The sequence below is a fragment of the Pseudomonas sp. A-B-19 genome (genome assembly GCF_019947515.1).
In the GTDB taxonomy this organism is placed as follows: Bacteria; Pseudomonadota; Gammaproteobacteria; order Pseudomonadales; family Pseudomonadaceae; genus Aquipseudomonas.
The window spans coordinates 112,594-227,936 of the sequence record NZ_JAGYGN010000002.1 but is presented as its reverse complement, the minus strand read 5'-3'; the positions used below and the strand labels follow the sequence as shown (position 1 = coordinate 227,936).

At 60.8% G+C, this 115,343-nt stretch carries 95 protein-coding genes and 4 pseudogenes (2 of these 99 only partly in view); 44 read left to right on the top strand and 55 right to left on the bottom strand.

Annotation, left to right across the window (positions count from 1 at the left end; genetic code table 11):
- The 13 genes from KGA81_RS03155 to mdoH form a co-directional block, all read left to right on the top strand.
- A protein-coding gene (locus KGA81_RS03155) for an ABC transporter permease (RefSeq protein WP_103396924.1) crosses the window boundary here: on the top strand, positions 1-479 show its 3' portion. It extends 373 nt beyond the left edge of the window; 479 of the gene's 852 nt are visible here — the last part of the coding sequence; its start codon lies off the left edge, out of view; the stop codon is at positions 477-479.
- The gene (locus KGA81_RS03150; protein WP_218429661.1) at positions 476-1,306 is read left to right on the top strand and encodes a glycine betaine/L-proline ABC transporter ATP-binding protein; all 831 of its coding nucleotides are present in this window, start codon (positions 476-478) and stop codon (positions 1,304-1,306) included. Before KGA81_RS03155 ends, KGA81_RS03150 begins: the two co-directional genes overlap by 4 nt.
- Positions 1,307-1,447: 141 nt before the next feature.
- On the top strand, positions 1,448-2,971 hold the full coding sequence (hutH, locus tag KGA81_RS03145) for a histidine ammonia-lyase (protein WP_223544537.1): 1,524 nt from the start codon (positions 1,448-1,450) through the stop codon (positions 2,969-2,971).
- Between the two features lie 113 nt (positions 2,972-3,084).
- Positions 3,085-4,617 carry a histidine ammonia-lyase gene (gene hutH, locus KGA81_RS03140; protein ID WP_223544536.1) on the top strand — a complete coding sequence of 511 codons (1,533 nt, stop codon included), beginning with the start codon at positions 3,085-3,087 and terminating at the stop codon, positions 4,615-4,617.
- Positions 4,618-4,706: 89 nt separating this feature from the next.
- Positions 4,707-6,113 (top strand): amino acid permease, encoded by a 1,407-nt coding sequence (locus KGA81_RS03135; RefSeq protein ID WP_223544535.1) that lies wholly within the window; start codon positions 4,707-4,709, stop codon positions 6,111-6,113.
- A 17-nt stretch (positions 6,114-6,130) separates the two neighbouring features.
- Entirely contained in the window at positions 6,131-7,336 is a 1,206-nt protein-coding gene (hutI, locus tag KGA81_RS03130; protein ID WP_223544534.1) for an imidazolonepropionase, read from the top strand.
- Positions 7,337-7,346: 10 nt separating this feature from the next.
- Entirely contained in the window at positions 7,347-8,150 is an 804-nt protein-coding gene (hutG, locus tag KGA81_RS03125; protein WP_223544533.1) for an N-formylglutamate deformylase, read from the top strand.
- 278 nt (positions 8,151-8,428) lie between these two features.
- Positions 8,429-9,385 carry a choline ABC transporter substrate-binding protein gene (locus tag KGA81_RS03120; RefSeq protein ID WP_223544532.1) on the top strand — a complete coding sequence of 319 codons (957 nt, stop codon included), beginning with the start codon at positions 8,429-8,431 and terminating at the stop codon, positions 9,383-9,385.
- A gap of 208 nt (positions 9,386-9,593) precedes the next feature.
- Positions 9,594-10,496, top strand: coding sequence for an alpha/beta hydrolase (locus tag KGA81_RS03115; RefSeq protein WP_223544531.1), 903 nt, complete (start codon positions 9,594-9,596; stop codon positions 10,494-10,496).
- A 104-nt stretch (positions 10,497-10,600) separates the two neighbouring features.
- Entirely contained in the window at positions 10,601-11,572 is a 972-nt protein-coding gene (gene pip, locus KGA81_RS03110) for a prolyl aminopeptidase (protein WP_223544530.1), read from the top strand.
- Positions 11,569-12,006, top strand: coding sequence for a D-aminoacyl-tRNA deacylase (gene dtd, locus KGA81_RS03105; protein WP_223544529.1), 438 nt, complete (start codon positions 11,569-11,571; stop codon positions 12,004-12,006). Before pip ends, dtd begins: the two co-directional genes overlap by 4 nt.
- A gap of 319 nt (positions 12,007-12,325) precedes the next feature.
- Complete coding sequence (locus KGA81_RS03100; RefSeq protein ID WP_223544528.1) at positions 12,326-14,140, top strand: glucan biosynthesis protein G; 1,815 nt, start codon at positions 12,326-12,328, stop codon at positions 14,138-14,140.
- Positions 14,133-16,703, top strand: a complete 2,571-nt coding sequence (gene mdoH / locus KGA81_RS03095) for a glucans biosynthesis glucosyltransferase MdoH (RefSeq protein WP_223544527.1) — start codon at positions 14,133-14,135, stop codon at positions 16,701-16,703. The genes KGA81_RS03100 and mdoH overlap by 8 nt, the downstream gene beginning before the upstream one ends.
- 108 nt (positions 16,704-16,811) lie before the next feature.
- Here mdoH and KGA81_RS30155 read toward each other — a convergent pair whose 3' ends face one another.
- From KGA81_RS30155 to ubiE, 11 genes and pseudogenes are all read right to left on the bottom strand, one after another.
- A complete protein-coding gene (locus KGA81_RS30155; RefSeq protein ID WP_411736537.1) occupies positions 16,812-17,525 on the bottom strand; it encodes a methyl-accepting chemotaxis protein in 714 nt (237 codons plus the stop codon).
- A gap of 141 nt (positions 17,526-17,666) precedes the next feature.
- Positions 17,667-18,728: pseudogene (locus KGA81_RS30150) on the bottom strand (methyl-accepting chemotaxis protein); the annotation flags it as partial.
- Between the two features lie 239 nt (positions 18,729-18,967).
- Positions 18,968-19,675 carry a 16S rRNA (uracil(1498)-N(3))-methyltransferase gene (locus KGA81_RS03085; protein WP_223544525.1) on the bottom strand — a complete coding sequence of 236 codons (708 nt, stop codon included), beginning with the start codon at positions 19,673-19,675 and terminating at the stop codon, positions 18,968-18,970.
- Positions 19,672-20,466, bottom strand: coding sequence for a twin-arginine translocase subunit TatC (gene tatC, locus KGA81_RS03080; RefSeq protein ID WP_223544524.1), 795 nt, complete (start codon positions 20,464-20,466; stop codon positions 19,672-19,674). Before tatC ends, KGA81_RS03085 begins: the two co-directional genes overlap by 4 nt.
- Positions 20,463-20,915: a Sec-independent protein translocase protein TatB gene (gene tatB, locus KGA81_RS03075; RefSeq protein ID WP_108216222.1), complete on the bottom strand. Its 453-nt coding sequence runs from the start codon at positions 20,913-20,915 to the stop codon at positions 20,463-20,465. Before tatB ends, tatC begins: the two co-directional genes overlap by 4 nt.
- Positions 20,916-20,925: 10 nt before the next feature.
- Complete coding sequence (locus KGA81_RS03070) at positions 20,926-21,198, bottom strand: twin-arginine translocase TatA/TatE family subunit (RefSeq protein ID WP_108216223.1); 273 nt, start codon at positions 21,196-21,198, stop codon at positions 20,926-20,928.
- A gap of 25 nt (positions 21,199-21,223) precedes the next feature.
- The gene (locus KGA81_RS03065; protein ID WP_046816939.1) at positions 21,224-21,556 is read right to left on the bottom strand and encodes a phosphoribosyl-ATP diphosphatase; all 333 of its coding nucleotides are present in this window, start codon (positions 21,554-21,556) and stop codon (positions 21,224-21,226) included.
- Positions 21,549-21,950: a phosphoribosyl-AMP cyclohydrolase gene (hisI, locus tag KGA81_RS03060; RefSeq protein WP_007989281.1), complete on the bottom strand. Its 402-nt coding sequence runs from the start codon at positions 21,948-21,950 to the stop codon at positions 21,549-21,551. Before hisI ends, KGA81_RS03065 begins: the two co-directional genes overlap by 8 nt.
- An 81-nt stretch (positions 21,951-22,031) precedes the next feature.
- A complete protein-coding gene (gene ubiB / locus KGA81_RS03055) occupies positions 22,032-23,636 on the bottom strand; it encodes a ubiquinone biosynthesis regulatory protein kinase UbiB (protein ID WP_223544523.1) in 1,605 nt (534 codons plus the stop codon).
- Positions 23,633-24,256, bottom strand: a complete 624-nt coding sequence (locus tag KGA81_RS03050) for an SCP2 domain-containing protein (protein ID WP_223544522.1) — start codon at positions 24,254-24,256, stop codon at positions 23,633-23,635. Before KGA81_RS03050 ends, ubiB begins: the two co-directional genes overlap by 4 nt.
- Entirely contained in the window at positions 24,256-25,026 is a 771-nt protein-coding gene (ubiE, locus tag KGA81_RS03045) for a bifunctional demethylmenaquinone methyltransferase/2-methoxy-6-polyprenyl-1,4-benzoquinol methylase UbiE (protein WP_008005057.1), read from the bottom strand. Before ubiE ends, KGA81_RS03050 begins: the two co-directional genes overlap by 1 nt.
- A gap of 155 nt (positions 25,027-25,181) precedes the next feature.
- Between ubiE and KGA81_RS03040 the strand changes: the two genes are divergently transcribed.
- From KGA81_RS03040 to KGA81_RS03030, 3 genes are all read left to right on the top strand, one after another.
- The gene (locus tag KGA81_RS03040) at positions 25,182-25,457 is read left to right on the top strand and encodes a polyhydroxyalkanoic acid system family protein (RefSeq protein ID WP_223544521.1); all 276 of its coding nucleotides are present in this window, start codon (positions 25,182-25,184) and stop codon (positions 25,455-25,457) included.
- A gap of 259 nt (positions 25,458-25,716) precedes the next feature.
- A complete protein-coding gene (locus tag KGA81_RS03035) occupies positions 25,717-26,139 on the top strand; it encodes a phasin family protein (RefSeq protein ID WP_223544520.1) in 423 nt (140 codons plus the stop codon).
- Between the two features lie 10 nt (positions 26,140-26,149).
- Positions 26,150-26,977: a phasin family protein gene (locus KGA81_RS03030; RefSeq protein ID WP_223544519.1), complete on the top strand. Its 828-nt coding sequence runs from the start codon at positions 26,150-26,152 to the stop codon at positions 26,975-26,977.
- Between the two features lie 192 nt (positions 26,978-27,169).
- Here the strand turns inward: KGA81_RS03030 and KGA81_RS03025 are convergent, their stop codons facing one another.
- From KGA81_RS03025 to KGA81_RS02980, 10 genes are all read right to left on the bottom strand, one after another.
- Complete coding sequence (locus KGA81_RS03025; protein WP_223544518.1) at positions 27,170-27,790, bottom strand: TetR/AcrR family transcriptional regulator; 621 nt, start codon at positions 27,788-27,790, stop codon at positions 27,170-27,172.
- A 58-nt stretch (positions 27,791-27,848) separates the two neighbouring features.
- Positions 27,849-29,531 (bottom strand): class II poly(R)-hydroxyalkanoic acid synthase, encoded by a 1,683-nt coding sequence (phaC, locus tag KGA81_RS03020; RefSeq protein ID WP_223544517.1) that lies wholly within the window; start codon positions 29,529-29,531, stop codon positions 27,849-27,851.
- 116 nt (positions 29,532-29,647) lie between these two features.
- Positions 29,648-30,502, bottom strand: a complete 855-nt coding sequence (phaZ, locus tag KGA81_RS03015; protein ID WP_108216233.1) for a poly(3-hydroxyalkanoate) depolymerase — start codon at positions 30,500-30,502, stop codon at positions 29,648-29,650.
- 156 nt (positions 30,503-30,658) lie between these two features.
- The gene (phaC, locus tag KGA81_RS03010) at positions 30,659-32,338 is read right to left on the bottom strand and encodes a class II poly(R)-hydroxyalkanoic acid synthase (RefSeq protein ID WP_223544516.1); all 1,680 of its coding nucleotides are present in this window, start codon (positions 32,336-32,338) and stop codon (positions 30,659-30,661) included.
- Positions 32,339-32,597: 259 nt separating this feature from the next.
- A complete protein-coding gene (locus KGA81_RS03005; protein WP_223544515.1) occupies positions 32,598-32,975 on the bottom strand; it encodes a gamma-butyrobetaine hydroxylase-like domain-containing protein in 378 nt (125 codons plus the stop codon).
- A 118-nt stretch (positions 32,976-33,093) separates the two neighbouring features.
- Entirely contained in the window at positions 33,094-34,431 is a 1,338-nt protein-coding gene (gene hslU / locus KGA81_RS03000; RefSeq protein ID WP_223544514.1) for an HslU--HslV peptidase ATPase subunit, read from the bottom strand.
- Positions 34,432-34,486: 55 nt separating this feature from the next.
- Positions 34,487-35,017, bottom strand: a complete 531-nt coding sequence (hslV, locus tag KGA81_RS02995; protein WP_008017029.1) for an ATP-dependent protease subunit HslV — start codon at positions 35,015-35,017, stop codon at positions 34,487-34,489.
- A 276-nt stretch (positions 35,018-35,293) separates the two neighbouring features.
- A complete protein-coding gene (locus tag KGA81_RS02990; RefSeq protein WP_007975583.1) occupies positions 35,294-36,007 on the bottom strand; it encodes an SPOR domain-containing protein in 714 nt (237 codons plus the stop codon).
- A gap of 1 nt (position 36,008) precedes the next feature.
- A complete protein-coding gene (gene argS / locus KGA81_RS02985) occupies positions 36,009-37,745 on the bottom strand; it encodes an arginine--tRNA ligase (protein ID WP_223544513.1) in 1,737 nt (578 codons plus the stop codon).
- A 211-nt stretch (positions 37,746-37,956) separates the two neighbouring features.
- Entirely contained in the window at positions 37,957-40,176 is a 2,220-nt protein-coding gene (locus KGA81_RS02980; RefSeq protein WP_223544512.1) for a primosomal protein N', read from the bottom strand.
- Positions 40,177-40,398: 222 nt separating this feature from the next.
- On the opposite strand from KGA81_RS02980, the gene rpmE reads away from it, so the two are divergent.
- The 3 genes from rpmE to KGA81_RS02965 all read left to right on the top strand — a co-directional run bounded on the left by rpmE (position 40,399) and on the right by KGA81_RS02965 (position 42,893).
- Positions 40,399-40,617 (top strand): 50S ribosomal protein L31, encoded by a 219-nt coding sequence (gene rpmE / locus KGA81_RS02975; protein ID WP_007975586.1) that lies wholly within the window; start codon positions 40,399-40,401, stop codon positions 40,615-40,617.
- A gap of 35 nt (positions 40,618-40,652) precedes the next feature.
- Positions 40,653-41,441, top strand: a complete 789-nt coding sequence (locus tag KGA81_RS02970) for a thermonuclease family protein (RefSeq protein WP_223544511.1) — start codon at positions 40,653-40,655, stop codon at positions 41,439-41,441.
- Between the two features lie 183 nt (positions 41,442-41,624).
- The gene (locus tag KGA81_RS02965) at positions 41,625-42,893 is read left to right on the top strand and encodes a malic enzyme-like NAD(P)-binding protein (protein WP_223544510.1); all 1,269 of its coding nucleotides are present in this window, start codon (positions 41,625-41,627) and stop codon (positions 42,891-42,893) included.
- Between the two features lie 274 nt (positions 42,894-43,167).
- Here KGA81_RS02965 and KGA81_RS02960 read toward each other — a convergent pair whose 3' ends face one another.
- The gene (locus tag KGA81_RS02960; RefSeq protein ID WP_411736536.1) at positions 43,168-45,609 is read right to left on the bottom strand and encodes a penicillin-binding protein 1A; all 2,442 of its coding nucleotides are present in this window, start codon (positions 45,607-45,609) and stop codon (positions 43,168-43,170) included.
- Between the two features lie 217 nt (positions 45,610-45,826).
- Between KGA81_RS02960 and KGA81_RS02955 the strand changes: the two genes are divergently transcribed.
- From KGA81_RS02955 to hemE, 11 genes are all read left to right on the top strand, one after another.
- On the top strand, positions 45,827-46,891 hold the full coding sequence (locus KGA81_RS02955; protein WP_223544508.1) for a pilus assembly protein PilM: 1,065 nt from the start codon (positions 45,827-45,829) through the stop codon (positions 46,889-46,891).
- Positions 46,891-47,457, top strand: coding sequence for a PilN domain-containing protein (locus KGA81_RS02950; RefSeq protein WP_223544507.1), 567 nt, complete (start codon positions 46,891-46,893; stop codon positions 47,455-47,457). The genes KGA81_RS02955 and KGA81_RS02950 overlap by 1 nt, the downstream gene beginning before the upstream one ends.
- Positions 47,454-48,077, top strand: coding sequence for a type 4a pilus biogenesis protein PilO (pilO, locus tag KGA81_RS02945; RefSeq protein WP_223544506.1), 624 nt, complete (start codon positions 47,454-47,456; stop codon positions 48,075-48,077). The genes KGA81_RS02950 and pilO overlap by 4 nt, the downstream gene beginning before the upstream one ends.
- Entirely contained in the window at positions 48,074-48,601 is a 528-nt protein-coding gene (locus KGA81_RS02940; RefSeq protein WP_223544505.1) for a pilus assembly protein PilP, read from the top strand. Before pilO ends, KGA81_RS02940 begins: the two co-directional genes overlap by 4 nt.
- Positions 48,602-48,614: 13 nt before the next feature.
- The gene (gene pilQ / locus KGA81_RS02935; RefSeq protein WP_223544504.1) at positions 48,615-50,696 is read left to right on the top strand and encodes a type IV pilus secretin PilQ; all 2,082 of its coding nucleotides are present in this window, start codon (positions 48,615-48,617) and stop codon (positions 50,694-50,696) included.
- A gap of 4 nt (positions 50,697-50,700) precedes the next feature.
- Positions 50,701-51,219: a shikimate kinase AroK gene (aroK, locus tag KGA81_RS02930; protein WP_015093141.1), complete on the top strand. Its 519-nt coding sequence runs from the start codon at positions 50,701-50,703 to the stop codon at positions 51,217-51,219.
- Positions 51,220-51,369: 150 nt separating this feature from the next.
- Complete coding sequence (gene aroB, locus KGA81_RS02925) at positions 51,370-52,470, top strand: 3-dehydroquinate synthase (RefSeq protein ID WP_108216247.1); 1,101 nt, start codon at positions 51,370-51,372, stop codon at positions 52,468-52,470.
- 10 nt (positions 52,471-52,480) lie between these two features.
- Positions 52,481-54,076 carry an AAA family ATPase gene (locus KGA81_RS02920; protein ID WP_223544503.1) on the top strand — a complete coding sequence of 532 codons (1,596 nt, stop codon included), beginning with the start codon at positions 52,481-52,483 and terminating at the stop codon, positions 54,074-54,076.
- Positions 54,077-54,426: 350 nt separating this feature from the next.
- The gene (gltB, locus tag KGA81_RS02915) at positions 54,427-58,872 is read left to right on the top strand and encodes a glutamate synthase large subunit (protein ID WP_223544502.1); all 4,446 of its coding nucleotides are present in this window, start codon (positions 54,427-54,429) and stop codon (positions 58,870-58,872) included.
- Positions 58,873-58,904: 32 nt separating this feature from the next.
- The gene (locus tag KGA81_RS02910) at positions 58,905-60,323 is read left to right on the top strand and encodes an FAD-dependent oxidoreductase (protein WP_223544501.1); all 1,419 of its coding nucleotides are present in this window, start codon (positions 58,905-58,907) and stop codon (positions 60,321-60,323) included.
- Between the two features lie 253 nt (positions 60,324-60,576).
- Complete coding sequence (hemE, locus tag KGA81_RS02905) at positions 60,577-61,644, top strand: uroporphyrinogen decarboxylase (protein WP_223544500.1); 1,068 nt, start codon at positions 60,577-60,579, stop codon at positions 61,642-61,644.
- 155 nt (positions 61,645-61,799) lie between these two features.
- Here the strand turns inward: hemE and KGA81_RS02900 are convergent, their stop codons facing one another.
- Positions 61,800-63,074 carry an MFS transporter gene (locus tag KGA81_RS02900; protein WP_223544499.1) on the bottom strand — a complete coding sequence of 425 codons (1,275 nt, stop codon included), beginning with the start codon at positions 63,072-63,074 and terminating at the stop codon, positions 61,800-61,802.
- Positions 63,075-63,192: 118 nt separating this feature from the next.
- Between KGA81_RS02900 and KGA81_RS02895 the strand changes: the two genes are divergently transcribed.
- Together KGA81_RS02895 and KGA81_RS02890 are read left to right on the top strand one after the other, a co-directional pair.
- Complete coding sequence (locus KGA81_RS02895) at positions 63,193-64,095, top strand: LysR family transcriptional regulator (RefSeq protein WP_223544498.1); 903 nt, start codon at positions 63,193-63,195, stop codon at positions 64,093-64,095.
- Between the two features lie 537 nt (positions 64,096-64,632).
- Positions 64,633-64,899 (top strand): DUF6124 family protein, encoded by a 267-nt coding sequence (locus KGA81_RS02890; protein ID WP_223544497.1) that lies wholly within the window; start codon positions 64,633-64,635, stop codon positions 64,897-64,899.
- A gap of 247 nt (positions 64,900-65,146) precedes the next feature.
- Here the strand turns inward: KGA81_RS02890 and KGA81_RS02885 are convergent, their stop codons facing one another.
- The 20 genes from KGA81_RS02885 to KGA81_RS02790 all read right to left on the bottom strand — a co-directional run bounded on the left by KGA81_RS02885 (position 65,147) and on the right by KGA81_RS02790 (position 83,507).
- Positions 65,147-66,373: a beta-ketoacyl-ACP synthase gene (locus KGA81_RS02885; protein ID WP_223544496.1), complete on the bottom strand. Its 1,227-nt coding sequence runs from the start codon at positions 66,371-66,373 to the stop codon at positions 65,147-65,149.
- Positions 66,373-67,101: a 3-oxoacyl-ACP reductase FabG gene (gene fabG / locus KGA81_RS02880; protein WP_102671137.1), complete on the bottom strand. Its 729-nt coding sequence runs from the start codon at positions 67,099-67,101 to the stop codon at positions 66,373-66,375. Before fabG ends, KGA81_RS02885 begins: the two co-directional genes overlap by 1 nt.
- Positions 67,098-67,559, bottom strand: a complete 462-nt coding sequence (locus KGA81_RS02875; protein WP_223544495.1) for a hotdog family protein — start codon at positions 67,557-67,559, stop codon at positions 67,098-67,100. The genes fabG and KGA81_RS02875 overlap by 4 nt, the downstream gene beginning before the upstream one ends.
- Positions 67,556-68,752, bottom strand: coding sequence for a beta-ketoacyl-[acyl-carrier-protein] synthase family protein (locus KGA81_RS02870; protein WP_223544494.1), 1,197 nt, complete (start codon positions 68,750-68,752; stop codon positions 67,556-67,558). The genes KGA81_RS02875 and KGA81_RS02870 overlap by 4 nt, the downstream gene beginning before the upstream one ends.
- Positions 68,749-69,366, bottom strand: coding sequence for a hypothetical protein (locus tag KGA81_RS02865; RefSeq protein ID WP_223544493.1), 618 nt, complete (start codon positions 69,364-69,366; stop codon positions 68,749-68,751). Before KGA81_RS02865 ends, KGA81_RS02870 begins: the two co-directional genes overlap by 4 nt.
- On the bottom strand, positions 69,366-70,091 hold the full coding sequence (locus KGA81_RS02860; RefSeq protein ID WP_223544492.1) for a class I SAM-dependent methyltransferase: 726 nt from the start codon (positions 70,089-70,091) through the stop codon (positions 69,366-69,368). The genes KGA81_RS02865 and KGA81_RS02860 overlap by 1 nt, the downstream gene beginning before the upstream one ends.
- The gene (locus KGA81_RS02855; protein WP_223544491.1) at positions 70,088-71,335 is read right to left on the bottom strand and encodes an NAD(P)/FAD-dependent oxidoreductase; all 1,248 of its coding nucleotides are present in this window, start codon (positions 71,333-71,335) and stop codon (positions 70,088-70,090) included. Before KGA81_RS02855 ends, KGA81_RS02860 begins: the two co-directional genes overlap by 4 nt.
- On the bottom strand, positions 71,322-72,482 hold the full coding sequence (locus tag KGA81_RS02850) for a sodium:proton antiporter (RefSeq protein ID WP_223544490.1): 1,161 nt from the start codon (positions 72,480-72,482) through the stop codon (positions 71,322-71,324). The genes KGA81_RS02855 and KGA81_RS02850 overlap by 14 nt, the downstream gene beginning before the upstream one ends.
- Positions 72,479-74,818, bottom strand: a complete 2,340-nt coding sequence (locus KGA81_RS02845; RefSeq protein ID WP_223544489.1) for an MMPL family transporter — start codon at positions 74,816-74,818, stop codon at positions 72,479-72,481. The genes KGA81_RS02850 and KGA81_RS02845 overlap by 4 nt, the downstream gene beginning before the upstream one ends.
- On the bottom strand, positions 74,802-75,506 hold the full coding sequence (locus KGA81_RS02840; RefSeq protein ID WP_223544488.1) for an outer membrane lipoprotein carrier protein LolA: 705 nt from the start codon (positions 75,504-75,506) through the stop codon (positions 74,802-74,804). Before KGA81_RS02840 ends, KGA81_RS02845 begins: the two co-directional genes overlap by 17 nt.
- Entirely contained in the window at positions 75,503-75,928 is a 426-nt protein-coding gene (locus tag KGA81_RS02835; RefSeq protein WP_223544487.1) for an acyl-CoA thioesterase, read from the bottom strand. Before KGA81_RS02835 ends, KGA81_RS02840 begins: the two co-directional genes overlap by 4 nt.
- Positions 75,921-77,465, bottom strand: coding sequence for a histidine ammonia-lyase (hutH, locus tag KGA81_RS02830; RefSeq protein ID WP_223457701.1), 1,545 nt, complete (start codon positions 77,463-77,465; stop codon positions 75,921-75,923). Before hutH (KGA81_RS02830) ends, KGA81_RS02835 begins: the two co-directional genes overlap by 8 nt.
- Positions 77,446-78,387 carry a glycosyl transferase gene (locus KGA81_RS02825; protein WP_223544486.1) on the bottom strand — a complete coding sequence of 314 codons (942 nt, stop codon included), beginning with the start codon at positions 78,385-78,387 and terminating at the stop codon, positions 77,446-77,448. The genes hutH (KGA81_RS02830) and KGA81_RS02825 overlap by 20 nt, the downstream gene beginning before the upstream one ends.
- Positions 78,384-79,118 carry a glycosyltransferase family 2 protein gene (locus KGA81_RS02820; protein WP_223544485.1) on the bottom strand — a complete coding sequence of 245 codons (735 nt, stop codon included), beginning with the start codon at positions 79,116-79,118 and terminating at the stop codon, positions 78,384-78,386. Before KGA81_RS02820 ends, KGA81_RS02825 begins: the two co-directional genes overlap by 4 nt.
- Positions 79,119-79,273: 155 nt before the next feature.
- Positions 79,274-80,953: an acyl-CoA synthetase family protein gene (locus KGA81_RS02815; RefSeq protein ID WP_223544484.1), complete on the bottom strand. Its 1,680-nt coding sequence runs from the start codon at positions 80,951-80,953 to the stop codon at positions 79,274-79,276.
- Entirely contained in the window at positions 80,950-81,495 is a 546-nt protein-coding gene (locus KGA81_RS02810) for a hypothetical protein (protein WP_223544483.1), read from the bottom strand. Before KGA81_RS02810 ends, KGA81_RS02815 begins: the two co-directional genes overlap by 4 nt.
- Positions 81,492-81,746 (bottom strand): acyl carrier protein, encoded by a 255-nt coding sequence (locus tag KGA81_RS02805; protein WP_223544482.1) that lies wholly within the window; start codon positions 81,744-81,746, stop codon positions 81,492-81,494. The genes KGA81_RS02810 and KGA81_RS02805 overlap by 4 nt, the downstream gene beginning before the upstream one ends.
- Before the next feature lie 9 nt (positions 81,747-81,755).
- Positions 81,756-82,016 (bottom strand): phosphopantetheine-binding protein, encoded by a 261-nt coding sequence (locus KGA81_RS02800; RefSeq protein WP_095943238.1) that lies wholly within the window; start codon positions 82,014-82,016, stop codon positions 81,756-81,758.
- Positions 81,997-82,806 (bottom strand): lysophospholipid acyltransferase family protein, encoded by an 810-nt coding sequence (locus KGA81_RS02795; protein WP_223544481.1) that lies wholly within the window; start codon positions 82,804-82,806, stop codon positions 81,997-81,999. The genes KGA81_RS02800 and KGA81_RS02795 overlap by 20 nt, the downstream gene beginning before the upstream one ends.
- A complete protein-coding gene (locus KGA81_RS02790) occupies positions 82,782-83,507 on the bottom strand; it encodes a beta-ketoacyl synthase chain length factor (RefSeq protein WP_223544480.1) in 726 nt (241 codons plus the stop codon). Before KGA81_RS02790 ends, KGA81_RS02795 begins: the two co-directional genes overlap by 25 nt.
- A gap of 356 nt (positions 83,508-83,863) precedes the next feature.
- Here KGA81_RS02790 and KGA81_RS02785 point away from each other — a divergent pair, with 356 nt between their 5' ends.
- A complete protein-coding gene (locus KGA81_RS02785; RefSeq protein ID WP_008016979.1) occupies positions 83,864-84,634 on the top strand; it encodes a ParA family protein in 771 nt (256 codons plus the stop codon).
- Positions 84,635-84,764: 130 nt separating this feature from the next.
- Here KGA81_RS02785 and trxC read toward each other — a convergent pair whose 3' ends face one another.
- From trxC to KGA81_RS30140, 6 genes and pseudogenes are all read right to left on the bottom strand, one after another.
- The gene (trxC, locus tag KGA81_RS02780) at positions 84,765-85,199 is read right to left on the bottom strand and encodes a thioredoxin TrxC (protein WP_223544479.1); all 435 of its coding nucleotides are present in this window, start codon (positions 85,197-85,199) and stop codon (positions 84,765-84,767) included.
- Between the two features lie 73 nt (positions 85,200-85,272).
- Positions 85,273-86,736, bottom strand: coding sequence for a protein adenylyltransferase SelO (selO, locus tag KGA81_RS02775; protein ID WP_223544478.1), 1,464 nt, complete (start codon positions 86,734-86,736; stop codon positions 85,273-85,275).
- Positions 86,737-86,784: 48 nt separating this feature from the next.
- Positions 86,785-90,153: a mechanosensitive channel MscK gene (mscK, locus tag KGA81_RS02770; RefSeq protein ID WP_223544477.1), complete on the bottom strand. Its 3,369-nt coding sequence runs from the start codon at positions 90,151-90,153 to the stop codon at positions 86,785-86,787.
- A 34-nt stretch (positions 90,154-90,187) separates the two neighbouring features.
- Positions 90,188-91,930 carry a potassium/proton antiporter gene (locus tag KGA81_RS02765; RefSeq protein ID WP_223544476.1) on the bottom strand — a complete coding sequence of 581 codons (1,743 nt, stop codon included), beginning with the start codon at positions 91,928-91,930 and terminating at the stop codon, positions 90,188-90,190.
- 233 nt (positions 91,931-92,163) lie between these two features.
- Positions 92,164-92,763 (bottom strand): annotated as a pseudogene (locus tag KGA81_RS30145) (methyl-accepting chemotaxis protein); the annotation flags it as partial.
- 303 nt (positions 92,764-93,066) lie between these two features.
- A pseudogene (locus KGA81_RS30140) lies at positions 93,067-93,723 on the bottom strand (MCP four helix bundle domain-containing protein); the annotation flags it as partial.
- Positions 93,724-94,064: 341 nt separating this feature from the next.
- Here KGA81_RS30140 and KGA81_RS02755 point away from each other — a divergent pair.
- The 4 genes and pseudogenes from KGA81_RS02755 (at position 94,065) to KGA81_RS30130 (ending at position 96,611) form a co-directional block, all read left to right on the top strand.
- On the top strand, positions 94,065-94,274 hold the full coding sequence (locus tag KGA81_RS02755) for a hypothetical protein (RefSeq protein WP_095943263.1): 210 nt from the start codon (positions 94,065-94,067) through the stop codon (positions 94,272-94,274).
- Positions 94,271-94,573, top strand: coding sequence for a cell division protein ZapA (locus tag KGA81_RS02750; protein ID WP_102698611.1), 303 nt, complete (start codon positions 94,271-94,273; stop codon positions 94,571-94,573). The genes KGA81_RS02755 and KGA81_RS02750 overlap by 4 nt, the downstream gene beginning before the upstream one ends.
- 100 nt (positions 94,574-94,673) lie before the next feature.
- Positions 94,674-95,747 (top strand): annotated as a pseudogene (locus tag KGA81_RS30135) (cache domain-containing protein); the annotation flags it as partial.
- 18 nt (positions 95,748-95,765) lie between these two features.
- Entirely contained in the window at positions 95,766-96,611 is an 846-nt protein-coding gene (locus tag KGA81_RS30130; protein ID WP_411736535.1) for a methyl-accepting chemotaxis protein, read from the top strand.
- Between the two features lie 128 nt (positions 96,612-96,739).
- Here KGA81_RS30130 and KGA81_RS02740 read toward each other — a convergent pair whose 3' ends face one another.
- Positions 96,740-98,542, bottom strand: coding sequence for an acyl-CoA dehydrogenase (locus KGA81_RS02740; protein WP_223544473.1), 1,803 nt, complete (start codon positions 98,540-98,542; stop codon positions 96,740-96,742).
- 255 nt (positions 98,543-98,797) lie between these two features.
- A complete protein-coding gene (putA, locus tag KGA81_RS02735) occupies positions 98,798-102,751 on the bottom strand; it encodes a trifunctional transcriptional regulator/proline dehydrogenase/L-glutamate gamma-semialdehyde dehydrogenase (protein WP_223544472.1) in 3,954 nt (1,317 codons plus the stop codon).
- A 461-nt stretch (positions 102,752-103,212) separates the two neighbouring features.
- Between putA and putP the strand changes: the two genes are divergently transcribed.
- From putP to KGA81_RS02700, 7 genes are all read left to right on the top strand, one after another.
- On the top strand, positions 103,213-104,697 hold the full coding sequence (gene putP / locus KGA81_RS02730) for a sodium/proline symporter PutP (RefSeq protein WP_223544471.1): 1,485 nt from the start codon (positions 103,213-103,215) through the stop codon (positions 104,695-104,697).
- Between the two features lie 285 nt (positions 104,698-104,982).
- A complete protein-coding gene (locus tag KGA81_RS02725) occupies positions 104,983-106,398 on the top strand; it encodes a PAAR domain-containing protein (RefSeq protein ID WP_223544470.1) in 1,416 nt (471 codons plus the stop codon).
- 481 nt (positions 106,399-106,879) lie between these two features.
- A complete protein-coding gene (locus KGA81_RS02720) occupies positions 106,880-107,338 on the top strand; it encodes a hypothetical protein (RefSeq protein ID WP_223544469.1) in 459 nt (152 codons plus the stop codon).
- Between the two features lie 1,045 nt (positions 107,339-108,383).
- Complete coding sequence (locus KGA81_RS02715; RefSeq protein ID WP_223544468.1) at positions 108,384-108,713, top strand: hypothetical protein; 330 nt, start codon at positions 108,384-108,386, stop codon at positions 108,711-108,713.
- A 280-nt stretch (positions 108,714-108,993) separates the two neighbouring features.
- Positions 108,994-110,406, top strand: coding sequence for a PAAR domain-containing protein (locus tag KGA81_RS02710; protein WP_223544467.1), 1,413 nt, complete (start codon positions 108,994-108,996; stop codon positions 110,404-110,406).
- A complete protein-coding gene (locus tag KGA81_RS02705) occupies positions 110,403-110,789 on the top strand; it encodes a hypothetical protein (protein ID WP_223544466.1) in 387 nt (128 codons plus the stop codon). Before KGA81_RS02710 ends, KGA81_RS02705 begins: the two co-directional genes overlap by 4 nt.
- Before the next feature lie 784 nt (positions 110,790-111,573).
- Positions 111,574-112,410: a 23S rRNA (adenine(2030)-N(6))-methyltransferase RlmJ gene (locus KGA81_RS02700; RefSeq protein ID WP_223544465.1), complete on the top strand. Its 837-nt coding sequence runs from the start codon at positions 111,574-111,576 to the stop codon at positions 112,408-112,410.
- 145 nt (positions 112,411-112,555) lie between these two features.
- On the opposite strand, the gene msrA is transcribed toward KGA81_RS02700, so the two are convergent.
- The 4 genes from msrA to KGA81_RS02680 all read right to left on the bottom strand — a co-directional run.
- Entirely contained in the window at positions 112,556-113,206 is a 651-nt protein-coding gene (gene msrA, locus KGA81_RS02695) for a peptide-methionine (S)-S-oxide reductase MsrA (RefSeq protein WP_223544464.1), read from the bottom strand.
- Between the two features lie 133 nt (positions 113,207-113,339).
- Positions 113,340-113,858, bottom strand: a complete 519-nt coding sequence (locus KGA81_RS02690) for a DUF3299 domain-containing protein (protein ID WP_223544463.1) — start codon at positions 113,856-113,858, stop codon at positions 113,340-113,342.
- Between the two features lie 11 nt (positions 113,859-113,869).
- Entirely contained in the window at positions 113,870-115,135 is a 1,266-nt protein-coding gene (locus tag KGA81_RS02685; RefSeq protein ID WP_223544462.1) for an ABC transporter permease, read from the bottom strand.
- A gap of 1 nt (position 115,136) precedes the next feature.
- Positions 115,137-115,343, bottom strand: the final stretch of a protein-coding gene (locus tag KGA81_RS02680; protein WP_223544461.1) for an ABC transporter ATP-binding protein. The gene runs 504 nt beyond the window's last position; the window shows 207 of its 711 coding nt (coding positions 505-711); the start codon falls outside the window, past its right edge; the stop codon is at positions 115,137-115,139.

Sequence of the window (115,343 nt, the reverse complement as noted above, 5' to 3'; positions counted from 1 at the left end):
CGGTGCTGATGCCGTTGCTGGACATCATGCAGACCATGCCGAGCTTCGTGTACCTGATTCCGGTGCTGATGCTGTTCGGCCTGGGCAAGGTCCCGGCGATTTTCGCCACCGTGATCTACGCCGCGCCACCGCTGATCCGCCTGACCGATCTGGGCATTCGCCAGGTCGACGGCGAAGTGATGGAAGCGATCAACGCCTTCGGTGCCAACCGGTGGCAGCAACTGTTCGGCGTGCAACTGCCGCTGGCTCTGCCGAGCATCATGGCGGGGATCAACCAGACCACCATGATGGCCCTGTCGATGGTGGTGATCGCCTCGATGATCGGTGCCCGTGGTTTGGGTGAAGACGTGCTGGTGGGGATTCAGACCCTCAACGTTGGGCGTGGCCTTGAAGCCGGTCTGGCGATCGTGATTCTGGCTGTGGTGATCGACCGCATTACACAGGCGTACGGTCGCGCACGGCATGAGGTGAGCAAATGAACAACGCAACCGTGAGCAAGATCGAAGTCAAAAACGTCTTCAAGATTTTCGGCAACCGTGCCAAGGACGCGCTGGCCATGGTCGGCCAGGGCAAGACCAAGGATCAGGTGCTGGCCGAGACCGGCTGCGTGGTGGGTGTGAACGACCTGTCGCTGAGCATCGGCAGCGGCGAGATCTTCGTGATCATGGGGTTGTCGGGTTCCGGCAAGTCGACCCTGGTCCGCCACTTCAATCGCCTGATCGATCCGACCAGCGGTGCGATCCTGGTGGACGGCGTGGACATCCTGCAATACGACATGGAAGCCCTGCGCGAATTTCGCCGGCGCAAGATCAGCATGGTGTTCCAGAGCTTCGGCCTGTTGCCGCACAAGAGCGTGCTGGACAACGTCGCCTACGGCCTGAAAATTCGCGGCGAAAGCAAGGCCATGTGCGCCGAGCGTGCGCAGCACTGGATCAACACCGTGGGCCTCAAGGGCTACGAAAACAAATACCCGCATCAGCTTTCTGGCGGCATGCGTCAGCGTGTGGGCCTGGCCCGTGCCCTGGCGGCGGACACCGACATCATTCTGATGGACGAAGCCTTCAGCGCCCTCGATCCGTTGATCCGCGCGGAGATGCAGGACCAGTTGCTGGAGCTGCAAAAGACCCTGCACAAGACCATCGTCTTCATCACCCACGACCTCGACGAGGCCGTGCGCATCGGCAACCGCATCGCGATCCTCAAGGATGGCCGCCTGATCCAGGTCGGCACGCCACGAGAGATCCTGCACTCGCCGGCGGATGAGTATGTCGACCGCTTTGTGCAGCGTCGGGCGGCGGTGGTTTAAAAGAGTTGTGGTGGCTGGGCCGGCCCCTTCGCTGGCAAGCCAGCTCCTACAAGGTGCGCGTAACCCCTGTAGGAGCTGGCTTGCCAGCGAAGGCGCCGGTAAGGCTGCATCAATATTCAGGTAGTAAGCACGAGGTTGAAGATGTCCCAGGCTGAAAAAATCGTTATCACCCAAGCTCAGGTCACCTGGCAGGACGTGGTCGCCGTGGCCCGCGATGGCGCACAGCTTGAGCTGTCGGCACCGATCTGGGCGCGCATCGAAAACGCGCAGGCCATCGTTCAGCGCATCGTCACCAGCGGCGAACGTGCTTATGGCATCAACACCGGCCTGGGCGCGCTGTGCAACGTCTCGCTGCAGGACGAACAACTCAGCCAGTTGTCGCGCAACACCTTGCTCAGCCACGCTTGCGGCGTAGGTGAAGCGCTGAGCGACGAGCAGACCCGCTCGATCATGTGCGCCGCCATCGTCAACTACAGCCACGGCAAATCCGGCCTGCACCGTCAGGTCGTCGAAGCACTGCTGGCACTGCTCAACCGTGGCATCACCCCGCAAGTGCCGTCCCAGGGCTCCGTGGGCTACCTGACCCACATGGCGCACATCGGCATCGCGCTGCTGGGCGTCGGCAATGTCAGCTATCGCGGTCAGATCGTTTCCGCGCAGCAAGCGTTGGCCGAAGAAGGGCTGCAACCAGTCAAGCTCGGCGCCAAGGACGGTTTGTGCCTGGTCAACGGCACTCCGTGCATGACTGGCCTGAGCTGCCTGGCCATTGCCGATGCCACGCGCCTGCTGGAATGGGCCGACGTGATCGGCGCCATGAGCTTCGAAGCCCAGCGTGGGCAGATCGACGCCTTCGACGCCGAAATCATCGCGCTCAAGCCGCACCCGGGCATGCAGCAGGTCGGGATCAACCTGCGGGCCTTGCTCGACGGCAGCGAAGTGATCGCCCGGAGCAAAGGCATTCGTACCCAGGATGCCCTGAGCATCCGCTCGATCCCGCAGGTGCACGGCGCCGCACGCGATCAACTGGTGCATGCGACCAAACAGATCGAAACCGAACTCAACGGCGCTACCGACAACCCGCTGGTGCTGGGCACCGCAGACAATTACCGCGTGGTGTCCCAGGCCAACCCCCATGGCCAGTCCGTGGCAATGGCGGCGGACCTGCTGGCGATCGCCATGGCGGAAATCGGCTCCATCGCCGAGCGTCGCCTGGACCGCTTGATCAACCCGCATGTCAGCGGCCTGCCGGCCTTCCTGGTGGCCAACCCGGGGGTGAATTCCGGGATGATGATCGTGCAATACGTCGCCGCTTCGCTGTGCGCGCAGAACCGTCAACTGGCGCAGCCGGCAGTGTTGGATAACTACGTGACGTCGGGCCTGCAGGAAGATCACCTGAGCCTGGGCACCAACGCCGCGCTGAAGCTGCACCGCGCACTGGAAAACTGCACGCAGATCCTCGCCATCGAGTATTTGCTGGCGGCCCAGGCGTTTGAGTTCCTCAAAGAACAACGCTTCGGCGCAGGCACCGATGCGGCCTGGCGCCTGCTGCGCGAGCATGTTGCCCCCTACGACCAGGATCGCTGGTTGGCACCGGATATTGCCGCCGCTGCTGCGGTATTGAAAGACCCGATTTTGCTGCACAACGCTTTTCCAGAACTGAACTGACTTTCACAACACCAGCGTGCCAAGGCGCGGCTCCCTAAAAGGCAGACGCGACGGACAACGGACATCTCCGGAGCGTCTGGTGAGTTAACAACAACTCTCAAAAGGAGCACAAAATGACTGCGCTAAACCTGATTCCCGGCCAACTGAGCCTCGCCCAACTGCGTGACGTCTATCAGCAGCCGGTGAAACTGACCCTTGACCACAGCGCCTCGGCCCAGATCGAAGCCAGCGTTGCCTGCGTGGAGCAGATCCTCGCCGAGAACCGCACCGCCTACGGCATCAACACCGGTTTCGGCCTGCTGGCCTCGACCCGCATCGCCAGCGAAGACCTGGAAAACCTGCAGCGCTCGCTGGTGCTTTCCCACGCCGCCGGTGTCGGTCAGCCAATCAGCGACGAGCTGGTACGCCTGATCATGGTGCTCAAGGTCAACAGCCTGAGCCGTGGCTTTTCCGGTATCCGCCGCGTAGTGATCGACGCGCTGATCGCCCTGATCAATGCCGAGGTTTACCCGCACATTCCATTGAAAGGTTCGGTCGGTGCCTCCGGTGACCTGGCGCCTCTGGCCCACATGTCGCTGGTGCTGCTGGGCGAAGGCAAGGCGCGCTACAAAGGCGAGTGGATGGAAGCCACCGAAGCGCTGAAAGTCGCCGGTCTGACTCCACTGACCCTGGCCGCCAAAGAAGGTCTGGCGTTGCTCAACGGCACTCAAGTCTCCACCGCGTTTGCCCTGCGTGGCCTGTTCGAAGGTGAAGACCTGTTCGCCGGTGCCTTGGCACTGGGCGGCCTGACCGTTGAAGCGGTGCTGGGTTCGCGTTCGCCGTTCGACGCACGCATCCACGCTGCCCGTGGCCAGAAAGGCCAGATCGATGCCGCCGCCGCATACCGCGATCTGTTGGGCGAGCGCAGCGAAGTCTCCGACTCCCATGAAAACTGCGAAAAGGTCCAGGATCCATACTCCCTGCGTTGCCAGCCACAAGTCATGGGCGCCTGCCTGACCCAGTTCCGTCAGGCCGCCGAAGTGCTGGCCATCGAAGCCAACGCCGTATCGGACAACCCATTGGTGTTCGCCGCTGAAGGTGACGTGATCTCCGGTGGTAACTTCCACGCCGAGCCTGTGGCCATGGCCGCCGACAATATGGCGTTGGCCATCGCTGAAATCGGTTCCCTGAGCGAGCGCCGCATCTCGTTGATGATGGACAAGCACATGTCGCAACTGCCGCCGTTCCTGGTGGCCAACGGTGGCGTGAACTCCGGCTTCATGATCGCCCAGGTGACCGCAGCGGCACTGGCCAGCGAGAACAAGGCCCTGTCCCATCCGCATTCGGTGGACAGTTTGCCGACTTCCGCCAACCAGGAAGACCACGTATCGATGGCGCCAGCGGCTGGCAAGCGTCTGTGGGAAATGGCCGAGAACACCCGCGGGATCCTCGCCGTAGAATGGCTGGCTGCGGCTCAGGGTCTGGATTTGCGCAACGGTCTGAAGACTTCGCCAAAACTGGAAAAGGCCCGTGCCATTCTGCGTAACGAAGTGCCTTTCTATGAGAAAGACCGCTTCTTCGCACCGGACATCAATGCGGCGACTGAATTGTTGGCCTCGCGTTGCCTGAACGAGCTGGTTTCGACGAAGTTGCTGCCTAGCCTGTAAGGGCGCCTTCGCTGGCAAGCCAGCTCCTACAGGAGCCGGCTTGCTGGCGATTCGATTTTGCGTCGCATAACAATAACTAGGGACGAGAAATGCAACAGCCGGAAAAAGGTTTGAAACGCGGGCTCTCTGCCCGACATATTCGCTTCATGGCGCTGGGGTCGGCGATCGGCACCGGGCTTTTTTATGGATCTGCCTCGGCCATTCAAATGGCCGGGCCTGCCGTACTGCTCGCTTACCTGATTGGTGGCGCGGCGGTGTTCATGGTCATGCGCGCCCTCGGTGAGATGGCGGTGCACAACCCGGTGGCCGGCTCTTTCGGCCAGTACGCCAGCACCTACCTGGGGCCGATGGCGGGCTTCATCCTCGGTTGGACCTACGCATTCGAAATGGTCATCGTCGGCATGGCCGACGTCACTGCATTCGGTATCTACATGGGGTTCTGGTTCCCGGAGGTTTCCCGCTGGATCTGGGTGCTGGGTGTCGTTTCCATCGTCGGCGGCCTGAACCTGTGCAACGTCAAAGTCTTCGGTGAAATGGAGTTCTGGCTGTCGCTGCTCAAGGTCGCGGCCATCGTCGCGATGATCCTGGGCGGTTTCGGCATCATGTGGTTCGGTATCAGCTCGGCCCCCGGCCAGGCGACCGACATCAGCAACCTCTGGACCCAGGGCGGCTTCATGCCCAATGGCATGGGCGGCCTGATTGCTTCGTTCGCAGTGGTGATGTTTGCGTTTGGCGGTATTGAAATCATCGGCGTAACGGCGGGTGAAGCCAAGGACCCGCAGCACGTGCTGCCCCGGGCGATCAATGCCGTGCCGTTGCGGATCCTGCTGTTCTACGTGCTGACGATGCTGGTGCTGATGTCGATCTTTCCATGGCAGCAGATCGGCAGCCAGGGCAGCCCGTTCGTGCAGATTTTCGACAAGCTGGGGATCAGCTCTGCGGCCACCATCCTCAATATCGTGGTGATCACGGCGGCGATTTCGGCGATCAACAGTGACATCTTCGGCGCTGGCCGCATGATGTTCGGTCTGGCCCAGCAAGGCCATGCACCCAAGGGCTTCGCCCGCCTGTCGCGCAATGGCGTGCCATGGATGACGGTGGTGGTGATGAGTGCCGCGCTGTTGCTGGGCGTGTTGCTGAACTACTTGATCCCGGAAAACGTGTTCCTGTTGATCGCGTCCATCGCGACCTTTGCCACGGTGTGGGTCTGGCTGATGATTCTGGTGACCCAGGTGGCCATGCGCCGCTCCATGAGCGCCGAACAGGTCGCACAACTGAAATTCCCGGTACCGCTCTGGCCCTATGCGCCGGCGGCGGCGATTGCCTTCATGCTGTTCATTTTCGGCGTGCTGGGCTATTTCCCGGACACCCAGGCAGCGCTGATCGTCGGCGTAGTCTGGATCGTGTTGCTGGTGCTGGCTTACCTGACGTGGGTGAAACCGGCGGCGGGCCAGGCAGCCCTGGTGACGCAGGAACCCTCTTTTTCTCATCGATAACCTAACGGAGGCCAAGGATGAAAACTCTCTGGCAACACTGCCACGTCGCAACCATGGCACAAGGCGTCTACTCGATCATCGAGGACGCGGCCATCGTGACGTCAGGTGCGCACATTGAGTGGGTCGGCCCGCGCGGTGAATTGCCGGCGGGCGAGTACCCGGCCGTCAATGATTTGGACGGGGCCTGGGTCACACCGGGCCTGATCGACTGCCATACCCATACGGTGTTCGGCGGTAACCGCAGCGGCGAATTCGAGCAGCGCCTGCAAGGCGTCAGCTACGCGCAAATCGCCGCCAGCGGTGGCGGCATCGCCAGCACCGTGCGCGCCACCCGCGCCGCCAGCGAAGACGAACTGTTCGCCAGCGCCGCCAAGCGCCTGAAAAGCCTGATGCGCGATGGCGTCACCAGCATCGAAATCAAGTCCGGCTACGGCCTGGACCTGGCCAACGAGCGCAAGATGCTGCGCGTGGCCCGTCGCCTCGGCGCTGAACTGCCGGTCAGTGTGCGCAGCACCTGCCTGGCCGCTCACGCCCTGCCGCCGGAATACGCCGATCGTGCCGACGACTATATCGATCACATCTGCGCTGACATGCTCCCGGCCCTGGCCGCTGAAGGGCTGGTCGACGCCGTGGATGCGTTCTGCGAGTACCTGGCGTTCTCCCCGGCGCAGGTCGAACGCGTATTTATCACCGCCCGGAAACTGGGCCTGCCGGTGAAGCTGCACGCCGAGCAATTGTCGTCGCTGCATGGTTCGAGCCTGGCGGCGCGCTACCACGCGTTGTCCGCCGATCACCTGGAATTCATGACCGAAGACGACGCCATCGCCATGGCCAAGTCCGGCACGGTCGCAGTGCTGTTGCCCGGCGCGTTTTACTTCCTGCGCGAAACCCAACTGCCGCCGATGGAAGCCCTGCGCAAGCACGGCGTGAAAATCGCCATCGCCAGCGACCTCAATCCGGGCACCTCGCCGGCACTGTCGTTGCGCCTGATGCTGAACATGGCTTGCACCTGTTTTCGCATGACCCCGGAAGAAGCCCTGGCCGGCGCGACGATTCACGCTGCCACCGCGCTGGGCATGGCCGCCACCCATGGTTCGCTGGAGGCCGGCAAGGTTGCGGACTTCGTCGCCTGGCAAATCGATCGCCCGGCTGACCTGTGTTACTGGCTGGGCGGCGATCTGGAAAAACGCGTCGTGCGCCACGGCGTCGAATCAAGTCTGTAGGAGATCTGTTGTGGATAAGGTTCTGAACTTCAAACAAGGCCGCGTACCGCTGCTGATCAGCATGCCCCACGCCGGTGTGCGTCTGACCCCGGCAGTCGAAGCCGGGTTGATCCCTGCCGCAAAAAGCCTGCCGGACACCGACTGGCACATCCCGCAGCTGTACGATTTCGCCGCTGAACTGGGCGCCAGCACCCTGGCCGCCGAGTACTCGCGGTTCGTCATCGACCTGAACCGGCCGTCCGACGACAAACCCTTGTACGTGGGCGCGACCACCGGCCTTTACCCGGCCACGCTGTTCGACGGCGTGCCGTTGTTCCGCGAAGGGCTGGAGCCTTCGAAACAAGAGCGCGCAACCTATCTTGAGCAGATCTGGACGCCGTATCACAGCACCTTGCAGCAGGAACTGGCGCGACTGAAGGCCGAGTTCGGCTATGCGTTGCTGTTCGATGCGCACTCGATCCGCTCGATCATCCCCCACCTGTTCGACGGCAAGTTGCCGGACTTCAACCTTGGCACCTTCAACGGCGCCAGTTGCGATCCACAGCTTGCGACCCAACTGGAAGCGATCTGCGCGCGTCACGAAAACTACACCCACGTGCTGAACGGACGCTTCAAGGGTGGGCACATCACCCGCCATTACGGCAACCCGGTCGAGAACATCCACGCCGTGCAGCTGGAGCTGGGGCAGTGCACGTACATGGAAGAGTTCGAGCCGTTCCGTTATCGCCCGGACCTGGCAGAGCCGACGCGGGTGGTGTTGAAGGAGTTGCTGCAAGGGTTGCTGGCCTGGGGTGAAAAACACTACAAGCGCTAACCTGCCGCATAACCTGTGGGAGCGAGCTTGCTCGCGATGGCGGACTGGCAGGCAACATCAATGTTGAATGTCATGGCCTCATCGTCGGAACGCCGCCCGGAGCAAGCTCGCTCCCACAGGTTTTCATATGCCTCAATATCTGCTCATGACTGTCGCCACCGTGCAAAACACGGTCGCTACAGGTCGCTTTCACCACTCGTCTGCTGCGTAATGTTCTGGCCACGGTGCACAAAGACACCGCCCCGACAATAATCCGCTGCCGCACGAGAATGCTCTCTATGACAAGCCCCAAAGGTCTGTTCACCCGCTGTCTCTCAATTTTCTGCGGCACCGCTCTGTTGAGCGCCGGCGCCATGGCCGCGGACGATGCCTCCTGCAAAACCGTGCGCATGGGCGTGGTCAACTGGACCGACGTGATCGCCACCAGTGGCATGGCCGATGTGCTGCTCAACGGTCTTGGCTACGAAAGCAGGCAAACCAGCGCCGTGCAGCAAATCATCTTCGCCGGCATCCGCGACAAGCGCCTGGACATCTTCCTCGGTTACTGGAAACCGGCGATGGATAAAAACATCGCACCGTTCGTGGCTGCCAATCAGGTCAAGGTCATGGACAAACCGAGCCTGGCCGATGCCCAGGCCACCCTCGCGGTCCCGGACTATGTGGCAGCGGCCGGGCTGAAAACCTTCGCCGACATCGCCAGATTCAAGGATCAGCTCGGCGGCAAGATCTACGGCATCGAGCCGGGCAGTGGCGCCAACACCACGATCAAGACCCTGATCGAAACCAATCACTTTGGCCTCAAGGACTTCAAACTGATCGAGTCCGGTGAGGCCGGGATGCTGGCGGCCGTGCAGCGGGCGGTGAATCGCAAGGAGTTCGTGGTGTTCGTCGGCTGGACCCCGCATCCGATGAACATCAACATGAAAATCACCTACCTGACCGGCAGTGAAGACGTGTACGGCCCGAATGAAGGTGCTGCGACCGTTTCCACCGTAACCGCGCCGGATTACGCCCAGCGTTGCCCGAACGTCAATCGCCTGCTGGAAAACCTCACGTTCAGCGCCGCCCAGGAAAGCCAGTTGATGGTGCCGATCATGGAGCGCCAGACAGCTCAGGATGTCGCGAAAAAATGGCTGCGTGACCATCCCGAAGACTTGCAGCGCTGGCTGGCAGGTGTCAGCAGTGTCGATGGCAAGGATGGCGTGGCGACAGTTCAGGCCAGCCTGAAGAACTGACCCCGGTCTTTGTGAATAAAAGGCTTTTGTGGTGAGGGAGCTTGCTCCCGTCCGAGTGCGAAGCACTCGCAAGTTCTGCGCCTCGGTGAATCAGTTAGACAGCGAGTTGCGCAATATGGGGGGCTGCTTCGCAGCCCAGCGGGAGCAAGCTCCCTCGCCACAGAGCTCATTTCAATCCGAACCCTCTGAATCGACGGGCACAAGGCTCATGGCTCCTTATCCGCTCTCCGAACAAATGACGGCTTTCGTCGACAAAACCCTGAGTTTCAACAGCACCGACAGCAGTATCACCGGGTTGCGCCAGGCCTACAGCGAGATGTGCCGGGCGTTTACCCCGGCGCGCCCCGCCGGGTTGTCTGTGGTTGATTTCGAGTTGGCCGGTGTTGCTGTTCGCTCCTATCAACCACCGGCCAGTGGTGCGTCGTGCATCGTTTACCTGCATGGCGGCTGGGTGGTGGGGGACCTCGATTCCCACGATTTCATCTGCGCCGAATGGGCATCGACGCTGGGTGTACGGGTGATCGCCGTCAATTACCGCCGGGCGCCGGAGCATCCGTTTCCCGCCGCGTTCGATGATTGCCTGAAGGTCTGGCGAGCACTGCTGACCAGTCCGTTTCAACTCGATCCGGAACGCATGCTGGTGGCCGGCGACAGTGCCGGTGGCAACCTCGCGGCGGCGTTGTGCCTGGCGCTGCGCGATACCGGCGAGCGGCTGCCGTGCGCGCAGGTTCTGATCTATCCGGGATTGGGCGGTGACCACCGGTTGCCGTCGCGTAGCGAGTGCATCGACGCGCCGTTACTCAGTAGCAGTGACGTCGATTACTATCACGCCCTTTACCTGCGTGGCACCCGCCATCCGAACGCCTACGCCATGCCATTGCTCGCCAAGGATTTCAGCGGTCTGCCACCGGCATGGATCGCCGTGGCGCAATTCGACCCGTTGCGCGATGACGGTGTGCTGTATGCCGAACGACTGAAGGCTGCGGGCGTGGCTGCCACGCTATATGTCGGCGAGGGTTTGGTTCATGGCTGTTTGCGGGCCCGTAGGCAGGCGGTCGAGGTCGATGCACTGTACGAAACCTTGTTCGGATATCTGTCGGCAAGACTCTGACTCTGCATGGGCATGCTCATTGACGTAATTCGGGTTTATGATGCCGGACGGCAGAACAATAGAAGTCCCCCCAGGGATGACCTTGACCCCTTACGGAGTGCGCAATGCAGACTTTGTACCCACAGATCAAACCCTACGCCCGGCACGATCTGGCCGTCGATGCGACCCACACCCTGTACGTCGACGAAAGCGGTTCACCGGAAGGTTTGCCCGTGGTGTTCATCCATGGTGGTCCCGGTGCCGGATGTGATGCCCAGAGTCGTTGTTTCTTCGATCCCAATCTCTATCGCATTGTTACTTTCGATCAGCGCGGTTGCGGTCGCTCCACCCCCCACGCCAGCCTGGAAAACAACACCACCTGGGATCTGGTCGCCGACCTTGAGCGGATTCGTCAGCACCTGGGCATCGACAAGTGGGTACTTTTTGGCGGCTCATGGGGTTCGACCCTGGCGCTGGCTTATGCACAAACCCATCCTGAACGTGTACACGGTCTGATTCTGCGCGGGATCTTTCTCTGCCGTCCGCAGGAAATCGAATGGTTCTACCAGTCCGGCGCCAGCCGCCTGTTCCCCGATTACTGGCAGGACTACATCGCGCCCATCCCTCTGGACGAACGCAACGACTTGCTTACCGCGTTCCACAAGCGTCTGGTCGGTAACGACCAGATTGCCCAGATGCACGCGGCCAAGGCCTGGTCGACCTGGGAGGGCCGCACCGCGACCCTGCGTCCCAACCCGCTGGTAGTGGACCGCTTCTCCGAGCCGCAACGTGCATTGTCGATTGCCCGCATCGAATGCCACTACTTCAGCAACCACGCCTTCCTGGAGCCGAACCAATTGATCCGCAACATGGACAGGATCGCCCATTTGCCCGGCGTGATCATCCATGGTCGCTATGACGTGATCTGCCCGCTGGATAACGCCTGGGAACTGCATCAAGCCTGGCCGAACAGCGAACTGCAGGTCATCCGCGATGCCGGTCATGCCGCATCCGAACCGGGCATCACCGACGCGCTGGTGCGCGCCGCCAATCTGATGGCCCGGCGACTGCTTGACCTGCCGCCTGAAGAAGCATGAAGGGCCTGTTGCAACGGGTGCGCGGCGCGCGGGTCGAGGTCGCGGGCGAAGTCGTAGGTGCCGTCGATCAGGGATTGCTGGTCCTGGTAGCCATCGAGCCCGACGACACGCGGGCCAGTGCCGACAAACTTCTCAATAAGCTGCTTAACTATCGGGTGTTCAGCGACGCTGAGGGCAAGATGAATCTGTCCCTGGCGGATGTGGGCGGCGGGCTGCTGCTGGTCTCTCAGTTCACTCTGGCTGCCGATACTAAAAACGGGCTGCGTCCGAGTTTTTCGACTGCGGCCCCTCCGGCGCTGGGCGAAGAACTATTCGACTATCTATTGAGCAAGGCGAAACAGGTGCATGGCACTGTGGCATCAGGTAGATTCGGCGCGGATATGCAGGTGCATCTGGTCAATGATGGCCCGGTAACCTTCCTGTTGCAGACCTGAAAGCGTTTGAAACAAGTTTTTACGTTCATTTCGACTGAAAACAGGTTTTTTTCGCGATAAATACTTTGTTACCCCTGATGCGTTGTAACGCGGCCTACTAGATAATCCCGCGCTACGGGGATCAGCATTCGTTGGTCCATTTTGACTTAGGTAGAGACTTGTCCGGATCCGATTGGGGAATCATTTCGCCCCAGCGGAGTCGGAACAATGCTCGCCAACTTGGCAAGAGTGGTTTGCAAGGGCGGTTTTTCATACCGTCACCGAGCAGACCCTTTAACTGGCCGTTGGTTTTTTGATCTGTTTTCGGCGAGGGTTGCTCGTGATTGTTAGTCCCTGTAACGCACCAAAATTGTCTGCCAAACGGTTACGCAGCGCCCTGGTAGCGGGCTCTGCACTGCTCTGCCTGCTCAGCGCCGGCCAGCTTTGGGCATTTAGTCTGGATGATGTATCGGCCAGGGCAAAAGAGCTGGCCGGGCAAAAATACGAAGCGCCGCGCAGTAACCTGCCGAACGAGTTCCGCGACATGAAATTCGCGGACTATCAGAAAATTCGCTTTCTGACAGAAAAAGCCGAATGGGCTGATCAGAAGACGCCGTTCAAGCTGTCCTTCTATCACCAGGGCATGCATTTCGATACGCCGGTGAAAATCAACGAAATCACCGCGAACACCGTCGAAGAGATCAAATATGACCCGAGTCGCTTCGACTTCGGCGACGTGAAGTTCGATCCCAAGGCCACCGAACAACTGGGTTATGCCGGTTTCCGTGTGTTGTACCCGATCAACAAAGCCGACAAGCAAGACGAAATCATGACGATGCTCGGCGCGAGCTACTTCCGCGTCGTCGGCAAGGGTCACGTTTATGGCTTGTCCGCTCGCGGCATGGCGCTTGATACCGCGTTGCCGTCCGGCGAAGAATTTCCGCGTTTCCGCGAATTCTGGATTCAGCAGCCCAAGCCAGGCGACAAGCACCTGGTGATCTTCGCCTTGCTCGACTCTCCGCGTGCCACCGGTGCCTATCGTCTGATCCTGCGTCCGGGCAGCGATACCATCGTCGACGTCAAGGCGAAGATGTTCCTGCGTGACAAGGTCGGCAAGCTGGGTATCGCCCCGTTGACCAGCATGTACCTGTTCGGCGCCAACCAGCCGTCGAAGGTACTGAACTACCGTCGCGAATTGCACGACTCCAGCGGTCTGGCGATCCATGCCGGCAACGGCGAATGGATCTGGCGTCCGCTGAACAACCCGAAACACCTGGCCGTGAGCAACTTCAGCGTGGAAAACCCGCGCGGATTCGGTCTGCTGCAACGTGGCCGCGACTTCAGCCACTACGAAGACCTCGACGACCGCTACGACAAGCGCCCAAGCGCCTGGATCGAGCCGAAGGGTGACTGGGGCAAGGGCACTGTCGATCTGGTCGAGATTCCGACCGCCGACGAAACCAACGACAACATCGTAGCCTTCTGGAATCCGGAAAAATTGCCGGAACCTGGCCAGCCGCTCGATGTCGCTTATCGTATGCACTGGACCATGGATGAAGCGGCGATTCACGCACCGGACAGCGCCTGGGTCAAACAGACCCTGCGTTCCACCGGTGACGTCAAGCAGTCCAACCTGATTCGTCAGCCGGACGGCAGCGTTGCCTACCTGGTGGACTTCGAAGGCCCGTCCCTGGCGGCATTGCCTGCCGATGCGGAGGTTCGCAGCCAGGTCAGCGTCGGCGACAACGCCGAACTGGTGGAAAACAGTGTGCGCTTCAACCCTGAAACCAAGGGCTGGCGCCTGACCCTGCGGATGAAGATCAAGGATCCGAGCAAGTCCACCGAGATGCGTGCCGCGCTGGTGCAGAACATCGTGCCGGCGGACCTGGCCAAGACTTCGATTCCGTCGTCGAACTCGTCGGTTGCCAAGGCCGACAAGGTTGCCGCCAAGCAACAGGAGAAAGAGGACAAGGAAGCCAGGCAAGCAGAGGCCAAGCAGGCTGACGCGAAGCCTGCTGCAAATGCCAAGGACAAGGCCAATACAGACGCCAAGCAGCCTGCCGCTGCGGACGCGGCCCCAGCCACACCGGAATCGGCGCCGACTGAAGAAGTCCTGACCGAAACCTGGAGCTATCAGTTGCCTGCCGATGAGTAACTCTCAAGTACGGCCAGAAACTCTCTCCGAGTATCTGGCGCATCTGCCGATGACCGACCAGCAGCGCGCGGAACTCGCGGGCTGCCAGTCTTTCAGCGAATTGCACGAACGCCTGTCGTCATCGACGTTCGACGCTCCGACCGAAGCCGCCCAGGCTTCGGTCGGCAAACGCCTGACCCTGAGCACCGCCGAGGAGCTGCAGGACGCGGAAATGCTGGCACTCGACGCCAACGGCCGGGTCTGCCTCAAGGCGACCCCGCCGATCCGGCGCACCAAGGTCGTACCGGAACCGTGGCGCACCAACATTCTGGTGCGTGGCTGGCGCCGGATGACCGGTCGTACCAACCCGCCGAAGCCGCCGAAGGACGAACGGGTGTTGCCTGCTGCGCGCTGGCGCACCGTGGGTTCGATCCGTCGCTACATTCTGTTGCTGCTGATGCTCGGTCAGACCATCGTCGCCGGCTGGTACATGAAAGGCATCATGCCGTACCAGGGCTGGTCGTTCGTCGACCTCGACGAAGTGCTGCACCAACCGCTGCTGCAAACCGCCACGCAAGTGCTGCCGTATGCCTTGCAGACCAGCATCCTGATCCTGTTCGGGATTCTGTTCTGCTGGGTCTCGGCCGGTTTCTGGACTGCACTGATGGGCTTCCTCGAATTGCTCACCGGCCACGATAAATACCGTATCTCCGGTAAAAGTGCCGGCAATGAGCCGATTCCCAAGGATGCGCGCACCGCCCTGGTGATGCCGATCTGCAACGAAGACGTGCCACGGGTATTCGCCGGTCTGCGCGCGACTTTCGAGTCGGTCGCGGCCACGGGTGACCTGGATCGCTTCGATTTTTTCGTCCTCAGCGACAGTAATGACGCCGATATCTGTGTCGCCGAGCAACAGGCCTGGCTGGATGTCTGCCGCGAAGCCGGGGGCTTCGGCAAGATCTTCTATCGCCGCCGCCGCCGTCGCGTAAAACGTAAAAGCGGTAACCTCGACGACTTCTGCCGTCGTTGGGGTGGTGACTACAAGTACATGGTCGTACTCGATGCCGACTCCGTGATGAGCGGCGAGTGCCTGACCAGTCTGGTGCGCCTGATGGAAGCCACGCCGGACGCCGGGATTATCCAGACCGCGCCACGGGCGTCGGGCATGGACACCCTGTATGCGCGCATGCAGCAGTTCGCCACTCGCGTGTATGGGCCGTTGTTCACCGCTGGCCTGCACTTCTGGCAACTGGGGGAGTCGCACTACTGGGGCCACAACGCGATCATTCGCATGAAGCCGTTCATCGATCACTGCGCCCTGGCGCCGTTGCCGGGTAAAGGCGCGTTCTCCGGCGCGATCCTGTCCCACGACTTCGTTGAAGCCGCGTTGATGCGCCGTGCTGGCTGGGGCGTGTGGATTGCCTACGATCTGCCGGGCAGCTACGAAGAACTGCCGCCGAACCTGCTGGACGAACTCAAGCGTGACCGTCGCTGGTGCCACGGTAACCTGATGAACTTCCGCCTGTTCCTGGTCAAGGGCATGCACCCGGTGCACCGCGCGGTATTCCTGACTGGCGTGATGTCCTACCTGTCGGCGCCGTTGTGGTTCTTTTTCCTGGTGTTGTCGACCGCACTGCTGGCGGTCAACACGCTGATGGAGCCGCAGTACTTCCTCGAACCGCGCCAGCTCTACCCGTTGTGGCCACAATGGCACCCGGACAAGGCGATTGCGCTGTTCTCGACCACCATCGTGCTGCTGTTCCTGCCGAAACTGTTGAGCATCATCCTGATCTGGGCCAAGGGTGCGAAAGAGTTCGGCGGCAAGTTCAAGGTGACCCTGTCGATGCTGCTGGAGATGCTGTTCTCCATGCTGCTGGCGCCGGTGCGGATGATCTTCCACACCCGTTTCGTCCTCGCCGCGTTCCTCGGCTGGGCCGCGACCTGGAATTCGCCGCAACGTGACGACGACTCCACGCCGTGGAGCGAAGCGGTCAAGCGCCACGGCCCGCAAACCCTGCTGGGCTTCTTCTGGGCCATGCTGGTGATCTGGCTGAACCCGAGCTTCCTGTGGTGGCTGGTGCCGATTGTCGGTTCGTTGATGCTGTCGATCCCGGTGTCGGTGATCTCCAGCCGCGTCGGCCTGGGCCTGAAGTCCCGTGACGAGAGCCTGTTCCTGATCCCCGAGGAATACAATCCGCCGCAGGCCTTGCTGGCCACCGACCAGTACACCCACGAAAACCGCTGGCACGCACTGCACGACGGCTTCGTCCGTTCGGTGGTCGATCCACAGCAGAACGCCCTGGCGTGCTCGCTGGCGACCTCGCGTCACCGTCAGGCCGAGCCGATCGAATGGCTGCGCAACGAGCGGGTGCGCCACGCGATGAAAGCCGGACCTGAAGGCCTGACCAACAACGAGCGTGTGCAACTGCTGAGCGACCCGGTCGCCTTGGCCCGCCTGCATGAGCAGGTCTGGAGCGAAGGCCACGCCGAGTGGCTGGGTGCATGGCGCAAGTCGGTCAAGGCCGACCCCCATGCACCGCTGCTGCCGCTCAAGCCGATGAGTGTGCAGCCTCAGGTGGCATAATGAGAAAACCCGCGAAAGCGGGTTTTTTTTTTGATGGCGATGACCAGTGTGAGTGAGACAGCGATGGCATCACCTCGGTCTTTAGTAGGCCGAGGCATGCGCATCACCTCAAATCTTGAATCTGCCCACCAGCCTCTGCAAATGTGTACCCAACCGCGCCAGTTCAACACTGGAGGCTGCGGTCTCCTCACTCGCCGCCGAAGTCTGATCCGACACATCCCGCACGTTCAGCACGCTACGGTTGATCTCTTCGGCCACAGCGCTTTGCTGTTCGGCGGCAGCGGCGATCTGCTGGTTCATCGCCTGAATCGCCGAGACGGTGCGGGTGATGCTTTCCAGTGAGCCGCCGGCGCGGCGGGTCAGTTCGACACTGCTGTCGGTCAGGTTGCGGCTGTTGTCCATGATGGTTGCCACTTGCTGCGTGCCGCTTTGCAGGCCGACGATCAGCTCTTCGATCTCTTCGGTGGACTTCTGGGTGCGCTGGGCCAGGCTGCGGACTTCGTCAGCCACCACGGCAAAACCACGCCCGGCTTCACCGGCACGGGCGGCTTCAATCGCCGCGTTGAGCGCCAGCAGGTTGGTCTGCTGGGCCACGGATTTGATCACGTCGAGCACGCTGCCGATCTTGTCGCTTTCGCGCTTGAGTTCGCCCATGGCCTCAGTGGAGTGACCGACTTCCTTGGCCAGGCGTTCGATCTGGGCGATGGCTTCACCGACCACTTTGTCGCCCTCGCGGGCCTGTTGGTCGGCGGCGACGGCAGCTTCGCAGGCTTCTTCGGCGTTGCGCGCCACTTCCTGCACGGTGGCGGCCATTTCGTTCATGGCAGTGGCGACCTGATCGGTCTCGACCTTCTGGCTGTTGACCCCGGCGCTGGTCTGCTCGGTGACGGCGGACAGCTCTTCGGCGGCGCTGGCGATTTGCGTGACGCCATCGCTGATGCCGCCGATCAGTTCGCGCAGGCCCTGGGTCATACTCTGCATGGCACGCTGCAACTGGCCGAGTTCGTCGCGGCGCTGCGACGTCAGGTTGTGGGTCAGGTCGCCACTGGCGACGCGCTCGGCGACGGCCAGGGTCTGGTTCAACGGAATGATGATCTGCCGGGTGATCGCCCAGGCGGCCAGCAGGCCGAAAGCGATGGCCAGCACAGTGGCAAGGGTCAGCATGTTCTTGGCATGGGCGGCGTCGGTGTCACGCACGACGGTTTGCGAGACGGTGAGTTTCTGGCTCATGTCCAGCAGGGTGTCGCCTTGGGCAGACATGCGCACCAGGGCCTTGGCGCTGGCCACCTGGGAGTCGCGGAACTGGCTGACAGCGGCGCGGTAGGCCTTCAGCGAATCAGTCGCCTGTTGCAGGTTGGGGATGTGTTCTTCAGGCAGTTTGGCCGGCAGGCTCTGGAGGTTCTTCAGGGCGTTGTCGATTGCGTCGAGGGCTGGCTGTTCGGCTTCGCTCTTGCCGCTGTAGGTGTAGCCGCGCACCTGGAAGCGCGCCTGCTGGATCAGTTTGCTCAGCTCGATCACGCTGTTGAACGCCGCCACGCTGTCGCCTTGCAGCATGGATTTTTCCACTTCGGCGACGCGGGCCACGGCATTGTCGGCGGTGGCGCCGAGTTTGCCGCGGGCGTCTTCACGCTGGGCGCCGGCCTGGGTCATGTCGCTGAAGGCACGGCGGTATTCGGCGACAGCGGCCAGTTGTTGATCGACCATGGCCGTATCAGCCGGTTGCTCGATCAGGCCGCGGGCGGTCTGCAGGCCGCTTTCGAGTTTGCCCAACAGATCGTTGACGGCACCGGGACCTTGTTCGCCGCGACGCATCTCGTAATCCAGGCGAGCAATGCGCAGGTCCTTGGTCAGGTCGTTGAGACTGGCGATGAACCCCAGTTTATCGCCACGGCTGGTCACGCCGCTCAGGCCGCTCCAGCCAGTGAAGGTGATCAGCAAGGTCAGTAACAGTACCAGGCCGAAGCCGATCCCCAGCTTGCGTTTGACGCTGACGTTTCCCAGATTCTCGGCTAGCCATTGGTACATGCTGAAACTCCCCCGGACCGCAATTTGGTTTTATGGGGGGTATATCGGCAGGGGAGCCTGAATCTGTAGACACTACTCGATGTACGGGCAGGCAAAAAATCCCTGTGGCGAGGGAGCTTGCTCCCGCTCGGCTGCGAAGCAGTCGTAAAAACGCCGGACGCGGTCTTGCGGGTAAAAGCGGTGGCCGCTGCGCGCCCAAGCGGGAGCAAGCTCCCTCGCCACAGAAGCGGTACAGGGTGCTAGAAAAGTCGTGCCAGCAGCGCGGTCACGGCGGTTTCGACGCGAAGAATGCGTTCACCCAGCTGCACCGGTTGCAGGCCGGATTTGCCCAGAAGGTCGATCTCGTAGGGAATCCAGCCACCCTCGGGGCCGATGGCCAGGGTCACCGGTTCGCTGAGTGCGCGAGGGCAGGGTGGGTAATTGCCCGGATGCCCCACCAGGCCGAGGGTACCGTCGGTGATCGCCGGCAAACGGTCCTCGACGAAGGGTTTGAAGCGTTTCTCGATCACGACTTCCGGCAGCACGCTGTCCCGTGCCTGTTCGAGGCCGAGGATCAACTGCTCGCGAATCGCCTCGGGTTCAAGGAACGGCGTCTGCCAGAAGCTCTTCTCGACGCGATAGCTGTTGACCAGCACGATCCTTGGCACACCCATGGCCGCCACGGTCTGGAACACCCTGCGCAGCATCTTGGGCCGTGGCAGGGCCAATACCAGGGTCAATGGCAGCTTGGCCGGTGGCGGCTGGTCGAGGGTGACGCGCAATTGCGCTTCGCCGGTGTCCAGGCGCAGCACTTCGGCCGAGCCCATCAGCCCGCCGATCCGCCCGACGCGCATGCTGTCGCCCACTTCACAGCGGTGGACTTCCTGCATGTGCGTCAACCGGCGATCACGCAGGATCACCTGGTCGGCCGCAATGAAATCGGCTTCTTCGAGCAGCAGCAGGTTCACGGTTGAGTCGCTGGCGGCTGGTCGTTGTTGTCGTCAGCCGGCTGGTCGTCCGGGTGCTCGCCACGCTTGCTGATCAGGCTGCCAAACAGGATGCCGATCTCGAACAACAGCCACATCGGCACGGCCAGCAGGGTCTGCGAAAAGATGTCCGGCGGCGTCAGGATCATGCCGACCACGAAGCAGCCGATGATCACGTACGGGCGGATTTTCTTCAGGTATTTGACGTCGACCACACCAATCCACACCAGCAGCACCACGGCCACCGGGATTTCGAACGCCACGCCAAAAGCGAAGAACAGCGTCATGACGAAATCGAGGTAGCTGGTGATGTCGGTCATCATTTCCACGCCGGCCGGAGTGGCGGAGGCGAAGAACTTGAAGATCAGCGGGAATACCAGGAAATAGGCGAAGGCCATGCCGGTGTAGAACAGAAAGATGCTGGAGACCAGCAAGGGCACGGCGATGCGTTTTTCATGCTTGTACAGGCCAGGGGCAATGAAACCCCAGATCTGATGCAGGATCACTGGAATCGCCAGGAACAGCGAGACCATCATGGTCAGCTTCAGTGGCGTCAGGAACGGCGACGACACATCGGTGGCAATCATTGTCGCGCCGGCCGGCAGGTACTGGCGCAGCGGTGTGGAAACGAAGGTGTAGATCTGCTGGGTGAAAGCAAACAGGCCGGCGAAAATGATGAAAATCGCCGCTACGCAGCGCAGCAGTCGGGTACGCAACTCGGTGAGGTGCGAAACCAGCGGCATGTGCTGGTCGTTTTCAGGGAGATCGCTCATGGGGCTCGCGGCGGCAGTGTTGGGTCATGAGGGGCCGGCGCAACGGGCGCAGCCGCAGGTGTAACGGGTTCAACCGGAGTTGCTGCAACAACAGGTGCAGGTTCGACAGGCGCTACAACGGGAGCAGGTGTCGGGTCGACAGCAGCGGCAGGCGCATGAATCGTCTGCTCTCCCACATGCTCCACCGGCGTCGGCTCCTGCTGGGTCGGCGTGAAGATTTTCCGCGCCTCCTGCTCAAGCGACAGGATGTGTTCGTTGTGCAGTTGCCGACGAATCTCGTCGGCACCGATTTCACGTTCAACTTCCTGTTTGATCGCGTTGAAGCTGCGCTTCAGACGCCCGACCCACAGGCCGGCGGTGCGCGCAGCGCCCGGCAAGCGCTCGGGGCCCAGCACCAGCAGGGCGACGAGGCCGACGAGCAGCAGTTCAGAGAAGCTGATACCAAACATTAGTCAGTGCTCACACGTCTTTGCGGATCGGCTCTTCGACTTTCTGTGCCTGCACATCGATGGTGTGCGGCTGATTCACCGAGGCCTGTGGCTGTACCGGTGGCACCGGTTGGGCCGGGTTCGCATTCGGATCAGCCGGTTTTTCGTCGTCGTTCATGGCTTTCTTGAAGCCCTTGATCGATTCGCCGACGTCAGTGCCGAGGTTTTTCAGTTTCTTGGTGCCGAACACCAGTACCACGACAACCAGGATGACGATCCAGTGTTTCCAGTCAAAAATGCCCATGCTGCTGCTCCTCTCTAATCGTTATTCAGGCGGACGGGCGCGAGGCTTTCTCGGCGTGTCCGGAGAGACCGAAGCGACGGTCCAGTTCATCGAGTACAGCCTGTGGATGCTGCCCCAATTGGGCGAGCATGACCATGCTGTGGAACCACAAATCGGCAGTTTCGTAGATCACATCGCTGCAGTCGCCGCTGACGGCGGCATCCTTGGCGGCAATGATGGTTTCGACCGACTCTTCGCCGACTTTTTCCAGAATCTTGTTCAAGCCCTTGTGATACAGGCTGGCGACATACGAGCTGTCGGCGGCGGCGCCTTTGCGCTCTTCGAGCACCTGGGCCAGGCGGGTGAGAGTGTCACTCATGTTTATGCCCTGCGGAATAGATGGCGTGAGGATCTTTCAGGACCGGGTCGACGGTTGTCCAGTCGCCGTTCTCATAGACGCGGTAGAAGCAGCTCTGGCGGCCGGTATGGCAGGCGATGTCGCCGATCTGCTCGACCATCAGGATGATGACGTCGGCGTCGCAGTCCAGGCGCATCTCGTGCAGGGTCTGTACATGGCCGGACTCTTCGCCCTTGCGCCACAGCTTGCCACGCGAGCGCGACCAGTAAATGGCGCGGTTCTCGGCAGCGGTCAGTTCCAGTGCTTCGCGGTTCATCCAGGCCATCATCAGGACGCGCCCGGTCTTGTGATCCTGGGCAATCGCCGGCACCAGGCCGTCCGCGTCCCACTTGATCTCGTCCAGCCAGTTTTTCATCTTCGACTCCGACAGCGGGCTCGACCCTTCAATAGTCGAGCTCAAGCGTTGAAACAGTGTGCCAGTCGTTCACACAACTGGCTATCGGCGCACGACCAGATACAAACCGACCGCCATCATGATGCCGGCCGGCCAGTAAGCCAACTGGTTCAGCGGGCCGCCAGCGGCAAGGATGGCGCCCCCGGCCAGGTGCGCGGTGCCGAGCAAGCGCAGGAACCAGTCATCGCGGGGTCGATGCCACGCTGGTGGCGGTTCGTAGGCGTGGGGTTGGGACATGCGTTCGAGCAGGTCGCGGGCCATGTTGGTCAGGTGCGGGATCTGTTCGAACTGGCTGTGCACGTTGCCGAGCAGGGCTTTGGGGCTGACCCGCTCGCGCATCCAGCGTTCGAGGTACGGCTGCGCGGTGTTCCACAGATCGAGATCCGGGTACAGCTGGCGGCCCAGGCCTTCGATGTTCAGCAGGGTCTTCTGTAGCAGCACGAGCTGCGGCTGCACTTCCATGTTGAAGCGGCGCGCGGTCTGGAACAGGCGCATCAGCACCTGGCCGAAGGAAATATCCTTTAACGGTTTTTCGAAGATCGGCTCGCACACCGTGCGGATTGCTGCTTCGAACTCGTTGAGTTTGGTTTCCGCCGGCACCCAGCCCGAATCGATGTGCAGCTGCGCCACGCGACGGTAATCGCGCTTGAAGAAGGCGAACAGGTTGCGCGCCAGGTAATCCTGGTCTTGCGGGGTCAGGCTGCCGACGATGCCGCAGTCGATGGCGATGTACTGCGGGCTCCAGGGATTCACGGTGCTGACGAAAATATTGCCCGGGTGCATGTCGGCGTGGAAGAAGCTGTCGCGGAACACCTGGGTGAAGAAAATCTCCACGCCACGCTCGGCGAGCATTTTCATGTCGGTACGCTGGTCGGCCAGGGTCGCCAGATCGGTGACCTGAATGCCGTAGATGCGCTCCATCACCAGCACTTTCGGTCGGCACCAGTCCCAATGGACTTGCGGCACGTACAGCAGCGGCGAGCCTTCGAAGTTGCGCTTCAACTGGCTGGCGTTGGCCGCCTCGCGCAGCAGGTCGAGTTCGTCGTAGATGGTTTTTTCGTAATCGCTGACTACGTCCACCGGGTGCAGCAGACGCGCATCGGCCGAGAGCTTTTCGGCGGCGCGGGCGAGGATGAACAGCCACGCCAGGTCTTGCGCAATGATCGGCTTGAGGCCCGGCCGGATCACCTTGACCACGACTTCCTCGCCCGTTTTCAGCTGCGCGGCATGCACCTGCGCCACTGAGGCCGAGGCCAGCGGTTCGACATCGAAACGGCTGAACACATCGATGATTTTCTTGCCGAGTTGTTCTTCGATCAGCCTGACCGACACTTGCGAGTCGAATGGCGGAACGCGGTCCTGCAGCTTCATCAGTTCGTCGGCGATGTCTTCGGGCAACAGATCGCGGCGGGTGGACAGGATCTGCCCGAACTTGATGAAAATCGGCCCCAGGTCCTGCAACGCCAGGCGCAAGCGCGCGCCACGGCTCAGCTCCAGGGTCTTGCGCGGGAACCAGCGCCACGGCAGGACATAACGCAGCGCCCGCAGGAACCAGGGCAGTGGCAGGGCGAACAGCAGGTCATCGAGGCGGTAGCGGATCACGACGCGCTGGATGCGCAACAAACGGCGGACGGCAAGCAGCTTCATGCGTTATCGCTTGGGTCGAGGGATCGGGAAAGGCGCTCGAAACGCGCCTCGAGACGTTCCAGATCGAGCTTGATCTGGTCCAGTTCACTGAATCGGGCTTCGGCTTCGCGCTGACCGACCAGGGTGCGCGACTCTTCGGCCAGGTACTCGCCCAGGTTCTGGCCCAGGCTGGCAAAGCCTTGCTGATACCAGCGGGCGCGGCTGCGCAGGTGACCGCCGACCAGTTGCGTGGCCACCGGGCCCAGCACGCGCGAGAGTTCGTACTCCCAGTCCAGTTCCAGGTCCTGGAGGATGGCCGCCAGCTCCAGCAGCACGCCGCTGTCGCCGTCGAGTTCGACTTCAGGGCTGTGCAGGATCGAGGTCTTGTCCTTGCTCATGGCCAGTTTCAGCAGGCTCGAAGCTGGTGCGCGCAGGGTACAGTCGGCGCCGCTTTCCCACTGGGAAGCGAGCATCAGGCCTTCGTCGCTGGGCAGGATGAAAAGTTGCAGCGCCGGGCTGCGGCAATCGACGGCAATCACTTTGCCGGTCAGATGCGCCAGCCGCGGCAGCGCCGTGCTGTCGAGACGCAGCACCCGGTTCAGGCCGAGTTCAACGCTGGCGAGCAGGCCGGCGAGCAACATCAGGGCTTGATGCCGCGGTGCAGGGCGACGATGCCTGCGGTCATGTTGTGATAGGTCACGCGGTCGAAACCGGCCTCGACCATCATCGACTTCAGGGTTTCCTGATTCGGGTGCATGCGGATCGATTCGGCCAGGTAGCGATAGCTTTCCGAGTCGTTGGTGATCAGCTTGCCCATCAGCGGCATGAAGGCGAACGAGTAGGCATCGTAGGCCTTGGACATCAGCGCGTTGGTCGGCTTGGAGAACTCCAGCACCAGCAAACGGCCGCCGGGCTTGAGCACGCGCAGCATCGAGCGCAGGGCATCTTCCTTGTGGGTGACGTTGCGCAGGCCGAAGGCAATGGTCACGCAGTCGAAGTGGTTGTCCGGGAACGGCAGCTTTTCCGCATCGGCCTGGACGAATTCAACGTTGCCGGACACACCGAGGTCCAGCAGGCGGTCACGACCGACCTTGAGCATGGATTCGTTGATGTCGGCCAACACGACCTGGCCGGTCGGGCCTACCAAATGCGAGAACTTGCGGGTCAGGTCGCCGGTACCGCCGGCGATATCCAGCACGCGGTTGCCGGTGCGCACGCCCGACAGTTCGATCGCGAAACGCTTCCACAGACGGTGCATGCCGCCCGACAGAAGGTCGTTCATCAGGTCATACTTGGCGGCTACCGAGTGGAATACCTCAGCGACTTTTTCCGCTTTCTGGCTTTCCGGAACGTTTTTGAAGCCGAAGTGAGTGGTGGGTTCGGCATCGCTGCCTTTGCGCTGATCAGTCATATCGCTGTCACCAAAAGAGAATGCGCGACATTCTAATCCCCAAGGCATGCTTTGTCTTGGCAAGGCTGAAGGTAAGATGGGTAACCATCGGGACGTTTTGACGCAGCAGGGGTCAAGATGCCTCGGGAAAGCATCCATAAAGCAGGAGTCATTCGATGGCCCGTATTAGTGTTGAACGTGCCCATGGCCTGGGTAAGGCAGCGGCTCGCGAGAAGGCCGACAAGCTGGCGCAGAAACTTTCCGATCAGTATGGCCTGGAGCCGCAGTGGTCCGGCGACACCCTGAACCTCAAGCGCTCGGGTGTGAAGGGTGCGGTGCATGTCGCCGAGGATTCGATTCGCGTCGAAGTGGAACTGGGCCTGATGATGTCGGCCATGAGCGGCATGATCAAGGCGGAAATCGAAAAGGCGCTGGATAAGGTTCTGGTCTGATTTCTGTATGAAATGAGATCCCCTGTGGGAGCGAGCTTGCTCCGGGCGGCGTTCCGACGATGGCGGCCTGTCAGTCAACATCTCTGTTGAATGTGATGGCCTCATCGCGAGCAAGCTCGCTCCCACAGTTTTTTGCGTGGTGTGTTCAAAGGTTTATGTCATTTGTTAGGGTGCCGTTTCTAATTTTTCTCCCTACTTTGTGCCAGTGCCCGACACTTGTCCGGGCGGTTCCTCAAACCTTCTGCGCGTGAGGTGCACCATGGCCAAAGCCATTTTGAAGAAAAAAACCGACGCATCGACCAGCACGCTGGGCGACGTCAAATCCTATGCCCGCAAGATCTGGCTGGCAGGCCTGGGCGCCTACGCCAAGGTCGGTCAAGAGGGCAGCGAATACTTTCAAGAGCTGATCAAGGCTGGTCAGGTTGTTGAAAAGAAAGGCAAAAAGGTAGTCGCCGAGAAACTGGAAGCGGCCAATGCCGAAATCGATGAAGCCAAGAGTGAAGTCAGCACATTCAAAGGCCGTGTCGAAGTTCAACTCGACAAGGTCGAGAAGGCGTTCGACACGCGTGTCGCAAGTGCCTTGAATCGTATCGGCATTCCGTCTAAACATGACGTTGAGACACTCTCTGCTAAGCTCGATGAGCTGACGGCATTGCTCGAACGTGTCGCGCGTAAATCTTAAGGAGAACGGGATGGCTGTTAAAAAGAACACCGAAAAAGAAGGCAGCTCGTGGATCGGGAAGGTTGAAGATTACTCCCGAAAAATCTGGCTGGCTGGTTTAGGCGTGTACTCGAAGATTGACACTGACGGCAGCAAGCTCTTCGATGCATTGGTTAAAGACGGCGAGAAAGCCGAGAAGCTCACCAAGAGCGCTGTTGGCAAGAAAGTCGACGCCGCCAAGGACTCCGCTTCTTCGGCCAAGTCGCGCATCAGCGGCGTGAAAGATCGCGCACTGGGCAAGTGGGATGAGCTGGAAGGCGCCTTTGACAAGCGTCTGAACAGCGCCATTTCGCGTCTGGGCGTGCCGAGCCGCAACGAAGTCAAGGCACTGCACAGCAAGGTCGATTCCCTGACCAAGCAGATCGAAAAGCTGACCGGTGCCAAGGTTGCGCCTGTTGCGGCGAAAACCGCGGCAGCCAAACCTGCTGCCAAGACTGCCGCCGCCAAGCCGGCAGCCAAAACTGCTGCCAAGCCACTGGCAAAAGCGCCGGCCAAGCCTGCTGCTAAAACCGCTGCTGCAAAACCTGCAGCGGCGAAGCCGGCAACCAAGCCAGCCGCTAAAACGGCTGCGGCAAAACCAGCTGCTGCCAAGCCAGCAGCCAAACCCGCAGCGGCGAAAAAACCTGCAGTGAAAAAGCCGGCAGCTCCAAAAGCTGCCGCGCCAAAACCAGCAGTGGCAGCTGCCAAACCGGCGACCCCGGCAGCTCCGGTCAGCGCATCGAACTCCGCTGCCGCACCAACCCCTGCTGTCACCCCGACTGCCGCGCCAACTCCATCGACGCCAACCAGTCAGTCCTGATATTCAGGGCTCAAGCAAACGCCCGGCCTGTGAAGGTCGGGCGTTTTTGTTTGTGCGCGAATCTCTGAGCGACACAAGCCCACTGTGGGAGCGAGCTTGCTCGCGATGGCGGTGGATCAACCAACATCTATGTTGGATGTGATGGCCTCATCGCGAGCAAGCTCGCTCCCACAGGGTTCGTTGTGGCCAGAGTTATTCGTGGTCTTTCAGATACTCCAGCGCCATCAGTTCGGTTGCGGCCTTCATCGACGGCAGCAAGTGTGGCGCCACCAGCATCATGATCTGGTAAACCACCAGCCGCACCTCGCCTTCGCGATCGAGAATCCGCTGGTAATCCAGTGAGAACAGCAGGGTCAGGGTGATCTGCTCCACCAGTTGCCCCAATGCCTGGGTATCGCTGACCAGCAGCCCTTGCGCCTGTAATCGTGCCAGTAGCGACGCCAGTGTGCGCTTGAGTGCATTGAGCAGATTGCGAATGCCCTTGGCCAGTTTCGGCAGGCGTCCGGCGAGGTTCGACAGATCCTGGAACAGGAACCGGTAGTGGGACAGGCGCTCGACGATCAGGTGCAGGAACAGCCAGTAATCTTCTGGTGCCAGCTCGACATCGGCCGGTGGATCGAGCAAGGGCGCCAGTTCGCCCTGAAAACGCTCGAACAGCCCGAGAATCAACGGTTCCTTGCCGTGGAAGTGGTAATAGAGGTTACCCGGGCTGATGCCCATTTCATTGGCAACTTCCATGGTGGAGACATTCGGTTCGCCCTTTTGATTGAACAACTGCAGGGCACATTCGAGGATCCGGTCGCGGGTTTTCATCCAGTCTTCTTAATGATCGGGTCTTGCCACGGCGGCAGAGGCCGTGGCGCGTTGAACGTCAGCGCACGCGCACGTAAGTGCCGGGTGCTGCCTCCATCGGTGGGTAGTTCTGGTTGCCAAGCGCCATGTGGGTTTCCTTCTGCGCGCCGGAGCGTTCCTGAATCCAGCTCAGCCATTGGGTCCACCAACTGCCGTCGACACGCTTGGCGTCGTAGTACCAGGCCCGTGGGTCGCTGCTCAGTTTGCCGTTCTCGACGTAGTTGGCTTTCGGGTTGCTCGGCGGGTTGAGGATGCTCTGCACATGACCGCTGTTGGACAGCACAAAGCGCCGCTCGCCACCGAGCAGCAGCGTAGAGCGATACACCGCGTCCCATGGCGTGATGTGATCGTTGATGCCGGCGACGCTGAAGCTGTCGACGGTGACCTTCTGCAAATCGATCGGCGTGCCACACACTTCCAGCCCGCCCGGGTGGGTCAGCGGGTTGTGCTTGAAGAAGTCCAGCAGGTCGCCATGCAGGGCGGCCGGCAAGCGCGTGTTGTCGTTGTTCCAGTAGAGGATGTCGAACGCCGGTGGCTCCTTGCCCAACAGGTAGTTGTTGACGAAGTAGCTCCAGATCAAATCATTGGGGCGCATCCAGGCGAAGACCTTGGCCATGTCGCGGCCGTCCAGCACACCTTTCTGATAGGAGCGACGCTTGGCTGCCTCCAGAGTCTGTTCGTCGGCGAACAGCGAAGCGGGGCTGTCCAGCTGGCTGTCGAGCAGGCTCACCAGATAAGTCGCGCTGGACACCCTGCGCAGCTGCCGTTTGGCCTGCAAGTGGCCTTGCAACGCGGCAATGGTCAGCCCGCCGGCGCAGGCGCCCATCAGGTTGACCTCGCGTGCGCCGGTGATCGCCCGGCAGACATTCATGGCTTCTTCCACGGCTTCCACATAGGTCGAGAGCCCCCATTCGCGGTGACGCACATCCGGGTTGCGCCAGCTGATCATGAAGGTTTGCAGGCCGTTTTTGAGGGCGTACTGGACGAAGCTGTTGTGGGGGCTGAGGTCGAAGATGTAGTACTTGTTGATTTGCGGCGGCACCACCAGCAGGGGCTTGGAATACTGCTTTTCGCTCATCGGCTTGTACTGGATCAACTCCAGCAGTTCGTTGCGAAACACCACGGCACCGGTGGTGGTGGCGACCGTCTTGCCGACCTCGAATGCTTGCTTGGTGACTTGTCGGGGCAGGCCATCGTTGTGCAGCAGATCGTCCACCAAGTGGCTGACGCCACGCACCAGGCTGTTACCGCCGGAGTTGAAAAGCTCCTTGACCGCCAGTGGATTGAGCAGGGTGTTGGAGGGCGATACGGCGTCGTTGAGCAAGGCGAAAGCGAAGTGGGCGCGGGCGCGGTCGTCCGGGCTCATGTCGCTCTCGTCGATCCAGCTTTTGACCTGCTTCTGCCAACTCAGATAGGCCTGCAGGCTGCGACGATAAAACGGGTTGAGGCTCCACGCCGGATCGGCGAAACGAGCGTCCTGCGGGTTGGTCGGGTGCAGGGTTTCACCCAATAGCACACGGCCAAGCTGACCGCCGAGCTTGAGGGCGTGTCGGGCGCTGTGCACCGGATTGCGCAAGCCATGGGCGGCCACACTGCGCAGGGTCGACAGCAGATCCCGGCCGCGCAGACCGGTAATCGCACTCTGTGCATTGATGAACGCGGCGGGAGTCGGTAGGGAATCCCTCGCTGGTTTCTCGCGCATGAGTCAACACTCCTTCGTCTTCAGGCCAAAAAACAAATTCACCGAACCAGAACACCATAGACCCTGTAACGGGTTGTTGCGCGGCGCGGCGTCCTGCCGACCGCGGATGCAGTGCTTTAGCCGCCCAATGGCGCCGGACGCGGATGCATCACCGCGCGCTGGCGCTCCTCTTCCAGGAATTTCATGATGATCGGGGCCACCGCTTCGGCCCGGGTAATCAGGAACAGATGCCCGTCATCGATGATGTGCAACTGGGCGTTGGGAATCCGCCAGGCCAGCAAGCGCATGTTGACCAACGGGATCAGTGGGTCATCGTCGCCGGCCAGTACCAGGGTCGGCTGGCGGATCTTGTGCAACCAGTGAATGCTGGTCCAGCCGAGGCCGGCGAACAGCTGCCAGTAGTAACCGAGCTTGCCCGCCGAGCGCACCTTGGCCGCATGGCTGGCGGCCAGCGTCGGGTCGCGACGGAAAGAGCCGCCGTAGATCATCGGCGCAATGCGGATCACGTGGGATGGCTGGATGTAACGGCGCGGGCTGGCCATCATCCACAGCACTTTCGGTTTGCCCGGCACCATCACCGCCCCCGCCGCCGTCGCCGCCAGCACGAGTTTCTTGCAGCGCTCCGGGTAGTCGTAAGCGAACTGTTGGGCCAGGGCGCCACCCCAGGACACGCCGATGACGTTGACCTGCCCGTAGTCGAGATAGTCGAGCATGCGCGCGGTGAGTTTCGCCAGGCTCGGAAAACGATAGGGCCGGTTCGGTGTCGACGAACCGCCGACGCCAGGTACGTCGAAGGCGATGACTTCCAGGTCCGGGTCCAGCGCGGCGATGAACGGGAACACCAGCTCCAGGTTGGCGCCGATGCCGTTGAAAATCAGCAGGGGCGTCAAGTGAGGCTTGCCGGGGCGTACCGCCGTGCGGAGCGTCTGGCCATCCAGGTCGACGGTACGGAATATGAAGGGTTGCGGCATGCTTCTGGCCCTGTGGGTCGCTTTTTCCATTTCATCCCCAATCCCCTGTGGGAGCGAGCTTGCTCGCGATAGCGGAGTGTCAGTCAGCGCATATGCCAAACCTGCCACCGTCATCGCGAGCAAGCTCGCTCCCACAGGGAAGTCGAGGTGTGTCAGTTACCGCTCATGCACATAAGTGCCCGGTGCCGCTTCACCCGCTGGATAGGCCTTGTTGCCCAATTTCAGCGGAGCTTTTTTCAGGTTGCCCGAACGCTGTGCCTGCCATGCCTGCCAGTGCAGCCACCAGGAATCGGCATGCTTGGTCGACTCTTCCTGCCAGTCATCGGCATTGGCGGGCATTTCGGTGCTGGTCATGTAACGCGATTTCGGATTGCCCGGCGGGTTCAGAATGCTCTGGATGTGCCCGCTGCTGGACAGCACGAATTCAACATTGCCGCCGAACAGTTGCGCCGATTTGTAGCAGGAACGCCACGGGGTTATGTGGTCGTTGGTGCCGGCCAGCGAGAAGATGTCGGCGGTGACTTTCTTCAGGTCGATCGGCGTGCCGCACACTTCCAGTGCATCGGCACGGGTCAACGGGTTACTTTTGAACATCTCGATCAGGTCGCCGTGGAACGCGGCGGGTAATCGGGTGGTGTCGTTGTTCCAGAACAGAATGTCGAACACCGGCGGTTCATTGCCCAACAGGTAGTTGTTGACCCAGTAGTTCCAGATCAGGTCGTTGGGGCGCATCCAGGCAAAGACTTTCGCCATGTCGCGGCCTTCGAGGACGCCGGCCTGGTAGGAGTGACGCTTGGCGGCTTCAAGGGTTTGCTCGTCGACGAACAGGGCCACGTCGCTGTCCAGAGTGGTGTCGAGCACGCTGACCAGCAGGGTCAGGGCATTGACCTTGCTCTCGCCGATTGCCGCGTAGTGGCCCAGCAGCGCGGTGCAGGTGATGCCGCCGGAGCAGGCGCCGAGCATGTTCACGTCTTTGCTGCCGGTAATGGCGGTGACCACATCGACCGCTTCCTTGAGCGCTTCGATGTAGGTCGACAGGCCCCACTCGCGCTGCTCCTTGGTCGGGTTGCGCCAGCTGACGATGAAGGTTTGCACGTTATTGCGCAGGCAGAACCGTGCCAGGCTCTTGTCCGGGCTCAGGTCGAACACGTAGAACTTGTTGATCTGCGGCGGTACCACCAGCAGTGGGCGTTCATGCACCTGCTCGGTGATCGGCTTGTACTGGATCAGTTCCAGCACGTCGTTGCGAAAGACCACCGCACCCTCGGTCACGCCAAGGGTCTTGCCAACCTCGAAGGCGCCCATGTTGACCTGGCTCGGCATGCCGCCGTTGTGCACCAGGTCCTTGGCCAGGTGCGAGAGACCATCGAGCAGGCTTTTACCGCCGGTTTCGAAGAAACGCTTGACCGCCGCGGGGTTGGCCGCTGTGTTGGTCGGTGCAAAGGCTTCGGTCATGAGGTTGATCACGAAGTGCCCGCGACTGACATCCTTGGCTGGCAGGTTACTGTCGTCGATCCAGGCGTGGAGTTCCTTGCGCCACGCCAGGTAGGTTTGCAGATAACGTTTGTAGAGCGGGTTCTGACTCCAGGCCGGATCCGCGAAGCGACGGTCGTCGCTGCTCGGTTGCAGCTCGGATTTGCCGAACAGTACGTTCTTGAGTTCAAGGCCGAAATGCGCAACATGCTTCGCGCTGTGTACGGGTTGCCTGATGGCTTGCCTGAGTACCATGCGAGCAGATGCCAGTAGATCCTTTCCACGCAGCCCAACGACAGGATTGAGGCCCAAGGTGTTTTCCGAGGCCTGATACTTCAAGTCATCGTTATTCTGTTTACTCATCTACGACGCTCCATTGTCCTGAGACGAGTACCGGGTCCTGCTGTGCAGTCACACAGCCAATGCCAGGTACTACTGCTCGGGGTGACCGTTAATACTGCATCGCTGCTTTTTCAATGCAGAGAGCACTGCAGGGAACTTGCCAGTTCCATTGGTTACCCGAGTTTAATTTTTTTCGCAAGCAGGCCAGTCGGTGGCCCTGAAGCGGAGCATTCAAACAGATGAAATTAGAAAATGCCCTCTAAAGAGCAAGAGGCTCGGATTAGAGCATCAGCTTGATGACGGATTCGTTCGGGTCGCGGGTTTTTCCGGCGGCTTTGAGCTCGGCCAGATAATCTTCCCAGAGCTCGTCATGACGTCGCCCCAGTTCGTACAGATATTCCCAGGTGAACAAGCCGCTGTCGTGGCCGTCGTCGAAGGTCAGTTTCAGTGCGTACTGACCGGCCGGTTCTACCTTGGTCAGGCCTACGTTGATCTTGCCGAATTGCAGGATGGGTTTGCCGTGGCCCTGGACCTCGGCGGAAGGAGAATGCACGCGCAGGAACTCGGCAGGCAGAGTGTATTCCTCGCCGGACGCGTATTTGAGCGTAAGGGTTTTCGAGGCTTTGTGCAGCTTGATGTCGGTGGGGAGTTGGGTCATGGCCTGAAGTCCGTCTGTGTGGAGCGCTCGCGACCCATTGTAGGAGCTGGCTTGCCAGCGAAGGCGATCGTGAGGGCGCCTTCGCCGGCAAGCCGGCTCCTACACAGGTCTCACATGACTACAGGATATAACGAGACAGGTCTTCGTTCTGTGCCAATTCGCCCAGGTGGCTGTTGACGTAGTCGGCGTCGATCTGGATCACCTTGTCGTCATGGACGCTCGCCAGGTCGCCGGCGCTGAACGACACCTCTTCGAGCAGGCGCTCGAGAAGGGTGTGCAGGCGACGGGCACCGATGTTTTCGGTTTTCTCGTTGACCTGCCAGGCGATCTCCGCGATGCGCTTGATGCCGCTCGGCTGGAATTCGATGCCCAGGCCTTCGGTTTTCAGCAGAGCGCAATATTGCTCGGTGAGCGAGGCGTGCGGTTCGCAGAGGATGCGTTCGAAATCTTCCGGGCTCAGGGCCTTGAGTTCGACACGAATCGGCAGACGACCTTGCAGTTCTGGCACCAGGTCGCTTGGCTTGCTCAGATGGAACGCACCGGAAGCAATGAACAGGATGTGGTCGGTCTTGACCATGCCCAGTTTGGTATTGACGGTGCAGCCTTCGATCAGCGGCAGCAAGTCGCGCTGCACGCCTTCGCGGGACACATCGACGCCTCCGGAATTGCCACGCTTGGCGACCTTGTCGATTTCGTCGATGAACACGATACCGTGCTGCTCGACCGCTTCCAGCGCCTTGGCCTTCAACTCTTCATCGTTGACCAGGCGGGTGGCCTCTTCATCGCGCACCAGTTTCAGCGCTTCCTTGACCTTGAGCTTGCGGCTCTTGCGCTTGGCATTGCCCATGTTGGCGAACAGGCTTTGCAGCTGGTTGGTCATTTCTTCCATGCCCGGTGGCGCGGAGATATCGACGCCGGTCATTTCGGCGATTTCGATTTCGATCTCCTTGTCGTCCAGCTGACCTTCGCGCAGGCGCTTGCGGAACAACTGACGGGTGTTGGAGTCGGCAGTCGGGGCGTCGTCACTGCTGAAGCCCATGCGTGCCGGTGGCAGCAGTGCGTCGAGGATGCGCTCTTCTGCAGCGTCTTCGGCGCGGTGGCGAACCTTGACGATTTCCTGCTCGCGCAGCAGCTTGATCGCGGCATCGGCCAGATCACGAATGATCGACTCGACGTCGCGGCCGACATAGCCGACTTCGGTGAACTTGGTCGCTTCGACCTTGATGAACGGCGCATTGGCCAGTTTCGCCAGGCGACGCGCGATCTCGGTTTTACCGACACCGGTCGGGCCGATCATCAGGATGTTCTTTGGCGTGACTTCAACGCGCAGCTCTTCAGGCAGTTGCATGCGGCGCCAGCGGTTGCGCAGGGCAATGGCGACGGCGCGCTTGGCATCGTCCTGGCCGATGATGTGGCGGTTGAGTTCGTGGACGATTTCACGGGGAGTCATGGGCATGATATTCAGTGGACCTCAAGCAAGAATGGGCCGTGGTGCGGTGGGCTGCACGGGCTTACTCGGCGCAGTCCTGCTCCTCAATGGTCTGGGTGTGGTTGGTGAATACACAGATGTCGCCGGCGATACCGAGGGCGGTTTCGACGATTTCCCGGGCCGACAGATCAGTCTTTTTCAGCAGTGCGCTGGCGGCGGCCTGGGCGTAGGCGCCACCGGAACCCATGGCAATCAGGCCTTCTTCAGGTTCGACCACATCGCCGTTGCCGGTGATGATCAGGGAGGCGTCTTTGTTGGCGACGGCGAGCATGGCTTCAAGGCGGCTCAGGGAACGGTCGGTGCGCCATTCTTTGGCGAGTTCGACGGCGGCGCGCACCAGGTGGCCCTGGTGTTTCTCAAGTTGGCCTTCGAAGCGTTCGAAGAGGGTAAAGGCGTCAGCGGTGGCACCGGCAAAACCGGCGATGACCTGACCGTGGTAAAGGCGACGAACTTTTTTCGCATTGCCTTTCATCACGGTATTACCAAGGGAAACCTGGCCGTCGCCGCCCATGACGACTTTGCCGTGGCGGCGAACTGAAACGATGGTGGTCAAGGGAAGAGTCTCCACGCAGCGGGGCGAAAATGCCTTATTCCCATCCATATGGGGGTGGTGGAGTGGATTTCAACTGTAGGGCGTGGCGGGGGACGAGTGGCGTGTTGCGATGGTGATGGGTTGCCGCTGAAACAATTGTGGCGAGGGAGCTTGCTCCCGCTTGGCTGCGAAGCAGCCACCAACCCGGTCTATACGGTCTGCCTGATGGACCGCAAATGCAGGTTTTGGGAGTGCTGCGCACTCCAGCGGGAGCAAGCTCCCTCGCCACAGGGAGCGTTATCGGCTCTGGCGTTGTTGTAACAAAAGATTGCTGAAGCCCGCGCCTGCCAGTTGTTTCTGGGCCGTGGTCAGTTGTTCGCGATTGCTGAACGGTCCGACCAGCACCCGATACCAGGTTTCATCCTTCACCGTGCCCGATTCAACCGCTACAGCCTGGCCCAGCAGGATGATCTGCGCCCGAACCTTGTCCGCATCAGTCTCTTTGCGGAACGAGCCAGCCTGCAGGAAAAACTTTGTCACAGGCGCCGCCTTGACCGGAGGCGCTGGTGGCGGCGTGATCCCGGCCAGGGCTGCCTGGGCGCGAGCCGTGTCGATCTTCGCCGCTTCGGCCGGGGTGACCGGAGTGGTCGGGATGGCCGGTACTTGCGGCGTCGGCAGGGTTTTTTCCGGCACGGCATCCGGCGGCACGATGACTTCCGATTCCGGCAGCAAGGTGTAGAAGTCGTACTTCGGCTTCACCGGCTGTGTCGGGCTCGGCGGGGTCTTGTTGGCCTCGGCGATCTTGCTGGCTTTCTGCTGTTGCTGTTGCTCGACCTTTTCACGCTTGACCGTGTCGCTGCCCTTGCCCGGCTCCAGCTTCATCAGGAATACGATGAAAGCGCCGACCGTCAGGCCGATGGCCATCCACAGCCAGCCCGGAATCGGTTGCTTTGCAGGAGCTTGGTAACGGCTGGCGCCACGTTTGGGTGCAGGTTTTTTCTTGGCAGCCAACTTACATACGCTCCAGAGTTTCCAGGCCCAAGAGTTCCAGGCCTTGCTTGAGGGTGCGTCCGGTCAGCGCGGCGAGGCGCAGGCGACTCTGCATTTGTTCCGGGGTGTCGGCGGCGAGGATCGGGCAGTTCTCGTAGAAGCTGGAGAACAGGCCGGCGACGTCGTACAGGTAAGTGCAAAGGATGTGCGGGGTGCCTTTTTCGGACACGTTGTTCAGGACTTCACCGAACTGCGCGAGTTTCGCTGCCAGTTCGTGTTCGTGCGCCGCTTGCAGAACGATCTGGCCGTCGACTTCGCTGAAGTCCTTGCCGAGTTTGCGGAACACGCCGGCCACACGGGTGTAGGCGTATAGCAGGTAAGGCGCGGTGTTGCCTTCGAAGTTGAGCATCAGGTCGAAGTTGAAGCTGTAGTCACTGGTGCGGTGCTTGGACAGGTCGGCGTATTTCACCGCGCCGATGCCCACCACTTTGGCGATGTTGCGCAGCTCGGCTTCGGCAAGCTCCGGGTTCTTGTCCTTGACCAGGGTGTAGGCGCGTTCCTGGGCTTCGGTCAGCAGGTCGATCAGCTTCACGGTGCCGCCATCGCGGGTCTTGAACGGACGGCCGTCAGCGCCGTTCATGGTGCCGAAGCCCATGTGTTCCATTTCCATCGGATGGGTCACGAAACCGGCCTTGCGTGCCACGGCGAACACTTGCTGGAAGTGCAGGGCCTGGCGCTGGTCGACGAAGTACAGCGCGCGATCGGCCTTGAGCTTGCCGCTGCGGTAGCGCACGGCGGCCAGGTCGGTGGTCGCGTAGAGGTAGCCCCCGTCAGCCTTGACGATGATCACCGGCAGCGGGTCGCCATCGGCATTCTTGAATTCGTCGAGGAACACGCACTGGGCGCCGTTGCTCTCGACCAGCATGCCCGCCGCCTTCAAGTCGTTGACCACGTTGATCAGGTCGTCGTTGTAGGCGCTTTCGCCCATCACGTCGGCCATGGTCAGTTTGACGTTGAGCAGTTCGTAGATCTTCTGGCAGTGAGACAGCGAGATGTCCTTGAACCTGGTCCACAGTGCCAGGCAATCGGCGTCGCCGGCCTGCAACTTGACCACCAGGCCACGGGCGCGGTCGGCGAATTCTGTGGACTCGTCGAAGCGTTGCTTGGCGGCACGGTAGAAGTTTTCCAGGTCCGACAGTTCGTCGCTGGTGATCGGGTTTTCCTGCAGGTAAGCCATCAGCATGCCGAACTGGGTGCCCCAGTCGCCGACGTGGTTCTGACGGATCACGGTGTCGCCGAGGAATTCCAGCACACGGGCCACGCCGTCGCCGATGATGGTCGAACGCAAGTGGCCGACGTGCATTTCTTTGGCCAGGTTCGGTGCCGACAGGTCGACCACGGTGCGCTGGACCGGGCCGGCCTTGCGCACGCCGATGTGGGCGTCGGCCAGGGCGGCGTCCAGGCGTGCGGCCAGGGCGTCGGTGTTCTGGAAGAAGTTCAGGAAGCCGGGGCCGGCGATTTCGGTCTTGGCGACGTTTTCGTCCGCCGGCAGCGCAGCGATGATTTTTTCCGCCAGATCGCGGGGCTTCATGCCGGCCGGCTTGGCCAGCATCATCGCGATGTTGCTGGCGAAGTCGCCGTTCTTCTTGTCGCGGGAGTTCTCCACCTGGATCGCCGGCGACAGGCCTTCAGGCAACACACCTTCGTTGACGAGTTGGGTGATGGCTTGTTGGATCAGCTGGCGAATGGTGTCTTTCATGGTCTTCTCTTTCGACCGCAGGCGCGGCGGCGCATCATGCGCTGGTGGAAAAACTGGGCATTATCCGTTGCGAAGACGGGCTTGCCAACCTTAGCAGGCAGGATGTGGATGTGTGGTGACAATTTGGCCGTCTTCGCTGGCAAGCCAGCTCCTGCAATGACCCGATGTGACTACCGTAGGAGCTGGCTTGCCAGCGAAGGCAATCTTCCAATCAATACAAATCTACGGGATCTACATCCAAAGACCAGCGCACCGCCCGCCCGCTCGGCATCTGCTCCAGCACCAACAGCCAACTGGCTAGCAATCGATGTAACGGTGCCCGGGCCGTAGCCTGTAGCAACAGCTGCGCACGATAACGCCCGGCCCGGCGCTCCATCGGAGCCGGCACCGGTCCCAATAACTCGATCCCCGTCAGATTCTGTTCGGCCAGCAAACGCTCCGCCTCGCTGCACGCCTCATCCAGGAAGCCTTCGGCCTGACCCGGTTTATGCGCCTCGGCCCGCAGCAGCGCCAGGTGCGCAAACGGCGGCAAACCGGCCGCACGGCGTTCGCTCAAGGCCTGTTCGGCAAAGGCGAAATAGCCTTGCTCGGTCAATTGCACCAGCAGCGGATGGTCGGCCAGGTGCGTCTGGATAATCACCTTGCCCGGCTCTTCGGCGCGGCCTGCGCGACCGGCGACCTGGACGATCAGTTGAGCCATGCGCTCGCTGGCGCGGAAGTCGCCGGAGAACAGGCCGCCGTCGGCGTCGAGGATCGACACCAGTGTCACCCGTGGAAAATGGTGACCTTTGGCAAGCATCTGCGTGCCGATCAGGATGCACGGCTGGCCTTTTTGAATGGTCGCGAACAACTGGTTCATCGCGTCCTTGCGCGACGTGCTGTCGCGGTCGACCCGCAGCACCGGATAGTCCGGGAACAGAATCGCCAGGCGTTCCTCGGCCCGTTCGGTGCCAGCGCCCACAGGGCGCAGATCGACCCTGTTGCACTTGGGGCACTGGCGCGGCACACGCTCGACGTAGCCGCAATGGTGGCAGCGCAATTCACCGTGACGCTGGTGCACGGTCATCCGCGCATCGCAACGCTGACACTCGGACATCCAGCCGCAGTCATGGCACAGCAGGGTCGGGGCGAAGCCGCGGCGGTTGAGGAACACCAGTACCTGCTGCCCGGCAGCCAGGGTCTGTCCAATGGCCTGTTGCATCGGCCCGGAAATGCCGCTGTCCAGTGGGCGGCTTTTGACGTCCAGGCGCAGGAAGCGTGGCTGTTTGGCGCCGCCGGCGCGCTCGTTCAAGCGCAGTAGCCCGTAACGGCCGGTGTAGGCGTTGTGCAGGCTTTCCAGCGAAGGGGTGGCGGAGCCGAGGACGATCGGGATGTTTTCCTGTCGCGCCCGCACCAGCGCCAGATCGCGGGCGTGATAGCGCAGGCCTTCCTGCTGTTTATAGGAACTGTCGTGTTCTTCGTCGATGATGATCAGGCCAGGGTTCTTCATCGGCGTGAACAGGGCCGAACGGGTGCCGATAATAATGTCGGCCTCACCGTCCCGGGCGGCCAGCCAGGCATCGAGGCGTTCGCGATCATTGACCGCCGAATGGATCAACGCAATGCGGGCATTGAAACGCTGTTCGAAGCGCGCCAGGGTCTGCGGGCCGAGGTTGATCTCCGGGATCAGCACCAGTGCTTGCTTGCCAGCCTCCAGAGTTTCGCGGATCAACTGTAAATAGACTTCGGTCTTGCCGCTGCCGGTGACGCCGGCCAGCAGGAACGCGTGATAACTGTCGAAGCCGGCGCGAATCGCCTCATAGGCGGCGCGTTGCTCCGGGTTCAGCGGCAGTTCCGGTTGTGCCAGCCAGTGTTCGTGGCGTACGCCCGGGGCGTGGCGGCGGATCTCGACCTGCACCAGCTCCTTGGCTAGCAGCAAATCCAGGCTGTCCTTGCTCAGCATCAGTTTGCTCAGCAACTGATGGGCCACGCCGTGGGGATGCTGGGCCAGCGTGGCCAGGGCCTCGCGCTGGCGCGGGGCGCGGGCGATGCGCGGATCATCGAGGCTGGCGCTCGGCGCGGCGGACCAGAAACGTTCCTGGCGAGCTTCGGCCAGCTCACCTTGGCGCAGCAGCACCGGCAACGCCCAGCTCAAGGTGTCGCCGAGGCTGTGTTGATAATACTGGGAGGTCCACAGGCACAGCTTGAACAGCGCCGGCGGCAGCGGTGGCGTAGCGTCAAGCAGGGCCAGGGCCGGCTTGAGTTTCTCGGCCGGCACTTCGCTGGTGTCGGTGATCTCCACCAGAATCCCGATCATCTCGCGCCGGCCGAACGGCACCCGCAGGCGCATGCCAGGGTGCAACCGGGCGCGCAGGACGCCGGCCGGAGCGCGGTAGTCGAACAGGCGGCGCAGCGGCGAAGGCAGGGCGAGGCGCAGAATGGCGTTGGGCACGCGGGGGGATCTCGATCGGCGGACATAAGGGATGACGCGCGCCCTGTAGGAGCGAGCAAACTCGCTCCTACAGGGCGCGCGTATTGGGCCGGGAGCCTAGCAGACGACTGGTTTCAGGGACAGCTTGCGTGATCAGGATTGTCTGGTAGAATCCGCGGCCTAATTACGTGCGGTATTCAACAATAGTGTTGGGTGGCGGCACGCTAGCCTGAGGAAGACACCATGAAAGCTGATATCCATCCAGAATACCCGGCAGTTGCTGTTACCTGCAGCTGCGGCAACAAGTTCGAAACCCGTTCGACCTTCGGCAAAGCCCTGGCGATCGACGTTTGCAACGAATGCCACCCGTTCTACACCGGTAAGCAGAAGACTCTGGACACCGGTGGTCGCGTACAGAAGTTCGCCGACCGTTTCGGTGCTTTCGGCGCGAAAAAGGCCTAAGGCCGATCAACTTGGGAAGCCGCTACGGTTTTTCCATGCTGATGAAGAAGGCGTCCCTTGCGGGCGCCTTTTTTATGTCCGCGATTTGGCTGTCTGGCGCCCAGGCCTTTTGCCCGGCGCCAGGCGGCCTGACGCCCGTCGCGGTGCAGCGGGTAGTGGACGGCGACACCTTGCGCCTGAGCGATGGCCGCAGCGTGCGCATGATCGGCTTGAACACGCCGGAGCTGGGCAAGCAGGGCCGTTCCGATGAACCGTTCGCCGTGGCCGCGCGCAAACGCCTCGAAGCCCTGGTGGCGGCGAGTGACGGGCGGGTCGGATTGGTGCCTGGCAAAGAAAGCAAGGACCATTACGGCCGTACCCTGGCCCATGTCTACGGTGCCAATGGCGCCAACCTCGAAGCGCAGATGCTCGCCGAAGGCCTGGGTTTTCTGGTGGCGGTGGCACCGAATGTCGATCTGGTCGCCTGTCAGCAAGCGGCCGAGCGCAGTGCGCGTAAGGCCGGGCTCGGGTTGTGGCGCCAGTCACCTGTACTGAAAGCGGAGCAGATCAGCGCCTCCGGTTTTGCCGTGCTCAGCGGTCGTGTGAGCAAAGTGCAGCGCAATCGCGGCGGAGTTTGGATCGAGCTGCAGGATTCGGTTGTATTACGCGTTGCGCCCAATCTGCTGACGCGTTTCGATGTGAGCTCACTGGAAAGCCTCAAGGGCAAGCAGGTCGAGGCGCGCGGCTGGGTGCTGGATCGCTCGCGCAAAGGCGGTCTCAAGGATGGCCAGGCGCGCTGGATGTTGCCCTTGACCGATCCGGCGATGCTGCAAGCGGAACAGTGATAAAAAATTGTAGACATTTTTTCTTATGATTGTGAACAGTCTGACCCTTGTGTACCGTGGCTCTTGGCCCAAAGTCGTAGGACCGGGCGCTTGACAGGGGTGACCAGTCAGTCTTGTGGGGACTTTGCGAGGGGCGTATCCTCGCTGACCAGTCTGTCCAACAGTAAAAAGCGGAATGCCAAAATGTCTGATCTGAAAACTGCCGCTCTCGAATATCACGCCAATCCTCGTCCAGGGAAGCTGAGTGTCGAGCTCACCAAGGCCACTGCTACCGCTCGCGACCTGTCGCTGGCGTACAGCCCGGGCGTAGCCGAACCAGTGCGCGAGATCGCCCGCGATCCTGAACTGGCCTACAAGTACACCGGCAAAGGCAACCTGGTTGCAGTCATTTCCGATGGCACCGCGATTCTCGGCCTGGGTAACCTCGGCCCATTGGCTTCCAAGCCAGTGATGGAAGGTAAAGGCGTGCTGTTCAAGCGCTTCGCCGGCATCGATGTTTTCGACATCGAAGTCGACTCCGAAAGCCCGCAAGCCTTCATCGACACCGTCAAGCGCATCTCCATCACCTTCGGTGGCATCAACCTGGAAGACATCAAGGCGCCCGAGTGCTTTGAAATCGAACGCGCTCTGATCGAGCAGTGCGATATCCCGGTATTCCACGATGACCAGCACGGCACCGCTATCGTGACCGCCGCTGGCATGATCAACGCTCTGGAAATTGCTGGCAAAACCCTGCCGGACGCCAAGATCGTCTGCCTGGGTGCCGGCGCTGCCGCCATCTCCTGCATGAAGTTGCTGGTGAGCATGGGTGCCAACATCGAAAACATCTACATGGTCGACCGTACCGGCGTGATCCACTCCGGCCGTGACGACCTGAACCAGTACAAGGCGGTGTTCGCTCACGCGACCGACAAGCGCACCCTGGCTGACGCCCTGCAAGGCGCTGACGTGTTCGTAGGCCTGTCCGGCCCGAACCTGCTGAGCGCTGAAGGCCTGCTGTCGATGGCGCCTAACCCGATCGTGTTCGCCTGCTCCAACCCTGATCCGGAAATCGCCCCGGAACTGGCGCACGCCACCCGTAACGACGTGATCATGGCCACCGGTCGTTCCGACTACCCGAACCAGGTCAACAACGTACTGGGCTTCCCGTTCATCTTCCGTGGTGCCCTGGACGTTCGCGCCAAGCGTATCAACGAAGAAATGAAAGTGGCTGCAGCCAACGCCCTGCGTGAACTGGCCAAGCTGCCGGTACCTCAGGAAGTGTGCGACGCCTACGGTGGCATCAAGCTGGAATTCGGTCGTGAGTACATCATTCCCAAGCCAATGGATGCCCGCCTGATCACCCTGATCTCCGATGCCGTGGCTAAAGCCGCCATCGAAACCGGTGTGGCGACCCTGCCGTATCCGAAGAACTACCCGCTCAAAAGCGTGGATGATGTGTTCAACGGCTAAGCCGTTGTAGCGCTTCAACGAAAGCCCCGGCTTGTGAGAGTCGGGGCTTTTTTGTGCCTGAAGGTTTTGCGTTGGCTGTGGGGGCCTCTTCGCTGGCAAGCCAGCTCCTACAAGAACTGCGTGGACCTGTAGGAGCTGGCTTGCCAGCGAAGAGGTCGGGTCAGGCGACACAAAAATCGATGCGCAATAAAAAGGTTCTTCACGGAATCCCGTGAAGAACCAATAAAAAGCCCCGCACTTCTTTCGAAGGCGGGGCTATTCAGTATTGCGGCAATCAGAACAAGTCGATCGGCGCCGCTTCATCCGCCGGCAGCGGGCTGCCTGGCACTGAGCCGTTGCCCAGTTCGTTGACTGACGGTGGCGTATCTTCGGCCTTGAACAGCTCGAAGTAGGCCCCTGGCGTGCCCGGGGTGGCTGCGCGGCCACTGACCGGATCGACTCGCAGGCTGAGGATGCCTTCCGGCTCCGGCTGCGTATGCGGCGGTTTGCCTTTGAGTGCGGGGCCCATGTAGTTCATCCAGATCGGCAGCGCGACGGTGCCGCCGAATTCCTTGCGGCCCAGGCTTTCCGGTTGATCGAAACCGGTCCACACGGTCGTCACGTAATCGGCGTTGTAACCGGAGAACCAGGCATCCTTGGATTCGTTGGTCGTACCGGTCTTGCCGGCAATGTCCGGGCGGCCCAGGGCCAGTGCGCGGCGACCGGTGCCGAGCTTGATCACGTCCTCAAGCATGCTGTTGAGGATGTACGTGGTGCGCCCGTCAATGATGCGTTCAGCCGCTGCGGGTGCTTGTGGCGTCGACGTAGTGCCTGGGGCTTCGCCCACCGTTGCGTTGACCGTGAAGGCTTGAGCGGCGGTTGGCGCGGCAATGCCATCGCTGGCTGCGCCACCCAGAGGCACGCTTGGTGGGTTGGCGACGAACAGTGTGTCGCCGTTGCGGCTTTCGATCTTGTCGATGATGTACGGGGTGATCTTGTAGCCGCCGTTGGCGAAGGCGCTCCAGCCGGTGGCGATTTCCATCGGTGTCAGGGTCGCGGTGCCCAGCGCCAGGGACAGGTTGGGTGGCAGGTCCTGTTTGTTGAAGCCGAAGCGCGTGATGTAGTCGATGGTCTTGCCTACGCCCATCGCTTGCAGCAAGCGGATCGACACCAGGTTGCGCGACTTGTACAGCGCTTCGCGCAGGCGAATCGGGCCGAGGAAGGTATTGGTGTCGTTCTTCGGACGCCAGACCTTGTCCAGGTACTCGTCGACGAACACGATCGGTGCGTCGTTCACCAGGCTGGAGGCGGTGTAGCCGCTATCCAGCGCGGCGGCGTAGACGAACGGCTTGAAGCTCGAACCCGGCTGGCGCTTGGCCTGCAATGCACGGTTGTAGTTGCTCTGCTCGAAGGCGAAACCACCGACCAGCGAACGAATGGCGCCGTTATGCGGGTCCAGGGACACCAGCGCGCCCTGGGCCTGCGGGATCTGGCTGAACTTCAGCGAATTGTCCGGCTGACGCTGCACGCGAATCAGATCGCCCACTTGAGCCACGTCCGAAGGCTGCTTGGGATTGGCGCCCATGCTGTTGGTATTGAGGAACGGTCGGGCCCATTTCATGGTGTCCCAGCTCACGTGTTCCTGGCCAGTGCGGGTCAGCACCTGCAGGCCGTTCTTGTCGACCAGGGTCACGATGGCCGGTTCCAGGCCGCTGATGGTGCGTTGTTTGGTCAGCTCGGTGGCCCAGGCTTCGCGAGTCTTGCCCGGCAGCCGCGACTCGGGTCCGCGATAGCCGTGGCGCTGATCGTAGGTCATCAGGCCTTCGTGGACCGCGGTGTTGGCCAGTTCCTGGAGGTCGCTCGGCACCGTGGTGGTAACGCGGAAGCCTTCGGTATACGCGTCGCTGCCATAACGCCCAACCATTTCGGCACGGGCCATTTCGGCGATGTACGGGGCGTTCACTTCCGGGGTCGGCACGTGATAGCTGGCGTTCAACGGCTCGTTGACCGCAGCGGTGTAGTCGGCCTCGCTGATTTTCCCGAGCTTGTACATGCGCCCCAGGATCCAGTCGCGACGCTCTTTGCTGCGCGCCGGGTTGGCCAGCGGGTTGAAGCGCGACGGTGCCTTGGGCAGGCCGGCGATCATCGCCATCTGCGCCAGGCTGACATCACGGATCGACTTGCCGTAATAGACCTGCGCCGCCGCCTCGATGCCGTAAGCACGGTTACCCAGATAGATTTTGTTGACGTACAGCTCGAGGATCTCGTCTTTGGTCAGCTGCCGTTCGATCTGCAGGGCCAGCAGGATCTCGGTGGTCTTGCGCGAGAAGCTGCGTTCACTGCTCAGGAAGAAGTTCTTCGCCACCTGCATGGTGATCGTGCTGCCGCCGGACTGGATGTGTCCGCTTTTGACCAGCTGGGTCGCGGCACGCATCAGGCTGCTCGGATCGACGCCGTAGTGGTTGGCGAAATTGTCGTCTTCAGCACTTAGTAACGCATTGATGAAATTGGGGGGAATGTCGGCGAAACGGATCGGTGTACGGCGCATTTCGCCGAATTCTGCGATCAACTTGTTATCGCTGCTGTAGACCCGCAAAGGGATCTGCAACTGGATGCTTCTCAGTGCCTCCACGGACGGCAGCCCGGGACTAAGGTAAAGGTACGCCCCGCTCAGACCCAGAAGGAGTCCGCAGAAAACCGCGACGATGGACCAACCGAAAAACTTCAGCAGACGAATCAAGGCTTTTGGATATCCAGGGCAAAAAATGAATTGGGCAACAGGGTTCAGGCTAAATGAGAACGACCTGCGCTTGAGCAAATGCGGAAAAAAACGCTGACCATTATAAGCATTTTTCTGCTTGGGAGCGTGGTGGGCGCTGCTGTCAAGACGGGTGGATTGAACGCAATTGACATTGCAGAGTCCGTAACTCACGGAAAGTCATAGGGAATTGGTAGTGCCAGGACTCTTCAGCAAAAAATCCAATACGCTGCTGGGAATCGATATCAGCTCCACCTCGGTGAAGCTTCTGGAGTTGAGCCGTCAGGGCGAGCGCTTCCGGGTCGAAGCCTATGCGGTCGAGCCGTTGCCGGTCGGCGCGGTGATCGAAAAGAACATCGCTGAACTCGAAAGCGTGGGGTTGGCCCTCACTCGCGTGCTGGTCAGGGCCAGAACCGGCCTCAAGAACGTGGCCGTGGCCGTGGCAGGGTCGGCGGTGATCACCAAGACTATCGAGATGGATGCCGGTCTTTCCGAGGACGAGATGGAAAGCCAGCTGAAGATCGAGGCTGATCAATACATTCCATATCCCCTGGATGAAGTTGCGATCGACTTTGAAGTCCAGGGCGCCTCTGAGCGCAATTCCGATCGCGTCAATGTGCTGCTCGCCGCGTGCCGCAAGGAAAACGTCGAAGTCCGCGAGGCAGCCCTGGCCCTGGCGGGGCTTACCGCCCGCGTGGTCGATGTCGAGGCCTACGCGCTGGAGCGCTCATTCGCGTTGCTGGCCAGTCGGCTAGCCGTTTGCGGGGAGCCTTTGACGGTCGCAGTGGTGGATATCGGTGCCACCATGACCACCCTGAGCGTGTTGCACAGCGGGCGGATTATCTACACCCGCGAACAGTTGTTCGGCGGTCGGCAATTGACCGAGCAAATCCAGCGTCGCTATGGCCTGACACTCGAGCAGGCGGCGCTGGCGCAAAAGAAGGGCGGCCTGCCGGATGACTATGCCAGTGAGGTCTTGCAGCCATTTCGAGAGGCGCTGGTGCAGCAGGTGTCGCGCTCGTTGCAATTCTTCTTCGCCTCAGGCCCGAACAAAGCCGTCAACCATGTCCTGTTGGCCGGCGGTACCGCGTCGATCCCGGGGCTGGACCGTTTGATCGAGCAACAATCGGGCACGCCGACCCAGGTTGCGAATCCTTTTTTCGACATGACGCTGGGCAGCAAGGTCAACGGCGCTGCTCTGGCGAGTGATGCCCCGGCGTTGATGATCGCCTGTGGTCTGGCCCTCAGGAGCTTCGATTGATGGCACGGATCAACCTTTTACCTTGGCGCGAGGAGCGGCGTGAAGCCCGCCGCAAGCGCTTGCTGCTGATCCTGGTGGCCGTGATGGTGGGCACGATGGGCGCGGTGCTGGTCGCGAACCAGGCCATCAGCGGCGCCATCGACCGGCAAGTCGCCCGTAACGACTACATCGGCAAGCAAGTCGCCGTGGTCGATGAGCGGATCAAACAGATCAATGATCTCAAGGCGCGCCGTCAGCAACTGGTCGAGCGCATGGGCATCATCCAGGACCTGCAAGGCAACCGCCAAACCAGCGGGCGAATATTTGACCAGTTGGCGCGAGCACTGCCCGAGGGCGTGTATTTCACCGAAGTGAAAATGACCGCAAAGACCTTGTCCATCACCGGCGCTGCGCAATCCAACAACCGTGTTTCAGACTTGATGCGCAACCTTGAGGCATCAGACTGGTTCGATGCGCCGAGCCTGACCGAAGTCAAGGCCACAGCTGCCGGTCAGGTGGAACAGGCCAACGTCTTCCAGTTGACCGTTCGCCAGACTCGACCCGCAGCGCCGGAGGGGGGCAAATGAGTCCATCGGAATGGTTCGAAGGGCTGCGCAAGATCGACATCAATGAGCTGGATACCGGCAACATGGGTTCCTGGCCGCCGCCGATCAAGTTTCTGATGGCCGGCTTGCTCATGCTTCTGGTGCTGGCCCTGGGCTACAACTTTTCCACTCGCGACCTTGTGAGCCAGCTCGAACTCAATCGCGAGGAGGAGTCGACACTCAAGCAACAGTTCGCCGACAAAGCCCGCGTAGTGGCGAATCTGGATCTCTACACCCGGCAGCTCAAGGAGATGGAGAGCGCCTTCGGCGTGCTGTTGCGGCAACTGCCCGGCGACACCGAAGTGCCCGGTTTGCTGGAAGACATCACTCGTACCGGTCTGGGTAGTGGTCTGGAGTTCGAAGAGATCAAGCTGCTGCCGGAGGTCGCCCAGCCGTTCTACATCGAACTGCCGATCCAGATCACGGTCACCGGGGATTACCACGACTTGGCCGCCTTCGTCAGTGATGTGTCCGGGTTGCCGCGAATCGTCACCTTGCACGATTTCGACCTTGCCCCCGTCAGCCCCCAGAGTGGTCCGAAACTGCGCTTGAGCATCCTCGCCAAGACCTACCGCTACAACGACAAGGGACAGCATCAATGAGGCCGGCGCAGTGTTTTTCGGTAGTGGTGGTGCTGTCTGCTCTGTCCGGTTGCGGTGCAGGCGATGACTACGACGATCTGGATGCATACATGAACGAAATGCGCCTGCGCGGGCCGGGCAGGATTGAACCAGCGCCGGTATTCCGGTCTTCCCCGGCATTCACTTACAACGCGGCGAATCTGCGCAGCCCGTTTTCGCCGCAGATCAGCACTGATCTGGCGGCCCGGCGTCGGGGTTCACGTCACGTCAAGCCCGACCCGGGGCGGGTCAAGCAATACCTTGAAGGTTTCAACATCGAGCAGTTTGAAATGGTCGGCACCCTTTCCAATGCGACGGGCTCCTATGCCTTGCTGCGCGGGGCGGGTGGGGTCCATCGGTTGAAAGTCGGCGATTACCTGGGGCGTAACGACGGACGGATCGTTGCGATCAATGGCTCGCAGGTCGAAGTGGTTGAAATTGTCCCTGATGGTCAGGGCGCGTGGCTGGAGCGTCCCCGGACCATTCCTTTGAAAGAGCACTCATAGTGGAACTCGAATAATGAACAGGATTTTCGCAACCGTCGGCCTTTCGCTATGGATAGCGTTGTTGTCGCCGATGGTGCAAGCAGCCAATCTCAAGGCGCTGGATGTCGCTGCGTTACCGGGAGACCGTGTCGAATTGAAATTGTCTTTCGATGAGCCGCCCCCGGTGCCCCACGGCTATACGACGGAGTCGCCGGCCCGGATTGCCCTGGATTTGCCGGGAGTCGCCAGTCAGCTGGCCAGCAAGACTCGCGATCTCGGCAGTGGAAATGCCCGTAGTGCTACGGTGATGCAAACCCGGGACCGTACGCGATTGATCATCAACCTGACTCAGTTGGCCCCCTACGACTCGCGAATTGAAGGCAATAATTTGCTGGTAGTTGTCGGGCAGGGTGTCAAACTGCCGACAGCCAGGCCGACAGCCAGGCCGACGGCCACGGCAATGCCGGTTCCGGCAAGAGCCACCGCGACGGCAGGCAAGGCCATTCGGGGTGTGGATTTTCAGCGAGGCACCCAGGGCGAGGGCAATGTGGTGATCGACCTGTCGGATCCATCGATGGCGCCCGACATACAAGAGCGTGAGGGCAAGATCATCGTTGGCTTTGCCAAAACCCGATTGCCTGAGCCGTTGCGCGTGCGTCTGGATGTGAAGGATTTCGCCACGCCAGTGCAATTCGTCAATGCCAGTGCCAGCGGCGACCGAGCGACCATCAGCATTGAGCCTGGTGGCAGGTTCGATTACTCGACCTATCAGACGGACAGCAAACTCACGGTCAGCGTTCGTCCGGCGACGGTCGACGACCTGCAAAAACGCAATGCCGGACCACAGGCCTACAGCGGCGAGAAGCTTTCGCTGAATTTCCAGGACATCGATGTGCGCTCGGTGCTGCAACTGATCGCCGATTTCACCAACCTCAATCTGGTGGCCAGCGACACGGTTCAGGGGGGGATTACCCTGCGCTTGCAGAACGTGCCGTGGGACCAGGCGCTGGATCTGGTGCTGAAAACCAAGGGGCTGGACAAGCGCAAGGTCGGCAATGTCCTGCTTGTTGCGCCGGCCGATGAAATTGCTGCCCGTGAGCGCCAGGAGCTCGAATCCCAGAAGCAGATTGCCGATCTGGCGCCGTTGCGTCGGGAGTTGTTGCAGGTCAATTACGCCAAGGCGGCGGACATCGCCAAGCTCTTCCAGTCGGTGACCAGCGCCGAAGCGAAACCCGACGAGCGGGGGTCGATCACCGTCGATGAGCGCACCAACAACATCATTGCCTACCAGACCCAGGACCGGCTGGACGAGCTGCGCAGGATCGTCACGCAACTGGATATCCCGGTGCGTCAGGTGATGATCGAGGCGCGCATTGTCGAAGCCAATGTCGACTATGACAAAAGCCTCGGGGTTCGTTGGGGTGGTTCGATACAGAACAAGGGCAACTGGAACACCTCTGGCGTCAGTAATGGACTCAATGGATCATCGACCATCGGCACACCCGGCAGTACCAGCACCAACTCACCGTTCGTCGACATGGGCGTAGTCAACAACACCTCGGGCATCGGCATCGCGTTCATCACCGATAACGTCTTGCTGGACCTGGAGCTGACGGCCATGGAGAAAACCGGCAACGGGGAAATCGTCTCGCAACCCAAGGTGGTCACGTCCGACAAGGAAACCGCAAAAATCCTCAAGGGCACCGAGATTCCCTATCAGGAAGCCAGTTCCAGTGGCGCGACGTCGGTATCGTTCAAGGAGGCATCGCTGTCGCTGGAGGTGACGCCGCAGATCACGCCCGACAACCGGATCATCATGGAGGTCAAGGTGACCAAGGACGAGCCGGACTTCCTGAACAAGGTCCAGGATGTGCCGCCCATCAAGAAAAACGAAGTCAACGCCAAGGTCCTGGTCAACGATGGCGAGACCATCGTCATTGGCGGTGTTTTCTCAAATACTCAGAGCAAGGTCGTAGATAAGGTGCCATTTCTTGGCGATGTGCCGTATCTTGGCCGCCTTTTCCGGCGTGATGTGGTTTCGGAGAAAAAATCCGAGCTGTTGGTATTCCTCACTCCGCGTATCATGAATAACCAGGCGATTGCTGTGAGTCATTGATTCTGTGCGAAATTTGATTCTTGTTGGACCGATGGGCGCTGGAAAAAGCACCATCGGCCGGTTGCTGGCCAAAGAGCTGCGCCTGCCATTCAAAGATTCCGATAAGGAAATTGAATTGCGCACGGGCGCCAATATTCCTTGGATCTTCGATAAAGAAGGCGAACCGGGCTTTCGTGATCGCGAGCAGGCAATGATTGCCGAACTGTGCGATTACGACGGTGTGGTGCTGGCGACAGGCGGGGGCGCGGTCATGCGTGAAGCCAATCGCCGGGCACTGCATGCCGGTGGGCGCGTGGTTTATCTGCATGCGTCGGTCGAGCAGCAGGTCGGTCGCACGGCCCGCGACCGCAATCGGCCACTGTTGCGTACTGCCGATCCGGCCAAGACCCTTCGGGATCTGTTGGCGATCCGCGATCCGCTTTATCGGGAAATTGCCGACCTGGTGGTCGAAACCGATGAGCGACCGCCACGAATGGTCGTACTCGACATTCTAGAGCGCTTGCAGCAGCTGCCACCCCGTTAAAGCGCCGCGCGAAATGCGCTATCCTCAGCGTCGCGCCATGATCGCTCAAGGTTGTGGCGGATGGCTTGCAAACGGCGTCACACCAGCAGAGGCCGTGGATATTCGTAAACTCAGGGCAGGATGCCTGATTCATCTTCACTGTGGGGACACATGCAGACACTCAAGGTCGATCTAGGCGAGCGCAGCTACCCGATTCATATTGGCGAAGGTTTGTTGGATCAGCCTGAGCTGCTGGCCCCGCACATTCGCGGACGGCAAGTAGCGATCATTACCAACGAGACTGTTGCGCCGCTCTATCTCGAGCGTCTGACCCGCAGCCTGGCGCAGTTCTCGGTGATTTCCGTGGTGCTGCCCGACGGCGAGGCCTTCAAGACCTGGGAAACCCTGCAACTGATTTTCGACGGTCTGCTGACCGCCCGGCATGACCGCCGCACTACCGTGATCGCCCTCGGTGGCGGTGTGATCGGCGACATGGCCGGCTTTGCCGCTGCCTGCTACCAGCGCGGCGTCGATTTCATTCAGGTTCCGACCACGCTGTTGTCGCAAGTCGACTCTTCGGTGGGCGGCAAGACCGGGATCAACCATCCGCTGGGCAAGAACATGGTCGGCGCCTTCTATCAGCCGAACGTGGTGCTGATCGATACCGCCAGCCTCAATACCCTGCCGGCGCGCGAGCTGTCCGCCGGATTGGCCGAAGTCATCAAGTACGGGCTGATCTGCGATGAGCCGTTCCTGACCTGGCTCGAAGACAATGTCGACCGTTTGCGCAATCTGGATCAGCAAGCCCTGACTTATGCCATCGAGCGCTCCTGCGCGGCCAAGGCTGCGGTGGTCGGTGCCGATGAGAAAGAGACCGGTGTTCGTGCCACGTTGAACCTGGGCCATACTTTTGGCCACGCGATTGAAACCCACATGGGCTATGGTGTGTGGCTACATGGTGAAGCTGTGGCTGCTGGCACCGTAATGGCGCTGGAAATGTCCGCGCGACTGGGCTGGATCAGCGAGCAGGAGCGAGATCGTGGCATTCGTCTGTTCCAGCGCGCCGGGTTGCCGGTCGTACCGCCAGAAGAGATGACAGAAGCCGATTTCCTCGAACACATGTCCATTGATAAAAAAGTGATCGACGGTCGTTTGCGCCTGGTGCTGCTGCGCCACATGGGTGAAGCGGTGGTGACCGACGATTATCCAAAAGAGGTTCTACAGGCCACGCTGGGGGCAGACTACCGCGCCCTGGCCCAGCTTAAAGGTTAATAAGAACACGATGACTAGTTTGCATGCCGACGAGGCTTTCCTCGGCCATTACCAGTTGAGTCATGACCCTTTTGCTCCTCGGGTGCCTGGCTTCAAATTTTTCCCGGCCCAGCGCAAACCCGTGCTGGGGCAACTGCATCACCTGGCGCGTTACAGCCAGTTGCTGCTGGTGGTCACCGGTCCCGAGGGCAGTGGCAAGACCCTGTTGCGTCAGGCCCTGGTTGCCAGCACCAATAAGCAATCGGTACAAAGTCTGGTGGTTTCTGCCCGCGGCGCCGGCGATGCAGCCGGGGTGTTGCGTCAGGTGGCCCAGGCGCTGAACGTTGCCCAGGCTGATGCCGACGCTATTCTGGCTCAGGTGGTGCAGCTTGCACTGACCGGGCAGGAAGTCTATCTGCTGGTCGATGACGCCGAACACCTCGATGAGTCCGCCCTTGAGGCGCTGATGATCCTGGCTGCCGGCGCACCTGAAGGCCGCCCGCATGTGTTCCTGTTCGGTGAAACTTCGCTGATCGCTCAGCTTGAGGCTTTGCATCTCGAGGAAGAACGTTTCCATGTCATCGAGCTGCAACCCTATACCGAGGAAGAAACCCGCGAATATCTCGAGCAGCGGCTCGAAGGCGCTGGTCGCGGTATCGAACTTTTCACCGCAGATCAGATCTCTGATATTCACGAAAGCTCCGAAGGCTGGCCTGGCAGCATCAATCAGGTCGCCCGCGATGCAATGATCGAAGCCATGATCGCCAGCCGCTCAGCGGTCAAGCGTCCAAAAATGGGGTTCAATATGCCGAAGAAACACGTATTGGCGATTTCCGCCGTGGTCGTGGTTGCGGTAGCTGCCGCCTGGTTGATGCCGGGTCGCAACAAGGCACCGACCACGGGTGCACCGGCCAATGAGCAGGCGCAACTGCCGCTTGGCCAGGGTCAGCCCACAGCGAATGGTGGCGCTCCGGCCGTCGAATTCGCCGGTAATACGCAGCCGATGCCGTTGCCGTTGGTCGGTAACTCGCAGCCGGTCATGCGCGGTCCGCTGGCTGAAGCCGCAGGCGGCATCACCGAAGGCGACGATGGCGTGCCGGTCGAAGGTTCCAGCGCTACGCCGCCGACCGTCACCACTACCGCACCGCCTGTGGGTGTTCCTGCCGGCCCTGCGCCGACGCCAGCCGCCAAGCCGACGCCTGCGCCGACTCAGGTCGCCACCGCCAAGCCAGCGCCTGCGCCAGTGGCCAAACCTGCTCCAGCACCAGCCAAGCCAGTCGTTGCTGCTGCAGCCAAGCCGGCAGAGAAGCCGGCTCCGGCCCCAGCGGCCAAGGCGGCTGGCGGTACCTGGTACGCAGGGCAAGCACCGGGCAACTACGTGGTGCAGATCCTCGGCACCAGCTCCGAAGCGAGCGCGCAAAGCTTCGTCAAGGAGCAGGGCGGCGAGTACCGTTACTTCAAGAAAGTCCTCAACGGCAAGCCGCTCTACGTGATCACCTACGGCAACTTCGCCAATCGTGATGCAGCTGTTTCCGCCATCAAGGCCTTGCCAGCGAAGGTTCAGGCTGGTAAACCTTGGCCTCGCACTGTCGCCAGCGTCCAACAGGAACTGGCAACAACTCGCTGAAGATTCGGCGGCCTTACCCAGGCCGCCCCTCCAAGCACCTCAAAATTTCTACAAGTGCGCGCCGCCTTCCGGGCTGCGTGCCTTGTGGTGTCTGCGTCATAGTAGCTTTTGAGTCGTAGCGGTCAAAATTAAAAAAAGTTTTGACTAGCACAGCAGATCGCTTTAAACCTTTCACAAATGCGACATGAATTTGCGACAGTTCGTCGTCAAATTTGTGAGGCCAAGTGTCGGTGTGTACAATGACCTCCCTTTTGTTTCCGCAAAGCTGGCGTGCGTTCGGCGCGGATGGCAAGTGGTTGAATTGAAAAGAAATTTGCCTCGATCAGAGGCAGCCTGGTGAGAAAGTGTCTATGAAAGCAGGTCTGTACCAACCAGATGAATTCAAGGATAACTGCGGTTTCGGCCTGATAGCCCATATGCAGGGCGAGCCCAGTCATACCCTTTTGCAAACGGCCATCGAGGCCCTGACCTGCATGACCCACCGCGGTGGGATTAATGCCGACGGCAAGACCGGTGACGGTTGCGGTCTGCTGATTCAAAAGCCGGACGTGTTCCTGCGAGCCATCGCCCAGGAAACCTTCGGCGTCGAAATGCCCAGGCAATACGCTGTGGGCATGGTTTTCTTCAACCAGGACCCGGTCAAAGCCCAAGCCGCTCGCGAGAACATGAACCGCGAGATCCTGGCCGCCGGCCTGCAACTGGTCGGCTGGCGCAAAGTGCCGATCGACACCAGCGTCCTCGGCCGCCTGGCCCTTGAGCGCCTGCCGCAGATCGAGCAAGTGTTCATCGGCGGTGAAGGCCTGAGCGATCAGGACATGGCCGTCAAGCTGTTCACCTCCCGTCGTCGCTCGTCCGTGGCCAACGCCGCTGACACCGACCACTACGTCTGCAGCTTTTCGCACAAGACCATCATTTACAAAGGCCTGATGATGCCGGCGGACTTGACTGCCTTCTATCCGGACCTGAGCGACAAGCGCCTGCAAACCTCGATTTGCGTGTTCCACCAGCGCTTCTCCACCAACACCCTGCCGAAATGGCCGCTGGCCCAACCGTTCCGCTTCCTGGCGCACAACGGCGAGATCAACACCATCACCGGCAACCGCAACTGGGCCGTGGCCCGTCGCACCAAGTTCAGCAACGATCTGATGGACCTGGAAGAACTCGGCCCACTGGTCAACCGCGTCGGTTCCGACTCCTCGAGCATGGACAACATGCTTGAGCTGATGGTCACCGGTGGCATCGACCTGTTCCGTGGCGTGCGGATGATCATTCCGCCGGCGTGGCAGAACGTCGAGACCATGGACCCGGACCTGCGTGCGTTCTACGAATACAACTCGATGCACATGGAGCCGTGGGACGGCCCGGCCGGCGTGGTAATGACCGACGGTCGTTACGCGGTGTGCCTGCTCGACCGTAACGGTCTGCGTCCGGCGCGTTGGGTCACCACCAAGAACGGTTTCATTACCCTGGCGTCCGAAATCGGTGTCTGGAACTACCAGCCTGAAGACGTGATCGCCAAGGGCCGTGTGGGCCCGGGCCAGATCTTTGCCGTGGACACCGAAACCGGTCAGATCCTCGATACCGATGCGATCGACAACCGCCTCAAGTCCCGTCATCCGTACAAGCAATGGCTGCGCAAGAATGCCCTGCGCATCCAGGCGACCATGGAAGACAACGACCATGGTTCGGCGTTCTACGACGTCGATCAGCTCAAGCAATACATGAAGATGTACCAGGTCACGTTCGAAGAGCGCGACCAGGTGCTGCGTCCACTGGGTGAACAGGGCTACGAAGCCGTGGGCTCGATGGGCGACGATACGCCGATGGCCGTGCTTTCCCAGCGCGTGCGCACGCCGTACGACTATTTCCGCCAGCAGTTCGCCCAGGTGACCAACCCGCCGATCGATCCGCTGCGTGAAGCCATCGTCATGTCGCTGGAAATCTGCCTCGGTGCCGAGCGCAACATTTTCCAGGAGTCGCCGGAACACGCTTCGCGCGTGATCCTCAGCTCGCCGGTCATTTCCCCGGCCAAGTGGCGCTCGCTGATGAACCTCGATCGTCCGGGTTTCGAACGCGCGATCATCGACCTCAATTACGACGAAAGCGTCGGACTCGAAGCTGCGATCCGCAATGTTGCCGATCAGGCTGAAGAAGCCGTGCGCTCCGGTCGTACCCAGGTCGTTCTGAGTGACCGTCACATCGCCCCGGGCAAGTTGCCGATCCACGCATCCCTGGCTACCGGCGCGGTGCACCACCGCCTGACCGAAAAGGGCCTGCGTTGCGACTCCAACATCCTGGTGGAAACCGCCACCGCCCGCGATCCGCATCACTTCGCCGTGTTGATCGGTTTCGGCGCTTCTGCCGTCTATCCGTTCCTGGCCTACGAAGTGCTCGGCGACCTGATCCGTACCGGTGAAGTGCTGGGCGACCTCTATGAGGTGTTCAAGAACTACCGTAAAGGCATCACCAAGGGCTTGCTCAAGATCCTGTCGAAGATGGGCATCTCGACCATCACTTCGTACCGCGGTGCGCAGTTGTTCGAGGCCATCGGCCTGTCCGAGGAAGTCTGCAACCTGAGCTTCCGTGGCGTGCCGAGCCGCATCAAGGGTGCGCGTTTCGTCGACATCGAAGCCGAACAGAAAGCCCTGGCCACCGAAGCCTGGAGCCCGCGCAAGCCGATCCAGCAAGGCGGTTTGCTGAAGTTCGTCCACGGTGGCGAATATCACGCGTACAACCCGGACGTGGTCAGCACCCTGCAAGCCGCTGTGCAGCAGGGCGACTACAGCAAGTTCAAGGAATACACGTCGCTGGTGGACAACCGCCCGGTGTCGATGATCCGCGACCTGCTGAAAGTCAAAACCCTCGACACTCCATTGGATATGAGTGAAATCGAGCCGCTGGAATCGGTGCTCAAGCGCTTCGACTCCGCCGGTATCTCGCTGGGCGCCCTGTCGCCGGAAGCTCACGAAGCCCTGGCCGAAGCCATGAACCGCCTCGGTGCGCGTTCCAACTCCGGCGAAGGCGGCGAAGACCCGGCGCGCTATGGCACCATCAAGAGCTCGAAAATCAAGCAGGTGGCCACCGGCCGTTTCGGTGTGACCCCGGAATACCTGGTCAACGCCGAAGTGCTGCAGATCAAGGTCGCCCAAGGCGCCAAGCCGGGCGAAGGTGGTCAGTTGCCGGGTGGCAAGGTCAACGGTCTGATCGCCAAGCTGCGTTATGCAGTGCCGGGCGTGACCCTGATTTCGCCGCCGCCGCACCACGACATCTACTCGATCGAAGACTTGTCGCAGCTGATTTTCGACCTGAAACAAGTCAACCCGCAGGCGCTGGTTTCGGTGAAGCTGGTAGCCGAGGCGGGCGTCGGCACCATCGCCGCCGGCGTGGCCAAGGCCTATGCGGACCTGATCACCATCTCCGGCTACGACGGAGGTACCGGTGCATCGCCACTGACCTCAATCAAGTACGCGGGTGCGCCGTGGGAACTCGGCCTGGCCGAAACCCACCAGACCCTGCGCGGCAATGACCTGCGCGGCAAAGTGCGGGTACAGACCGACGGCGGCCTGAAAACCGGCCTCGACGTGATCAAGGCCGCGATTCTCGGCGCTGAAAGCTTCGGTTTCGGTACTGCGCCAATGATCGCCCTGGGCTGCAAATACCTGCGCATCTGCCACCTGAACAACTGCGCCACCGGCGTCGCGACCCAGAACGAGAAGCTGCGCAAGGATCACTACATCGGTACCGTCGACATGGTGGTGAACTTCTTCACCTACGTCGCTACCGAGACCCGTGAGTGGCTGGCCAAGCTGGGCGTGCGTTCCCTCGAAGAGCTGATCGGCCGTACCGATCTGCTGGAAGTCCTCGAAGGCCAGACCGCCAAGCAGCATCACCTGGACCTGACCCCGTTGCTGGGCAGCGACCACGTGCCGGCGGACAAGCCGCAGTTCTGTGGCGTAGACCGCAACCCGCCGTTCGACAAGGGCCTGCTGGCCGAGAAAATGGTCACCATGGCCACCTCGGCGATCAATGACCTGAGCGGTGCCGAGTTCGACCTGGAAATCTGCAACTGCGACCGTTCCATCGGTGCACGCATCTCTGGCGAAATCGCGCGCAAGCACGGCAACCAGGGCATGGCCAACGCGCCGATCACGTTCCGCTTCAAAGGCACGGCCGGGCAGAGTTTCGGCGTGTGGAACGCTGGCGGCCTGAACATGTACCTGGAAGGCGACGCCAACGACTACGTCGGCAAGGGCATGACCGGCGGCAAGCTGGTGATCGTGCCGCCCAAGGGCAGCGTCTACCGCACCCAGGACAGTGCCATCATCGGCAACACCTGCCTGTACGGCGCCACCGGCGGCAAGCTGTTCGCCGCCGGCACCGCGGGCGAGCGTTTCGCCGTGCGTAACTCCGGTGCCCACACGGTCGTGGAAGGCACTGGCGATCACTGCTGCGAGTACATGACCGGTGGTTTCGTCTGTGTATTGGGCAAGACCGGTTACAACTTCGGCTCTGGCATGACCGGCGGTTTCGCCTACGTGCTCGACCAGGACAACAGCTTCGTTGACCGGGTCAACCACGAACTGGTGGAAATCCAGCGGATCAGCGGCGAGGCGATGGAGGCCTATCGCAGCCACCTGCAAAACGTGCTGAACGAGTACGTCGCGGAAACCGACAGCGAGTGGGGTCGTGAACTCGCCGAAAACCTCGATGACTACTTGCGCCGTTTCTGGCTGGTCAAGCCCAAGGCTGCCAACCTGAAGTCGTTGCTTTCCAGCACCCGTGCCAATCCGCAGTGATATGCGCCTGAAGAGTTTGATGAGGTTTTAAAATGGCTGAACGTCTGAATAATGACTTCCAGTTCATCGAGGTCGGGCGCAAGGATCCGAAGAAGAAACTGTTGCGTCAACGCAAGAAAGAGTTCGTGGAAATCTACGAACCCTTCAAACCCCAGCAGTCGGCCGAGCAGGCCCACCGCTGCCTGGGTTGCGGTAACCCGTATTGCGAATGGAAGTGCCCAGTGCACAACTTCATTCCCAACTGGCTGAAACTGGTGGCCGAGGGCAACATCCTCCAGGCCGCCGAGCTGTCGCACCAGACCAACACCCTGCCGGAAGTCTGCGGCCGGGTGTGCCCGCAGGACCGTCTGTGCGAGGGTGCCTGCACCCTCAACGACGGCTTCGGCGCGGTGACCATCGGTTCGGTGGAGAAGTACATCACCGATACCGCGTTCGCCATGGGTTGGCGCCCGGACATGTCCAAGGTCAAGCCGACCGGCAAGCGTGTCGCGATCATCGGTGCCGGGCCTGCGGGCCTGGGCTGCGCTGACGTACTGGTGCGCGGTGGCGTGACCCCGGTGGTGTTCGACAAGAACCCGGAAATCGGCGGCCTGCTGACCTTCGGCATCCCCGAGTTCAAGCTGGAAAAGACCGTGCTGAGCAATCGCCGCGAAGTCTTCACTGGCATGGGTATCGAGTTCCGCCTGAACACCGAGGTGGGCAAGGACGTGACCATGGAGCAACTGCTCGAGGAATACGATGCGGTATTCATGGGCATGGGCACCTACACCTACATGAAGGGCGGCTTTGCCGGGGAAGACTTGCCGGGCGTGTACGACGCGCTGGACTTCCTGATCGCCAACGTCAACCGCAACCTGGGCTTTGAAAAGTCGCCGGAAGATTTCGTCGACATGAAAGGCAAGAAGGTCGTGGTCCTGGGCGGCGGCGACACGGCGATGGACTGCAACCGGACCTCGATTCGTCAGGGCGCCAAGGCGGTGACCTGTGCTTATCGTCGTGACGAAGCGAACATGCCAGGCTCGCGCAAAGAGGTGAAGAACGCCAAGGAAGAAGGCGTGAAATTCCTCTACAACCGCCAGCCGATCGCTATCGTCGGCGAAGACAGGGTCGAAGGCGTGAAGGTGGTCGAGACCCGTCTCGGCGAACCGGACGCCCGTGGCCGTCGCAGCCCAGAGCCGATCCCGGGTTCCGAAGAGATCATCCCGGCCGACGCCGTGGTCATTGCCTTCGGTTTCCGCCCGAGCCCGGCGCCATGGTTCGAGCAGTTCAGCATCCAGACCGACAGCCAGGGCCGCGTAGTGGCGCCGGAACAAGGTCAGTACAAGCACCAGACCAGCAACCCGAAAATCTTCGCCGGTGGTGACATGGTGCGCGGTTCGGACCTTGTGGTGACTGCGATCTTCGAAGGCCGTACTGCCGCCGAAGGGATCCTGGATTACCTGGGCGTGTAACTGCCGATCCAGAGCCAAATGCAATACCCCTGTGGGAGCGAGCTTGCTCGCGATAGCGGTGGATCAGTCGACAGAAATGTTGAATGTGACGCCGCCATCGCGAGCGAGCTCGCTCCCACAGTTGTTTCGCGGTGTTGCTAAACTCTGTATTTCATTGCGACAAATTGACCCGATAGACAAAAGCCTCCGCTCTTGCCGTGCCTTTTGCGCCCGGCTCTGAGAAAATGCCCTCACTTTTTTTCCGGATGCCGACATGACTGCCCTGAAGAACGACCGTTTCCTGCGCGCCCTGCTCAAGCAACCCGTAGACGTCACCCCTGTGTGGATGATGCGTCAGGCCGGTCGCTACCTGCCTGAATACCGCGCCAGCCGTGCCAAGGCCGGCGACTTCATGAGCCTGTGCATGAACCCGGCGTTCGCTTGCGAAGTCACGATGCAGCCGCTCGACCGTTATCCACAGCTGGATGCGGCGATCCTCTTTTCCGACATCCTGACCATCCCCGATGCCATGGGCCAGGGCCTGTACTTCGAAACCGGTGAAGGTCCGCGCTTCAGGAAAGTCGTCAGCACCCTGGCCGATATCGAAGCCCTGCCGATTCCTGACCCACAGAAAGACCTGGGCTACGTGATGGACGCGGTCAGCACCATCCGCCGTGAACTGAACGGCCGCGTGCCGCTGATCGGTTTCTCTGGCAGCCCGTGGACCCTGGCGACCTACATGGTCGAAGGCGGCTCGTCGAAAGACTTCCGCAAGACCAAGGCCATGCTCTACGACAACCCGCAAGCCATGCACCTGCTGCTCGATAAACTCGCGCAGTCGGTCACCAGCTACCTCAACGGCCAGATCATGGCCGGTGCACAAGCCGTGCAGATCTTCGACACCTGGGGCGGCAACCTGTCGGCGGCGGCGTACCAGGAGTTCTCCCTGGCCTACATGCGCAAAATCGTCAGCGGCCTGATCCGCGAGCACGAAGGCCGCAAGGTGCCGGTTATCCTGTTCACCAAGAATGGCGGCCTGTGGCTGGAGAGCATCGCCGACGCCGGAGCTGATGCACTGGGCCTGGACTGGACCTGCGATATTGGTGAAGCCCGTCAACGCGTCGGCAACAAAGTCGCCCTGCAAGGCAACATGGACCCGACCGTGCTCTACGCCAAGCCGGAAGCCATCCGCGCTGAAGTCGGCCGGATCCTCGCCAGCTACGGCAAGGGCAGCGGCCACGTGTTCAACCTCGGCCATGGCATCACGCCGGAAGTCGACCCGGAGCACGCTGGCGCGTTCCTGCGTGCCGTGCATGAATTGTCGGCGCAGTATCACGAGTGATCGGCACCCAATAAAAAACGCCCGGTATATGCCGGGCGTTTTTGTATCTCGGTAATCTTCTGTAGGAGCGAGCTTGCTCGCGATGGTCGTTAACGATAACGCGTATTTACTGGCTAAACACGGCGCTCTTGAGTCCATCGCGAGCAAGCTCGCTCCTACAGGGGGTGGTTGTCCAATGGCGGCAACTTCGCCAGTTTCAACGCCACAAACAGCGCAATCACCAGCAGCGTGCCGATGAACAACCCGATCCCGTTCCAGCCCCCCAGGTGCCAGAACACGCCACCCGCCGTACCGGCGATGCTTCCCCCGGCGTAGTAGCTGAACAGGTACAAGGACGATGCCTGCCCCTTGGCCCTTGTAGCGCGGCGGCCGATCCAGCTGCTGGCCACCGAATGGGCGCCGAAAAAGCCGAAAGTGAACACCAGCATGCCAATGATCACCAGCGGCAGCGGCGTGAACATCGTCAGGGCGAGACCTGCGATCATCAGCGCGATGGTGCTCCAGAGCACTTTGCGGCGGCCGAGTCTGTCGGCCAGCGAACCGATTTTTGCCGAGCTGTAGATGCCCGAGAGGTACACCACCGACAGCAACCCGACGTAGGCCTGTTCCATGTGGTACGGCGCGGCTAGCAGGCGATAGCCGATGTAGTTGAACAGCGTGACGAACGCGCCCATCAATACAAAGGCTTCGAGGAACAGCAGCGGCAGGCCGGCGTCGCGAAAGTGCATGGTGAAGCCGTCGAGCAGGCTGCGCGGGTGCAGCGAGCGGGCACGGAAGTTGCGCGATTCCGGGAGGATTTTCCAGAACACCGCCGCCGCAATCAGCGCCAGGCCACCGATCACCAGCATCGCCGTGTGCCAGCTGACGAAGTCGATCAAAACCCCGGTGATCAAACGCCCGCTCATACCGCCAATCGCATTGCCGCTGATGTACAAACCCATGGCGAGGCCGATGTGCTGCGGATGAATCTCTTCGCTCAAGTAAGTCATTGCAACCGCTGCCAGACCGCTCAACGACAATCCAATCAGCGCACGCATCAGCAGCACACCATGCCAGCTCGGCATCATCGCACTGGCCATGGTGCACAACGCAGCGGCCAGCAGTGCGGCCACCATCACCGGTTTACGCCCGATACGATCGGAAATCGGGCCAGTGATCAGCAGGCCGATGGCAAGCATGCCGGTGGCGATCGACAGGATCAGGCTGCTCTGCGCCGCGTTGATGGAATACTCGTGGGACAGCAGCGGCATCATCGGCTGCACGCAGTAGAGCAGGGCGAACGTCGCGAAGCCGCCGCAGAACAACGCCAGCACCGTGCGCATGAACGCCGGGGTGCCTTTTTCGATGTAGATCTGCGCCACCTCGGCGGCGATCGTGTCCGGCGCTGCAGGAGGGACTTCATGGGCGAGTGGCGCGACAGCAGTTTTCACGTTGGACCTCGGAGGACGCAGCCGGTCAGGCAATGAAAAAAGCATATAGCTGGCTAATGATTCAATCCAATATATTGTTCGACCTGTTTGATAGCTTTAACGACCTAATGGGGTTTCCATGGAATTGCGTCACCTGCGCTACTTCATCGCCGTCGCCGAAGAACTGCACTTCGGCCGCGCCGCACAGGTGCTGGGCATCTCCCAACCGCCGCTGAGCCAGCAGATTCAAGCGCTGGAACAGGAAGTCGGCGCACGCCTGTTCGAGCGTACCAATCGTCGGGTCGAGCTGAGCGAAGCCGGTCGGCTGTTCCTCGAAGAGGCGCGGCTGGTGCTGGCGCAGGTCGACAAGGCTGCGGATGTTGCGCGACGGGCGCAACTGGGCGAGTTGGGCGAGCTGAAAATCGGCTTCACCTCGTCGGCACCGTTCAACTCGACCATTCCCCAGGCGATTTTCTCTTTCCGTCAACGCTTCCCGGCAGTGCACCTGAACCTTCGGGAAATGAGCAGCACCCAAGTAGCCGATGCGCTGGTGGACGAGTCGATTGAAGTCGGCATCATGCGCCCGCTCGGGCTGCCGGACTGCCTCAGCGTGGTCGAGCTGATGCGCGAGCCGCTGGTCGCGGTGCTCAGCTCCAAACACCCGTTGATCGAGGGCAGCGAGGAGGGCTTGTTTCTGTCGGCCCTGGCGCTTGAGCCCTTTGTGTTTTTTCCGCGCAGCTATGGCAGCGGCCTGTATGCGCAGTTGCTCAGCCTGGCCCGGGACTCCGGCTTCAGTCCGCATTTTGCACAAGAGGCTGGCGAGGCGATGACCATCATTGGGCTGGTAGCGGCGGGGCTTGGTGTGTCGGTGCTGCCAGCGTCTTATCAGCGGATGCGCATCGACGGTGTGGTCTATCGGCCGCTGCTGGATCCGGCGGCGGTGTCGGCGGTGTGGCTGGTGCAGCGCAAGGATCAGAAGTCGGCGATGGCGCGGGCGTTTGTGGAGTTGTTGACCAGGAAGGTTGAGCCGTTAGAGGTGTGACTGCTGCGTCCGAACGCGGCCTGAGTCAATCGCGAGCAAGCTCGCTCCCACAGGTTTCAGCGGTGTGATCACGATTTTGGAAGCGCCGGGAAACCCTGTGGGAGCGAGCTTGCTCGCGATGGCGTCCGAGAGAACACCAAAAAGACCAGCTGTATGGCGCAAGAAGTATCAGTCCTGCCGGAAGCTTCACCACCCGCCGTGGGACATTTCCGAAATCCCGCGCAAAGGCTACAGCGCCTTGCGACGTTGCCTGCAACTACTTCAGAATCCGCCGGCTTGTGCGCTTTGAGGGCCGCCGGTAGCTTGATCGGGTCACTGATTGTCAGTGATCGGGTTTAGTAGCCCGAGGTTGTTCGAAGCGCATTTGCGCTCCTGATAGGCAGGTATTTTCTATACCTGCCCTTGATGGCAGCTATGCGCAGGGCGCCTTCGGGCGCGCCGGTTTCGAATGGCCCCGGTCTACTAACCTGCGTACAGCTGCCACCCTTTTGATTCATAGCGACTCGGTGTCGGCTCCACTTTCCTGGGCACTGAATCATGACCAATAAAGCAAAAAACCGGTCGGACACCGATCCGGATACCACACGCCAACCCAGCAAAATCTTCCTCGTCGCTCCTGAAGTCGACAACCACACTCTGCTGGAGTACGCCTGTGTGTCACTGGCATCAGCCAATACCATGGCGAGCGACTTCGCGAGGAATCTGAACGGAGCACAAGGCAACACCCTGCTGGGCATTCAGCAGTCGATCATGTTGGGGGAAATGGCGGTGAATCGGGTGTTGGATAACCTCGAGTCGCGCTAGTGAAAGTGAATCACTGGTAATTGATCGTTCCCGAAAGGGGCTTGTGAGACTCTGAGGGTCCTGGGCAACCAGCCATCGCAGAGCCAGACAGGTCGATGCTGAGTCGACCTGTTTGAGAAAAACCTATTGTGGCGAGGGAGCTTGCTCCCGCTGGACTGCGCAGCAGTCCCCTTTTGGGGCCGCTACGCGACCCAGCGGGAGCAAGCTCCCTCGCCACAGGTTATTCATCGCTCTTCAAATTGCCTTGTTACGACCAGCGCTTGAAAATCAGCGAAGTATTCACCCCGCCAAACGCAAAGTTATTGTTCATCACATAGTTATTTTTCATCTGCCGAAACTCGCCGCGCAGGTAGTCTAACTTACCGCAATGGGGGTCGACTTCGTCGAGGTTGAAGGTGTGCACGTAGAGGTCGCGGTTGAGCATTTCAATGCTGAACCAGGACTCCAGCGCACCGCAGGCGCCGAGGGTGTGGCCCAGGAAGCTCTTCTGTGAGCTGATCGGCATGTGTTCGCCGAACAGGCTGCTGGTGGCCAGGGTTTCGGCGATGTCGCCCTGTTCGGTGGCGGTGCCGTGGCCGTTGACGTAGCCGATGTCCGAAGGTTTCAGCCCGGCGTCTTCCAGGGCCAGTTCCATGGCCCGGCGCATGGTGACCTGTTCCGGGCGGGTGGTGTGCTGGCCGTCGGCGTTGCTGCCGAAGCCGACGATCTCGGCATGGATGTGGGCACCGCGGGCCAGGGCGTGTTCCAGTTCTTCGAGCACCAGCATGCCGCCGCCTTCGCCGATCACCAGGCCGTCGCGTGTGCTGTCGTAAGGGCGCGGGCTGCGTTGCGGGGTGTCGTTTTTCAGGCTGGTGGCGTAGAGCGCGTCGAAGACCATGGCTTCGGTCGGGCACAGTTCCTCGGCACCGCCGGCGAGCATCAGTGGCAGGCGCCCGAACTTGATCGCCTCGTAGGCATAGCCGATGCCCTGGCTGCCGCTGGTGCAGGCGCTGGACGTCGGGATCAGGCGGCCGGTGAGGCCGAAGAAGATGCTGATATTGGCTGCGGTGGTGTGCGGCATCATGCGCACGTAGGAGTTGGCGTTCAGCCCCTCGGCCACCGAGTTGAGCAGCATGTTGCCGAAGGCCTTGATCTCGTCGGTGCTACCGGTCGAGGAGCCGCAGGCGACGCCCATGCGCCCGTCCTTGATCGATTCGTCACCCAATAATCCGGCGTCGGCCAGTGCCAGTTCCGACGCGCCGACGGCCAGCCGTGATACCCGGCCCATGCTGCGCAGTTGCTTGCGGGTCCAGTGGCTCGGCACCTTGAAGTCATCGATGGGGCCAGCCAGGCGCGTGTTGAGCTCGGTAAAACGATCCCACTCGTCCATCCGGCGGATGCCGCTGCGGTTGGCCGCGAAGTTGCCGGCGATGGTGTCCCAGTCGCTGCCCAGTGAGGTGATGCCGGCCATGCCGGTGACGACGACGCGCTTCATCAGCACAGGCCTCCGTTGACGGCCAGAACCTGCCGGGTGATGTACGAGGCTTCCGCCGACATCAGGAAATTCACCGCGCCGGCCACCTCTTCAGGGGTGCCCATGCGTTGTGCGGGGATCATTTTCATCAGTTCTTCCACTGGCACGTTTTCGTCGAGCATGGCTGTGTCGATCAGGCCGGGGGCGACACAGTTGACGGTGATTTTGCGCTTGCCCAGTTCGATCGCCAATGCCTTGGCCGCGCCGATCAACCCGGCCTTGGAGGCGCTGTAGTTGACCTGGCCACGGTTGCCGATCAGCCCGGATACCGAGGTGATGCAGACAATCCGCCCGGCGGCGCGACGCCGAATCATCGGCATCATCACCGGGTGCAGCACGTTGTAGAAACCGTCGAGATTGGTGCGCATCACCACATCCCAGTCTTCCTCGCTCAAGGCCGGAAAGGCTCCATCGCGGGTCAGGCCGGCATTGAGCACTACGCCGTAATAGGCGCCGTGGGTTTCCACGTCGGCTTCGAGAATTTCCTTGCAACGGGCGCGGTCGGCCACATCGAACTGCAGGATGCGCGCACGACGGCCCAAGGCCTCGACTTCGGCCTTGACGGCTTCGGCGTCGGCCAGGCCGCTGCGGCAATGCAACACGATGTCGTGCCCGGCCTGGGCCAGACGCAAGGCGATGGCACGGCCGATGCCACGGCTGGAACCGGTGACCAGTACGGATTCAGTCATGACTGGACTCCTTCGGGTTCATGGAGATATTGAGCGGCCCGGGGTGGGCGATACACGTTCAGACGGGCGCTGGCGTGAATGCCGGGGGCGTTGATGTGACATTCGAACACGCCCATGCCGTTATCGTCTTCCAGGGAGCGAATCCCGTGGATGGTCAATTCGGTACCGGCCGGGAAGCTTTCGACGTTGCATTCGAACTTTCGGCTGCCGAGCAGGAAGCCCAACTCCACCGCATCACCGCGTTGACGCGCATGACAACCGGCGAAGGCGGCCACGCTCTGGGCCATCAGTTCTATGCCAACCCAGGCCGGCAGGCTGCCGTCGGGCAGATTGAACAGGCCATTTGGCTTGACGGTCAGGCGCGTGTGAATCTGCTCTTCATCGAACGCCAGGATCCGGTCGATAAAGATCATGTCGCCAGCGTGGGGCAGCAATTCGGCGATCGGCCAGTCAATCATGGGGCGTCTCCGATAATCAGGCTGACGTTGTTGCCACCGAAGGCAAAGGAATTGCTCATCAGGTAGCGGGGTGCAATGGACGTCAGGCGAGTGGCCGGGGTCACCCATTGCAGCGGTGGCAGTTCGGGGTCGGGCTGCCCGTCCCAGACATGTGGCGGCAGGGCGTGCGTGTGATTGTCCGGGCTCAGGCTCAACCAGCAGAACGCCGCTTCCAGCGCCCCGGCGGCACCGAGGGTGTGGCCGGTCATGGGTTTGCTCGACGAACAGGGTACGCCGACCGGGAACAGTGTCGCCACGGCCTGGCTCTCCATGGCGTCGTTGTGTTGGGTGGCGGTGCCGTGCAGGTTCAGATAAGCGATCTGCTCCGGTTGCAGGTTGGCGCGGCCCAAGGCTTTGCGCATGGCTTGCAGGGCGCCACGCCCGGTCGGTTCCGGGGCGGATATGTGATGCGCATCGGAGCTGGCGCCGCTGCCGAGCAGGGCAATCGGTTGGCTGTCGCCTGCACGTTTGGTCATCAGGAACAGCACCGCCGCTTCGCCAATGTTGATGCCATTGCGGTTCACCGAAAACGGATTGCAGCGTTGTTCCGAGACTGCTTCCAGCGCCGAGAAACCGTTGAGGGTCAGCTTGCACAAGGTGTCGACACCGCCACACAGCACCGCGTCGCAGATGCCCAGGTCCAACAGGCGCTGGGCGCTCATCAAGGCTCGGGCGCTGGAGGTGCAAGCCGTGGAAATGACATAGGCCGGCCCGCTCAGTTGCAGCCACTCGGCGAGGAAGTTCGCCGGCGCCCCGAGTTCCTGTTGCTGATAGTCGTACTCGGCAGGGAACTGCTTTTCACGCAGGTAATACGCCAGGCTCTGGCTGGCCTCGTCGATACCCGAGGTGCTGGTGCCCAGCACGACACCGATGCGGTCGCGGCCGTAGGTCTGGATCGCGCTGTCGATGTCCGGGCGGATCTGCAGCGTGGCTTCCATCAACAACTGATTGTTGCGACTGTGATGGCGCGACAGGTCGGCTGGCAGGGTTGCCAGTTTGCCCTGGACCGCACCGACCGGCAGCGTGCGTTGCGGTACCCAACCGGTTTGTTCGCGCATGCCGCTGCAGTCGCCGGCAAACAGGTTGCGGGCAACTTCCTGCTTGTCGCGGCCCAGCGCGCAGACCAATCCGAGGGCATTGAGGTAAGCCGTCATGGCGATTCACCGCTCAGGGGGGTGACTTGATAGCTCGGACCATGCGGTAACTTCAATTCAAAATTCTGCGGTTGTGCGTAATGGATGTCCCAGCGCTCGGGCAGGGACCGTTGTCTGCCGTACTGCCAGGCGCCGGGATAGTTGGCCGCCAGTTCATCTTGCGGTGTCAGCGCAAACAGCAGCGCCGCGAACAGCTCCCGGGCCTGTGGATTGGGGGGCAGGAAACCATCGGACTCCCAGGTTTTATCGATCAATCTCTGGCGGGCCTGGGGAATGCCCAACAGGTCCATCATCGACCAGCGAATACCCGCCTCTTCACGCTGGATCACCAGCACCCAGTCCTGGCGTTCGTCGGCCTGCCCGCGCTGGACGTGCAATTGCAGCGGCAGCGGCAGATCCGGATTGTGCACGGGCAGCGGCGCCCGGCCGGCGCAGGCGCTCAGCAGCACAGCCGCGGCGAGTAGCAGAAATTTCAGAGCACCTGCTACCCCTGTGGGAGCGAGCTTGCTCGCGATGGCGGCGGTACATTCAGCATAAGTGTTGACGGATCCACCGCTATCGCGAGCAAGCTCGCTCCCACAGGTTTGGTATTTCAAGCGGTTGGTAATCAACATCACACAGTTCCTTCAAAAGGTTTGCGCGCCACCACATTGACCAGGGTTTCTTCCCGTTGGCCAAAGGGTTTTGGCTTGCACACACCCAGCAGTTCGAGCAGGCCGAAATCCTTGGCGCGACTCCACCACAGGTACGGATAAGACAGGTTTTTCTCGGTAAATTCGAAACCCTGCCGGCGAATCATTTGCAGGTACTGCGCCGCGCTTTTCTGCACATGCATCGGGTGGCGGAATAACCAGCGGATCACCCAGGTATCAATGTAAGCCTCGGTGGATTCGGCGAACAGCAGATAACCGCCGGGTTTTAGCACGCGGTAGAACTCGGCCAGAGCCTGTTCCTGCTCCACCAGATGATGGAAGGTCTGGTGACAGAACAGCAGGTCGATACTGGCGTCCGGCAGGTTGAGGCTGGCGCAGTCACTGCCGAGCAACTCCACTTCCATGCTATGGCGCGCCGCTTCTTCGCGGCTCTGGTCCAGGCTGTGGGGATCAGCATCGACGCCAATCAGACGAGCGGGCGCGAAGACCTGACGTAGCAGCGCGAATGACTTGCCCTGACCGCAGCCGGCATCCAGCAGTACCGGATCGGCGGGCGGCGTGTCGCTGAACAGGCCGCGCAAATCGTTGATCGCCTCGCGCAGCACATAGTGTTGCCAGATCTGGCTGCGCAGAAACCACAACCCGAAACGGGTTTCTTCGACGTAGTGGTCGCTCAAATAGTTCATGACGCAGCCCTTGCACAGAATTCCGATATCACCTTCAACCGGCGCCTGGCTTCGCTGACGAACGGGTTGCTTTGATCCCAGGCATATCCGGCAAGTATCGAGCTGATCATCCCGCGGATTTCCGGCGAGCTGCCTTCATGGAAAATCACGTCCTGGAAGGTCCCGGCGTACCAGCCTTCGACATAGCAACGGAAGGTGTCGACGCCGCGCTTGAGCGGTTCGGCGAACTCGGTTTGCCAGTCGACGGCTTCACCTTGCAACTGACGGTGCAAGACCCCGGCGGCCATGCTCGCCGAACGCATGGCGATGGTCACGCCAGAGGAAAACACCGGGTCGAGGAATTCCGCGGCATTGCCCAGCAGCGCGAAGCCCGGGCCGTGCAGGGTTTTGACATTCGCCGAGTATCCGCCGATGGTCCGGGCCTCGGTGTCCCACTGCGCATTTTGCAACACGCTGGCCAGGCCTGGCGTCTCGGCGATAAAGCCGCGCAGGCACTCGTCCAGATTGCCGCTGCGGCCAGCGAAACGTTCCTCGGCGGCGACCACGCCGACCGAGCAGCGCCCGTTGCTGAACGGGATGGTCCAGAACCACACGTCGCGCTGGGTCGGATGAGTGGTCACGAGGATCTTGCTGCGGTCGAAAGACGCAAGGTCGATTCGGTCTTCGACGTGAGTGAACACGGCCTGACGCACCGGGAAATTCGACGGTGCCTCAAGGTCGAGCAAGCGCGGCAGCACGCGGCCGTAGCCACTGGCATCGAGCAGGAAATCGGCTTCGATGCGGTACTCGCTACCGTTTTCGCGGCGCACGCCAAGCTGTGGTTTTTCCGGGCCATTGTCGACGCTGACGATGGTTTCGCCGTAGCGGATCTCCACGCCTTGCAGCGCGGCCTGATCGGCCAGCAGCTTATCGAAATCGGCGCGCTGGACCTGAAAGGTCGTCGATTTGCCGTGGCTGAACGTCTCGCCGAAATCAAAGGCGCTGTAGCGCTCGCCCCAGGCAAACGCGGCACCGGTTTTCACCTGAAATCCGGCGGCGTTGACGGCGTCGAGCATGCCCGCTTCCTCGACGAAGTCCAGGCAATGGGCCAGCAGGCTCTCACCGATGGAAAACCGTGGGAAATGCTGACGCTCGATCACCAGCACATCGTGTCCCTTGCGCTTGAGCAGCGCGGCGGCGATGGCACCGGAAGGACCGGCGCCGATGATCACGACCTGGCGGCATTCCATTTCAACGGTTGGCATGAGGGCTCCTTGCCGGGACAGCGGCTTTCAGGGGGATACGGTGCATGCCGGTCAGGGCTGGCAGCAGTGTAGCGATCAGGCCCATCAGCATCAGGGCAAAGTACAGCGGCGGGCTGATGAGTTGCTGTTGCAGCAGCAGGTTGAGAAAAACGATTTCGCTCAAGCCACGAATGTTCAGCAGCACACTTTCCCGCCAGCGGCTGGCGCCAGCGAACGAGGCCCCGGCCCAGCCGAGGCCGAGCCAGTTGCCCAGCAGTTTGCTCAGCATCGGCAACAGCAGCAGGGCCGCCAACTGCGTCCAGCCGAGGCTGTCGATGGCGCTGTGTACGTTGATCTGCACGATGCCGAATGTGAGGATCAGCGGGATGGCGATGTACGTCTGCAAGCGACTCATCCACACGGCCGGCAACGGCAGCACCAGCGGCGCTTTCAGCGCGGCCATGATCAACACATAACCGATGCCGAAAATCAGCGCATTGAGCTTGTAGTGCTCGGCGACGACCAGCAGGGCGAAAAAGCACAGGCTGTAAAGCCATGTCTGGCGCAAACCGAGCAACCGCAGCAGCACCGGCAGGCAGGCGCCGGCCAGGGGCAGCAACAGGCTGCTCAGGTGCAGGCTGCCTTGGGCGATGCCGAACAGGGTCCAGCAGGCGAGGTCGATGAGGATCGCGGTTTGCACCAGTCGCCGGGTGGCGGCGGGTGGGTAATCGATGTGCCGCAGGTACAGGTACAGCACCGGAATCGCGGTGATGGCGAATAGCAGGCCGATGGCCAGCGAGCTGATCCACGGCTGCGCCGGCAATAACCAGACCGCCGTGGCCAGGCCGCAGGCAAACGGAATGCAAAAGCTGGGCAGGGCGATCTTCAGGCTCTGGCGATCCAGTTGCAGGTCGATCACGTCGCTGAGGATGTAGCCCAGCAACAGGGCAAAGCTCAGGCTGTAGAGGTTCTTCAGCCAGCCCGGCGCCACCAGCAGCGTACCGCTTAGTTGCCAATGCGGCTCGATCCAGAAATACATCAACAGCGGCAAGCCGAGGGTCGCCAGCAACAACTGGCTGACGATGGGAATCAGGCCGAAATACCGGCCGACACGGGTCGCCACCGCGAACAACGCCAGCGCCATCGCCCAGAACAGAACGACCGTCACGCTGCCCGCTCCACGGCCGTGGGCTCATGCACCTGGCGACCGGCCCACGGCGCGAGCAGGAAACTGAAGATCAGGCCCAGGCTCACCGACAGTCCGAAGTTGCTCACCGCCGGGGTGCTCGACACCGCCAGCAGCCCGAACGACAGCCAGGTGGTCAGCGCCGCCAGCAGGGTGCCCAGCAGACTCACGGCCGCGCCGCCGACCTGTTCGCGCATCAGGATCGCGTAATCGACGCTGATCGCCGTCACCAGCAGCAGGCCGAACAGGCTGAACAGGGTCAACGGTTGCCCCAGCCAGCCGAGGCTGGCCAGGCTGCATAACGCGGCCAGCAGGGGCAGGGACACAATGCGCAACGCACCGCCGAGGCCGAAGGGCAGCAACAGCACCAGCACGATCAGCACGCAGGAGGCGAGTTTCAGTTCTGCGGCACTGATTTGGGTGGCCGCGAAGACGTCGTTCAATTCACCCAGTCGATCCACCAGTGTCACGCCGGGTAAATCCTCACCCTGGAGCCGCAGCAGGGCCGGGTTGCTGATGCCTTGCAGGCTGACCATCGCCGCCACGCCGTCATCGGTCGGCCCCAGCCACAGGGGCCGGTAGGGTTCTGCCAACGGGCCGCTGAGCGCTGCGTCGATGTCCACGGTCGGCAGTGCCTGTAGCTTCGTCAGCTCGGCTTGCAGCGCCTCGGCCGGTATGCCGATGTCGAGCATCGGCTGCCAGAACGAAGGCAGTTTGCTCAACGCTTCGCGCACCTGTTGCTGTTCGTTCGGCGGGCTGACCAGTTGATTGAGTGACAGATAACCCTGGAGCTTTTCCAGGCCAATCAATTGATCCAGTCGCTCTCTCAGGGCGGTCTGGCGTTCGAGCAACTGCTGCTGATTGGCGGCACGTATCAGGAAGAACTGGCTGGTGGGTTGATAGCCGGTAATCCGGGCAATGGTCCGGGCTTCGTCGGTCAATTGTTGCGGCGCGCTGATCCACTGGCGGATGTCGTTTTTGCTGTCGAGCTGTAACAGGCCGCCTACGCAAAAGGCGATCAGCAACGCCAGCAAGACTGGCGTTTTCAGCTGTTTGAGCAGCGCTTCACGACAGTCCAGCAAAAGCTCGCAAATACGCAATGGCCACTGCGCCGGGCGCAGCTCTACGCCCTTGAGCAATGCCGGCAGCAGGCACACGGCGGACAGATAGGCGCCGAGCAAACCGGCGGCAGAGAACACGGCAATCTGGGTCAGCGCCGGGAAGGGGGTCCAGGCCAGGGCCAGATAGCCGATGCCGCTGGTGATCAGGCTCAGGGTCAATCCGGGCAAGGTCATGCGCAGGGCAGGCCAGCTGTGCCAGGGCTTGAGGCTCCAGCTCTTGGACAGGTAATGCAGCGGGTAATCGATGGCAACGCCGATCAGGCTCGAACCCAGCACCAGGGTCATCACGTGCATATGGCCGAACAACGCCACGCAGGCCACCGCACCGAAGAGCATGCCGACTAGCACCGGCACGAACGCCAGCAAGACGCGCCAGCGCCGGAAGGCCAATAGCAGCAGCAACAAAATCCCGACGGTGGCACCGCCCCCGACCCAGGTCATCTCCCGGGCGGCCTGCTGTTGCCCGTTGGCTGCGTACAACAGGCCGCTGGCGGCGAGCAGTTGCACGTCGTGCCCGGCAGCCTCTTCGCGACTGTGCTCGAGCAGGTCGGCCACTTGCAGCGGCAGGTTCATGTCGAAGGCATTGCCGGTGGTGCGCGCGCGCAGCAGCACCCAGCTCTTGCCGTCGGCATCGGCGACCAGGGTACCGCTGCCGATGTCCAGTTGCACCGAACCGCGTTGCGGCTGGCTGTTCTGGATGCGCCCGGTCAGGCCCAGCCAGTCGTCCTGGCTCGGCACCAGGCTGTAACCGTTGAACGGGTCGAATAACGCCTGCACCCGTTGCTGGATAAAGGTGTCGGGGTGCTCGATCAGCAGTTGTCGGTCCGCCGCCTGGAGCATCGCCAGGCGACCTTGCAGCAACTGCGTGCGCAACGCCGGCAAGTCGGCTTGCAGCGTCCACTGGACCTTTTCGAACAGTCCGCTGGCCTGCCATTGCTCGCCGAGGGTCTGCGCCATGGCGACGGCCTGCTGGCGATCGGTGTGGCCGACCAGCACCAGCATTTCGCGGTTCAGCGGTTCTTGCATGCGTTGTTCGGCGCGCAGTTCCAGGGCATCGGGCGCCGTACCGGGTACCAGTTCCATCAGGTTGGCCGACAGCGGCGCGGCGTCACGCCATTGCCAGCCGGCGAGCGCCAGTACGGCCAGCAGCAGGATCAGAAACAGCCGTGGCAACCACCGTTCACTCGGCAAAGTCATGTTGCTCCGCGTCGCTCAAGGGTTGGGTGCCGGTGCTGTCCTGCATGCGCAACAACGTGCTGTCACCCTGGGTTTCGAGCAGTTCGATGCTGTGCACCAGTTCTGCGCCGGTTATGTTGATCTGGTTGAACACCTGCTTGAGCAGCATCGAGCGCGGCATCAGCGTGAGCTTCCAGTTCTGCGCATCGCCGCTCAGGGACAATTCGAAATCCCTCTGCAGGCCGCTGCTGTCGCCTTGCAGAACGGCGAGGAACAAACGGTTCTGCTCGGCACCGGCGCTTTTGCCCGGCAGCATTTGCCAGACAATACCGTCACGCCGGGCAATGCCTTTGGCGGTGATGCGATAGTCCTGTTGCAGCGGCGTTTTGAGCAACCACAACAAGCCGTGGCTTTTTGCCAGGACGAATGTGCCCTTGCTGACCAGCGGCTGCGGCAGGGCGCGCAGGTGTTTTTCCTGGGTGAAACTGCCGTGGATCACCTCGGGCCTGGCCAGTTGATCGCTGAGTTGTTGCAGGTCGAAGGCATGGGCCAGTCCAGGCATGCCCAGTAACACGCAGAACACTGTAGGAGCGAGCTTGCTCGCGAAAAACCTGAGGACGCCGCGGACTGTCAGGTGCCCGGTGTCATCGTTAACGACCATCGCGAGCAAGCTCGCTCCTACAGGGGAGCGGGAGGGGCAGAAAGTCATCGCAGGGCCCTCTCTACGGCGTCGGTGAACACTGTCGGCGAGGCCAGTTGCATCTCGCGGCTGGCGAGGTCGACGGCGACCTGTATCGACATGGCCCGGGTCAAACGTTCACCGGTTTGCAGATCGCTGATCAGGTAATTGATCTTCAAACGGTTTTCCCACTCCACCAGGTTGGCGCGCACGTTCAGCGTCTGGCCGAACACCGCGCCGCGCACGTAGCGCAATTGCAGGTCGATCACCGGCCACGCGTAGCCTGACTCGTTCATCGCCGTGTAGTTGTGGCCGATCCTGTCCAGCAGCGCACAGCGGGCGACTTCCAGGTACTTGACGTAATGGCCGTGCCAGACCACGTGCATGCTGTCGACGTCAAAGAACGGTACGACGATTTCCGTGTCGGTGTAGAGAAATCCCTTGCTACGCATGCAGCCTCCAGTGTTGTTCGGCGATGCGTTGCAGGCACAGGCGCAATTCGCCTTCCAGCGCGCGGTCTTCGATGACCGGCGGGAAATCCTTGGCCAAGGCTTCATGCATGGCGGCCAAGGCGGGTGGCAGGGGGCGTGCATCTTCGGCCTGGCCGCGCAGCCAGACGCCCTGATTGGCCGCCAACAAGGTGGCGGCCGCCACCTGTTCAGTGAGCTCCAGCACGCGGATGGCATCGCGGGCGGCGATGGTGCCCATGCTCACCTTGTCCTGGTTGTGGCACTCGGTGGAGCGCGAGAAGACGCTGGCCGGCATGGTGTTCTTCAGCGCTTCGGCGGTCCAGGCACTGGTGCCGATCTGCACCGCCTTGAAGCCGTGGTTGAGCATGGCGCGGTCGGCCGTGGCGCCGGACAGGTTGCTCGGCAAACCGTGGTTGTAGCGCTCGTCCACCAGCAGTGCGAGCTGCCGATCCAGAAGGTCGGCGACGTTGGCCACGAGGTTCTTCAGGCTGTCCATGGCGAACGCGATGTGGCCGCCATAGAAGTGCCCACCGTGCAGCACGCGCTCGGCCTCGGCGTCGATGATCGGGTTGTCGTTGGCGCTGTTGAGCTCGATCTCGATGAACGAGCGCAGCCAGTTCAGGCTGTCGGCCAGCACGCCCAGCACATGGGGCGCGCAGCGCAGGGAATAGCGGTCTTGCAGGCGATGCAAGGGTGCGGTTGGCGCGTCGATGGCCAGATCCTGGCGCAACCACGCAGCGACTTGCATCTGCCCCGGGTGTGGCTTGGCGGCGAACAGGCGCTCGTCGAAGTGCTCCGGGTTGCCTTGCAGGGCGACCACGTTCAGCGCGGTGATGCGGGTGGCCAGATGCAGCAGGTAATCGGCACGGGCGTAGGCCAGGCAGGCCAGACCGGTCATCACCGCGGTGCCGTTCATCAGCGCCAGGGCTTCTTTCGGACGCAGCACCAGTGGCTGCCAACCGAGTTCGCGGTGCACATCGGCAGCTTGCCGGCGCTCGCCACGGAACATCACTTCGCGTTCGCCGGACAACGTGGCGGCCACGTACGAAAGCGGTGTCAGGTCACCGCTGGCGCCCACCGAACCTTCTTCCGGGATCAGCGGCAGGATGTCGTGCTCAAGGAACGCCTGCAGGCGTTCCAGCAGCTCCACGCGCACCCCGGAAACACCATGGCACAACGACTGCAAACGTGCGGCCAATACTGCGCGGGTGGCCTGGGCGTCGAGCAGTTTGCCCAGGCCGCAGCCGTGGAAGGTGTACAGATGACGGGGCAGCGCCTCGACGTGATGCAGCGGCACCGCGACCACGCAGGAATCGCCATAACCGGTGGTCACGCCGTAGATCACGCCTTCCTTGTCCAGCAGCGAGTCCAGAAAGCGCGCGCCCTTGGCGATGCGCTCGCGGTAGGCGGGATCGCTTTGCAACTGCGTCGGCACCTTGCGGTTGGCCAGGGCCAGCACGTCTTCAATGCGCAAAGGGCGTTCGCCGAAGGTTACCGGCTCAAGCGTTGGCGTCGTCATCGGTCTTCCAGAAAGGGTAAAAGTTGAACCATTGTTGGGGCGCTTCGAGGCAATAGTGACCCAGGCGTTCGGCGTAGCGGGAGGCCCACTGATGAATGACCTGCTCGCGGTCGCTGCGCTTCCAGGTGATTGCCTCAGCGAACGGCTCAATGGTCAGTCGATAGTCGCCGTCGGGCTTTTTCAGGCACAGCAGCAGGTTGATCGGGCATCTCAGCAGACCGGCCAGCAGCCACGGGCCTTGGGGGAACCTGGCCGGATGACCGAGGAAGTCCACGGTCACGCTGCGCCCACCGTGCAGCGGCACACGGTCGCCGGCAATCGCCAGCCACTCGCCACGCTCCAGGCGCTCGCTCAGTTGCAGCATGATCCCGGGGTCCAGTTCGCTGACCTGAATCAGGCGCAAATTGGTCGCTCCGGCTTCGCCCAGCAAGCGGTTGAACTGTTCGGCGTGCTTGGTGTGCACCAGCACGTTCATCGTGACTTTCTCGCCGATCTCCGCCAGTGCGCGGCAGACTTCCAGATTGCCCAGGTGTGCGCCCACCAGCATTTGCCCGCGAGCACCGCGCAACTGGTCACGCAGCAGCGCCGGGTCGATGATTTCGATGTGATCGATGCTCAGCTTGCCGTTCCAGACGTCAAGTTTGTCGAGCATGGAATCGGCGAAGGCCATGAACTGGCCGAATACCCGCCAATGGCTCGGGCGCAGTTCGCTACGCCCGCTCCAGCCGGCCAGGCGTTGCTGGTATTGCCAGGCACTGTGTCGGGCGCTGCGGCCGAACAGGAAAAAGTACGAAACGATGCCATACAGCAGCGGACTCAACAGCCGACGCCCCAGCACTTTGGCGGCGAACGCGGTGAGCTTCATCAGCCAGAAACTGCCGCGCTCCTCGCGGTCGGCCCAGTGTTGTTTGTCTGCGCTCATGCCCGCCACCGTCGCCAGAGGATCATGGGCGAGCGCAGCAACATGCCGAAAAACAACCGCGTGTGCATGCTGGAAATCAGCACGTTGTCGTGGAACATCCGAAAATGCGAAACGCCGTCCAGCGGGTAATGGACTTTGGTTTGCAGCCATAACATCGGCTGATTGCGCCAGGCCAGGCGCACCAGAATGTCCGAGTCGAAGTCCATGCGCTTGCCGATTTTCGCTGACTCGATCAACGCCAGTACCGGTGGCAGCGGGTAGACCCGGAAACCGCACATGGAGTCGCGAATCTGCAACGACAGGGTGTTGATCCAGACCATGACGTGAGTCAGGTAGCGCGCATGCAAGCGGCCTTTCGGCACGCTGGCGTCAAATTGCGGATAACCGCAAATCACCGCTTGTGGGTGACGGCGTGATTGTTCGATGAAGCGTTGGACGTCCTGCAAATCGTGCTGACCATCGGCATCCACCTGCAAGGCATGGCTGAAACCCAGGCGCGACGCTTCGCGCAAGCCGGTCATGACCGCGCCACCCTTGCCCTGGTTTTCAGCGAGGCGGATCAGGTAAACCATGTCACGCTGGGCCAGGCGATCCAGCACCCGGGCGCAGCTCGGACTGCTGGCATCGTCCACCAGAATGCACGGCAGATGGCTGGCGATCAGGGCATCGACCACTGTGGTGATGGCGTCTTCGTGGTTGTACACCGGGACGATGGCACAGGGGCTATGCATGCACTGAAACCTCCGCAGAACCCTTGTGGCGAGGGAGCTTGCTCCCGTTCGAGTGCGGAGCACTCGCCATGTAATCGGCATCGAATGGTTTTGGGGCCGCTTCGCAGCCCAGCGGGAGCAAGCTCCCTCGCCACAAAAAGCCGGTTTGCCAAAGCTTATACATGCACCGCCTCCAGCAAGATCCGCCCGCTGGAGCAGGTGGCGGTTTCGTTGCGATAGGCGAAATACAGTTTGCCGCGCACCGGGTCGAAGCGCAGGTGCAGCTGGATCTCATCGCCCGGGCGCACCAGCTGCTGGAACTTCAGGACTTCCATGCCGGCGAATTTTTTCGGCAGGTTCATCAGTTGCTGGCCCAGGCTCAGCGCCCAGTCCACCTGCACCACGCCAGGCAATACCGGCGCCGTGGGGAAATGACCGCTGAAATAGGCCAGGTCGGGTGGCACGGCCAATTGCAGGCTCCATTCGCCATTGCTTTCGACTTGCTCCAGAACCTGCGGGGCTTTGGGGCGCGGCGCCAGCAGCAGGGCATCGACGTCGGCCTGGGGCAGTTTGCCCTGAGTGTTCAACGGCAGTTGGCGCAGCAGGCGCCAGCGTCTTGGCAGGGCCAGGGCTTCGCAGTGTTGGCTCAGGTGTTGGCGCAATTGCTCGGTGAGGTTGCGTCGGCCCTGATTGCGCAGCACATGCAAGCCGGCCTCGCTCAGCACCAGCAATGCCCCCAGGGAGGCGCGGTTTTCCTGAACGACGCCGAGCCGCGCTTCGGCGACCCACTCATGGGCCATCAGTGCCTGTTCCAGCATCGGCAGCGAGATGCGTTTTTCTTCCAGTTTGACGATCCGGTCCAGTCGCCCGAGCAACTCGAAGCGCCCATCGACGGCGATGCGCGCCGAATCGGCAGTGTGTTCGACATGGCCACTTGGTAAATAGGGCGAAGCGATCAGCAGTGCACCCTCACTGTCTTGAGTCAGCGTGACTTCGGCAAAGGGTCGCCAGAGTTCAGCGCCCTGACGCCAGGCGATGCCGCCGGTTTCCGAGCTGCCGAAGATTTCCGTTGGCCATTGCCCCAGACGCTCATGCAGGCTCCGTGCGGCCTCGACCGGCAATGCGCCGCCGGAGGAAAACACCCGGCGCACTGAGCTCAAGGCAGGCCAGTCGAGGTTGTCGCCCATGCGTTTGAGCAGCGCCGGGCTGGCCACCCAGGCGAAGGCCGGGCATTCGCGGCTGGCGCGTTGCAGGTCTTCTGGAAAGGCCAGCTGTCGACGCACGAACGACCGCCCGGCGCACAGCGGCCACAGCACCCGAAACAGCAGACCGTAGATGTGCTGGGTGGCGACGCTGCCGATGATGCACGCCGGGCCCAGGTCGGGGCCCCACAGCTGTTCAAGGGCCTGGACTTCATTGGCCAGTTGGCGCAGGTTTTTTTCGATGCGCTTGGGCTCGCCACTGGAGCCCGACGTGCACAGGCTGAGCTGGCATTGATCGAAATCCAGCGCGGCGGCACTGAGCGGCGGCTGTTGGAAATCGCCAAGGTGTGCATCGCCGGGCTGATCGGTCAGCCACAGATCGACGTCATCCGACCAACGTTGGCGAGTCTGCGGTTGCAGGTCGGACGGCAGCAACACACTGACCCCGGCACGCCAGGCGCCAAGCAACGCGATCGCCAGATCGGCGGCGTCCTCGAGGTGCACGGCCATCTGCCGTACACCCCCGGCTTGCAGGCCGGCGGCCAGGCGCAGCGCCTGTTCGCACAGTTGGGCGTGATTCAGCGCCGGAGCGGTCGTTACGGCGCGCTCCAGCTGAGCCTTGAGCAGCAGGTGCTCAAGTTTTATCCAATTCATGGGCGGCCTCGTACCCTTTGTCGTATGAGCCATTCAAGGGCAAACATCAGGCCTATCAATCCGTAGGAAATCAGGCCGGTGTACAGGGTCCACCAGCTCAGCGGCGCCCAGAGGGTCAGGGCGGCGGCGCACACACCGTTGCAAAGAAAAAAAACGCTCCAGGCGATGGTGACCTGACGGGTATAGCGAATGCCCTCGGCTGGCAATTGCGGCTCGCGTACCCGGGCCAGGCGTTCAACGATCGGTGGGCCGAATGTCAGGCTCGATCCGAACAGCACCAGCATGAAGGCGCTGATCAGCACCGGATACCAGCGCAACAGCGCCGGGCTGTCGAACAGTGCCAACAACAGGCAGAACGCAATGGCCACGGCGGCCATCCACAGGCTGCCAGGCCGTCGTTGGCCGGTCAGCGCCCGGGCCAGCCACAGTCCGCCCAGTAGCAGCCCGAACTGCCACGGGGCGAAATGCTCCATGCCGAAATACACCGCGAAGGGATACAAAAGGCCTGCCAGCAGCAGGCCGAGGCCAATCAGTCGATTCATGCGGCCGGTTGAACCAGACGGTAGACCGCCTCGACCACGTCACCGACGGTACGCACCGATTTGAATTCTTCGGCGGCGATTTTCTTGCCGGTCTGACGTTTGATGTGATCGATCAGGTCGACCGCGTCGATGCTGTCGATTTCCAGGTCCTGATACAGGTTGGAATCCAGGCTCACACGCTCAGGGTCCAGCTCGAAAAGCTCGACCAAGGCATCGCGCAGGGTGTTGAAAATGTCGTCACGAGTTTGCATGGTCCGGTCTCAAGCTGCCTGTTTTGCGGTGACGAACGCCGCAAGGCTCGCCACGTTACTGAAGTGATTGCGTGTGTCCTTGGCATCGGCGTCGATCTTGATGCCGTATTTTTTCTGGATGGCCAGGCCCAGCTCCAGGGCATCCACCGAGTCCAGGCCCAGGCCTTCGCCGAACAGCGTCTGCTCGTTGCCGATGTCTTCGGCGCTGATGTCTTCCAGGCCAAGGGCGTCGATAATAAGCATTTTGATATCACGGTGCAGATCGCTCATCTTCGGCGAGCTCCTTAATAAAGTAAGAATGTAGATAATCGTTGAGCTTGCGCGAGGCTTGCGGAGCCGGCCCCTGCGTGGCGAAAGTCTGTGGATCTATATCGGCCCCGACCCGGAAACTGAAGTGCACGCGCCGCTTGGGGATGCGATACCAGGGCTCGGCCTTGGTCAATGTGGTCGGGTTGACCTTGATAATGACCGGGGTGAGGATTTTCGCACCCCGCAGGGCGATTGCCGCGCCGCCCCGATGAAAGGCCGGCGCCTGGCCGGGCCGGGTGCGTGTCCCTTCGGGGAAAATGATCAGGGTCTGGCCGTCTTTCAGTGCGTCGGCAGCCGCGTCGAGCATGTCCATGCTGCCGTCGTTGCTGATGTATTCGGTGCAGCGCAGCGGTCCGCGGGTGAAGGGGTTTTCCCAGAGGCTTTGCTTGACCACGCAGTTGGCGTGACGCACCAGGCCGATCAGAAACACCACGTCGATCAGTGATGGGTGATTGGCAACGATCATTTGCCCGGGACGACCGAGTTTTTCCGCGCCTTCAATGCTGTAGGTCAGTACGCCGGTGCGGGCCATGAAACGCACGAAAATCCAGAAACAGCGGCTGACCGTTTGCCGGGCCCGCAACCGATGGGTCCGGGCGTCGCCCGGCAGGCAGTTCAGCACAGGGAAAATCACCAGGCGCAGGCACAGCCCGCCCAGCCCGAACAGGGAAAAGCTCGCGGCGGTGGCCAGCAAGCGCCAGTAATAGGCGTCGCGGTTTTTCTCGGTCACAGGTTGCGTTGCCAGGTCCATACACGATTTTTCCAGGCATGTTGGCAGGTGGTTTGCTGGCCGAGCAGCATACGCAACAGATTCAGCGCGTGGGGCCAGCGGGATTTGGACAACGCATCCGAGGGGCTGTTCAGGGACAACCGCCAGTCGGTACCGGGTGTGATCAGCAGGCCGACGGCATAAGGGAACGGCACGTCGTCGATCCAGGTCGAGTAAGCCTGGGGCGGCCGCTCTTCGGTGACCACCAGCAGTACCGCGTCAGCGCCCTCAGCCAGCAGCGCGGCAGCTTCCAGCATGCCGTGTTCCAGGCCATCGCCTGCGGCGGCCAGGGCGGTCATTTCGTTGGTTTCACTGCGCATGATCGACCACAAGCCAATGATCGCGTTATGCACCGACAAGCTGAATCGGGTTGGCGACAGCGGTTGATCGGTGGCCAGATCGCTGAGAATCTCGATCGTGCGGGGCGTTTCGCCGTGACGGGAAACAAAGACCAATGGCAGATCCTGTCGACCTTCGGCCAATGGCCAGCCGACACTGAAGGCCATCCGTGCCAGGCGGCTCAGACGCCGACGCTGCATGGCCGGCAGAAACGAAACGTCGGGAACGGCATCGCTGTCCGGCAGCACGAACGGTTGTCGGCACCAGGCCTGCCAGTCATGCACGCTATCAAGCCCCGGGGCCCAGGCGCGCCATTGGGCGATGTTGAAGTTGATCACAGACATTCATCCCACCCTCACGGGCTTACTTGACGCGGGGGAGTGGCCGAGAGCCGGGACTTACCCTGCGTGGCGTTTGGCGCCGAGTGGCGCGCATTATCCCGGTGCCGGGAACGTGTAGCAAATGCTGGTTACATTTTGCTCAGCAAGATGAAGCGGCTGGCTCGCAAAAATTGAACGATCGGTAATTATTCACAATTTTTTTACTCCGTCTGTCGGCTCTGGTGTCGAATCACCGGGCCGCTCAAGGCTTTTCAAGCAGGAGAAGGCAACTGACTGTGTAGTCCCTGTGCCGGCAAGGTAGCGAAGCAACGCCGTGGACCACTACACTCGGTCATTCTTTGGTACACGGAGGTTTTGACATGCGGCGCGTGGTGTTCAATCAGAAAGGTGGCGTTGGCAAATCCAGCATTGCCTGCAATCTGGCGGCGGTCAGTGCCAGCGAGGGTTTTCGCACCTTGTTGGTGGATCTCGACGCCCAGGCCAACTCCACTCAGTACCTGACGGGGCTCACCGGTAACGACATCCCGATGGGCATCGCCGATTTCTTCAAGCAGACGCTGTCTTCCGGACCGTTCTCCAAAAAGAATCAGGTCGACATCTACGAAACCCCGTTCGATAACCTCCATGTCATTACCGCCACCGCCGAGCTGGCGGACTTGCAGCCCAAGCTTGAGGCCAAGCACAAGATCAACAAGCTGCGTAAGTTGCTTGAAGAGCTGAGCGAGGACTACGACCGGATTTACCTGGATACTCCGCCAGCGCTGAATTTCTATGCGGTTTCAGCGTTGATTGCCGCCGATCGTGTGCTGATCCCCTTCGATTGCGACAGTTTTTCGCGCCAGGCGCTGTACGGCCTGATGGCTGAAATCGAAGAGTTGAAGGACGACCATAACGAAGGCCTGGAGGTCGAAGGCATCGTCGTCAACCAGTTCCAGGCCCGCGCCAGCCTGCCCCAGCAAATCCTCGACGAACTGATCGCCGAAGGCCTGCCGGTGTTGCCGGTGTACCTGGCCAGCTCGGTACGCATGCGCGAATCCCACCAGGCCAATACGCCGCTGATCCATCTCGATCCACGGCACAAGCTGACCCAGCAGTTTGTCGAGTTGCACAACCTGCTGGAAAACGCCTGACTCTAACTGACTGCATAGAACCACTGTGGGAGCGAGCTTGCTCGCGATGAGGCCGTCACATTCAACATCTCTGTTGACTGACACTCCGCCATCGCGAGCAAGCTCGCTCCCACAAGGGGGCTGTGTTGTTTCAGATCCCCTGGCTACGCAACCAGCTCATCAGTTGCGGTAACGGGAAAGCCCCGCTCTGCCGGGCGACTTCCCGGCCGTTCTTGAACAGGATCAGGCTCGGAATCGAGCGAATCCCCAACTGCGCCGACAACTGCTGGTTCGCCTCGCTGTCCAGTTTGGCCAGCCGGCACTTGCCCGCCAGTTGCCCCGCCGCCTGCTCGAACACCGGCGCAAACGACTTGCACGGCCCGCACCAGTCCGCCCACACATCCACCAACAGCGGCAGATCGCCCTTGATCTGGCTGGCGTAGTCACCTTGCTTCAATTCAAACGGTTTGTTCAGCAGGACTTCGGCCTTGCAGCGACCGCATTTCGGGTGGTCGTTGAGGCGCTCGGCAGGAATGCGGTTGAGGCCGCTGCAGTGAGGGCAGGGGATGAGGAGTGGGTCGGTCATGACAAATCGTCCAGTCGAAAGCGAATGATCCTTATCTGGAGACATGACTCCAGATTTTCAATCGTGCAGTGCCTCACGACGAACAACTGATTTCCAGATGCTTGCCCCATTCCGGCGGCCTCTCGGCATAACTTTCCATCCCCGGTTGTTCCACGAACGGATTGCTCAGCACCGCGTGCAGTCGGCGGACTTCCGAGTAGTCGCCGCTCTCTGCCGCATCGATGGCCTTTTGCGCCAGGTAGTTGCGCAGGATGTACAGCGGGTTGATCGCGTGCATCCGCTGGCGGCGCTGCTGTTGATCAAGGGTGCCTTCACGGGCTACCCGGGCGACGTAGAGCTCGCCCCAGGCATCGAAGCCCTTGAGGTCGACGAAGTCATCACGCAAGCGGGTGATGGCCTGCTGCGGTGCTTCATCACCCAGGCGACGGAAAAACAGGCTGTAGTCGACGCCGCTGTTTTGCATCAGTTGCAGCAGGCCCTCCAGCAACTTCTGGTCGTCGTCTTCGGCAGTGGTCAGGCCGAGGCGGCGGCGCATCAGGTCCAGGTAGTGGGCCTGGAACAGCGGCAGGTACAGGCCGAGGGTTTCGCGCAGGGCTTCGACGCTGATGAACGGCGTCAGGGCCTGGGCCAGCGCGCTGAGGTTCCACTGGCCAATCGGCACCTGGTTGCTGAATGAGTAACGGCCCTGGTCGTCGGAGTGATTGCAGATGAAGTTGGCGTCGAAGTCATCGAGGAAGGCGAACGGGCCGAAGTCGAAAGTAATCCCCAGGATCGACATGTTGTCGGTGTTCATCACCCCGTGGCAGAAGCCATAGGCCTGCCACTTGGCGATCAGTTCGGCGTTGCGCTCGACGATTTCACGGAACATCGCCAGGTACGGCTCCGGCTGCTCAAGGCACTGCGGGAAGTGCATGGCCAGCACGTGATCACCCAGCACTTTCTGCTGCTCGGGACGTTTGGTGTAGTAGAAATATTCGAAGTGGCCGAAGCGCACGTGGCTTGGCGACAGACGCAGGATCATGGCCGCGCGCTCCTGCTTTTCGCGCCACACCGGGGTGTCGGAGCCGATCACGCAAAGGGCGCGGGTGGTCGGGATATTCAACGCGTGCAGCGCTTCGGAAGCGAGGAATTCGCGGATCGACGAACGCAGCACCGCCCGGCCATCGCCCATGCGTGAAAACGGCGTCTGGCCGGCGCCCTTGAGGTGCAGGTCCCAGTGTTCGCCGGCCTCGTTGTACACCTCGCCAAGCAACAGGCCGCGACCGTCGCCCAGTTGCGGGTTGTAGGAGCCGAACTGATGCCCGGAATAGACCATCGCCCTGGGAATCGCGTCGGCCCAGAGCTTGTGGCCGCTGAACAGTTCGGCGAACTCCGGGGTTTCGGCCACGGCCGGGTCGAGGTCCAGCAGCGCCATGGCGGCGGGGCTGGCCACCACCAGGCGCGGATTATCGATGGGCTCGGGCAGCACATGGGCAGAAAACGCATCGCCCAGGCGGTCGAAGCGATTATCGAAAGTGAGTTCGTCGAGGGCTTTCAAGGGCCGGCTCCAGCAGAATGTCCGAGCATTCTGCTGGGGAATGGCTGGTTAGTCGAGTTCGGCGGCGGGCGGCTCTTTCGGTGGCTTGCCGTCGACCAACGGCACGGTGGTCTTCGCTTCCGGTTCGATTGGCACCATCTTGTATTCCTGGCCTTGCAGGTTCTTGAGGTAAACCTCCATCTGCCGGAACGAGATGTTGATGTGCTGCTTCTTGAACTCGCGGTTGATGAAGCGGTTGACCTCATCGAGTACCGGGTTGCGGTCGCCAAGGTCGCGCACGTGCATGCGCAACTCGTGGTCGAGGGTACTTTCGCCGAAGTTCAGGAAGTACACGTGGGGTTCAGGGTCTTTCAGGACGCGCGGGTTATCGCGTGCGGCCTTGAGCAGCAGCTCTTTCACCAGGTCCAGGTCCGAGCCGTAGTCGACGCCGAGCTTGAGGGTTACCCGGGTGATGGTGTCAGTGAGCGACCAGTTGATCAGTTGCCCGGTAATGAACGTCTTGTTCGGGACGATGATGTCCTTGCGGTCGAAGTCGGTGATGGTCGTGGCACGGATGCGAATCTTGCTCACGGTGCCCGAGAGGTTGCCGATGGTGATGGTGTCACCGATCCGCACCGGGCGTTCGAACAGGATCATGATGCCGGAAATGAAGTTGGCGAAGATCTCCTGCATGCCGAAACCGAGGCCGACCGACAGTGCCGCCACCAGCCATTGCAGCTTGTCCCAGCTCACGCCGAGGGTCGACAGCGTCGAGACGAAACCGACGCCGGCGATCACGTACGAGAGCAATGTGGTGGTCGCGTAGGCGCTGCCCTGGGCCAGGTTGAGTTTCGACAGCACGAACACTTCGAGCAAGCCCGGCAGGTTGCGCGCCAGGGCGAAGGTGATACCGATGATGATCAGCGCGCCGAGCATGTCGCCGATGCTGATCGGCACCATGCTCATGTTGGCGCCGGTACCGCTGGTGTATTCGTAGAGGGTGATGTTGTCCAGGTACGAGAACACCGTGATCAGGTCGGCCCAGACCCAATACAGTGCCGCCATGAAGCCGCCGAGCAATGCCAGGCGGATCAGGCGCAGGGATTGTTCGTTGACCTTCTCGATGTCCATCGTCGGCTCTTCGATGATGGCTTCGCCGTCGGCGGTCTCTTTCGCCGCGTTACGTTTGGCCAGGGCGCGCTGATAGGCCAGGCGACGCGCCGCTACGCTGAGACCTCGGACGAAGGTGGCTTCGATCACCAGCCAGAACATCAGCAGGTACAGGGTGTTGATCAGGCGGTCGCTGAGCTTCAGTGCGGTGTAGTAGTAGCCGAAGCACACCGCCACGAACAGCGCGACGGGCAGGGCGGTGAACAGGATCCCTACGAGCTTGCGGAACAGCGAGGCGTTCTCATGGGTCGGGCTGCTGATGAGCAAGCGACTGAGCAGCAAGGTCATCAAGGCGTAGCAGGTGAGGACCACCGGCATGCCGATCACGTCATCGGCCAGCGCCGCCGGTTGCAGCTCGGCAACGGCAACGACGGTCACCAGTGCCATCACCACGATGCCGAGGCGGCGGACCCAGCTGCGCAGGAATTCCACCTGGGGCTTTTCCCAACGGAAATGCAGTTCCGCCACACCGCCCGGCGCGAGGATCCGGTAGGCGGTGTAGAACACCAGCCAGGCCCCGGCCATTTGCAGCAGCGCCGCGCCCATATTGGCGTTCTGCCCACGGGCGTCGATTCGCAGGGCCAGCCCGCACAAGGCCAGGCCCAGGGAAACCGGCATCGCCAGCAGAATATTGATCAGAATCGCCTGCGGCGTGTGCCACTGGCTATCGCGTTTGAAGTGACCGATGTCCTGGTGAACCTTGTTCAGTCGCGCGTACAGATTCTTGCGGCGCCACAGCAGCGCACCGATCAGCAGTGCCAGGGGCAGGAACAGCAGCGGGCGCTGGGTCAGGCCGTCGGTCAATTCGCTCAGGCTTGAAAGTACCGGTAGTGAGTCGAGTTGACGCTGGAGGCGATCCGGCACACTGCGGATCCACTCCAGTTCCAGCGGCTTGTTGCTGGGAATCCAGAACATTTGCTCATCGAGCGTCGCCCGCAGGCTTTGCGCCGTGCTGAGCAGTTGCTTCTGGTTCAGTTGCAGGGTGATGGATTCATTGAGCACCGCGCTCAGTTCGCGGTTGAGGCGTTCCAGCAGGTCGGTGCGGGTGGTGGCCAGTTCCATCAGGCTTTTGCGCAGTTGCGGCGTGACTTGCTCGGGCGGCTGGGTCGACAGCAGGTTTTCGACGTAGGTGGTCGGATTGCTCAGCAATTCCCGTTGCTGGCTGACTTCGAACTGGTACAGGCGAATGTCGGCGATCTGGTCGGCCAGGTTGCGGTCGAGCCGCAGGCGCGGTAGCGCTTGTTTCTGTTTGTAGAGAATCTTCGAGAGCAGCAGGCTGCCTTTGAGCACGTTGATTTGCTCGTCCAGGGCTGCATCGGTCTGGGTCAGGCTGTCCAGCTGTTGCTTGGTCTGCAGGTTTTGCTGGGTGACTTCGTTGAGGCGGTCGGTGCTTTTGAGCAGATAGTCCGAAAGCTTCAGGTTGGTCGCGCTTTCGGTGGCCAGCAGGCTGCTGCCGCCAGCCTTCTGCGCTTCGATGGATTGCTGGGTGACCGTTTCCTGGGACAGCGCCAGACGCTTCTGGTTGATCAGGGTTTGCAGTTCCTGGATTTCCCGATCCAGGCGCTCGGAGCGCTCCGACAACAGGTCATGCTGGCTGTTGCCGAGGTCTTGCAATTGGGTATTGCCGGCCAGTTCCTGGCGCCGTAACGGGATCAGGGCGTTCAGCGCAGCCAGCTCGGCATTGAGCTGGTCGCGTTGCTCGGCGCTCAAGGCCTTGCCGCCGTCCTTGCCGTTCTTGAGGATGGTGTTGATCTGCTGAATGCGCGTCTGGCTGCTGGATATCTCCGCCTGGGCGCGCTCGGGGCGGGTCTGGGCAGTGATGATCAGGCTGTTGGCGTCGGCCAGGGCTTTTTGCAGCTCGCCTTGCTGGGTGGAGCGCTCGGTGAGCAATTGCTCCAGCTGCTGGATCGGTTCTTTGGCGTAACGCTGCGCCACCGGCACCACGGTACTGGCCTTGAGGCGGGTCAGTTCACGCTGGTTCTCGGCAGTCTGTTTGGGCGCATTATTCAATTGCTGTTTGAGCGCAGTCAGTTTCTGCTCGTAGTCACGCTTGTTGTTGAGCTGGCTCAGCGTGTTTTGCAGGACGGTTTGCAGGGCCTTCTGATCGGCTTCCGGCAATTTGCGGTCGGCGATCTTGTCCAGGCTCGCCTGCACGGCTTCGCTGGAGGGTGGTTCGGCCGCTTGCGCCGCTTGCGATAAACCAAGGGTGCCGACAGAGAGACTCAAGCCCAAAAGGGCGATGGCGAAAATGGAGCGCAGGTTAGGCATAAAGACCGGTCAAGCAAGTGATAGTGGAAGCAGTTTAGAGGAAGAGTCCGGGACCCGGGCGACTTCCTTCGGGGAATCTGACGCCCACTTTGCCAATCTTGTTCCCGTCCATGACCGCCACGGTCCAGATGGTGTTGTTCCATTCCACCTGGTCGCCCACCACCGGCGCGCCACCGACCTTCTGGGCAATGAAGTGGCCCAGGGACATGTCCGGATCGATGCCTTCGACCTTCAGGCCATACAAGGCCGCAACCGCGGCCAGCTGGGCGTCTCCTTCCAGTACGAAGTCGCCGAAGAAGCGCAGATCGAGGCCTCGTTGTGGCGCCTGGCTGAAGAGTTTTCCGAGGGCCGGCAGGTTGTGTTCATGGCCGATGACACACAGCAAATCATCGACTTCGAGCACCGTACTACCCGACGGATGGAGCAATTGTTGACCGCGAAACAGGGCGGCGATACGGGTGCCTTCGGGCATTTTCAGCTCGCGCAGGGGCGAACCGATACACCACTTTTCCGCGCCGAGGCGATAAACGAACAGCTCCCACTCGCTGGTGACATGCACTTCCAGGGCTGAGCGGGAGATGGGGGCAGGCTCCGGGGGCACCGTCACCTTCAACAGCTTGGCCACCCACGGCAGGCTGGTGCCCTGAACCAGCAGCGACACCAGTACGATAAAAAACGCGAGGTTGAAGTACAGCTGGGCGTTGGGCAGGCCGGCCATCAGCGGGAACACCGCCAGAATGATCGGGACCGCACCGCGCAGGCCGACCCAGGAAATAAACGCTTTCTCGCGACCATGGAACGCCTTGAACGGCAGCAGGCCTACCAGCACCGACAGTGGCCGGGCAAACAGGATCATCCACAGCGCCAGCGCCAGCGCCGGCAAGGCGATAGGCAGCAGGTCGTGAGGCGTCACCAGCAGCCCCAGCACCAGGAACATGCCGATCTGCGCCAGCCAGGCCATGCCGTCGAGCATGTGCAAAATGCCGTGGCGGCTGCGCACGGGGCGGTTGCCTATCACCAGGCCGCAGATGTACACCGCCAGGAAGCCGCTGCCGTGCAGGGCGTTGGTCAGGGCAAACACCACCAGGCCACCGGCGATGACCAGGATCGGATACAGGCCGGTGGCCAGGTTGATGCGATTGACCAGTTGCAGCATCAACCAGCCACCGCCCAGGCCGATCACGCCACCGATACCGAACTCGCGGATCAGGTGGGTCAACAGGCTCCAGTGCAGGCCGGTCTGGCCGCTGGCGAGCATGTCGATCAGGGTGACAGTGAGAAACACCGCCATCGGGTCGTTACTGCCAGATTCGATTTCAAGGCTGGCGGTTACCCGTTCGTTCAGGCCTTTGCCACCCAGCAGCGAGAACACCGCCGCGGCGTCGGTGGAACCGACGATGGCGCCGATCAGCAGGCCCTGGATCAGGTTCAGATTGAACAGCCATGCCGCCGCCATGCCGGTCAGCCCGGTGGTAATCAGCACCCCGACCGTGGCCAGAGAGAGCGCCGGCCATAACGCCACGCGGAAACTCGACACCCGGGTGCGCAAGCCGCCGTCGAGCAGGATCACCGCCAGCGCGAGGTTGCCGACCAGATAAGCCGTGGGGTAGTTATCAAAAAGAATGCCAGCGCCATCGACACCGGCCGCCATGCCGACGGCCAGGATAATCACCAGAATCGGGATGCCGAGGCGGGACGAAAGTGAGCTCACCAGAATGCTCGCACCTACCAGCAACGCGCCGATCAAGAACAGGCTGTTGATGGTCGTCGCATTCAAAGGCAGTACTCCAGAAAGCTGAAAGGCGGGCGCAAACTGACCATGCAGTCTGCGTGCCAGCGATTCTAACCTGTTGAAATGTGATGCTGTCAAAAAGCTTTTGCAGAACCTTCAGGTGCACCCGATCCCTTGTAGGAGCTGGCTTGCCAGCGAAGAGGCCCTCAATAACTGCAACCGTCTTGAGGCCGCCTTCGCTGGCAAGCCAGCTCCTACAGGGGAGGGGGGGTGGTCAGTTACAGGCTAAACCGCCCAACCAGGGTGTTCAGATCCACCGCCAGGCGCGACAGCTCATTACTGGCGGCACTGGTCTGGTTGGCGCCAGTGGCCGACTGCACCGACAGGTCGCGAATGTTCACCAGGTTGCGATCCACTTCACGGGCCACCTGCGCCTGTTCTTCGGCGGCGCTGGCGATCACCAGGTTGCGCTCGTTGATTTCAACGATGGCGCTGTTGATGGTGTCCAGCGACATCCCGGCGCCGCGGGCGATGTTCAGGGTCGATTCGGCACGTTCGGTGCTGTTGCGCATCGAATCCACCGCGTGCTCGGTACCGCTCTGGATGCTGCCGATCATGCGTTCGATTTCGCTGGTCGATTGCTGGGTGCGGTGGGCCAGGGCGCGCACCTCGTCGGCCACCACGGCGAAACCACGACCGGCCTCACCGGCGCGCGCGGCCTCGATGGCAGCGTTCAAGGCCAGCAGGTTGGTCTGGTCGGCCAGGCCACGGATCACATCCAGCACCTTGCCGATATCGCGGGACTCGTTGGCCAGGTCGCCGATCAGGGTCGCGGTGCTCTGCACGTCGGCGCTCATGCGTTCGATGGCGCTCACGGTTTCCTGTACCAGGTCACGGCCGTCGCCGGCAGAGGTGGTGGCGTTCTTCGACGCCTCGGACGTGCTGACCGCGTTACGCGCGACTTCTTCCACGGCGCTGGTCATTTCGTTGACCGCCGTGGCGGCCTGTTCGATTTCGTTGTTCTGCCGGGTCAGGCCTCGGGCGCTTTCGTCAGTAACGCTGTTGAGTTCTTCGGCAGCGGACGCAAGCTGCGTGGCCGAGCCGGAAATGCGCTGCAGTGTGTCGCGCAACTTGTCCTGCATCTTCGACATGGCCAGCAGCAAGCGGCCGGCTTCGTCTTTGCCATCGACGTTGATCGGGCGCGTCAGGTTGCCTTCGGCAATCTGTTCGGCGGCGCTCAGGGCGTTGGCGATCGGTTGGGTGATGCTGTTGGTCAGCAACCAGGCGAACAGCAACGTCAGGGCAGTGGCAATCACCAACAGGGTGATCACCAGGTTGAACGCCGAATCGTATTGATCTGCCGCCTGCTGGTTGGTGTCGTGGCTCTGCTGGGTGTTGATCTCCAGCAGGCGGTTCAACACGGCGTTGACCGCTTCGGAGTTGTTGAGCAATTCGGTGTTGAGCAAGCTGCGCAGTTCATCGACCTGATTGTTGCGCGAAAGGCTTTTCATCCGGTCTTCAATCTGGCGGTACTGACCCAGCAACTGTACGTATTGATCGTAGGCCGCACGTTCCTGCGGGCTGGCGATCAGCTTTTCGTAGGTTACCTGGGCGGTGCGAATCTGCTGGTTGCGCGTCTCCAGCAGTTCCAGGGTTTTCTGCTGCACGTCAGGCTCGCGGTTCACCAGCAAGCGGTAGGACAACACGCGCAGGCGCAAGGTGAGCTGGGTGAACTCGTCAAGGCTCTTGATGCTCGGCACACTGTTGTTGGTGATGTTCTCGGCGGCGCCGCGGATCTTGCTCATCTGATTCAAGGCAAACACTCCCAGAACCATCATCAAGCCGCCGATCAGGGCAAAGCTGAGGAACGCCCGAGGGGCGATATTCATATTACGAAGGGACATGGCGTTCACCGGGAAAGAGCGCGTCCGTGCGCGGCTGAGGCTGCTGTATGGATGACTTATCGGTCGCCGGACTGAAGTCTTGAGCCCGGCCTGTTTCAGCCGGTTGCACCTTGTGGCGACGAAGTGCAGGAACCAGATCGGCCAATCACAGTCTTTAAAACTCGCGAGGAAGGTTGCCCGTCAGCAAATTCAAGGCTTTGCGCCTGTATAACCCTGGCATCCAGGGTGACTTTTCTTTATCGTACGCGCCCTTTGAAAAAGCCCGGAAAATCAAAATGTTGGAAGCATCCCTAAGCCAATTGGAACAACTGGTCAGCGACCTGGTGCAACAGAACCAGAACCTGACCGCGGAACTGGCCCAGGCCAAAGATGAAAACGAAAGCCTGCAACTGAGCCTGATGGAACACGAAGAGAAGCAAGGCGCCACGGCGGCCCGCATCCAGGCCCTGGTTGAGCGCGTCAGCGCAGGTCCTGTCAGCGCATGAGTTACAACGCCGCAGGGGTAAAAGTCGTCTCGATCCTGGGGGAGGACTATTCGATCAAGGCACCGGCCGGGGAGGAGCAGACCCTGCTGGACGCCGCGATGATGTTGAAGGCAGCCCTGGCCGACACCAAAAGGAAGTACCCGACGCTGATCGGTGACCGACTGCTGGTGCTGGCGGCGATGAATCTGTGCTCCCAGCAGATCGAAATGCAGAAGCAGCACAAGCTCGAACTCGACCGTTACCAAGAGCAAGTCAGCGCCACGGTTGAAGTGATCTCCAAGACGATCAATCAGGCCTGATCGTCTTTGCGCACAACCAAAGAATAAATTGTCGGTTGGCTTGTATACAATCGGCACGGCTGTTGCAGTGTTTCAGCCTCTTATTCTTTGGGGGTGCTCCATGCAGTTCTGGCGACGCAGTATTCAATGGCAGTTGATCCTGAGTATGGGCAGCGCCTTGCTGGTCAGTATTCTGATCGTGGTGGGCATCTATACCCTGGTGGTCAATCGTCTCGCCCAGAGCTATCTGGTCGAGCAAGCCTTGCCGTCGAGCATCGAAGCGATGCGCAACGACATCGAGCGCATCCTCGTCCAACCCCTCACCGCCGCCAAGGACATCGCCAGCAACAGCATGGTGCGCGACTGGCTGGCCGGGGGTGAAGACGGTGCCCGGGCCGGCACCTTTACTACCTATCTCGAAGGCGTCCGCGCCGAGCACAGGGCCTTTACCGCGATTATTGTCGGCACGGCGTCCAACCATTATTTCACCGAAAAAGGCCTGGACCGGACCCTCAGCCGATCCAATCCGAAAGACGCCTGGTTCTACTCGTTTCTGGACAGTAACCAGCCGCGCACCCTCAATATCGACAATGACACGGCGACCGGAGAATTGGCGCTTTTCATCGACTTCAAAGTCGAGCAGGCCGGTAAAGTCGTGGGCGTTGCCGGGCTTGGCCTGAGCATGAAAGAGCTGTCGGAGCTGATTCACAACTTCAGTTTCGGTGAGCGCGGCAAGGTCTATCTCGTGCGTTCCGACGGTTTGATCCAGGTCCATCCCGAGGCGCAATTGAGTGGCAAACGCAGTCTAACCGAACAGATTGGTGCTACGGCGGCACAATCGGTGATGAGTCAAAAAGCTGCCACCAGCAGCGGCTTCCAGCGTGACGGTGAAGACTTCCTCGCGTTAAGCCTGCCCTTGCGCGATCTCGGCTGGACCCTGGTGGCCGAAGTGCCGCAATCGCAAATCTACGCCGAAGCCCGCCGTGCCATGTGGATGAGCGGCGGCATCGGCCTGGCGGTGGCGATTGTGTGCCTGTTGCTGGTGGTGTTGCTGGCCCGTGGGTTGGTACGGCCGATTCGTCAGGTAACAGCCGCGCTGGTGGCCATCGGTAGCGGTGGTGGCGATTTGACCCACCGGCTGGATTCCAGTCGCGCCGATGAGCTGGGTGATCTGGCGCGCGGGTTCAATCGGTTCCTCGACAGCCAGCGCGACATGATCGGCGAAGTGCTGACCACCAGCGAACGCTTGCGTACCGCTGTTGGCCAAGTGGCGCGGGTGGTGGACAACACCGCCGAACGTTCCGGACGACAGCAGGAAATGACCGATATGGTCGCCACCGCTGTTCACGAAATGGGCCTGACCGTACAGGAAATCGCCCAGAACGCAGGCAATGCAGCGGTCGCGTCGCAAGCGGCTCGGGATGAGGCGATGCAGGCGCGGGAAGTGGTGGGTGGTTCGATCCGCCACATTGAAAGCATGTCCGACGAAATCGGTGTCGCCGCCAGCGCGGTAGGTGAACTGGCCCATCAAGTGGCGTCCATCGATCAGGTGCTGGCGGTGATTCGCGGGATTTCCGAGCAGACCAACCTGCTGGCGCTCAACGCCGCTATCGAAGCGGCGCGGGCCGGGGACATGGGGCGCGGGTTTGCCGTGGTGGCCGATGAAGTGCGGACATTGGCGCGACGCACTCAAGCCTCCACCGATGAAATCCAGCAGATGATCGGCAGCCTCAAGCAAGGCGCGGAAAACGCCGTGTCATCTATGCATTCCGGACAAGCCGCGACGGGCACGGGGGTTGAGTCGAGCCAGCGTACCGGCACCTCGTTGACTGCGATCACCGGGCAGGTTGAGCGCATCAGCGATATGAACCATCAGGTAGCGGCGGCGACGGAAGAACAGTCGGCCGTGACCGAGGAAATCAATCGCAACGTACAGGGAATTTCCGATCTGGCGCGGGCGACGGCGGGGGAGGTCAGGGCTTGCCTGGATGATTGTCAGACGTTACAGCGGTTGGCGGATGATCTGGCGCGGCAGATGGGTGGGTTCAAGCTGAACTGAAAAAGTGCGTTGGCTATGCTGACGCATTCGCTGGCAAGCCAGCTCCTACAAGGCCGGTGCGTTCACACCAAATCCTGTAGGAGCTGGCTTGCCAGCGAATGGATTTCAGCTGCAGCACAAGGTCGGGATCAGAACCACTCATCCTGCATCCCCAGACAAACATCGTCCCGAGCCTCAAGAATCGCCAGCTCATGGTGGCACCCCGGTACTTCCCACGTCAGGAAATACCGCGCCGCCTGCAACTTGCCTTTATAGAAACTCACATCCGCCGCATTACCCTTGGCCAGGCCTTCCTCGGCGCGAATCGCCTGTTCCAGCCAGCGCCAGCCAATGACGGTGTGCCCGAATACTTTCAGGTACAGCGCCGAATTCGCCAGGCTGCTGTTGACCTTGCCCTGGGCCAGATCAGTCAGCAGGCCGATGGTCACGGTTTGCAGGCGCGCCACCAGTTTCTCCAGCGGTTCGCGCAAAGGTGTCAGCGAATCAAACGCCTGGGCGCGCTCGGCGGTGTCGGCGATCAGGCGGATCAGTTGCTTGAGCCCCGCACCGCCGTTCTGCGCCAGTTTGCGGCCCAGCAGGTCCAGCGACTGAATGCCGTGGGTGCCTTCGTGGATCGGGTTCAGACGGTTGTCGCGGTAGTACTGCTCCACCGGGTATTCGCGGGTGTAGCCGTGGCCGCCGAGGATCTGGATCGCCAGTTCGTTGGCCTTGAGGCAGAACTCTGACGGCCAGGATTTGACGATTGGCGTCAGCAGGTCCAGCAATTCATGGGCCTGCTTGCGTTCGGCTTCGGTCGCAAGCGTTGTGGTGTCATCGAACAGTCGCGCCGCGTACAGGCCAAGGTCGAACGAGCCTTCGACGTAGGCCTTTTGTGTCAGCAACATGCGTTTGACGTCGGCGTGCTGAATGATCGCCACCGGCGCGGTGTTCGGGTCCTTGCTGTCCGGCACGCGGCCTTGCGGGCGTTCGCGGGCATATTCCAGCGAGTAGAGGTAGCCGGCGTAACCTAGCATCACCGCACCCATGCCGACGCCAATTCGCGCTTCGTTCATCATCTGGAACATGTAGCTCAAACCCTGGTGCGGCTTGCCCACCAGATAGCCGACGCACTCACCGTTGTCGCCGAAGTTCAGCGCGGTGGACGTGGTTCCGCGCCAGCCCATCTTGTGGAACAGACCGGCCAGCAACACATCGTTGCGTTTGCCGAGGCTGCCGTCGTCGTTGACCAGGAACTTGGGCACGATGAACAACGATATGCCCTTCACCCCGGCCGGTGCGTCCGGCAGCTTGGCCAGCACCATGTGCACGATGTTTTCCGACAGTGGATGATCGCCACCGGAGATGAAGATTTTGTTGCCCTTGAGGCGATAAGTGCCGTCGCACGCCAGCTCTGCGCGGGTACGAATATCCGACAGCGACGAGCCCGCGTGGGGTTCGGTCAGGGCCATGGTGCCGAAGAAACGGCCGTCGATCATCGGTTGCAGGAAGCGGTGCTTCTGCTCATCGGTGCCGAAGCTTTCGATCAGGTTCGCCGCGCCCATGGTCAGGAACGGATAAGAGGTCGAAGCGGCGTTGGCCGACTGGAAGTGCGAAAAGCAGGCCTGCGACAGCAACGTAGGAAGCTGCATGCCGCCAGCGTCGAAACTGCGCGCGGCGTTGAGGAAACCGGCTTCGAGGAACGCGTCCACCGCCGGTTTCACTTCCGGAATCAGAATCGCCTGACCGTTTTCATAGCGCGGCTCGTTCTCGTCGCCCTTGCGGTTGTGCGGGGCGAAGAACTTCTCGGCGATGCTGCGGGCGGTGCCGATGGCCGCATCGAAGGTTTCGCGATTGTGCTCGGCGAAACGCTCACGCTGGGTCAGGCCCTCGGCATCAAGGACTTCATACAGCTCGAAAGCCAGATTGCGGGAACTGAGCAACGTCTCGGACATGGCGGCCTACCTTTTATTGGAATGGGCCGAGTCTAGGCTTGCTAATAAAGACTGAACAGGATGATTGATGAGCGTGATGGTGGGGCAGAGCGCCGACTTAACAGGCACCACAAGCCACTGTGGGAGCGAGCTTGCTCGCGATAGCGGTCGTCAGTCACCATTTGTATTGACTGATCTGCCGCCATCGCGAGCAAGCTCGCTCCCACAGGGGTATCGCATACCGGGCGGCCATTGCGGCAGCCCGGATTGTCGGTGTTAACCGATGGTCATCAAACTGGCATTACCACCCGCCGCCGCCGTGTTAACGCTCAACGCCCGCTCGATCACCAAGCGCTCCAGCGCAATGTTGGTTTCGCCTTGCGACAGGCCCTGCACGCCAACGATGGCGCCGGCACGCTTGGCAACCTGCTGGCACACCGCACGCAACTGGTCGGAGTGGCCATGATGCACAACCGCATCAAACACCACTTCGTCCTTGTTCCAGTCGGAAACCAGCTTGATGCGCGCCTGAATATCCTTCGGCAGACGTGCGAACAAGGCTTTGGTCATGTCGGCCTCAGGCCATACCGCCGAACCACCGACAGCCAAGACCGCCGCCAGTTGGGTCAGCAGATCGCCTTCAACTTCCGCCAGGCAAAGTACGTGCTCGCGCGGCAGGATCGCATAGCTGTTGCGCTCGCCGGTCGGGCCGGCCAGGACGCGGGTGATGCCGCTTTGCGATTGTGCGGCGAACTGCACGCACAGGGAGCACAGGTCGGTGAACTTGTGGCTCTCGGCCCAGGCTTTCAGGGCGGTCAGCGGCTTGCTCATGGCATCGCGCAGACGAACGTCCGGTGCTGCGACGGCGTCACCGCGAGCGAAGGATCGTTCGATCGCATCCGCAGGGCGGGTCGACAACAGACGGTACAGGTACAGCGGGCCGCCGGCTTTCGGGCCAGTACCCGACAGGCCTTCGCCGCCGAACGGCTGCACACCGACCACGGCACCGACGATGTTGCGGTTGACGTAGACGTTACCTGCGTGGACGTTGTCGATCACCTTGGCGATGGTCTCGTCAATACGGGTGTGCACGCCCAGCGTCAGGCCGTAACCCGAAGCGTTGATCTGGCCGATCAGTTGATCGATGTCTTTGCGCTTGTAGCGAACCACGTGCAGCACCGGGCCGAAGATCTCCCGCTGCAGTTCGTCGAAGCTTTCCAGTTCGATCAGCGTCGGCATCACGAAGGTGCCGCGTTTGACTTCTTCGGCATCGGCGATGGCCACCTGGTAAACGCTGCGACCTTTGTCGCGCATGGCCTGGATGTGCTTCTCGATGCCGGCTTTGGCTTCGGCGTCGATCACCGGGCCGATGTCCACGGACAGGCGCTCAGGGTTGCCGAGACGGCTTTCGGCCATGGCGCCCTTGAGCATTTCAATGACGCGATCAGCGGAGTCTTCCTGCAGGCACAAGACGCGCAGGGCCGAGCAACGCTGGCCGGCGCTGTCGAACGCCGAGGACACCACGTCGATCACGACTTGCTCGGTCAGTGCCGAAGAGTCGACGATCATCGCGTTCTGGCCACCGGTTTCGGCGATCAGCGGGATCGGACGACCCTGGTTGTCCAGACGGCCGGCAATGTTGCGTTGCAGCAAGCGTGCGACTTCGGTGGAGCCGGTGAACATCACGCCTTTGACGCGTTCGTCGCCGACCAGGCCGGCACCGACGGTTTCACCGCGACCCGGCAGCAATTGCAGCACGCCTTGCGGAATCCCTGCTTCGAGCAGCAGGCGCACGGCTTGAGCGGCGACCAGCGGCGTCTGTTCCGCAGGCTTGGCCAATACCGGGTTACCGGCAGCCAGTGCGGCAGCCACTTGACCACTGAAGATCGCCAGCGGGAAGTTCCACGGGCTGATGCACACCACCGGACCCAGCGGGCGGTGGGCGTCGTTGGTGAAATCGTTGCGTGCCTGCACTGCGTAATAACGCAGGAAGTCCACGGCTTCACGCACTTCGGCGATGGCGTTGGCGAAGGTCTTGCCGGCTTCGCGGGCCAGCAGGCCCATCAGCGGCTGGATCTCGGCTTCCATCAGATCGGCGGCGCGTTCCAGGATCGCGGCGCGCTCGGCGGGCGGCGTGGCCTGCCAGATCGGTGCAGCGTTCAGGGCGCACTGGATGGCGTTGTCGACGTCTTCGACGGTCGCTTCCTGCACATGGCCGACCACGTCACGCAGGTCGGACGGGTTCAGCACCGGGGCTGGAGCTTCGTTGCTGGACGCGCAACCGAGCATCGGTGCCGCTTTCCAGTGGTTGTGCGCGGTAGCCAGCAGGGCGCAAGACAGCGACGCCAGACGATGTTCGTTGGCCATGTCGATGCCGCTGGAGTTGGCGCGCTCGGAGCCGTACAGGTCGCGCGGCAGCGGAATGCGTGGGTGTGGCAGGCCGAAACCACCTTCCACGGTCGCCATCTGCTCGATGCTGGCTACCGGGTCGGCCACCAGTTCCTGGATGGAAATCGACTGGTCGGCGATGCGGTTGACGAACGAGGTGTTTGCGCCGTTTTCCAGCAGGCGACGCACCAGGTAAGCCAGCAGGGTTTCGTGGGTGCCGACCGGAGCGTACACACGGCACGGACGGTTCAGCTTGCCTTCGGAAACTTTGCCTACAACCTGTTCGTACAGGGGTTCACCCATGCCGTGCAGGCACTGGAACTCGTACTGGCCCGGGTAATAGTTCTGACCGGCGATGTGATAAATGGCCGACAGGGTGTGGGCGTTGTGCGTGGCGAACTGCGGGTAGATGACTTCTGGTACCGACAGCAGTTTGCGGGCGCAAGCGATATAGGACACGTCGGTGTACACCTTGCGGGTGTAGACCGGGTAGCCTTCCAGGCCTTCGACCTGGGCGCGCTTGATTTCGCTGTCCCAGTACGCGCCTTTCACCAGGCGGATCATCAGGCGATGACGGCTGCGGCGAGCCAGGTCGATCACGTAGTCGATCACGTACGGGCAACGCTTCTGGTAAGCCTGGATCACGAAACCGATGCCGTTCCAGCCCGTCAGTTGCGGCTCGAAGCACAGGCGTTCGAGCAGATCCAGCGACAGCTCGAGGCGGTCGGCTTCTTCGGCATCGATGTTCAGGCCGATGTCGTATTGCTTGGCCAGCAGGGTCAGCGACAGCAGGCGTGGGTACAACTCATCCATCACGCGCTCGTACTGGGCACGGCTGTAGCGCGGGTGCAGGGCCGACAGCTTGATCGAAATACCCGGGCCTTCATAAATCCCACGACCGTGGGAGGCTTTGCCGATCGAGTGGATGGCTTGTTCGTACGAGGCCAGGTACTTCTGCGCGTCGTGCTCGGTGAGTGCGGCTTCACCCAGCATGTCGTAGGAATAACGGAAGCCCTTGGCTTCGAACTTGCTCGCGTTGGCCAGGGCTTCGGCGATGGTTTCGCCGGTCACGAACTGCTCGCCCATCAGGCGCATGGCCATGTCGACGCCCTTGCGGATCATCGGCTCGCCGCTCTTGCCGATGATGCGGCTCAGGGAGGAGGTCAGGCCGGCTTCGTTGTGGGTGGACACCAGTTTGCCGGTCAGCAGCAAGCCCCAGGTGGCAGCGTTGACGAACAGCGACGGACTGTTGCCCAGGTGCGGCTGCCAGTTGCCGGTGCTGATCTTGTCGCGGATCAGGGCGTCGCGGGTGCCTTTGTCCGGGATGCGCAGCAGCGCTTCGGCCAGGCACATCAGCGCCACGCCTTCCTGGGACGACAGGGAGAACTCCTGCAGCAGGCCCTGGACGATGCCGGCACGGCCGCCGGCGCTCTTCTGGTTGCGCAGTTTTTCCGCAATCGAGGCGGCGAGTTTGTTGGTAGCTTCGGCCATCGGTGCCGGCAGACGCGCCTGCTCGATCAGCATCGGCACGACTTCCGGCTCAGGGCGACGGTAGGCGGCGGTGATCGATGCGCGCAGGACCGATTGCGGCAGGATGCTTTCGGCGAATTCGAGGAAGCACTGATGCGCGTGATCGATGTGGAGCTCGCCTGCTTCGTCAACTTCCTTGCCGTTCAAACCATTGAGCTCGGACAGGGTTGCACCACCCTCGAGTTTTTCCAGGTAATTGAAGATTGCCTGCTTGATCAGCCAGTGCGGTGTGCGATCAATCGAGGTCGCGGCGGCCTTGAGGCGTTCGCGGGTCGGGTCGTCAAGTTTGACCCCAAGGGTGGTGGTAGCCATGTTTTTATCCTCATGTTTGCCACGACTGCGTGGCATCAGCTGCCGGCAAGATTAGCCGTGAGACTGTTGAGGTGCAACCGGGTGCAACCCTTTTTTTGTCGGAATATTACGCAGCTCGTCAGGAAATAAATTCTGGTACGGCTGCGCTGCATTTGCTTGGTGCTTTTCCAGCGAGTTAACACGTGTTTTTGCTCCGAAAAGGAGCAAAAACCGTTTTTTAACGTTTATTTCCGACTAGGTGCAACTTATTCCCAAGAAACTGGTTGCACCTTATTTGCTTTGTTGAATAGCATTCGTGCCCAAGGTGCAACCCGGACAAAATCCGGGTGCTCCGGCTGATGGCTTTCCTGGGGAAACATCAGTCATAAATGCGCGGGAATCCGGATCGTCTGTCAAACGTATGCGTTTGCGAGCGGTTCACCAGCCGCCGCTACATAAAAACAAAGCCAGGGCGTAACTTAATGAGCGTAAGCAATCCAACCTTGATCACGTTCGTGATCTACATCGCAGCAATGGTGCTGATCGGCTTGATGGCCTATCGCTCCACCAACAACCTTTCCGATTACATCCTGGGCGGTCGTAGCCTGGGCAGCGTCGTGACCGCACTGTCCGCCGGTGCCTCCGACATGAGTGGCTGGTTGTTGATGGGCTTGCCCGGCGCGATCTACATGTCCGGTCTTTCCGAAAGCTGGATCGCCATCGGCCTGATCATCGGCGCCTACCTGAACTGGCTGTTCGTCGCCGGCCGTCTGCGGGTGCAGACCGAGCACAACGGCGATGCACTGACCCTGCCGGACTACTTCGCCAGCCGTTTCGAAGACAAAAGCGGCCTGCTGCGGATCATCTCCGCGGTCGTGATCCTGGTGTTCTTCACCATCTACTGCGCTTCCGGCATCGTGGCCGGTGCCCGTCTGTTCGAAAGCACCTTCGGCATGTCCTACGAGACAGCGCTGTGGGCCGGTGCCGCGGCGACGATTGCCTACACCTTTGTCGGCGGATTCCTGGCCGTGAGCTGGACCGATACCGTACAAGCCACCCTGATGATCTTCGCGTTGATCCTGACGCCGGTTATCGTGCTGCTGGCCACCGGCGGCGTCGACACCACTTTCCTGGCCATCGAAGCGCAAGATCCAGGCAACTTCGACATGCTCAAGGGCACCACTTTCATCGGCATCATCTCGCTGATGGGCTGGGGTCTGGGCTACTTCGGCCAGCCGCACATCCTGGCGCGTTTCATGGCTGCCGATTCGGTTAAATCGATCGCCAAGGCCCGCCGCATCTCCATGACCTGGATGATTCTGTGCCTGGGCGGCACCGTGGCAGTCGGCTTCTTCGGCATCGCCTACTTCTCGGCCAACCCGGCCGTGGCCATGCCAGTGAGTGAAAACCACGAGCGTGTGTTCATCGAACTGGCCAAGATCCTCTTCAACCCATGGATCGCCGGTATCCTGCTGTCGGCCATCCTGGCTGCGGTGATGAGCACCCTGAGCTGCCAGTTGCTGGTGTGCTCGAGCGCCCTGACCGAAGACTTCTACAAAACCTTCCTGCGTAAATCCGCTTCCCAGGTTGAACTGGTCTGGGTCGGCCGTGCCATGGTGCTGTTGGTTGCCCTGATCGCTATCGCGCTGGCGGCCAACCCGGAAAACCGTGTTCTGGGTCTGGTGAGCTACGCTTGGGCCGGTTTCGGTGCCGCATTCGGTCCGGTCGTGCTGATCTCCGTGATCTGGAAAGACATGACCCGCAACGGCGCACTGGCCGGCATCCTGGTCGGCGCGATCACCGTGATCGTGTGGAAACACTACGAGCTGCTGGGCCTGTACGAAATCATCCCAGGCTTCATCTTCGCCAGCCTGGCGATCTACTTCGTCAGCAAAATGGGCACGCCGACTGCAGGCATGTTCCAGCGTTTTGCGGCTGCAGAGAGTGATTATCGTTTGAACAAATGATGAGTGATGGGTTGAACTCTACCCATCTCTGATAAAAGAACGGCTCGCAGCTATATGGTGCGGGCCGTTTTTTTTGCAAGCCAGCTCCGAAAACAGGCATTGGCCCTCCAATATCCGTGGTCCTTTTCAGTGCTGGTCGTAAGACATTTCCTGATTTTCTCGGCCATCTTGAGTTTCCTCTCTGTCCACGTACTTTGCGTTAGCCAGCTAATCGCGAGTCGGCTTATCGATCGTTAACAGTGGTGCGCTCTCATAACTGAGGCGCCGTAGAAAGGGAGAACAGCAATGGCCAAGGGGTACTTCATTCGCGAAGGTGACGAGACCACTTGCGGTGGCAAAGTTCTGGAGTGCGATACTCATATCATGATGTTTGGCTTCGCCCATGCGCGCGACGGTGACCCGGTTTCCTGCGGCAAAGACAATAAAATTTACGTGATCGCTGGCGGTGTTTCCTACTTCAAAAGCAATGGCAGGATGGTAGCGGGATCGCTGGATAGTTTCAGTAGTTGTCCTTGCAAAGCCGGGCTGATCCCATCGCAGGACACGGCGGGCTACCAGTCCGAGCGCAGTGCTGCACCTCACGCCACGCGAACCGCCACTGCGCAGGTCGAACCCGCAACTGCGAGAGCTCCGGTAACTTCGAGATCATCCAGCTTCGCGCCGACGCCAGCTCCTCCCATGCCAGTGCGTAACAACAGCGCAGAGTTAGTAGAGCCGGGCTTTTACATCGTTCCGAAGAGCACCTCCCGCGAACAGCTTGAGGCCTCGCTTTTCACCCTACGCGACCCGGCGGTGATGGGCAAATTCAAGCTGCTCAATCCCAACCCGGGCGACATTAAAGCCGGCTCGATGATCGTGCTGAGCGACCCCAATAACTACCAATGCACCCGTGAAGAAGCCCTACTCATGGACGTGGCGGCACGGACCAATCAAATACTGGAAACGCTTAGCCCTGAAGAGGCGGATTTCATGGTGCAACACCGGGATGCCATCCAGACGATCTTGGGCTACGGTTCTGGCGCCATTGGCGTCGGCGCGAGTATTTTCAAGAATAATCTGGATAACGTTGGCGATGCCTTGCGTGAAATGGAAACGCTGCATCAGCGTTCATTCCTGCGCGATGGACATCTGAACTCACCAACATTTCTGGCCGAGCGCCAAAAGCTGCTGGCACAACTCGATAGTCACCTGACCAGCCTGACGCGCAAAGGCATCGGTTTCCCACACCACCCTAATTTGAACCGTGCAATGTTCCTTTCTCCTCCCAGCCTGGTTCACCGCTGGACTGAAGCCGGCGACGTGGGGCAGATGCCGGGGTATGCGACTCATCTTGAGGGGGTGGCCAAGGCTTCCAAGTACCTCAAGTACGGCGGCTGGGTCGGCACGGCCATTGGTGGGGGGGAGTCAGCAATGAAGGTGCAGGATGTGTGTGCAGGGGGAAATGCTGAAGCCTGCGAGCGAATCAGGTTTACTGAGTCGGGGAGTTTTGTTGTTGGTATCGGCGGTGGCATGGGTGCTGGCTGGATGTTAAGTGCCCCGGTCGTCGGTGCACTCTGCATTGGATTAGGGGTGCCTACAGGCGGGATAGGGACGTTGGCATGCAGTATCGTCGTGGTTGGCGCTGGCGCTTACATAGGTGGCGAAGTGGGTGGTAAGTTGGGCGAAATGGCTGGCGAAGTGATTTATGAGACGACGAAATGACTACCGCAGGACTTGTTGTTGGTAGCTTGAGTTGCTTCGTGGCCGTTGGTCTTTTCATTTGCATCACACTTGCTCTTTACTTGGGGTATACCCAAGGCGATCAGATGTCTAAGTATTTCAAAAATAGCACTTCAAATATGACTAGTGCTACGCAAAGACACTCAGGTCCTTACGGTAAACTACAACTAGTTGGAGGAGTGTCTTTTGTCGTGACATTTCCTCGGTTTTTTTTGAAGCATGGAATTCTCAATGCTGAAGATGTTAAAAGCTTCCCCTTGCACCTCAGGCGAAAACTTGTAGCACTACAATGGGGCTTTATAGGGGTTTTCATCTCTATGGTGCTATTAGCCTGTATAGGGTGGTCAGGAGTACTTGATTAACTAACAAATGGGCACGCAGCCCTCCGGATAGCGTGCCCATTCCACCCACCGCAGGCGCGGGATCCCTGATATGTAGGCTTGTAGTGGCAGGAGCTGGCTCTTTGGCTAAAGGATTTGCCCTCGGCAAGACGGGTGAAAAAAACAGGCGAATTAATCTACGAGACGCTGAAATGAGCGTGAGCTTCGCGCAAAAGTTATTTCTGTGCATCAGCATTACTGGTTTTGGCGGGCTTCTAATTTTCCTTGGCGTCGCGTTGCATTTGGCTTACGCCAAAATGGATGTAATGCTGGATCATTTGAAGAACTGCCCGGCTATTATAGTCCGGGCTCCTTTCAAGAACGGCGGGGCTTGGGGAAGGCTGTTCGTACTTGGTGCAGTAATGGGCGTGATGACTATGCCAAATTTTTATCTCCGTGATGGCGGGGCCGATGCGAAAGATCTGGAAGGCTTTCCTGGAGGACTTAGGAGAAAACTAATAATTTTGCACTGGGGTGGGGTTGCTTGTATTGCTCTATTGCTTGCGCTTTTTGCAGTTAACGCACTTGGGTATATCCAGTAATGCCCCTGAACTAAATGTTGTCTGATTTGTAGAATGAAAATAAAATAGTCCCCTTTCGTCCTGTCCCGAGGCCACTCAATGAACATTAGCGTTGCAGACGCACTATTCCTGGCATCAGGGCTAATAGTTTTCGGTGGGGCGCTTGTTGTTTTTGGAGTTGCGCTGCACTTGGGCTACACCAAGGGAGATGCCCTTTCAGAGCATTTCCAAAACAGTTCTCCACTTATAACTGTCTCTGCGCGTATTGACGCAGGGCTTAGAGGTAAGACTCGACTGGTTTATTCAATATCTAACGTCGTTACGTTTCCCCAATTTTTTCTGAAGCGCGGTATGGTCACTGCTGAAGATCTCGACAACTTTCCCCATGACCTCCGGCAAAAGCTCGTAGTACTGCAATGGACTCTTCTAGGGGTTCTATCCGGCATGGTGCTACTTGGCCTGATAGTGATGTCGGGGATACTCAGGTAACTGACCCATAAAAAATGGGCACCGAATCTGGTTAATACCGATCAGTTAAGGACTCTGTAGGAGCGAGCTTGCTCGCGATGGACTCAAGAGCGCCGCGTTTAGCCAGTAAACACGCGCTATCGTTAACGACCATCGCGAGCAAGCTCGCTCCTACAGTGATTCCCTTTCGCTTAACTGATCGGCATTACCCAATCTGGTTGGTGTGCCCGTTCTTCATGCCACTCCCCACCCGTCAGGTAGGTTGTAAACTTTCTGGGTAAGGTCCTAGGACGTTTCCTTCAAAACCTAGCGGTTTTCATGAACTGGCGCGACCTGAGTTCCGTCGATAGTCTTCGGTTGCCGCTGACAACTCAGTGGTGGGGTGTAGGAACCCGTTAAGACCACGAGAAACGCTTTGGCGTCGACACCTGATTTGCGGCCACTAACGTGCGCCCGTAAGATCTGTTGCGGCGGCTGTGCGCGGGCACGTTTCGGCGTGGTCGAGTTCTCTGGTCTCGATATTCCTACCCCGCGTATGGCTGCCACCCAAGCCTGTAGGAAGGCCGATGGTAGCCCCACTTCTACCAGAGGTTAAAAAATGAAAACAATTCACCCCGATCCACCCTACGAAAAACCAATCCCCCATCCCGACAACCGCTTCATGGCATTGACCAGCAACTGCACCGATATGCCCACCCTGTTCGTCGACACCCACGTGCCACTCGACATCCTCACCGACGCCGCCAACTACAGAATCCGCGCAGTGACCCAAGTGCTTGAGAACCTGTCGATGCGCGGTTCGATCGAGTGCGAGTCGTTCATCCTCAGCGATTTTGCCTTGCTCTGCGCAATCTCGTTGCGCGATGGCTGTGATGTGCTGGATGTGGTTGGGCGGCGGTTGCGGGGGCGGCCTTCAGCGGGGGCGTAGGCGTCGCCCATGAATTGAATGCCTTCATGTAAAAAACGGCTCGCAGCTCGATAGTGCGGGCCTTTTTTTGGCAGCCCAGGACCGAAAACAGGTATTAGTCATCCAGTTTTCGTGGTCCTTTTCAGTGCAGCTCGTAAGACATTTCCTGATTTTCTCGACCGTCTTGAGTTTCCTCTCTGTCCACGTACTTTGCGTTAGCCAGCTCATCGCGAGTCGGCTTATCGATCGTTAACAGTGGTGCGCTCTCATAACTGAGGCGCCGTAGAAAGGGAGAACAGCAATGGCCAAGGGGTACTTCATTCGCGAAGGTGACGAGACCACTTGCGGTGGCAAAGTTCTGGAGTGCGATACTCATATCATGATGTTTGGCTTCGCCCATGCGCGCGACGGTGACCCGGTTTCCTGCGGCAAAGACAATAAAATTTACGTGATCGCTGGCGGTGTTTCCTACTTCAAAAGCAATGGCAGGATGGTAGCGGGATCGCTGGATAGTTTCAGTAGTTGTCCTTGCAAAGCCGGGCTGATCCCATCGCAGGACACGGCGGGCTACCAGTCCGAGCGCAGTGCTGCACCTCACGCCACGCGAACCGCCACTGCGCAGGTTGCGCCCGCCGCTACCAGCGCTCCAGTAACGTCGCGATCAACCAGCTTCGCGCCTGCGCCAACCCCTCCCATGCCGGTGCGTGACAACGGCACGGAGGCGGTAGAGCCAGGCTTTTTCATCGTCCCGAAGAGCACCACCCGCGAACAACTCGAGGCCTCGCTGTTCACCCTGCGTGACCCGGCGGTGATGGGCAAATTCAAGCTGCTCAATCCCAACCTGGGCGACGTCAAAGCCGGCTCGATGATCGTGCTGAGCGACCCCAACAACTACCAGTGCACCCGCGAAGAAGCCCTGCTCATGGACGTAGCGGCCAGGACCAACCAGGTGCTTGAAACGCTTAGCCCCGAAGAAGCGGATTTCATGGTGCAGCACCGTGATGCCATCCAGACCTTCCTGGGCCATGGCTCGACCGCAATCGGCATTGGTGCGAGTGTTCTCAAAAATAATCTGGATAACGTCAGCGACAGCCTGAAAAAAATCGAAGCGTTGCATCAGCATTCATTCCTGCGCGATGGCCACCTGAGCTCACCGACGTTTCTGGCAGAGCGCCAAAAGCTGCTCACTCAACTCGATATCCACATGACAAGCCTGACGCGCAAAGGTATCGGCTTCCCCGACCATCCCAATTTGAATCGTGCAATGTTCCTCTCGCCTCCCAGCCTGGTTCACCGCTGGACGGAAGCCGGCGGCGTAGGACAGATGCCGGGATACGCCACTCATCTGGAGGGGGTGGCCAGGGCCTCCAAATACCTCAAGTACGGTGGCTGGGTCGGCACTGCGGTCGGTGGAGGGGCGTCGGCCATGAAGGTGCAGGATGTGTGTACGGCGGGAAATTCCGAAGCTTGCGAGCGAGTCAAGTTCACTGAGGCGGGAAGCTTTGCTGGAGGTCTGGTCGGTGGCTGGGCCTCCGGTATTGTATTAGCCCCTGTAGTTGGGGGGCTCTGTGTCGGGCTTGGTGTCCCTAGCGGAGGTTTGTCCTTATTGGGTTGCGGAGTTTTGGTGGCAGGAGGGGTAACCTTTTCTGCAGGCCAAGTTGGGGTGAAGGTTGGTGAGAATATTGCTGAAAAAATTTATGAGTCAGTGAGGTGACTTTGAGCACTGCTGATAAATTATTTCTTGCAGTCGGACTAATTGATTTCGGAGGGCTCATCGCGTGCATTGGATTTACACTGTACCTGGCCTATACAAAAATGAAGGACTTGTTGGGTTATTTTCAAAATAGCCCTGCTGTTATAGCTCTTGCACCTCTAAAATGCGGTGGGCCTTGGGGGAGATTAATGTTGGTAGGAGGGATCTCTGGGTTTGTGACATTCCCCGAGTTCTACATTAAACGCGGTCGTGTCAGTGCCGATGATATAAAAAATCTACCTTTATCTCTTAGATATAAGCTGATTGTATTGCAGTGGACTTCGATCATTCTGCTATTGATTATGTTTTGCCTCGCAGCGATGGTTGAAATGGAGATTTTCTAGTCTGATTTGCATTCTAAATAATGCAGGATGCGCTGCGATTCAGTGGGGTTTTGTACTGGATTGGGAATTAATTTCAAAAATACGGACTCCCTCTACTCACCGTACCAGCACTTTCGCGTCAGCGCGGCACACAGAAGTACTGCGCTGACGCGCAAGGACTGTACAACTCATCTATCTGAATAGGTGGATCGTGAATAAATGAAGTCTAGAGTAAAAAAATGCAAAATATGTGGAGGGTTGGATGAAGACGGTTTGTCGCGAATAGAGGGTGGGCATTGTCTTTCATGCAGGATAAAAATATACGATGCAGGAAACTTCAATATTTTGAAGAAGGCACCGCTGCGGCTAAAAATTCTACTTGGCGGCACTTCCTTGTTTTTCTAGTGCTTTCAATTTATGCGATCTATTATCAGCATCTTGTGCTACCTGGAGGTCCTCGTACTCGATCTTGGTCGGTAGAATTTTCAGGGTTTGGAGCGCTAATACCAGCTCTTTCACTGATGGTGTTTTCAATAAGTTTTTGTCTTTAATTATCTAAAATTATCATCAGCACTCTAGCGAGAAGATATATAAGAAAATAATAAAAAACTGCTTTTACGCCGGTTGGGTTTTGTATTTTATTTCGATATTCTTTTTTGGAGAAGAGTATCGCAGCTAACGGCTCACGACCTACAGATACCTCGCGAGTCTCACAGGGGAAAGCAGGTGGGTTCGCCGCTTGGCCGCCAACCCCTGACTTGCCGGCCGGTAAAAGGTAAACTCCCCGGCCTTCGCAGGAGCAACCATGAATTATCGTCACGCCTTCCATGCCGGCAATCACGCCGATGTGTTCAAACACCTGACCTTGACCCGCCTCATCGCCCTGATGTCGCGCAAGGAGCAGCCGTTTGCCTATCTCGACACCCACGCCGGCATCGGTCTGTACGACCTTCAAGGCGATCAGGCCAACCGTACCGGTGAGTACCTGGAAGGCATTGCGCGTTTGTGGGGTCAGCCGGATCTGCCGATCCTGACCGCTGATTACATGCAGGTGCTGCACGAGATGAACCCGGATGGCCAGTTGCGCTATTACCCGGGGTCGCCGGAGTTGGCGCGGCGTCTGACCCGTGCGCAGGACCGTGTGTTGCTCAATGAGAAACACCCGGAAGACGGCGTGCTGCTCAAGGACAACATGGCCGGTGATCGCCGGGTCAAGGTGCATCTGGGCGAAGGCTGGCATGTGTCGCGGGCCTTGCTGCCGGTGCCGGAGAAGCGTGCGGTGATGTTGATCGATCCGCCGTTCGAGAAGCTCGACGAGATGCAGCGTTGTGCCGCGTCGTTGAAAGAAGCGATTGGCCGGATGCGCCAGACCGTGGCGGCAATCTGGTACCCGGTGAAGGATCAGCGTGCGCTGCGTCGTTTCTATCAGGACCTGGCTGGCACTGGTGCGCCGAAGTTGTTGCGGGTGGAGTTGCTGGTGCATCCGCTGGATACGCCGAACAGCCTGAACGGTTCGGGGCTGGCGATTGCCAATCCGCCGTGGGGGCTGGAGGAAGAGTTGCGTGAGTTGCTGCCGTGGTTGTCCGAGAAGCTTGGGCAGACCCAGGGTGGGTGGCGGATGGATTGGTTGATTGCCGAGTAGCTGCTGCAAGCTACCAGCCCTGTAGGAGCCGGCTTGCCGGCGAAGAGGCCTGAGAGCCTTGTGGCGACCTATCGGTCGCCTTCGCTGGCAAGCCAGCTCCTACAGTTGATCCAATTGATCCAGTTGAACCCGTTGAACCAGTTGATCAGATCGGGCAGGTCACGCCCGTGCCGCCAATCCCGCAATAGCCTTCCGGATTTTTCGCCAGGTACTGCTGGTGATAAGCCTCGGCAAAGTAGACGGTCGGGGCCTGGTCGATTTCGGTGCTGATTTCACCGAGACCGGCCTTGGACAGCTCGGCCTGGTAGATTTCCTTGCTCTTGAGCGCCGCGTCCAGTTGTTCCTGGCTAGTGGCGTAGATCACCGAACGGTACTGGGTGCCGATGTCATTGCCCTGACGCATGCCTTGCGTCGGGTTGTGCAGTTCCCAGAACATCGCCAGCAGTTCTTCGTAGCTGACCTTGGCCTTGTCATACACCACCAACACCACTTCGGCGTGGCCGGTCAGGCCCGAGCAGACTTCTTCGTAGGTCGGGTTTGGCGTGAAACCGCCGGCGTAGCCGACCACTGTGCTGACCACGCCTTCACGCTGCCAGAAGCGGCGTTCCGCGCCCCAGAAGCAGCCGAGGCCGAAGATCGCGAAGTCGACGTCTTCGAAGAACGGGCCGAGCAAGGGGGTGTCTTTAAACACAAAGTGCTTTTCAGGCAGGGGCATCGCGGTTTCGCGGCCGGGCAGAGCTTGTTCTTTAGTCGGGAGCACGTTTTTGTTCACCAGAATTTCCGAGCGCAGAACCATGATCAGTCCTCTCAGTCAGGTTGGGTCGTAAATAAACAGACCGTCAGTGTGCCCAATACCTTCCAGATAATCACTAACCAGGTGGGAGGTTCCATGTTGCAGGGCAACTCTGCAACTTCAGGCTGGCTGGTTTTCACTCCGGCAGTTCATACAGGTAAATCTTCTCCGCCTCCATCTGATACCCCGCATCCGCCAGCTCGCTGGTGGACGCCTTGACCTGCAACGCGCCTTCGATCCAGTACGGCTGATACAGTTCGTCGAGCTTCACGCCGACTTCGCTTTTGACGTGCACGATCTGGTTCGACGGCGGTGGCGGCACATGGATGCAGGCGCCGAAATACGGCACCAGCAGAAACTCTGTGGTGCGTCCTTCCTCGCTCACTTCCAGCGGCACGATGTAGCCCGGCAGGCGAATGTTCTGGCCGTCGAGGGTCTTGACCACCGGTGCGTTGGGCATGTCCTGTTTGGCTGCTGGCGCCGACTCTGCCGAGAGCGTGCTGCTCATTTGCGACAGATCATGCAGCGGCGTCATGTTCGGCACTTCTTTCGGCGCGTCGGGCGGAATCATCTGCGACCAGGTCAGGTCTTTTGGCTGGGCCGCCCACAGGGGCAGGGCGACCAGCATCAACAGCGCAAGTACAGCGCGGGGCATTTTCAACGTCCTCATAAACGGATCGACAGGCCATCGGCCAGGGATTGGCGATAGGCGCGCCAGGCCGGCACGCTGCCCATCAGCAGCGCGGCGATCAGGATGCCACCGAGCAGCGTCCATTCATATTCGCTCGGCCAGCTCAGTGGCAAATACAGACCGTAATTGGCTTGCACGTACCCTTGGGCGGCGGCGATGCACACATACAACAGCGCCACACCGGCGATCACGCCCGACAGCGCCAAGGCAAAGGCTTCGAGCACCAACAGCGTTGCGATGTGCCATGGCCGAGCACCCACCGAGCGCAGGATCGCCATTTCCCGGCGGCGTTCGTTGAGGCTGGTGAGAATGGCCGTGAGCATGCCGATCAACCCGGTCAGCACCACAAACAACGAGACCACGAACAGCGCCTTTTCCGCAGTGCCCATCAGACTCCACAGCTCTTGCAACGCCACGCCCGGCAGGATTGCCAGCATCGGCTCACCGCGGAACTCGTTGATTTCCCGTTGCAGGGCAAAAGTCGAAATCTTGTTGTTGAGACCGAGCATGAACGCGGTGATCGCTTGCGGCGTGAGGTCCATGTTGCGCGCCTGATCGGCCGTGATGCGACCCTCGCCCCGGGCCGGCACGCCGTTATGCCAGTCGATGTGAATCGCTTCCATGCCGCCAAGGCTGATGTGCAGCGTGCGGTCCACCGGTGTACCGGTGCGTTTGAGAATGCCGACCACGGTGAACGGCTTGTCGTCGTGCTTGACCAGGCTGATCGCCGCCACGCCGTGGGCCAGCACCAGTTTGTCGCCGAGTTTGTAGTGCAGTGCCTGGGCCACTTCGGCGCCGAGCACCACTTCGAACGGGTCGGTTGCAAACGCCCGGCCATCGGCCAGTTCCAGGTGTTGCTGGCGGCCGTACTGGTAATGCTCGAAGTAGGCTTCGGTGGTGCCCATCACCCGGTAGCCGCGATGGGAATCGCCGAGGGACATCGGGATCGCCCATTTCACTTTCGGGTTGCTGGCGAAGTGTTCGAAGCTGTCCCAGCGGATGTTGTTGGTGGCGTTGCCGATACGGAACACTGAGTACAACAGCAGGTTCACCGAGCCGGAGCGGGCGCCGACGATCAGGTCGGTGCCGCTGATGGTGCTGGCGAAACTGGCCTTGGCTTCGGTGCGCACACGCTCCACCGCCAGCAACAGGCACACCGACAAGGCGATGGCGAACGCGGTGAGGATCGCGGTGAAGCGGCGGTTAGCCAGGCTGGCCATGGCTAGACGAAACAAATACATCTCAGACCTCGGACGGGGTGGCGGCGCGATTGAGTTCGGCCAGCGACAGGTTGTGGTCGAACAGCGGCGCCAGGCTCTGGTCATGGCTGACGAACAACAGGCTCGACCCGGCTTCGCGGCACTCGGCGAACAGCAGGCGTATGAAGTTCTCGCGGGCGTCGTAATCGAGGGCCGAGGTTGGCTCGTCGGCGATCACCAGTTCCGGTTG

Excerpts from the sequence above, each read along its gene's own strand:
- KGA81_RS03150 (WP_218429661.1), top strand. The coding sequence starts at position 476 with ATGAACAACGCAACCGTGAGCAAGATCGAAGTCAAAAACGTCTTCAAG.
- hutH (WP_223544537.1), top strand. The coding sequence starts at position 1,448 with ATGTCCCAGGCTGAAAAAATCGTTATCACCCAAGCTCAGGTCACCTGG.
- hutH (WP_223544536.1), top strand. The coding sequence starts at position 3,085 with ATGACTGCGCTAAACCTGATTCCCGGCCAACTGAGCCTCGCCCAACTG.
- KGA81_RS03135 (WP_223544535.1), top strand. The coding sequence starts at position 4,707 with ATGCAACAGCCGGAAAAAGGTTTGAAACGCGGGCTCTCTGCCCGACAT.
- hutI (WP_223544534.1), top strand. The coding sequence starts at position 6,131 with ATGAAAACTCTCTGGCAACACTGCCACGTCGCAACCATGGCACAAGGC.
- KGA81_RS03120 (WP_223544532.1), top strand. The coding sequence starts at position 8,429 with ATGACAAGCCCCAAAGGTCTGTTCACCCGCTGTCTCTCAATTTTCTGC.
- KGA81_RS03115 (WP_223544531.1), top strand. The coding sequence starts at position 9,594 with ATGGCTCCTTATCCGCTCTCCGAACAAATGACGGCTTTCGTCGACAAA.
- pip (WP_223544530.1), top strand. The coding sequence starts at position 10,601 with ATGCAGACTTTGTACCCACAGATCAAACCCTACGCCCGGCACGATCTG.
- dtd (WP_223544529.1), top strand. The coding sequence starts at position 11,569 with ATGAAGGGCCTGTTGCAACGGGTGCGCGGCGCGCGGGTCGAGGTCGCG.
- mdoH (WP_223544527.1), top strand. The coding sequence starts at position 14,133 with ATGAGTAACTCTCAAGTACGGCCAGAAACTCTCTCCGAGTATCTGGCG.
- KGA81_RS30155 (WP_411736537.1), bottom strand. The coding sequence starts at position 17,525 with ATGAACGAAATGGCCGCCACCGTGCAGGAAGTGGCGCGCAACGCCGAA.
- tatC (WP_223544524.1), bottom strand. The coding sequence starts at position 20,466 with ATGAGCGATCTCCCTGAAAACGACCAGCACATGCCGCTGGTTTCGCAC.
- tatB (WP_108216222.1), bottom strand. The coding sequence starts at position 20,915 with ATGTTTGGTATCAGCTTCTCTGAACTGCTGCTCGTCGGCCTCGTCGCC.
- KGA81_RS03070 (WP_108216223.1), bottom strand. The coding sequence starts at position 21,198 with ATGGGCATTTTTGACTGGAAACACTGGATCGTCATCCTGGTTGTCGTG.
- KGA81_RS03065 (WP_046816939.1), bottom strand. The coding sequence starts at position 21,556 with ATGAGTGACACTCTCACCCGCCTGGCCCAGGTGCTCGAAGAGCGCAAA.
- hisI (WP_007989281.1), bottom strand. The coding sequence starts at position 21,950 with ATGAAAAACTGGCTGGACGAGATCAAGTGGGACGCGGACGGCCTGGTG.
- ubiB (WP_223544523.1), bottom strand. The coding sequence starts at position 23,636 with ATGAAGCTGCTTGCCGTCCGCCGTTTGTTGCGCATCCAGCGCGTCGTG.
- KGA81_RS03050 (WP_223544522.1), bottom strand. The coding sequence starts at position 24,256 with ATGTTGCTCGCCGGCCTGCTCGCCAGCGTTGAACTCGGCCTGAACCGG.
- ubiE (WP_008005057.1), bottom strand. The coding sequence starts at position 25,026 with ATGACTGATCAGCGCAAAGGCAGCGATGCCGAACCCACCACTCACTTC.
- KGA81_RS03040 (WP_223544521.1), top strand. The coding sequence starts at position 25,182 with ATGGCCCGTATTAGTGTTGAACGTGCCCATGGCCTGGGTAAGGCAGCG.
- KGA81_RS03035 (WP_223544520.1), top strand. The coding sequence starts at position 25,717 with ATGGCCAAAGCCATTTTGAAGAAAAAAACCGACGCATCGACCAGCACG.
- KGA81_RS03030 (WP_223544519.1), top strand. The coding sequence starts at position 26,150 with ATGGCTGTTAAAAAGAACACCGAAAAAGAAGGCAGCTCGTGGATCGGG.
- KGA81_RS03025 (WP_223544518.1), bottom strand. The coding sequence starts at position 27,790 with ATGAAAACCCGCGACCGGATCCTCGAATGTGCCCTGCAGTTGTTCAAT.
- phaC (WP_223544517.1), bottom strand. The coding sequence starts at position 29,531 with ATGCGCGAGAAACCAGCGAGGGATTCCCTACCGACTCCCGCCGCGTTC.
- phaZ (WP_108216233.1), bottom strand. The coding sequence starts at position 30,502 with ATGCCGCAACCCTTCATATTCCGTACCGTCGACCTGGATGGCCAGACG.
- phaC (WP_223544516.1), bottom strand. The coding sequence starts at position 32,338 with ATGAGTAAACAGAATAACGATGACTTGAAGTATCAGGCCTCGGAAAAC.
- KGA81_RS03005 (WP_223544515.1), bottom strand. The coding sequence starts at position 32,975 with ATGACCCAACTCCCCACCGACATCAAGCTGCACAAAGCCTCGAAAACC.
- hslU (WP_223544514.1), bottom strand. The coding sequence starts at position 34,431 with ATGCCCATGACTCCCCGTGAAATCGTCCACGAACTCAACCGCCACATC.
- argS (WP_223544513.1), bottom strand. The coding sequence starts at position 37,745 with ATGAAAGACACCATTCGCCAGCTGATCCAACAAGCCATCACCCAACTC.
- rpmE (WP_007975586.1), top strand. The coding sequence starts at position 40,399 with ATGAAAGCTGATATCCATCCAGAATACCCGGCAGTTGCTGTTACCTGC.
- KGA81_RS02970 (WP_223544511.1), top strand. The coding sequence starts at position 40,653 with ATGCTGATGAAGAAGGCGTCCCTTGCGGGCGCCTTTTTTATGTCCGCG.
- KGA81_RS02965 (WP_223544510.1), top strand. The coding sequence starts at position 41,625 with ATGTCTGATCTGAAAACTGCCGCTCTCGAATATCACGCCAATCCTCGT.
- KGA81_RS02950 (WP_223544507.1), top strand. The coding sequence starts at position 46,891 with ATGGCACGGATCAACCTTTTACCTTGGCGCGAGGAGCGGCGTGAAGCC.
- pilO (WP_223544506.1), top strand. The coding sequence starts at position 47,454 with ATGAGTCCATCGGAATGGTTCGAAGGGCTGCGCAAGATCGACATCAAT.
- KGA81_RS02940 (WP_223544505.1), top strand. The coding sequence starts at position 48,074 with ATGAGGCCGGCGCAGTGTTTTTCGGTAGTGGTGGTGCTGTCTGCTCTG.
- pilQ (WP_223544504.1), top strand. The coding sequence starts at position 48,615 with ATGAACAGGATTTTCGCAACCGTCGGCCTTTCGCTATGGATAGCGTTG.
- aroB (WP_108216247.1), top strand. The coding sequence starts at position 51,370 with ATGCAGACACTCAAGGTCGATCTAGGCGAGCGCAGCTACCCGATTCAT.
- KGA81_RS02920 (WP_223544503.1), top strand. The coding sequence starts at position 52,481 with ATGACTAGTTTGCATGCCGACGAGGCTTTCCTCGGCCATTACCAGTTG.
- gltB (WP_223544502.1), top strand. The coding sequence starts at position 54,427 with ATGAAAGCAGGTCTGTACCAACCAGATGAATTCAAGGATAACTGCGGT.
- KGA81_RS02910 (WP_223544501.1), top strand. The coding sequence starts at position 58,905 with ATGGCTGAACGTCTGAATAATGACTTCCAGTTCATCGAGGTCGGGCGC.
- hemE (WP_223544500.1), top strand. The coding sequence starts at position 60,577 with ATGACTGCCCTGAAGAACGACCGTTTCCTGCGCGCCCTGCTCAAGCAA.
- KGA81_RS02895 (WP_223544498.1), top strand. The coding sequence starts at position 63,193 with ATGGAATTGCGTCACCTGCGCTACTTCATCGCCGTCGCCGAAGAACTG.
- KGA81_RS02890 (WP_223544497.1), top strand. The coding sequence starts at position 64,633 with ATGACCAATAAAGCAAAAAACCGGTCGGACACCGATCCGGATACCACA.
- KGA81_RS02885 (WP_223544496.1), bottom strand. The coding sequence starts at position 66,373 with ATGAAGCGCGTCGTCGTCACCGGCATGGCCGGCATCACCTCACTGGGC.
- fabG (WP_102671137.1), bottom strand. The coding sequence starts at position 67,101 with ATGACTGAATCCGTACTGGTCACCGGTTCCAGCCGTGGCATCGGCCGT.
- KGA81_RS02875 (WP_223544495.1), bottom strand. The coding sequence starts at position 67,559 with ATGATTGACTGGCCGATCGCCGAATTGCTGCCCCACGCTGGCGACATG.
- KGA81_RS02870 (WP_223544494.1), bottom strand. The coding sequence starts at position 68,752 with ATGACGGCTTACCTCAATGCCCTCGGATTGGTCTGCGCGCTGGGCCGC.
- KGA81_RS02865 (WP_223544493.1), bottom strand. The coding sequence starts at position 69,366 with ATGTTGATTACCAACCGCTTGAAATACCAAACCTGTGGGAGCGAGCTT.
- KGA81_RS02860 (WP_223544492.1), bottom strand. The coding sequence starts at position 70,091 with ATGAACTATTTGAGCGACCACTACGTCGAAGAAACCCGTTTCGGGTTG.
- KGA81_RS02855 (WP_223544491.1), bottom strand. The coding sequence starts at position 71,335 with ATGCCAACCGTTGAAATGGAATGCCGCCAGGTCGTGATCATCGGCGCC.
- KGA81_RS02845 (WP_223544489.1), bottom strand. The coding sequence starts at position 74,818 with ATGACTTTGCCGAGTGAACGGTGGTTGCCACGGCTGTTTCTGATCCTG.
- KGA81_RS02840 (WP_223544488.1), bottom strand. The coding sequence starts at position 75,506 with ATGACTTTCTGCCCCTCCCGCTCCCCTGTAGGAGCGAGCTTGCTCGCG.
- KGA81_RS02835 (WP_223544487.1), bottom strand. The coding sequence starts at position 75,928 with ATGCGTAGCAAGGGATTTCTCTACACCGACACGGAAATCGTCGTACCG.
- hutH (WP_223457701.1), bottom strand. The coding sequence starts at position 77,465 with ATGACGACGCCAACGCTTGAGCCGGTAACCTTCGGCGAACGCCCTTTG.
- KGA81_RS02825 (WP_223544486.1), bottom strand. The coding sequence starts at position 78,387 with ATGAGCGCAGACAAACAACACTGGGCCGACCGCGAGGAGCGCGGCAGT.
- KGA81_RS02820 (WP_223544485.1), bottom strand. The coding sequence starts at position 79,118 with ATGCATAGCCCCTGTGCCATCGTCCCGGTGTACAACCACGAAGACGCC.
- KGA81_RS02815 (WP_223544484.1), bottom strand. The coding sequence starts at position 80,953 with ATGAATTGGATAAAACTTGAGCACCTGCTGCTCAAGGCTCAGCTGGAG.
- KGA81_RS02810 (WP_223544483.1), bottom strand. The coding sequence starts at position 81,495 with ATGAATCGACTGATTGGCCTCGGCCTGCTGCTGGCAGGCCTTTTGTAT.
- KGA81_RS02805 (WP_223544482.1), bottom strand. The coding sequence starts at position 81,746 with ATGCAAACTCGTGACGACATTTTCAACACCCTGCGCGATGCCTTGGTC.
- KGA81_RS02800 (WP_095943238.1), bottom strand. The coding sequence starts at position 82,016 with ATGAGCGATCTGCACCGTGATATCAAAATGCTTATTATCGACGCCCTT.
- KGA81_RS02795 (WP_223544481.1), bottom strand. The coding sequence starts at position 82,806 with ATGGACCTGGCAACGCAACCTGTGACCGAGAAAAACCGCGACGCCTAT.
- KGA81_RS02790 (WP_223544480.1), bottom strand. The coding sequence starts at position 83,507 with ATGTCTGTGATCAACTTCAACATCGCCCAATGGCGCGCCTGGGCCCCG.
- KGA81_RS02785 (WP_008016979.1), top strand. The coding sequence starts at position 83,864 with ATGCGGCGCGTGGTGTTCAATCAGAAAGGTGGCGTTGGCAAATCCAGC.
- trxC (WP_223544479.1), bottom strand. The coding sequence starts at position 85,199 with ATGACCGACCCACTCCTCATCCCCTGCCCTCACTGCAGCGGCCTCAAC.
- mscK (WP_223544477.1), bottom strand. The coding sequence starts at position 90,153 with ATGCCTAACCTGCGCTCCATTTTCGCCATCGCCCTTTTGGGCTTGAGT.
- KGA81_RS02755 (WP_095943263.1), top strand. The coding sequence starts at position 94,065 with ATGTTGGAAGCATCCCTAAGCCAATTGGAACAACTGGTCAGCGACCTG.
- KGA81_RS02750 (WP_102698611.1), top strand. The coding sequence starts at position 94,271 with ATGAGTTACAACGCCGCAGGGGTAAAAGTCGTCTCGATCCTGGGGGAG.
- KGA81_RS30130 (WP_411736535.1), top strand. The coding sequence starts at position 95,766 with ATGATCGGCGAAGTGCTGACCACCAGCGAACGCTTGCGTACCGCTGTT.
- KGA81_RS02740 (WP_223544473.1), bottom strand. The coding sequence starts at position 98,542 with ATGTCCGAGACGTTGCTCAGTTCCCGCAATCTGGCTTTCGAGCTGTAT.
- putA (WP_223544472.1), bottom strand. The coding sequence starts at position 102,751 with ATGGCTACCACCACCCTTGGGGTCAAACTTGACGACCCGACCCGCGAA.
- putP (WP_223544471.1), top strand. The coding sequence starts at position 103,213 with ATGAGCGTAAGCAATCCAACCTTGATCACGTTCGTGATCTACATCGCA.
- KGA81_RS02725 (WP_223544470.1), top strand. The coding sequence starts at position 104,983 with ATGGCCAAGGGGTACTTCATTCGCGAAGGTGACGAGACCACTTGCGGT.
- KGA81_RS02715 (WP_223544468.1), top strand. The coding sequence starts at position 108,384 with ATGAAAACAATTCACCCCGATCCACCCTACGAAAAACCAATCCCCCAT.
- KGA81_RS02710 (WP_223544467.1), top strand. The coding sequence starts at position 108,994 with ATGGCCAAGGGGTACTTCATTCGCGAAGGTGACGAGACCACTTGCGGT.
- KGA81_RS02700 (WP_223544465.1), top strand. The coding sequence starts at position 111,574 with ATGAATTATCGTCACGCCTTCCATGCCGGCAATCACGCCGATGTGTTC.
- msrA (WP_223544464.1), bottom strand. The coding sequence starts at position 113,206 with ATGGTTCTGCGCTCGGAAATTCTGGTGAACAAAAACGTGCTCCCGACT.
- KGA81_RS02690 (WP_223544463.1), bottom strand. The coding sequence starts at position 113,858 with ATGCCCCGCGCTGTACTTGCGCTGTTGATGCTGGTCGCCCTGCCCCTG.
- KGA81_RS02685 (WP_223544462.1), bottom strand. The coding sequence starts at position 115,135 with ATGTATTTGTTTCGTCTAGCCATGGCCAGCCTGGCTAACCGCCGCTTC.